Genomic DNA, 113,421 nt, shown 5'->3' with positions numbered 1-113,421 from the left:
CCGGAACGGGTCGCATACCCGCCGCTGGCCGACCATCCAGTGTTGCACGATGCGGGACGGCGGAAGAAAGTTGCTCACCGGCCGCAACCGTGACGGCACTCACGAACGTCTAGTAAAGGGACGACTGTCTGGGGAGGGCCCATGGAGCATGTCCGGATCACTTCCCGGCTGGTCGCCCTTGTGGTGGTCGTGCTGGTCGGCGCGGGTGCGTGCGCGTTCGATCCGCAGTCCGGCGGGAGTGGTGGCGGGGGAGCCGCCCCAGTCGGTGCGGCGGAACAGGCAACGGGGGCGAGCGACACGCCCGGGCCGGACCAGCACGGCCGGCCCACGCCGGCGGCGCCCACCCCCAAACCCTCCCGCAAACCCACGCCGAAGCCGACCCGCACGGCAGCACCCACGACGACCCCCAGCACCGGTACGCCGAAGGTCGCCGGCTGCCCCCAGGGTCAGCACCAGCGCGCGGTGGAGACCTACCTGGCCCGGTTGGGCGGGTTCGGGACGGTGACCGTGGACGGTCGGCAGTCCGCCGCCGACTGCGCCGCGATCAAGAAGTTCCAAAAGAGGTACGGCATTCGCCCCGTCGAGGGTCGCGCCGGACCGACCACCCTCGACGTGGCCCAGCGCCTCGCCACCACCGACACGACCCGCTGCAAGGCCGGCACGGGCACCACGTTCTGCGTGGACCTGACCCGGCAGACCGTCTGGGCGCTCCGCGGCGGCAAGGTGATCATGGCGCCGACGGTGACCCGCACCGGCATGTCCGGCTACCGCACCCCGGCCGGCACATACACCGTCAACTACCGCAACCCCAAGGAGTGGTCCGACCCGTACGAGGTGTGGCTGCCGTACTGGCAGCACTTCACCCAGGGGATGGGCTTCCACGAGACCACCACCTACCTGCACGAGAAGTCGATCGGCTCGCACGGGTGCGTCAACCTCCTGCACGCCGACGCCGTCCGGATGTGGGAGCTCGGCAAGGTCGGCACCCGGGTGGTGCTGATCGGCCGACGCCCCGGCACCTGAGTCGCAAGCAGCGAATCGGGGTGGTAACCCCCTGTCGGACCGGACTTTCGAGTGTCACCCTTGGGAGTCCAGGGCCGGACCGGGCGGGGAGGCTGGGCATGACGGTCGACCGTGACGTGATCGCAGAGCACGAGCACGCACCACCCGACGAGGTGTCCCGGGCGACCGTGATCGCGTACCTCGTCGCGGCGACGCTCCTCCTCGGGTGGTTCCTCTTCGGCTGGCTGGTGCTCCAGCAGGGCTTCGTCGACTCGGTCGGGGAGTCCGCCGGTGCCGGCTTCGCGCTGCTGCTGATCATCTCGGTGGTCGGCACCGTACGCCGCAGCCGCCGCTGACCGACAGCGCCCGCACGGTGGCGCCGTCGGTCAGTCCGCCACCACCGCCGCGGTGATCCGGTGCAGCGCGAACGTGTGCAGCATCTCGGTCCGTTCGTCCTCGGCCCGCAGGTAGCCGGCACCGATCGAGACCGGCTTGAGCAGGCGCGACGCGGTCGCCCCGTGCGCGTCGACGTAACCCACCCACACCAGCGCCTTGTCCCGGACCGCCTGTTGGAGCACCGCCAGGGCCTCGCTGTGGGTGTGTGCCGGCACCGGGCCACCGCCCAGCCCCGGCGCACCGCCGCGCACCACCGCCGGTGCCCGCCGGGCCGCCCGCGCCGCCGCGTCACCCCGCCGGATGTGCTCCACCACGCCGAGCAGCCGGGGCATGGGTAGCTTCGGGGCCGCCAGCGGATCGATCGTCCGGGTGGTCACCGACACCCGGGGCGGGGCCCGCCGGATTCGTGGCCGGGCCAGCACCGTGCTGCCCGTGCCGTCCTCCTGCACGGGGGCGTACCCCGCGTCGCGAAGCGCACCCAGCAGCCGACCGACCTGGTACTGCGTGCACAGCACCGTCGGGGCGAGCCGCCGCAGCGCCAACGACTCCAGTCGCCGGTCGGCCAGCACCTCACTGATCAGCGTCTCGTCGTCGCTGCGCAGGTACGCCCCGGCCAGGCCGACCCGCAGCCCGCCGTGCTTACGCGCCACGTCGTCGATCAAATAGGTGAGCCCCTGCGGCACCGGGGTACGCGACCGGCGCCGGAACACGTCGTGCAGGTCGTCGGCCGTGTAGCCGGAATCCAGTGCACGCCGCACGCTCGCCGTGGTGACCCGGTGCACGCTGGCCCCGCCGGCCGACTCCAGCTCGGTCATCGCCTCCAGCTCGACGGCGAGCGCCGGCTCGGGTGGGCCGGGCACCACCACGGTCAGGTCGGCCTGCACCAGGAAGTGGTCGACAGGTGCGGGCAGCAGGGCGTCCAACGCCCGCGCGGCACTGGACGGGTCGCCACTCTCAACGTCCGCGTGCACGCCCAGCGGGTCGTCACCCCGCTCGTCGGTCGACGTCAGGTCACCCAGCAGCAGCCGACCGTACGAGGTGAGCGCCCCGAGCCCCGTCACGCCCAGCTGCGCGGCCTCGGCCAGCACCTCCCGGTGGGCGGCGTCCCGGCCCCGGCTGCGGCGCGGGGCCCGCCAGTCCAGCAGGTTCTGCACCTCCTCCGGGGTGGGCGCCGTCGCCGGCTCCAGATCGGCGAGCACCCCGAGCACCGCCCGCCGGGTGGCCGGCACGCTGGCCCGCTCGGCCTCGGCGGAGAGCGCGGTAATCGGCCGGTCCCGGTCGTCACGGCGACCCACAAGCCCCACCTGCCGGGTCATGGTCAGCCACGCTCGGGCGAGCTGCTCCCAGCGTTGGGCCAGCGAGGCGGCCCGCCACACCTCGTACCCGCCGGTCGGCAGCACCTGCTGGTCCGCCCCGTACCGGCCGGTGGTCGCGCCGGGTATCTCCAGCTCACCGAGGAGCCCCGCCGCGTACGCGACCTCCAGCAGCAGCGCGGTGGTCGGTTCGTCCAGCCCGGCGGTACGTGCCAACCGGCGCAGATCCCGCACCCCGATGCCGCCCGAACGCAGCACCGGCGCGGGCTCGTCGGCGAGCTGCTCCAGCAGCCCTTCGGTGTTCCGGACCACCTCCATGGTCTGCCCGGCCCCGGCCGAGTCGACCGCCTTCGGCTCGCGCGGCGCGGCGGTCACCGGCGGTGGGCTGGTGCGCAGCGGCCCGAGTGGGCCGCTGTCGCGGCGCAGCAGCAGGCCGACCTCGCGGGGCAGCTCCACGGTTCCGCTGGCCGTGGACGAGCCGGTCGTCACCGGGACCAGCAGCCGGTTGTCGACGAGCCACCGCACCGGGGACCCGGTCGGGGCGCCTCCGTTGGTCGGGTCGGAGAGGACCGGGTCCTCCGCGCCCAGCGGCGGCGCCTGCAACGCCCCGGGCGGCACGCTGCCCACCGGCGGACCGGCCGCCAACCGGTCCAGGATCGCCCGGGCCGAGGGCGGGGCGGCGAGCACCGTCCGCCGGAGCTTCGCCGGGTCCGCGCAGAGCGCGGCCGTGCGCGGGTCCAGCTCCGCGGCCGGCCGGCCGAGCCCGGCGGGGTACGGGGCGACCTCGTCGACGGCGGGCACCACCTGGAGCGCGTGCTCCGGGCCGTACAGCAGGAAGAGCGCACGTAGTCGGCCCACGGCGGCCCGGACGGCCGTCGGAGCCGGCGGTTGCGGCCCGGAGGTCGCCATCGCGAGCACGGTTTCGGTGGTCGTGGTGGCGTCGTCCGGATTCCGGGTGAGGCGAGCGGCGTCGAGGATCTGGAGGGTGAACTGGTCCAGACCGTCCAGCGCGCGAGCCACGGACACCCGGGACTGGGCCCGGATGGCCAGGGCGGAGACGTCGGACGGCACAGGCACGACGAGGTCGGGCCGCAGCTGGAGGAGCGCGGCCAGTGACTCGTCGGGCAGCGACCGCAGGTGGTCGGCGAGTGAGGTGGTCATCGTCTTTCCACGCTAGCCCGGCACCGGGCTTCCGCGCCCCTCGGACGTCCGGCCGACTGTGAGTAGCCGGTACGTTTCTCGACATGCCCGCACTGACCGTCGGATTCGACCTCGACATGACCCTGGTGGACTCCCGCCCCGGCATCGCCGCGGCCTACCGGGCGCTGACCGCGAGGACCGGTGTGCCGGTCGACGCCGAGCTGGCGGTGTCCCGGCTCGGTCCGCCGCTGCGTACCGAGATCGCGCACTGGTTCCCGCCGGAGCAGGTCGAGTCGGCCGTACGGGTGTATCGCGAGCTGTACCCGGCGTACGCGATCACCCCTACGCTCCTGCTGCCCGGCGCGCGGGAGGCCATCGACGCGGTCCGTGCGCGGGGTGGCCGGGTGCTGGTCGTCACCTCCAAGATCGGCCGGCTGGCCCGGTTGCACCTGGACCACCTCGGTCTCACGGTCGACGAGTTGGCCGGTGACCTGTTCGCCGAGCAGAAGGCGACCGCTCTGCGGGAGCACGGCGCGACCCACTACGTCGGTGACCATGTCGCGGACATGGTGGCGGCGGCTGCGGCCGGGGTGCCCGGCATCGGCGTCGCGACCGGCCCGTGCTCCTCGGACGAGCTGCGCGCGGCCGGGGCGGATGTGGTGCTGGACGGGCTCGTCGAATTCCCAGCGGCGCTCGACGGGATGATCCAGCTAGCCTTGGAGCAGTAGCGGCTCAAGTGAAGCAGGGGTTTTCAGGTGCCTACGGGTCGAGTGAAGTGGTACGACACGGCCAAGGGATACGGCTTCGTCACGAGTGACGAGGGCGGCGACGTGTTCCTGCCCAAGGGGGCGCTGCCGGCGGGTGTCACCGACCTCAAGGGTGGCCAGCGGGTCGACTTCAGCGTGGTGGACAGCCGCCGGGGCGCGCAGGCCATGGGAGTCAAGCTGCTGGACGCGCCGCCGTCGATGGCGGAGCTGCGCCGTCGGCCGGCCGAGGAGCTGCACGGCCTGGTCGAAGACATGATCAAGGTGCTGGAGGCGAAGGTCCAGCCGGACCTGCGCCGGGGCCGGTACCCGGACAAGAAGGCCGCGCAGAAGATCGCTCAGCTGGTCCACGCGGTGGCACGCGAGCTGGAGGTCTGAGGCACCAGGCCGGCGGTGGCGGCCCGGTCGAGCAGTGCCGCCACCGCGGCGAAGCCGGCCTCGCCCAGGTCCGCGGTGAACTCGTTGACGTAGAGGCCGATGTGCCGGTCCACCACGTCGAGTTCCATCTCCTGGGCGTGCGCCAACACGTACTCCCGGCTGGCCGCCGGGTCCGCCCAGGCCTGCCGGACCGACTCGCGGACCCAGCCGGCCGCGGCCTCCGGGTCGACCGCCCCACGACGGGCCAGGATCGCACCGAGGGGGATGGGCAGGCCGGTGTCGGCCTCCCACCACTCGCCGAGGTCGACCAGGGCGCTCAGGCCGTGCCGGTGGTAGGTGAACCGGGCCTCGTGGATGACCAGCCCAGCGTCGTAGCGCCCAGCCGCCACGCCGGGCATGATCTCGTGGAACGGGACCACCTCGATCCGGGCCGGCGGTCGCCCGGCCGACCAGAGCCGGAACAGCAGGTACGCGGTGGTCCGGTCGCCCGGCACCGCCACCGTGGCACCGGTCAGGTCGGTGCGGTCCGGCCCGCCGTCACGGTCGCCCCGGGTGAGCACCAGCGGGCCGCAACCGCGACCGAGCGCGCCGCCGCAGGGCAGCAGGTGGTAGTCGTCAAGCAGCCAGGGCAGCGCCGCGAAGCTCACCTTCACCAGGTCGAAAGCGCCCCGCTCGGCCGCCGTGTTGGTGACGTCCACGTCGGCGTACGTCACCTCGACCGGCGGCGCGCCGGGCACCCGCCCGTGCACCAGCGCGTGGAAGACGAACGTGTCGTTGGGGCAGGGCGAGATCGCCAGGGAGAGCGCCACACCCTCACGGTAGCCCCGCCCTCCGCCCGGGGTCCGCACCCACCCCGCGAGCGTGATCCGCGTCGGAGCGTGGCGGCGGCACGAACTGCGGCGGACGCCCGCCGGGCGGAAACAACGCCGGGAAACGGCCGGCCCAGCCAGGTCGAGCACCCACCCCAATCTCCCTTTGGAGCTTATGTCGTAAACGAATCGCCCAGCGCAGAAAGTTAGCGACCACGAACGCGGGGCCGAGCAGCCGGCCGGTCGACGACTCCACCACGGCGACCGGGCGCCGCCCTCGCCGCGCAGGTCCACCTCGGAATCCGGAGGCGTGTTGGGGCGTGCAGGCTCGGGCGGTGACCGGAGGCGGGTTGGGGCGTGCAGGCTCGGGCGGTGATCGGTCGCGGGGCGATGCCGCAAACGATTCAGCTCCAAAGGGACCGCGGGAGTAAGTCATCCACCGGTCGGAGCGGTTGTCCACAGGGTTATCCACAGCTCGACACAGGGTGTTGATAGCTCGCTGACCAGCCGGGAACATCGGACTGTGAACGACGCGAGTGACCACACCGAGGGCGGCGGAGCCGATCTCGGCCGGGCGCTGCGCGCTCTGCGTCGCCGAGCCGATCTGAGTCAGCGGCGACCTGCCGGCCACCTCCTGGCGGTACGTCGCCGAACTTCCCGACGGAACGCTGTTGGGCGAACTGCGGGCCCACGAGCGGAGCCCGTTCCTGGAGTACGGAAAGTGGCATCCGGACGTGCCGGAGCGGGAGATGGTGCTCGACGGCGTGCTTGTCGATGCCCGGTACCGGCGGTTGGGGCTCGGGCGTCGGCTGGTGACCGCACTGGTGACCGGATGCGCGAGGCGGGCATCGACGACGCGGCCGCTATCGCCGAGGGGTTCGGCGCCGACCTGCTGCTGGCGTGCGGCTTCGAGATCGAGGCCCGCCGCCCGATCGCGCTCCGCCTGGGCCACTCCGGCAAACGCTGCTTCTCCTGACCGTCGGCCAGGCAGCGCAGCGCCGGGTCAGCGCAGCGCCGGGTCAGCGCAGCGCCGGGTCAGCGCAGCGCCGGGGCTGCCGCGGTCAGGGCGGCGAGGGCTTCACGCAGCCGCCAGGCGTCCCGGTCGCGGGGGCCGATCGGGTTGGAGATGGTGCGCAGCTCGGCGAAGGGCACCCCGGCCTGCGCCGCGGCGACCGCCACGCCGTACCCCTCCATGGCTTCGGCGACCGCTTCCGGATGTCTCCGGCGCAGCTCCTCGGTGCCGGCGGTGGTGCCGGTGACGGTGCTGACCGTGAGCACCGGGCCGACCGTGGCCGTCGGGAGGGCGGTCCGCAGTGCCGCCAGTAGGCCCGGGTCCGTCGGCACCCTGCTGCCGGCGCCGAGCAGCGCGGGCGGCATGCCCAGCTCGTCGACGGGGATGAAGCCGTCGGGCGACTCCGCGCCCAGGTCGGCGGCGATGCTGGCGGTGCCGAGCACCGTGTCGCCGACCTCGGCCCGCCCGGTGAAGCCGCCGGCCACGCCGGCGCTGACCACCGCACGGTACGGGCGGCCGGCGGCCTCGGCCAGCGCCAGCAGACGGGCGGTGGCGGCACCGGCGACGGCCGGGCCCACACCGATCGGCGTGACGGTCACGGTGTGGTCGGTCAGCCCGGCGCGGACCGCGTCCGCCTCGGCTGGCACCGCCGTCACCACCAGCAGACCGGTCACGAGAGTGAGCCGGGGGACTCGCGGCGGGTCTCGTCGTCGGCCCCGCCACCCGGGCCGCCAACCGCCGACGACGGGCGGTAGATGTGGTAGCCCGGCGGGGCGAGGCTTGGGTCGTCGTACTGCGGTGAGCTGGTCTGGGCCGGTGCCGGTGAGGTGGGCGCGGGGTCCCCGGGCTCGTCCGCCGGCTCGTCCTCGGTCAGCTCGTCGTCGCCGAGCGGCCGGCCGGCCAGCTTTTCGCCGCGCAGCCGGGCGGCGGCCAGCACACCCCGGATCGCGGCGAGTACGCCCACCCCGGCGGCGACCGCGATGCCCATCCGACCATCGAACGGCACCAGCCCGAGCCCGCCGCCGGCGACGAAGGCGAGCATCAGCACCGTCTCGGAGTGGGCGAAGGAACTGGCGCGCAACCGTTCCGGGATGCGCTCCTGGATCGAGGCGTCCACGGCCAGCTTCGCTATCCCGCTGACCAGCGCGGCGACCAGGCAGAGCAGGGCGACCATCACCAACGAGAACTGGATGACGGCGAGCACCGCCACCCCGGCCACGATGATCATGCTGCTGGACTGGATGGCGGTCGGCCGGTGGATGCGCAGTCGGGTGCCGATGGCGGTGGCCAGGAAGGTGCCGACCGCGAGCGCGCCGCCGACCACGCCCAACGCCCACTCGGCGCCCAGGTCCCGGCCGAACACCACGGTGGTCAGGTCGCCCTTCTTGATCGCGAAGGCGAGGAAGAGCAGCAGGAAGCCGTAGAGCGCGCGGAGCGTCGCGGCGCCGATCAGGGTGGCGATCACCAGTCGGCCGGACGGGCGGCCCCGGCCCAGTGGCCGATCGCCACGGCGGCGGCCCAGCGCGCGCAGTGGCCGGGGGACCCGCTCCGGTGGTTCCGAGTCGGCCTTCGGTGGCAACCGCAGGGAGATCACCATGCCGACCAGGAAGATCACCGACGCGACCCGTAGCGGCCACTGCGGCCCGAACCAGAACGCGGCCAACCCGATCGGCGCCACCAACGCACCCGCGACCGTGCCGTAGACGCTGGCCCGGGCGCCCACCTGGGACAGGCCGAGGCCCTCCGGCAACAACCGGGGCACCGCCGCGGAGCGGGCCACACCGTACGCCCGGGAGAGCGCGAGCACTCCGAACGCGGCCGGATAGAGCCCGAAGCCGTGGATGTAGTCGGAGATCAACCAGGCCAGGAAGGCGCGGCCGAGCATCGTCGCGGCCAGGGCGTACCGCCGGCCGTGCCGGAAGTGATCCAGCAGCGGGCCCACCACCGGGGCGAGCATCGCGAACGGCACCATGGTCACCAGCAGGTAGAGCGCGACCTTGCTGCGGGCCTCGCCGAGCGGCACGTTGAAGAAGATCGTGCCGGCCAGGCCGATGGCGATAAGGGTGTCGCCGGCACAGGAGAGCGCGTGCAGGTCGAACAGGCGAACCATGCCGACCTCGCCGCCGGCGCCCCGGGCGCGGGCCCGACCGGCCCGGCGGGTCACCCAGCGGCCGCTGCCCACCGAACCACGCAGCAGCAGACGGATGGCGCGAATGCCGGTGCCGACGGTCCGCCCGAGGACGGATCGCCCGGAGCGGGAGTACGACGGCATGTGCACCATCCTCGCCCATCTGATCCGGGTACGCCGCACCACCGCTGGGAAAGGTTCCCCGGGAGTCCCTGTCACCCCTGCGAGGCGCATGGGGAACAATGGTCTGGTGACCAGGCCCGCCTCCACCCGCGCAGCCCGTCTCGACCAGGTCTGCGCCGCCGCCGTCGAGGTGGCCCGCGCCGGCATCACCGAGGTGGACGCCGACGATGTCGGCGCCCACCTGCAGGTCGTGGCCGAGGGTGATCGGCTGGTCACCCACTACTTCGAATGCGGCCTCGCCGGCTATAACGGCTGGCGCTGGGCGGTCACCGTCACCCGGGTGCCGCGCAGCAAGACGGTGACCATCTGCGAGACGGTGTTGCTCCCCGGCCCCGACGCGCTGCTCGCGCCCGGCTGGCTGCCCTGGCAGGAGCGGCTCAAGCCGGGCGACCTCGGTCCGGGTGACCTGCTCCCGACCTCGCCCGACGACGATCGACTGGTCCCCGGTTACCTGCTCTCCGACGACCCGGCGGTCGAGGAGACGGCGTGGGAGTTGGGTCTCGGGCGCGCCCGCGTGCTCTCCCGGGAGGGTCGCATCGACACGGCGCAGCGCTGGTACGAGGGTGACCACGGCCCCGCCGCGGCCATCTCGACCGCCGCTCCGGCCACCGCCCGGTGCGGCACCTGCGGCTTCTACCTGCCGCTGGCCGGCGCGATGCGGCAGGCCTTCGGCGCGTGCGGCAACTTCTACGCTCCCGACGACGGCCGGGTGGTGAGCGCCGATCACGGTTGCGGCGCCCACTCCGAGACGTTGATCGAGGCGGCCGAGACCGCGGTCGAAGAGCTTCCCACGGTGTACGACGACAGCGCGGTCGAGGCCATGTCGGTCAGCCGAGCCCCGGGCTCGGTGGAGGCGGCTGAGCCGGCGGAGCCGTACGGGCACTCCTGATCGTCCGCGCCGGAGTGCTCCGGCGCGGTGGCCGGGTCACCTCGCGCGGCGGCGCCGTCGGTTGGCATCGTGCCGCATCATCACGGCGAGGCCCGGAAAACCCCACAGGAAACCGGCGAGGCAGGTCCAGAGCCAGTTCTGGTGACCGTGGTCGGTCAGCCAACCCCGGAAGAAGATCAGCAGGACCAGCCCGACCACCGCCCACGCGATCAACCCGGCGAGGGCGAACGGCACCATCGGCGGATCCAGTGGTGCGGGCCGCGGTGGCTGCTCGTTCGGCATTCGGCAAGCGTACGGGATCCACTTCCCCTGCCCGTTGACGATCTGGGACGATGCGCGCGACAACCGGAAGATCACCTGCGAGGACCTGATGGCAGTAGCGCCGCCCGAGAACGGCACACCTCCCAAACCCGCTCATCCGCGTAACGGTTTCGACCGGTTCTTCGAGATCTCCGCGCGTGGCTCGACGCTGAGCCGTGAGGTACGCGGTGGCCTGGCGACCTTCTTCACGATGGCGTACATCGTGGTGCTCAACCCGCTGATCCTGGGTGGCGCCGTCGACGGTGACGGCAAGAGTCTCCCGATTCCCGCGCTGGCTGCCGGCACCGCGCTGGTCGCCGGCCTGATGACCATCCTGATGGGGGTGGTCGGCCGGTTCCCGCTGGCGCTCGCCGCCGGTCTCGGCGTCAACGCCCTGGTGGCGTACGAGATCGCCCCCGAGATGACCTGGGCCGACGCGATGGGCCTGGTGGTGATCGAGGGTCTGATCATCGCGGTGCTGGTGCTGACCGGTCTGCGGACCGCGGTGTTCCGCTCGGTGCCGACCCAGCTGAAGACCGCTATCGGGGTCGGCATCGGCCTGTTCCTGACCATCATCGGCCTGGTGGACGCCGGCTTCGTCCGACGCATCCCGGACGCCGCCAACACCACCGTCCCGGTCGGCCTGGGCATCGGCGGCAAGCTGGTGAGCTGGCCGATGCTGGTCTTCGTGGTGGGCCTGCTGATCACGCTGGTGCTGGTGGTCCGTCGGGTGAAGGGCGCGATCCTGATCGGCATCCTCGCCTCGACGGTGCTGGCGGTGATCGTCGAGGCGATCGGCAACATCGGCCCGTCGTTCGTCAACGGTCAGCCCAACCCGAAGGGCTGGTCGCTGAACGTGCCGGAGCTGCCCAAGACGGTGGTCGACCTGCCGGACCTATCGCTGCTCGGCAAGTTCAACGTGCTCGACTCGTGGGGCCGGGCCGGCTGGCTTGTCGTGCTGATGTTCATCTTCACGCTGCTGATCACGGACTTCTTCGACACCATGGGCACGATGGTCGCCGTCGGTCAGGAGGGCGACCTGCTCGACGAGCAGGGCACGCCGCCGAAGGCCAAGGAGATCCTGCTGGTCGACTCGATCGCGGCGGCGGCCGGCGGTGCGGCCAGCACCTCCAGCAACACGTCGTACATCGAGAGCGCCGCCGGTGTCGCGGAGGGTGCGCGCACCGGCGTGGCCAACCTGGTCACCGGCGCGCTCTTCCTGCTCGCGATGTTCCTGGCGCCGCTGGTCGTGATCGTGCCGTTCGAGGCGGCGTCGACGGCGCTGGTGGTGGTCGGTTTCCTGATGATGACCGCGGTGCGGACGATCGACTGGTCCGACTACGAGATCGCCATTCCGGCGTTCCTCACCATCGTGCTGATGCCGTTCACCTACTCGATCTCCAACGGGATCGGCGCCGGTCTGATCACCTTCGTGGTGGTCAAGCTGGCGCGGGGCAAGGCCCGGGAGATCCATCCGTTGCTGTACGGGGTGGCCGCGCTGTTCGTGCTGTACTTCCTGCGTGGGCCGATCGAGTCCCTGGTGCTCTGAGGCGCGTTCGGGCGGGGAGTCGATCAGGATTCCCCGCCCGTACCATCTGAATCCCCCCTCGTGAGCCTGGTCATAACGGATGTCGTTAGCCAGGCTCATTAGTTAAGCTAACTACTGTGACGGAGCGGACGGTGACGGCGGAACGCGTGCCACCGGCGCAGCTGGCTCCCCAGCTGCGTGATGCGATCACCCGACTCAACCGGCGGGTCCGACAGGCCCGGCCGGTCGGCGACCTCACGGTCACCCAGGTCTCCGCGCTCACCAGCCTGCGGCTGGCGGGCGCGATGACGCCCCGGGAGCTGGCCGACGTGGAGCGGGTGCAGCCGCCGACGATGACCAAGATCGTCGGGAAGTTGGAGGACCGCGGCCTCGTGCGGCGGACACCCCATCCGACCGACGGGCGGCAGGTCATCCTCGCGGCGACCGAAGGAGGGCAGGCCGTGCTCGACCAGTTCGAGCGGGCCCGCGACGAGTGGCTGGCCCACCGGCTGGCCGCACTCGACGAGGACGAACGGGAGACCCTGCAGAGGGCCGCCGAGATTCTTCAGCAGCTCGCTCGCGCCTGAGCCGCACCCGCGCCACCGGGTCCGTGCCGTCACCTGTCGATGACGCGTACGTCCGGAGGAGGCGCACCAAGAGTGCAGGCGAAGCTGAGCACGATGTTCCAGTCCCTACAGGTCCGCAACTACCGCCTTTTCGCGTCCGGGCAGCTGATCAAGTTGATCGGCGTCTGGATGATGTTCATCGCCCAGGACTGGCTCGTCCTCGAGCTCTCCAACAACTCGGCCACCGCGCTCGGCGTGGTCACCGCCTGCCAGTTCACGCCGGTGCTCCTGCTCACCCTGCTCTCCGGCCGGCTCGCCGACCGGTACGACAAGCGGGTGCTGCTCTTCGCCGCCAACGCCTTCTGGAGTCTGCTGGCGCTCGGCATGTCCCTGCTGGTCCTCACCGACCTGGTGCAGCTCTGGCACGTCTTCGCCTTCGCCGCGCTGCTCGGCACGGCCAACGCGGTGGAGACCCCGGTCCGGCAGGCGTTCGTCTCCGAGCTGGTCGGCACGCCGCTGCTGCCCAACGCGCTGTCGCTGAACGCCGCCGTGTTCAACTCCGCCCGGATCGTCGGCCCGGCCGTGGCCGGCCTGGCCATCGCCGCGTTCGACGTGGGCCCGGTCTTCCTCTTCACCGCCGTCAGCTCTGTCGCGCCCCTCGTCAACGTGGTCCGGATGCGGACAACCGAGCTGCACCGCGAGGCCCTGCTGCCGCGCGACGAGCGGGCGTCCGCCCGGGTCGTCGACGGTCTGCGGTACGTGTGGCGCCGCCCCGACCTGCTGCTACCGATGGCGATCATGTCGGTGATCGGCATGTCGCTGTTCAACTTCCAGCTCACCCTGGCCGCGTTGGCGAAGACGGTCTTCCACACCGGTGCCGCCTCCTTCGGCCTGTTCAGCACGGCACTGGCCGTCGGCGCGCTCGGCGGCGCGCTCAGCGGCACCGGTCGGCGTAGCCGCCCGTCGGTGTGGCTGGTGCTCGGCGCGGCGATCGCCTGCGCCGGCTTCGGCACCATGGTCGGCCTCTCCTCGGCGTACTGGCTGGTGGTGGTGCTGCTGGTGCCGACCGGCTTCAGCATGGTCTTCTTCGCCCAGGCCGCCAACCAGCGGATCCAGATGGGCGTCGACGCGGCCTTCCGGGGGCGGGTGATGGCCCTGTGGGTGCTGGTGTTCCTGGGCACCAACCCGGTCGGCGCGCCGCTGATCGGCTGGGTCGCGGAGCACTTCGGTGCCGGTGCCAGCATCTGGATGGGCGGGCTCATCTCGCTGGCCGCCGCGCTGACCGCGCTCACCTGGCAGCTACGCCACTCCGGTGCCCGGCTGCGTTTCCGGGTGCTGCCGATGCCTCGTTTCTACGTCACCTCCACCGACTGCTGAGGTTTAGGGCGTGGCCGGGCCGCGTCCGGTTGCGCGGATCGCGCGGATGCGGCCAAACCGGTGGCGGGGCGGCACGATGGGGCTTAGCGTCGATACGTGGGAGTCGGACGCGCGCTGATGCTGGCCCTGGCGTTCCTCGCCGTGGCCACTCTGCCGGCGGCATTCGCCCTGCTCTTCTGCTACGACGAGATCGTCGACCGGGTGGTCTGCGGCTGGTCCGAGTGGCGTGACCGCCGACGGGAGAAACGCACGATCGCCCGTCTCGACCGGGCCGTCGAAGCCGACGCGCTGACCCGGGACATCGACCTCAGCGAGTTCGACCGTGTTGACCGCCGGCCGCTGGAGCAGCTCGCCGCCGACCTGCGCCGTCTCGGCGGTCAGCGGGTCGGCGGGAGCGGTCGCTCGATGGTCTGGCACAGCGCGCTGCTCCAGGCGTACGACGACCGGCTTCGCCTTGCCTGTCGCGCCCTCGGCATCGCCGAGCACCTCGCCGAGCTGGAGGGCGTCGATCAGGAGATCGAGCGGGTCCGGGTGGAGGGCGTGCTGCACGCCGCCGGGCTGGCCCTTCCGGCGGCCCGGGCCGGGCACCGGCAGCGACACCGCTGACCGGCCGTACGCCGTGCGACTCTTCGTCGCGGTCCGCCCGCCCGTCGGTGCGATCAATCACCTCGGCGCACAGGTCGCCCGTCTGCGCGTCGCGGCGGCGACCGCCGCTGGCGTCAACGTCCGGCTCGCCGACCCGGCCCACCTGCACCTCACCCTGGCGTTTCTCGGTGCTGTCGAGTCTGCCCGGCTGGTCGAGGTGGAGAGTGCGCTCGGCTTGGCCGCCGAGCGGTTCCGGGACGGCCGGGACGCCGCGCCCCGGCTGAGTCTCGGCGGCGGTGGCCGGTTCGGCCGGGACCGGTCCACAGTGCTCTGGGTGGACCTGCGGGGGGAGGTCGAGGCGTTGCACGTGCTGGCCGGGCTGATCCGGTCCGGGCTGAGCCACGGCCGGCTGCCGTGCGACCAGAAGCCGTTCCGGCCGCACCTGACCGTCGCCCGGCCCGGCGACCGGATGGACCCGGCCGACGTCGAGGCCGACCGGGCCAGCCTGGACGGATACGAAGGGCCATCGTGGCCGGCGTCGGAGCTGCTGCTAATGCGCAGCCACCTCGGTGGCCGACCGCGCTACGAGCGGATTGCCGCCTGGTCGCTGTGACCCGGCGGCACGTGGCTGGTCGCGGTGGAGGGCCCGCTGCGGAGAACCTCGCGGGCCTGTTCGGCGGCGCGGGTGATGCTCTCGCTGATGAAGTCGAGGAAGCGGGCGATGTTCTCCAGCCGGGCGGCGGCGGGGGTGTGCGCTCCGAGGAGGGCGACACCCTGGCGTGCGGTCGCGACGAGATGGTCGTTGGCCCGGGCGCTGGCGATCGTCGCCTGGTAGAAGAGCTCGTCATCGATGACGTAGCGGTCGCGGCGGCGTTCGTCGCGTTGGCGGCGGACGAGGCTCTGGCTCTCCAGGAAGGTGATCGCCTTGGAGATCGACGCCGGGCTGACCTGGAGGCGCTGGGCGAGTTCAGACGCGGTGAGACTGCCCGAGTCGGTGAGGAACAGGTTGGTCAACACTCGGGCGCCCATCTTGTTCAGACCGGAGGCCATGAGGACGGTGGTGAACGTCTCCTCGTAGTCGGCCACGGCCTGGAAGTCGCGTCCGTCCGGTCGGGGGGCCGCCTCAGTCCCACGGGAAGAAGCGGGCTTGCGCCGGTGGGCGCGGCGCTCGGTGGCGCGGTGGGCCAGATCGGCGCGGTAGCCGGTGGGGCCGCCGTTGCGCATCACCTCGCGGGTGACCGTCGAGGTGGGACGGTCGAGGCGTCGGGCGATCTCGGCGTAGGGGAGGCTGTCGGCCAGCCCCAGCGCGATCTGCTGGCGTTCCTGCTGGCTGAGCCTGCCTCCCGGCATCGCGATCTCCCTCGTGGTCCCGTAGGGCGGCGGCCCCCGACTCCGCCACCATAGCGTTAACCCGCATGCCAATGCAACGGCGACGTGGATTGCGTTGCATTAGATCCTGGGTCGTTGCAACAAAATTACGAGTCCGAACAGCCATAACAGCGATTCGCTGCAACAAGGTTGTTGCAAAAACTGGAAAGCAACGTAGCGTTTCCCATATCAGAAACAAGCGCCAAACCTGGGAGAGCACAATGCAGACCTTCGACACACCCGCCCCCATCTCCGCCGTCCTGGACATCCCCGCCGGACGCATCCAGCTCATCGCCGCGGACCGCGCCGACACCACCGTCGAGGTCCTCCCGGCCGACCCCGCCAAGAGCAGTGACACCAGAGCCGCCGAGCAGACCACCGTTACCTACGCCGACGGCGTCCTGCGAATCACGACCGCACGTCCCATCAACAAGCTCTTCGGTCCCTCCGGCTCTCTGGAGGTCACCGTCCGGGTGCCCGCCGACTCCCACGTCGAGGCCAAGGCCGCCAGCGCCGAGCTTCGGGGCGTCGGCCGCCTCGGCGACGTCGCCGTCGACGGGGCGTACCGGGACATCAAGATTGACGAGGCCGCGAGTGTTCGCCTCACCGCGATCGACGGCGACGTCGAGGTCGGACGGCTCAACGGCCCCGCCGAGATCAGCACCGCCCGGGGTGACATCAGGGTCGCCGAGGCCCTGCGCGGCAAGGTCGTCCTCCGTACCCAGTCCGGCGACATCTCGGTCGCGGCGGCGGCCGGCGTCTCGGCGGCCCTCGATGCCGGCACCGGCCACGGCCGCGTCAGCAACACCCTCAAGAACGACGGCAGCGTCGAGCTCGACATCCACGCCAGCACCCTGCAGGGCGACATCAACGCCCGCAGCCTCTGAAAGGACAGATCGATATGACGAACAACAGCATGTCCTCGACCAACTCGACCTGGACCGGCATGGTGTCGGTCGACGACACGGCCCTGGCCGTCACCGACACCGGCGGCCCCGGCATCCCCGTGGTCTACCTCAACGGCCAGTTCGCCACCCAGGGCTACTGGCGGCGGGTCATCGCCGAGCTGGGTACCGGGTTCCGGCACATCACCTACGACGAGCGGGCTCGCGGCAGGAAGTCGAAGCGCTCAGCCGACTACACGTTCGAGGCGGCGGTTCGGGACGTCGACGCCGTTCTCGCCGCCCGAGGGGTGGACCAGGCGGTGCTGGTGGGCTGGTCCTACGGAGCGGTGGTCGCGGCGCACTGGGCCAACCGGAACCCGGAGCGGGCCCTGGGCGTGGTCCTGGTCGACGGCGCGTTCCCGCACGACTGGCTCGACGATGCCATGGCGCAGCGGATCCGCAAGATGTTCCGACGGATGAACCTGTTCATGCCGCTGCTGCGCCCGACCGGCCTGACCCCGCGGATGAACGCCGACCAGATGGCGGACAGCAACATCGAACTGGGCGAACTCTCCCGCGAGCGCGAACTGGGCCCGGTGCTGGACGCCATCACCGTCCCGGTGCGGTACGTGGTCGCCTCCGGAACGTCCCTCGGCAGTCGCGGTGACGAGCAGGAGCAGATCCGGGCCAGCCTCGACGCGGTGACCGCCCGCAACCCGAACATCACGATCGGCGCGAAGGTCGCCAGCAACCACGGTGCGATCCTCAAGAAGGACTTCCGCGCCGTCGCCGAGGCCGTCCGCGGGGTCGCCGCCCCTCATCCCGAAGGGGTTGGAGACGCCCGGTGAGGTTCGGGCGCTCGCGTTGACGGGTGACCGCAGGGTCACCCGTCAACGCGAAGCGTCAGGAGGATTCGCGGGCGGCCGGGCCGCTGCCGAAGAGCACGTCGTCCCAGCTCGGCAGCCGCTTGCGCGGCTTGCCGTTGGCGTCGGTGGACTCGCCGCCGGCGGCCGCCGCAGCGCCCGTCCGGCGGGGCCGCAGCACCGCCAGCGACGGCACGGCCGGCACCTCCTTGGGCGCGTCCGAATCGTCGTCGAAGGCCGAGCCCTGACCACCGCCGAGCAGCGCGGCCGCACCTCCACCGACTGGTCGCTGCCGGGGCGCGTCCGACCCGGCAAGGGCAGCCGGGGTACGCGGCTCCAGCCCGCGACCCGACGAGGCGCCGAGCGGGCGGTCCAGAGAGGCGAGCAGCGCGTCACGACCGGCCCGGATCGGATCACGGCCAGGACGCGGGTGCTCGGACGCCGCCGGCAACCCGTGCCCGCCACGACTCGGCTCACCACGCGACGGACCAGGCAGGGCGTGCCCGCCCCGCTCCGGTGCCGGCTCCTGGCCGAGGATCGGCGTGGGCCGCTCGGCGCACAGGTACTGCGCCATGTCGTCGTGTGGGGCGACCGACTGTCGGGTCTTGTCGAGATCCCAGATGGCCTGCGCGGTGGCCTTGCCCGACGGCCAGGTGGCGATGATCCGCCAGGTGCCGTCGTCACGCCGGTACGCGTCCCAGGAGATCTTCTCGGTGTCGATGCCGTGCTGGCTCAGCCGACCGTTGACCACCTCGGCGAGCGGGGTGGGCTTCTCCGCGCCCTTGAGGCGGGTGCGGCGGGCGTGCTGGGCCAGCATCGCCCGCTCCTGCAACACCGGGCCGGCGTAGCGCAGCACCCGGTCGACCGGCACGCCGGCGATCCGGGCGACATCCTCCGCGGACTCACCGGAGCGGATGCGGGCCTGAATGTCCCGAGGAGACAGTGACGGAACCGGGTCGGCCGCGGTCGGCGCCACCGCGAGCGGCGGCGCACCGGGCTCGGCGTGCAGCGCACCGGAGATCCGTTCGTCGATCGGCAGGGCGAGCAGCCGCCCAACCTCGTCGGCGAGAACCAGGGCATGGCCGTCCTCGGAGAGGGCGACGAAGCGTACTGGGCGCATAGCGTTGCCTCCGTCCCGCTTCGCTGGCCGCACGCCACGAGTCGGCCACCCAGGCGTCTCGGACCACCGTACGCGCATCTGCCTCGGGGTGGGGGAAGCGACACCCCGCATGTCGTGACTGAGCTGCGGCGATGATCACGGTCGGTGTCCGTGGAGGCCCCAACGGACACCGACCGTGACGAACGTCAGAGTCGCTCGACCACGTAGTCGATGGACGCGGTGAGCGCCTCGACATCGGCCGGCTCGACGGCCGGGAACAGCGCCACCCGCAGTTGGTTGCGACCGAGCTTGCGGTAGGGCTCGGTGTCCACGATGCCGTTGGCGCGCAGCGCCTTGGCGATCGCCGTGGCGTCCACCCCGTCGGCGAAGTCGATGGTGGCGACCACGTTGGAGCGCAGCGCCGGGTCGGTGACGAACGGAGTGGCCACGCTGGACCTCTCGGCCCAGCCGTAGACCGCGGCGGCGCTCTCGGCGGTGCGCTTCGCCGCCCAGGACAGGCCGCCCTGCGCGTTCATCCAGTCGGTCTGCTCGGCGGCCAGGAAGATGGTGGCCAGCGCCGGCGTGTTGTAGGTCTGCTCCAGCCGCGAGTTGTCGATCGCGGTGACCAGGTCGAGGAAGGCCGGGATGTAGCGCCCGGACGCCTTGATCTCGGCGGCCCGGTCCAGTGCGGCCGGCGACATCAGGGCCAGCCAGAGACCGCCGTCGGAGCCGAAGCACTTCTGCGGGGCGAAGTAGTAGACGTCGGTCTCGCCGACGTTGACCTCCAGGCCACCCGCGCCAGAGGTCGCGTCGACGAGCAGCAGAGCGCCCTCGTCGGCACCGGCCACCCGGCCGATCGGGACTGCCACACCGGTCGAGGTCTCGTTCTGCGGCGTCGCGTACGCGTCCACGCCGGACTCGGCGACCAGGGTCGGCGCGCTGCCCGCGTCGGCCTTGCGGACGGTCGGCTCACCCAGGAACGGGGCGTCCTTGACCGACTTGGCGAACTTGGCGCCGAACTCGCCGAAGCTGGCGAACTGGGCCCGGTCGCGAATCAGGCCGAAGGTGGCGACCTCCCAGAACGCGGTGGTGCCACCGTTGCCGATCACCACCTCGTAGCCCTCGGGCAGCGAGAAGAACTCGGCGATGCCGGAGCGCAGCCGGGCCACCTGGTCACGGACCGTCTTCTGCCGGTGCGAGGTGCCGAGGTAGCTGGTCGCGACCTCGGCGAGAGCGGACACCGCCGCCGGGCGGACCTTGGACGGGCCGCAGCCGAACCGTCCGTCGGCGGGCTTGATCTCATCGGGAATCCGGATGATCGGTGCGTCAGCCACGGTCTTGAAGATCCTTCCGCAAGGGCGAGGGCGGGCCCGGCGACACTGCCGGCCCCCATCCTCGCACCCGCGCCGGACGGCGATGGGCGGGGTCCCGGCGGTCGGTCTGAGTCCTTCGCCACAGTCGGCCCCGGCAGCTATCGAAAAGGGCCCCTTCTCGACGCGCCGGCGTCGAGAAGGGGCCCTGTCATACCGCTCAGACGCCGTGCGGGATGGCCGCCCAGCCCTCGACCTCGGACGGCTTACGGGACTCCGGGCCGATGTAGCGCGCGGACGGACGGACCAGCCGCTGGAGGCGCTTCTGCTCCAGGATGTGCGCGCTCCAGCCGCCCATCCGTGCGCAGGTGAACATCGAGGTGAACATGTGCGCCGGCACCTCGGCGAAGTCCAGCACGACGGCCGACCAGAACTCGACGTTGGTGGCCAGCACCCGGTCCGGGCGGCGGGCCTGAAGCTCGGCGAGGGCCGCCTTCTCCAGCGCCTCGGCGATCTCGAAGCGCGGCGCGCCCAGCTCCTTGGCCGTGCGCCGGAGCACGCGGGCGCGCGGGTCCTCGGCACGGTAGACGCGGTGGCCGAAGCCCATCAACCGCTCGCCGCGGTCGAGGACGCCCTTGACGTAGCCCTCGGCGTCGCCGCTGCGCTCCACCGCCTCCAGCATGCTGAGCACCCGGGACGGGGCGCCGCCGTGCAGCGGCCCGGAGAGGGCGCCGATGCCCGACGAGATGCAGGCGGCCGCGTCCGCCCCGGTGGAGGCGACGATGCGAGCGGTGAAGGTGGACGCGTTCAGGCCGTGCTCGGCGGCCGAGATGAAGTACGCGTCGACGGCCTTGACGTGCCGTGGGTCGGGCTCGCCGCGCCAGCGCTTCATGAACCGCTCGACGATGGTCTGCGCCTTGTCGATCTCCTTCTGCGGCACCGCCGGCAGGCCGAGGCCGCGGGCGGACTGGGCGACGAAGGAGAGCGCGGTCACCGAGACCCGGGCGAGATCCTCACGGGCCCGCTCGTCGGAGATGTCCAGCAGTTGGTTGAGACCCCAGTACGGGGCCAGCATGGCTACCGCGGACTGCACGTCGACGCGGATGTCACCGGAGTGCACCGGCACCGGGAACGGCTCCGCCGGCGGCAGGCCCGGCCCGAACCGGCCGTCGACCAGCAGTGCCCACACGTTGCCGAACGACACCTGGCCGATCAGATCCTCGATGTCGACTCCGCGATAGCGCAGCGCGCCGCCCTCACGGTCAGGTTCGGCGATCTCGGTCTCGAAGGCGACGACGCCCTCCAGCCCGGGTTTGAAATCGGCCATGTCGCTCTCCTGGATCTGGTCGGTGCGCCCGATCGCTCATCCGGCCCGATCGGCCGAGCGCCTTAGGCGACCCTCAGGGATGTGTTCGGAACATACTGCCTGCTGAGTAAGGGATACGCGACCCGCTGCGACTGTGCTGCACGCGACATCCCCGGACGCGCATTCTCCGCCCGGCTCAGTGAGACTGGGCAGGGCGGGCTGGTCAGCGCGGGAGGGTGCTGGCGGGGCCCCCGAAAAGGAGTGGGGACGTGACGGGTGACACACCCGCCCCGGCCGCGATGCGTAACGAGTACGCCGCGGACCTGGGCCTGACCGAGGCTGACCTGGCCGGCGACTGGCACACCCAGTTCGACCGCTGGTTCGCCGACGCGGTGGCCTTCGGGCTACCCGAACCGAACGCCATGGTGGTGGGCACCGCCGACCCGGCCGGCCGGCCGAGCGGGCGCACGGTGCTGCTGAAGGGGTACGACCCGGAGGGCTTCGTCTTCTTCACCAACCACCTGTCGCGCAAGGGCGTCGAGGCGACCGCCAACCCGTACGCCAGTCTGGTCTTTCCGTGGTTTCCCATGCAGCGGCAGGTGGTGGTCGCCGGGCGGGTCGCGCACGTCGACCGCGCGACGAGCGAGGCCTACTTTGCCAGCCGGCCGCGCGGCTCCCAACTGGGCGCCTGGGCCAGCCCGCAGTCCCAGGTCGTGTCGGGCCGGGCGGCGTTGGAGCAGCGGTACGAGGAGGCGGCCGAACGGTTCGCCGACCAGGCCGAGATCCCGACCCCGTCGCACTGGGGCGGGCTGCGGGTCCAGCCCGAGTCGGTGGAGTTCTGGCAGGGTCGGGCCGGCCGGTTGCACGACCGGCTCCGCTTCCGTCGCCGGGACGAGGGTGACTGGATCGTCGAGCGGTTGGCGCCGTGACGGGTGTGCAGGAGACCCGGCCGCGCGCAGCGCGCCGCTGGGCGATCGACGTGCGACCGCTGCGGGTACCGGCGTACCGGCGGCTCTGGCTCGGCAACACCGTGGCGATGTTCGGCTTCCAGTTCACCGCCGTCGCGGTGCCGGTGGAGATGTACGCCCTGACCCGGGACTCGTTCTGGGTGGGCCTGCTGGGGGTCGCTGCCTTCGTACCGTTGCTGGTCTTCGGGCTCTGGGGCGGCGCGGTCGCCGACGCCCGCGACCGGCGTGCGGTGCTGCTCGGCGGCTCATTGTTGCTTTGGGCATCCACCCTCGGTCTGCTGGTCCAGGCGCTGCTGAACGTGGGCAGCCCGGTGCTGCTGCTGGCGTTGATGGCGTTGCAGTCGGTGGCCTTCGCGATCAGCTCGCCGGCCCGCAGCGCCATGCTGCCCCGGCTGGTGCCGGAAGGGCTGGTGGCGTCCGCCACCACCCTGAACTACACGACCTTCACCGCCGCCTCGGTCGCCGGCCCGCTCGCCGCCGGCCTGATCCTCTCCGCGTCGCCGGACACCACGGTGGTCCTGCCGATCGCGTACGGGTTGGACGCGGTGCTGTTCACGGCGATGCTCTGGGCCGCGCTGCGGCTGCCCTCGCTCCCGCCCGAGCCCACCGAAGACGGCCAGGCCCGACGTGCCGGCCTGGCCAGCGTCGTCGACGGGTTCCGCTACCTGGCCACCACCCCGGTACTGATGCTGTCCTTCGGGGTGGACCTGATCGCGATGATCCTCGCCATGCCACGGGCCCTCTTTCCGGAGATCGCGCACGAGCGGTTCGGCGGCGGCGGCGCGGTCGGTCTGCTCTACAGCGCCATCGCGATCGGCTCGATGATCGGTGGACTGACCTCCGGCTGGATCGGCCGGCTCCGCCGGCAGGGGCTCGGCCTGGTGCTCGCGGTGGTCGGCTGGGGTCTGGCGATCGCCGCGGCGGGCCTGGCCCACCAGCTCTGGCTGATGGTCGTGCTGCTCGCCGTGGCCGGTGCCGCCGACCTGATCAGCGCGGTGCTGCGTCAGTCGATGCTGCTGGTCTACGCACCGGACCGGATGCGCGGCCGGCTCCAGGGCGTCAACACGGTGGTGGTGGCGGGTGGCCCACGCCTGGGTGACCTGCGCGCCGGCACCATGGCCGCCGGGTTCGGCGGCGGGGTGGCCTGGGTGGCCGGTGGGCTCGCCTCGGCGGTGCTCGTGGTGGTGCTCGCGGTCGCGTTCCCGGCGCTGCTGCGCTACCGGGCGGCGACGGCGTCGAGCGACGACCGGGCCTGACCGGTTAGGGTCGCCGGCATGGAAAGCCCCGATCAGCGCCCGTTCTCCGGCGCCCAGTGGACCATCTCCGCCGCCGGTCACGAGGCCGTCATCGTGGAGGTCGGCGGTGGGCTCCGGACGTACCGGCACGACGGTGTCGACCTGCTCGACGGGTACCAGACCGACGAGGTCTGCCCCGGTTGCACCGGGCAGGTGCTGGCGCCGTGGCCGAACCGGATCCGCGATGGTCGCTACCCGTTCGGTGGGCGGACGCACCAGCTCGCACTGACCGAGCCGGACCGGCACGTGGCCATCCACGGGCTGGTCAACTGGGTGCCGTGGCGGCTGCTGGAGCAGTCGGCGGACGCCGTGACGGTCGGCTACGACCTGCCGCCGCAGCCCGGCTACCCGTGGCCGCTGCGGCTGCGCAGCCGGTGGAGCGTGGACGCGGACGGGCTGCGCGCCGAGCACGAGGTGACCAACATCGGCGAGGAGTTGGCACCGTTCGGCTTCTCCGTGCACCCGTACCTGCAACTGCCGGGCGTCGCGGTGGACGACCTGGTGCTGCGGCTGCCCACCCGGAGCCGGGTGCTGGTGGATGGTCGACTGCTGCCGGTGGGGGTGACCCCGGTGGCCGGCACCGAGTACGACTGGACCAGCCCCCGCCGGATCGGCGCGGCCGTGCTGGACTCCTGCTTCGGCGAGGTGATCCGGGACGCCGACGGCGGTTCGTCGGTGAGCCTCTCCGCGCCGGACGGTTCGGCCGGGGTGAGCATCTGGGCGGATGCCGAGTTCGGCTGGTGGCAGGTGTTCACCGGGGACGCCCTCACCGGCGAGCGGCACCGCCGCTCGGTGGCGGTCGAGCCGATGACCTGCCCACCGGACGCGTTCCGGTCGGGCAAGGATCTGCTCACCCTCAAGCCCGGCACGACCTGGCGGGGTGCCTGGGGCATCCGCCCCGGAGCCTGATGGAGTTCGCCGAGGTCGTCCGTCGTCGGCGGATGGTGCGCAACTACGACCCGGACCGCCCGGTCCCGCCCGACGTGGTGGACCGGCTGCTCGACCACGCGGTCCGCGCGCCGTCGGCCGGCTTCGCCCAGGGTTGGGGCTTCCTGGTGTTGGAGGAGCCGGCCGACCGGGAACGGTTCTGGGCCGCCACCACCCCCGACGGCGGTGGACGGGAGCGCTGGCTCGCGGGCATGCGCCGAGCACCCCTGATCGTGGTGCCGCACGCCAACGAGTCGGCCTACCTGCGGCGGTACGCGGAGCCGGACAAGGGCTGGACGGATCAGTCCACGGACCGGTGGCCGGTGCCGTACTGGCACGTGGATGCCGGCTTCGCGGCGTTGCTGATGTTGCTCACCGCCGTGGACGAGGGTTTGGGCGCGTGCTTCTTCGGCATTCCGCCGCAGCGGCTGGCCGCCTACCGGGACGCGTTCGGCGTGCCGGCGGAGTATCAACCCATCGGTGCCGTCACAATCGGTTACCGGGCGGCTGACCATCGGTCACCGTCGTTGCGCCGTGGGCGTCGCCCGATGGACGAGGTCGTGCGGCGCGGCCGGTGGAACTGAGGCTGACGTCCGGTTCGTCCGGTTGAAGATCGGACGAGCGGTAGCGAAACTGACATCAGGGAGCAGAACGCAGCGTGCGCTGGGCGGCTAGGCTGGCACGGTCATCGGTGCCGCGCCGCGCGGTGCCCGCCGCGGCCCGGCTCGGCGCCGTCGGTCGGCCCGGCCACGGGGAGGGGAGCGTGCCGTCGTGATCTTCAGAGCGGTCCGGGACGGGCGTCCCTATCCGGAGCACAATCTGACGCTCAAGCAGTGGGCGGAGATCCCGCCGCGGCCACTGCGCCTGGATCAGATGATCACCACCAAGCGCGAGTTGGCGCTGGACAAGCTCCTCGCCGAGGATTCCACCTTCTACGGTGACCTCTTCCCGCACGTCGTGCAGTGGAACGGCGGGCTCTACCTGGAGGACGGGCTGCACCGGGCGCTGCGCGCCGCCCTGCAACAACGCAACCAGATCCACGCGCGGGTGCTGGTGCTCTCCGAGCCCATCGAGTGACGAGCCCTTCTGTCGCCCGTTGAACCTTCGTTAGGGTGGCGTCCATGACCGCTCCGCTGGACCTGCTCGACCTGGACCCGTCGCTCAGCGAGGAGGAGCGGCAGATCCGTGACGTCGTCCGCCAACTCGTCGACGACCGGGTGCGGCCACACGTCGCCGACTGGTACGAGGACGGCCGGGCGCCCGCCCGGGAGCTGGCCCGCGAGTTCGGCAAGCTCGGCCTGCTCGGCATGCACCTCACCGGCTACGGCTGCGCCGGAGCCTCCGCGGTCGCCTACGGGCTGGCCTGCCAGGAGTTGGAGGCCGGCGACTCCGGCCTCCGCTCGCTGGTCTCCGTGCAGGGGTCGCTCGCCATGTACGCCATCTGGCGCTACGGCAGCGAGGAGCAGAAGCAACGCTGGCTGCCGCCAATGGCCACCGGTGAGGCGATCGGCTGCTTCGGCCTGACCGAGCCGGACCACGGCTCCGACCCCGCCTCGATGGCGACCCGGGCCCGCCGCGACGGCGACGACTGGGTGCTCACCGGCGGGAAAATGTGGATCACCAACGCACCGATCGCGGACGTCGCGGTGATCTGGGCGCGCACCGACGACGGCGTACGGGGTTTCGCCGTACCGATGGACACGTCCGGCGTCACGGCCCGGGAGATCCGCCGCAAGATGTCGCTGCGCGCGTCGGTGACCGGCGAGATCGTGCTCGACGACGTCCGGCTCCCGGCCGACGCCCAACTACCCGAGGCGGTCGGGCTCAAGGCGCCGCTGAGCTGCCTCACCGAGGCCCGCTACGGCATCGTCTGGGGCGCGGTCGGCGCGGCCCGCGACTGCCTGGAGACCACCCTGGCGTACGCGACCACCCGCACCCAGTTCGGTCGCCCACTGGCCGGCTTCCAGCTCACCCAGGCGAAGCTCGCCGACATGGCCGTCGAGTTGGTGAAGGGGCAGCTGCTCGCGCTGCACCTTGGCCGGCTCGCCGACGCGGGGCGGCTGCGGCCCGAGCAGGTCAGCGTGGGCAAACTGAACAACGTGCGGGAGGCCCTTGCCATCGCCCGGCAGTGCCGCACCATCCTCGGCGCCAACGGCGTCTCCGGCGAGTACCCGGTGATGCGGCACGCCAACAACCTGGAGAGCGTGCTGACCTACGAGGGCACCTCCGAAATCCACCAACTGGTCGTCGGGCAGCGGCTCACCGGGTTATCCGCGTTCGCCTGACCTGCTCGTTTGTCGCTTCCTGGCGCTCGCCGCGCGACTGTCGTAACGGGGCCGTACCGTCATTGACAGACGACGTGTCTGACGAGGACGGTGAGGGTGATGGCCCGCGACGCTGGCAGCAACGAGCCCACGAGAGAGTTCCCCGGTTACCCGACCGGTGACGATCTCAAGGCGCGGTCGAGCGCGACACCCGAGTGGAGCACGGACACGCCGGGTGACCCCGGTGGGCCTGCTGGCCCCGGTGGCCCGACGAGCGGTGGCGATGGCCCCGGCGGTGGCGGTGGCGGTGGCGGCGGGGCGGCCCGCGGGCTGCTCCTGCTGCTCGGCGCCGCCGCGCTGGCCGTGGTCGTGCTGCTCGGCATCCAGGCGACCGGCATCCTGCCGGAGTTCCGCAACCCGTTCGCCAAGGAGCAGACCGACCGCAGTCAGCCACCGCTGCTGAAGTCGATCCAGGACCTCAGCCGCTACGTGGCCGCCGAAGGCAACTTCCAGGTCGTGGTCGACACGCAGAACGACCGGCGCAACGTTCCGGACTTCCTGCTCAACGAGCGCACCCTGTTCGTCGGGGCCGGCAGCGTCGAGGCGTACGTCGACTTCACCAAGATCGGTGAGGGTGCCGTCGTCCAGTCCGCCGACGGCAAGTCCGTCGAGATCAAGCTGCCCGCGCCGCAGCTCGGCGAGACCAACCTCGACATGGAGAAGAGCTACGTCTTCGCCGAGCAGCGCGGTCTGCTCAACCGACTCGGTGACCTGGTCGGCAACGACCCTAACCGGCAGCAGCAGGTCTACCAGCTCGCCGAGGACCGGATCACCGCCGCCGCCCGGGACAGCGGGCTCTCCGCCCGAGCCGAGGAGAACACCCGCAAGATGCTGGAGGGGCTGCTCCGCTCCCTCGGCTACCAGCAGATCACGGTCACCTACATAGCCGCCTGACCTGCCCCTCTGTACACCGAAGCGCCCGCCCCGACACTTCCGTCAGGGCGGGCGCTCCCGTCTGGTGCCCGCGGGTGGGCCTGCGGCCCCCATCGGCTCGCTGGCCATCGATGTGCCGGATCTGAGATGCCGGTGTGGCCGCGATCCGAGCAATCTTGGACAGTTTCCGTTAGCAGCTAACGGAAACTGTCCAAGATCTGCGATTACGTCAGGTACGCGGGCGGGTCAGTGGCCGGTGGAGGCGAGGTAGCGGTCCTCGTTCGGCATCAGCACCCACAGGATCAGGTAGACGATCACCTGCGTGCCGGGCAGCAGCAGCGACAGCAGGAACAGCAGCCGGACCATTCCGGCCGACATACCGAACCGCCGTCCGAGGCCGGCGCAGACACCGGCGATCATGCGCCCCTCGCGGGGCCGGACCAGTTTGCGACTCATCGTCGTACTCCCACTCTGCGGCGGTGCGCCGCGTCTGCAATCCACGGTAGAAAGGGATGGCCACCTCGCCCTCGGTCCCGAGGAGGAGCGGCGACCCGTGGACCCGTAGGTGCTTTACCCGGGCCGCCCCCCGCTGACGCCTCCCCGAGCACGATCGAGAGCAGTGAGCGTGGGCGGGTGGGAGACGGTGGTCGGGTGTTCACGTCCCGGACCGGATGGGCGGTGAGCTGGGCGGGTAGGCTGGCTGATCGGCCTTCCACACCCCGGAGGGCCGGCACCCATACCCCGGACGGTCACCATCGGGGCCGCCAGATCGGTGGTCACGACCCGGCCGGGTCCCGTACGCCGGGACGACGGCGAGGAAGCGCAGCCATGATCAGTGTTTTCGACCTCTTCAGCGTCGGTATCGGGCCGTCCAGCTCGCACACGGTGGGGCCGATGCGGGCCGCGCGTACGTTCGTCGGCGGGCTCAAGGCCGACGGGCTGCTCGCCGACACGGCGCGGGTGCAGGCCGAGCTGTTCGGCTCGCTGGGTGCCACCGGGCACGGGCACGGCAGTGGTCCGGCGGTGCTGCTCGGGTTGGCCGGCGAGTCGCCGGAGACGGTCGACACGGACACCGTCGGCCCCCGGGTCGAGCGGATCCGGACCGAGCGGCGGATCAACATCCTCGACGCGCACGAGATCGACTTCGACCCGGATCGGGACCTGACGCTGCACCGCCGCCGGTCGCTGCCGTACCACCCGAACGGGATGACCTTCGTGGCGTACGACGGGGCCGGTGCCGAGCTGCGCAGCCGCACCTACTACTCCGTCGGTGGCGGGTTCGTGGTGGACGAGGCGGCGGCCGGGGCGGACCGGATCAAGACGGACAGCACGGTGGTGCGGTACCCCTTCCTGACCGGGGCGCAGCTCCTCGACGTCACCACCCGCACCGGGCTGTCGATCAGCGAGGTGATGCTGGCCAACGAGCGCTCCTGGCGCAGCGAGGCGGACATCCGGGCCGGTCTGCTGGAGATCTGGCGGGTGATGCGGGAGTGCGTGCAGCGCGGCTGCGAGCGGGACGGCGTACTCCCTGGGGGGTTGAAGGTTCGGCGGCGCGCGGCGGAGCTGCGGCGTGGCCTGGAGGTAGAGGCGGAGGCCGGGACTGTCGACCCGCTGCACGCGATGGACTGGGTGACGCTGTTCGCGCTCGCGGTCAACGAGGAGAACGCCGCGGGCGGCCGGGTGGTCACCGCGCCGACCAACGGCGCGGCCGGGATCATTCCGGCGGTGCTGCACTACTACACCCGGTTCGTGCCGGGCGCCGATGACGAGGGCGTGGTGCGGTTCCTGCTGACGGCGGGCGCGATCGGTGTGCTGTTCAAGGAGAACGCCTCGATCTCGGGCGCCGAGGTGGGCTGCCAGGGTGAGGTCGGTTCGGCGTGTTCGATGGCGGCGGCGGGGCTGGCCGAGGCGCTGGGCGGCACCCCGGAGCAGGTGGAGAACGCGGCCGAGATCGGGATGGAGCACAACCTCGGGTTGACCTGTGACCCGGTGGGTGGCCTGGTGCAGATCCCCTGCATCGAGCGGAACGCGGTGGCTAGCATCAAGGCGATCACGGCCGCCCGGCTGGCGCTGCGCGGCGACGGGGTGCACAAGGTGTCGCTGGACAAGGTCATCAAGACCATGCGGGAGACGGGCGCCGACATGAAGGTCAAGTACAAGGAGACGGCGCGTGGCGGTTTGGCCGTCAACGTGATCGAGTGCTGAGTCCGGTCGATTCGGGGCAATCGTTCACCGACTGCTAACCTGTCGTCCGTTTCAGGAGGCGGGAGGCTGCGGTGACCGCTGGCGTCGCGGCGTTGTGGTCGCACCGCAACTCGCTGCGCATCCTGGTCAGGCGGGATCTGGCGGTCAAGTACCAGCAGTCGGTGCTGGGCTACTTCTGGTCGTTGATCGAGCCGCTCGGCATGGGCGCCATCTACTGGTTCGTCTTCGGGGTGCTCTACTCCCGGGACACCGGTCGGCACCTCGGTGAGGCGGCCGGGTCGTACCCGTTGTTCCTGATCACCGGCATCTTCGCCTGGATGTGGACCAGTTCGGCGCTGAGCGAGGCGACGAACGCGCTGACCGGCCAGTCCCGGCTGATCACCACGATGAACGTGCCGCGTCAGGTCTTTCCGATCGGCCGGGTCACCGGCCGTTTCGCCGAGTACGCGGCCGGCCTGCCGATCCTGGTCGCCATCGCGGTGATCTACGCGGCGCACGGTCGGATCCACCCCGGCTGGTCGCTGCTCTCCCTGCCGCTGGCGGTGGCCGTCCAGGGCGTCCTGTTGACCGGGCTGGCCCTGCTGCTGTCGGCGTGGAACGTGCTGATGCGCGACGTGGAACGGTTGATGCGGCTGATCATCCGGGTGCTCTTCTACGCCACGCCGATCATCTACCCGCTCAGCCTGGTCCGGGAGTCCGGGCTGCCCGGCTGGTTGAAGGTGGTGTACGAGCTGAACCCGCTGGTCGGGATCTTCCAGCTGCACCACGCGATCTGGTATCCGGACGAGTTCCCGGACGCCCGGCTGCTCGCCACCACTGTCGTCGGCAGCGTGCTGGTGCTGGTCGCCGGTTGGTGGTCGTTCCGCCGGTTGGAGCCCGCCGTGCTCAAGGAGCTCTGACATGGCGGCGCCGATCATCGAGGCGGACGGCCTGGGCATCCGGTTCGTCCGCAACCGTCGCCGCCAACTGCGGCTGCGTGAGTTGTTCATCCACCGGGGTGCCCGTGGCGCGTTGCCGGGTCAGTTCTGGCCGCTGCGGGACGTGTCGTTCAGCATCGAGCCGGGCGAGACCGTCGGGGTGATCGGGCGCAACGGCACCGGCAAGAGCACCCTGCTGCGGCTGATCGCCGGGGTGCTCATTCCAGATGAGGGCGACATCCGGGTGCACGGCGCGGTGGCGCCGTTGCTGGAGTTGTCCGCCGGTTTCTCCAACGACCTGACCGGGCGGGAGAACCTGCACCTGGTCGGTGGGCTGCACGGGCTGTCGACGAGCTACCTGAAGCGGCACTTCGACGAGATCGTCGAGTTCGCCGGTGAGCAGGTGGAACGGGCCATCGACACGTCGGTGCGGCACTACTCGTCGGGGATGAAGGTGCGGCTGGGCTTCGCGATCATCTCGCACCTGCCGCACCCGATCCTGCTGATGGACGAGGTGACCGCGGTCGGGGACGCGGAGTTCCGCAAGAAGTGTTACGCGACGATTGATCGTCTGCTCGGGGAGGGGCGCACGCTCGTGCTGGTGTCACACAACGAAAAGGACCTGACCCGGTTCTGCCGTCGGGGGTTGTACCTCGACGCGGGCCGGTTGACGCTCGACGGCACCATCGGTGAGGCGCTCGACGCGTACCACGCCGCGGTCCCGCGGTGACGCTCGCGATCGTGCTCGCCGCCGGGGCGCCCGCGGCGGGCCTGACCACGGCGACCGGCGAGCCGCTGGCCGACCGCCTGGCCGCCCAGTTGCGCCTGGCCGGGGCGGATGAGGTGCGCTTCGCCGCGAACCTCGACGAGCTGACCGACCTGGTCGCCACCGCGACCGCCCCCGTGCTGGTCACCGGCACCGATCTGGTCGCGCACACCGCCGTACTGCGCCACCTGGCCACCAGCCCGGTGGGTCCCACGGTGGCGCTGGTGCTCGGCGACCCGCCGGTGCCCGGTCGGACCGCGGTCCGGGAGGAGCGCGGCCAGGTGGTCGACGCCGGCGCGTTGGACGCCCTCGACGGGGACGCCACCGGCGTGTTCGGCGGCGCGCTGCGGGTCGGCGTGGACGACCTGCCGACCCTCGCCGCCGCGGCCCGGGCCGCCGCGGCCGGGATGCTCCCCGTCGCCGCCCCGATCGGCCCGGCCGGCGACGTGGCGCCGCTGCCGGCGACCGGCGGGGCCGGGGCCGGGGGGTCGGTCACGACCGGCGGCCCCGGGTCCGCCGTGGACCGGCTCTTCGCGGGCCTCGCGGCGCTCGGCACCCTGATCTTCGCCCAGCGGGTACGCCTGCTCGTCGCCCACCGGGTCGAGGACCAGGCCGGGCTGACCGCTGCCGAGGCGGCGGTGACCGCTGTCGACGAGGACCGGGCCGAGCTGCGGCTGTCGGTGAAGGAGAGGGACGACTTCTTCTCCACCTACTTCGTCAGCACCTGGTCGCCGTACCTGGTCCGGCTCTCGGCCCGGCTCCGGCTCACCCCGACCGGGGTGACGGTGATCTCGGTGCTCTTCGCGCTGGGCGCGGCGGTGCTGTTCGGGGTCGGTGGGCGACCCGCCCTGGTCGGTGGCGCGGTGCTGCTCTACCTCGGCTTCGTGCTCGACTGCGTGGACGGCCAGCTGGCCCGCTACACCCGGCACTTCAGCGCCTGGGGTGGCTGGCTGGACACGATGGCGGACCGGGCCAAGGAGTACCTGGTCTACGCCGGGCTGGGCTTCGGGGTGAGCCACGCCGGGCTGGGCAACGGGTGGGCGCTCGCGATCGCCGCGATGACGTTGCAGACCGTCCGGCACATGACCGACACCTGGTACGGGGTCCTGCACGACGAGGCCGCCCGGCGGCCACGTACGGCGACGAACGCCAGCGGCGGGATCGGTGACCGGCTCAACGCGGCCTCGACGCGGGTGCAGGCGGACACCGGGTCGGTGTCGTACTGGCTGAAGCGGACGGTGGTCTTCCCGATCGGTGAGCGGTGGGCGCTGATCGCGCTGACCGTGGCGCTGTTCAACCCGCTGATCAGCCTGATCGCCGTGCTGGTCTGGGGTGTGCTGGCGTTCGCGTACACCGGTGCTCTGCGGACGCTGCGGGCCCGCTGGATGTGGGTGCCGGTGCTGGACACGGTCGATGCCACCCTGCACCGCGACGACGGGCCGTTGGCCCGGTGGTTGCCGGTGGTCCGCCCGATGGGGCCGCTGACCCTGGCGGTGATCGCCGCGCTCGGCCCGGCGGTGTTGCTGGTCGGGGCGCTGCTGAGTGACGCGCCCGACGGGCTGCGCTGGGCGGTGCCGGTGGCGCTGCTGGTGCTGCTGGTCGGCGGGCTGGGCGCGGGAGCGGCGCACAACGGCCCGCTGGACTGGCTGGTGCCGGCGGCGTTGCGGGCCGCCGAGTACCTGTTCGCCATCGCGGTCGGGGTGGTCGGCGAGGCGCCCGGCTGGCTGATCTTCGGGTACGTCTTCGTGCTCACCGTGCACCACTACGACCTGACCGCCCGGCTGGAGAAGCGGCAGGCGGCACCGCCCCTGCACGCGGCGACGCTGGGCTGGGAGGGGCGCTCGGTGCTGTTGGCCCTCGCGGCGATCGCCGGTATTGCGGGTATCGGACTGGCTACACTCGGTGCGTACCTTCTCGTGGTTTTCGTGGTGAGCGTCGTCCTGGCCTGGTTCGTGCGACCGGCCCGTAGCGCGCGGGCGTCCGTCGCGCCGGCGGGCGCTGGAGGTGCCGCGCCGCGCTGACGGAGGGCGGCCGGATGACCCTGATCAGCTTCGTGGTGCCGGCCTTCCGGGTGCAGGGATACCTGCGGGAATGCCTGGACTCCATCCTCGGTCAGCCGGAGACCGACATCGAGGTGATCGCCGTCGACGACTGCTCGCCGGACGCCAGCGGCGACATCATCGACGAGTACGCGGCCCGCGACCAGCGGGTCCACTCGGTCCGGCTGCCGAAGAACGTCGGCCTCGGTCCGGCCCGGAACATCGGGCTGGACCGGGCCGTCGGCGAGTACGTCTGGTTCCTCGACGGCGACGACTGGCTGGCTCCGGAGTGCCTGACCGAGGTCGCCGAGCGGTTGCGGGTCACCCGCCCGGACGTCCTGCTGGTCGACCACGTCCGCACCCACTGGAACGACACCGCCACCCGCAGCGCGATGGCCGAGGTGTTCCCGGAGTCCCCGGGGCCGGGCACGTTCCGGTTGCGGGACCGGCCGGAGGCGATGCACCTGCTGCACACCGCGTGGAACCGGCTGGTCCGTCGGGAGTTCCTCGTCGACCTGGGCCTGCGCTTCGCGCCCGGCTGGTACGAGGACGTCTCGTTCAGCTACCCGGTGCTGATGGCCGCGCGGCGGATCGGCGTACTGGACCGGGTCTGCGTCAACTACCGCCAACGCCGCGCCGGCGCGATCACCCGGACCCGGGGTGACCGGCACTTCGAGGTCTTCCCGCAGTGGCACCGGGTGTTCCACCTGATGGATTCGTGGGGGCCGGCGACGGAGGCCCTGCGGCCGGCGGTCTTCGAGCGGATGATCTGGCACTACCTGACCGTGCTCGGCAACGGTCAGCGGATCGCGCCGGAGCTGCGGGAGGCGTTCTTCGCGCAGATCACCGCCGACTACGAGCGTTGGCTGCCGCCCGGCGGCTATCCGGTGCCGGACGGGGTCGAGGGGATCAAACACAAACTGGTCGCCTCCGGCCGGTGGCGCACCTTCAGCGCGTTGCGGGCCGCCAGCCGGGCCCGCGACGCCGCCCGCCGGCAGGCGCGCACCGCTCGGCGCAGGGTCGGCCCGGTCGCCCGACGCGGGGCCCGGCTGACCCGCGACGGGCTGCTGCGCGAGTACTACCGGGCCGAGTTGCGGCGGCCGGTCGACCCGACGCTCGCGGTGTACGCCGCGTACTGGTACCGGGGTTACTCCTGCAACCCGGCAGCCATCTACGAGGTCGCCCGCCGGTTGGCGCCGGGGGTGCGCGGCGTGTGGGTGGTGCGCCGGGACCGGGTGGACAGCGTGCCGGCCGGGGTGGAGTACGTGGTGGCCGGCACCCCGGCGTACTACCGGGTGCTCGCCCGCGCCCGGTGGCTGGTCAACAACGTCAACTTCCCGGACTTCGTCCGCAAGCGACCGGAACAGGTGCACCTGCAGACCCACCACGGCACCCCGGTGAAGGTGATGGGGCTGGATCAGCAGCGCTACCCGATCGGCGCGGGCCGGATGGACTTCGCCGGCCTGCTGCGTCGGGTGGACCGCTGGGACTACAGCGTCAGCGCCAACAGCTTCTCCACCCAGATGTGGGACCGGGCGTACCCGGCCACGTACACCACCCTGGAGGTGGGGTATCCGCGCAACGACCGCCTGGTCACCGCCGGTCCGGACGAGGTGCGCCGACTCCGCGCGGAGTTCGGCCTCCACCCCGACGAGCAGGTCGTCCTGTACGCCCCGACGCACCGCGAGCACCTGCCCGGCTACCGGCCGCCGTTCGACCCGGACCGGTTCGTGCAGGCGCTGGGCGACTCGGGCCGGTTGCTGATGCGCAGCCACTACTTCCACGACCGGGACCGACGTCCCGGCCAGCCGAAGGACTGGGATCGGGTTCGCGACGTCAGCGGCCACCAGCGGGTGGAGGACCTGTACCTGGTGGCGGACGTGCTGGTCACCGACTACTCGTCGGCCATGTTCGACTACGCGGTGCTGGACCGGCCGATCGTGCTCTACACCCCGGACTGGGAGGCGTACCGGCTGGCCCGGGGGGTCTACTTCGACGTGACGGCCGAACCGCCGGGCGCGGTAGCCTCCACTTTCGCCGACCTGCTCGACCTGTTCCGTACCGACGCGGCGCGTTCGGACGCGGCGGCCAAGGCCCGTGAGCATTTCCGGGCCCGGTTCTGCACGTTGGACGACGGGCGGGCGGCGGAGCGGGTGGTGCGCCAGGTGTTCCTCGGGGAGCCGGTCGAGCGGTCCACGCGCTGCTGATCGGGCCTTCTGTCGTGTAATAGCAGTGTCATCGATCGAACATGAGACGTTTACCCGATGTCCTAGACCCATGATCCTGGTCACAGTCTTGTGGGGTCCGGTCGACGCGCTGGGGGGGAAGACGGTGAGCACCGTCACGCTCAAGGATGTGACCAAGGTTTTTCGGGATGGCACGGTGGCCGTCGACAGCATCAACCTCGATGTGAACGACGGCGAGTTCATGGTGCTGCTTGGGCCGTCCGGGTGCGGCAAGTCGACGGTGCTGCGAATGATCGCCGGGCTGGAGGAGCCGTCCACCGGCGCGGTCATGCTCGACGGGGAGTTGGCGAACGACCTCCCCCCACGGGACCGCAAGATCGCCATGGTCTTCCAGGACTTCGCCCTCTACCCACACATGACCGTTGGCGACAACATCGCGTTTCCGCTGCGGCTGGCCGGGATCGAGCCCGAGCCGAGAGGTGAGCGGGTCAGTGACGTGGCGAGCGCGCTGGGCATCGGTGACGTGCTGGCCCGCAAGCCGGGTCAGCTCTCCGGCGGGCAGCGGCAGCGGGTGGCGATGGGCCGCGCGATCGTCCGTCGACCGGGCCTGTTCCTCATGGACGAACCGCTGTCCAACCTCGACAGCGGGCTCCGAGCCGAGCTGCGCGCCGAGATCTCGGGCCTGACCCGCGAGCTGGGCGTCACCACCGTCTACGTCACGCACGACCAGGCCGAGGCGCTCACCATGGCCGACCGGGTGGCCATCATGCGCCGCGGCGTGCTCCAGGACGTGGGCACACCGACCCAGGTGTACGGCCGACCGGCGACGCTCTACGTGGCGGCGTTCCTGGGCAGCCCACGGATGAACCTGCTGGAGGCGTCGGTCTACGTCCACCTCGACCGGTACGTCACGCTCAACCTCGGTGACCAGTCGCTCTACCTGCCCTGGAACGACATCCGCAGTCGGGCGGTGGCGCACTACCACGGTGAGCGGATCGTGGTCGGCATGCGGGCCGAGGCGCTCACCCCGGTCGCACCGGACAGCCCGGGCGACGTGCTGCGCGGGCGGATCCGCTACCTGGAGCATCACGGGCACGAGTCGTTGGCGTTCCTCGACATCGGCGCGACCGCGATCGTGGTCGACGAGATGGGCGCGCCGCAGGAGACGCCGCCGGTCGGCCAGCGCGGCCTGCGCCGGTTCGGTTCGGTGATGCAGCGGCTCACCGGCAAGCCGGTCGAGGCGCAGGACACCCCCAGTGGCGTCCAGACCAGCGTGCTCCCCGACCCGGGACGGCACCACCGACGCCCGGCGGAGCTGGCGGTGCGGCTGGCGCCGTACCCGGCGGTCAGCGCCGGTCACCCGCTCGCCGTCTCGGTGCGGATGGACGCGCTGCACTTCTTCGACGAGCGTGGAGACCGGATCGACGTGGGTTGGCGCTGACGACGTGCCGGAGCGGGGTGGCGGGCCCGCCATCCGGTGCCCTACCGTCTGCCCACCAGTCCACTGTGAATGAGTGACCACCGAGAGGGGTGCACCCGTGTCGGGTGACCGTCCCAGCCCGCTCGTCATCGAGCGCATCCTGCGGGATCGCGAGAGCATCTGGCAGCAGATCGTGGCCGAGCGTGACCTCAACGTCCTGACCGGGCGGATGCTGACCAGCTCCGCCATCGCGTTGGCCTGCTACGGGGCGGTGCTGGGCTTCTTCCACAGCCCGCTGATGGCGCTGACCTCGGCGCTCAAGCTGCCACTGCTGTTCCTGGTCACCCTGGCCATCTGCCTGCCCACGCTCTACCTGTTCAACCTGGTCTTCGGCGCCCGGCTCTCGGTGCGGCAGTCGTTGGCGCTGGTGATGGTGGCGATCACGGTCACCTCGATGCTCGCGGTGGCGTTCGCGCCGATCAGCCTCTTCTTCCTGATCACCGCCAACGACTACGGGTTCTTCAAGCTGCTCAACGTGGCGATCCTGACCCTGTCGGCGCTTGTCGGGTTGCGCTTCCTGACCAGCGGGATGCAGGTGCTCAACGACCACGGCCTGCTCGCGCCGGAGGCCGCCACCGCCAAGGTCGACGAACAGGCCAGCGCCCCGGCGCCGGTCCAGGCCGTGCCGGCCGCGGTGCCCGTCGGGGCGACGCCGGCCGCCGCGCCGGTCGCCGGTCCGAGTGCCGAACCGGCCGCCGTGCCGGCCGGGGCCGCGGTGGCCGAGCCGACTCCGAACGGTGCCGTGGCCACCGCGCCGGCTCAGGTTCCGACGCAGTGGGCCGGGCAGCCGGCTGGTGCCTCGTTCCCGCCCGGCACGCTTCCGCCCGGCTACGTGGCGCAACGCCCGTGGAACAGCCCGCCGGTCCGACGCGGCGAGCCGACGCAGCGGCCGGCCAGCATGACCCTGCTCTACATCTGGATCCTGCTCTTCGGTTTCGTCGGCACCCAACTGGCCTGGACGCTGCGGCCGTTCTTCGGTGACCCGGGCCAGGACTTCGCCTTCTTCCGCAGCATCGACGGCAACTTCTACGCGGAGATCCTGCGCACCATCGCCAACCTCTGAGCCGGCCCGGTGGGCGAGAGTCGCTGGTTGCCGGCCTGGTTACCGGTGAGTAACGTCAGGCCATGACTATCGACTCCCGCCAGGTGGCGGCCGGCATGCTGGAAGCGGTGCCGTTCGCTCGTACGCTCGGTATCGAGTTCGTCGAGGTGGCGCCCGAGGCGGAGGGCGGCGTGCGAGCAGTCGTCCGGCTGCCCGACTCGCCGGCCACCCACAACCACATCGGCGGGCCGCACGCCGGCGCGATGTTCACCCTCGGCGAGACGGCCTCCGGCGCGGTCGTGCTGGCCGCCTTCGGGCAGCTGCTCGACCGTGCCGTGCCGTTGGCCGTCCGGGCCGAGATCGCCTACCGGAAACTCGCCATGGGTCCGGTGCTGGCCACCGCGCGACTCGGCCGGCCGGCGGTCGAGGTGATCGAGGAGTTGGCGGCCGGTCGGCGCCCGGAGTTCCCGGTCGCGGTGGAGATCGCCACCGAGGGCGGCAAGCAGACCGCGGAAATGACCGTGATCTGGACGCTGCGACCGAACTGAAACACCCCAGGGCGGCGGAAACGGGTTTGCGGGCCCAGCAGGGTGGATAGATTCGTACCGTGCTGGGCCTACCTGCTCACGTGACCGCCTGTCTCTTCGATCTGGACGGTGTGCTGACGCAGACCGCCCGCGTACACAACGCCGCCTGGACGCAGACGTTCGACGAGTTCCTCCGCCAGCGCGCCACGGCCTCCGGCGAGCCGTTCCAACCGTTCGATCCGGGTCCGGACTACAACCGCTACGTCGACGGCCGGCCCCGGGCCGACGGAGTCCGGACGTTCCTCGCCTCCCGGGGAATCGTGCTGCCCGAGGGCAGCCCGGACGACCCGCCGGAGGCCGAGACCGTCAACGGTCTGGGCAACCGCAAGAACGTCCTGCTGTTGCACCGGCTGCGTACCGCCGGTGTCGAGGTCTACCCGGGCTCGGTGCGGTATTTGAGGGCGGCGACCGCCGCCGGGCTCCGCCGAGCCGTGGTCACCGCCAGCGCGAACGGGGGCGAGGTGGTCGCGGCCGCCGGGTTCGAGCCGTTGCTGGAGGCCCGGGTGGACGGGCTGGTCGCCCGGGCGCAGGGGCTGCGCGGCAAACCACACCCCGACACCTTCCTCGCCGGGGCCACGCTGCTCGGTGTCGACCCGACGCAGGCCGCCGTCTTCGAGGACGCGCTCTCCGGGGTGGCCGCCGGCCGCGCCGGTGGCTTCGGCTACGTGGTCGGCGTCGATCGGGTCGGGCAGGCCGACGAGTTGCTCGCCCACGGCGCCGACATCGTGGTGACGGACCTGGCCGACCTGCTCGACGACGCCGACCCGCCGGCGCCGACCCGCACCACGCCCGACCCGCTCGCCGCCGAACGAGGCTCCGGATGATTCGGGAGCGCGCCTATCCGGTCGAGCCGTGGCACGTCCGCGAGACCCGGCTGGACATGGACGTGCTGGCCCAGTCGGAGTCGGTCTTCGCGCTCTCCAACGGGCACGTCGGCCTGCGGGGCAACCTCGACGAGGGCGAGCCGCACGGCCTGCCCGGCACCTACCTCAACTCGTTCTACGAACTGCGTCCGCTGCCGTACGCGGAAGCGGGCTACGGCTTCCCCGAGTCCGGGCAGACCATCGTCAACGTCACCAACGGCAAACTGCTCCGGCTGCTGGTCGACGACGAACCGCTCGACGTGCGGTACGGAGAACTGTTCGCGCACGAGCGGGTCCTCGACCTGCGGGCCGGCACCCTGCACCGGGAGCTGCACTGGCGCTCGCCCGCCGGCCGGGAGGTCAAGGTCCGCAGCACCCGTCTCGTCTCGTTCACCCAGCGGTCCGTGGCCGCCATCAGCTACGAGGTGGAGGCCGTCGACGGCCCGCTGCGGCTGATCGTGCAGTCCGAGTTGGTGGCCAACGAGTCGCTGCCCGCGCAGAGCAAGGATCCCCGGGTCGCGGCGGTGCTGGAGTCGCCGCTGCAGGCAGAGGAGGAGCTGACCACCCCCGACGGCGGGCAGCTGATCCACCGCACCAAGGTCTCCGGCCTGCGGGTCGCCGCCGCCATGGAGCACGAGGTGCACGGCCCGGACCACACCACCATCGAGTCCGAGGGATACCAGGACTGGGTGCGTACCACCATCGCCTGCGTGCTCAAGCCCGGCGAGAAGCTGCGGGTGATCAAGTATCTGACGTACAGCTGGTCGAGCCGCCGGTCCCTGCCGGCGCTGCGCGACCAGGTCGGCGCGGCACTGGCCGGCGCCCGGCTCGACGGGTGGGACGGGCTCCACCGGGAGCAGCGCAACTACCTCGACGCGTTCTGGGATGCCTCCGACGTGCTGGTCGAGGGCGACCCGGAGGTGCAGCAGGCGGTCCGGTTCGGTCTCTTCCACGTGTTGCAGGCCGGCGCGCGGGCCGAGCAGCGGCCGATCTCGGCGAAGGGGCTGACCGGCCCCGGATACGACGGTCACGCCTTCTGGGACACCGAGATGTTCGTCCTGCCGGTGCTCACGTACACCCAGCCGAGCGCGGTGCGCAGCGCGTTGCAGTGGCGGCACAGCACGCTTGACTCGGCGCGGGAGCGTGCCGAGACGCTCAACCTCCGGGGCGCCGCCTTCCCCTGGCGGACCATCGAGGGCCCCGAGTCGTCCGGATACTGGCCGGCCGGCACGGCGGCCTTCCACATCGCCGCCGACATCGCCGACGCCGTACGCCGCTACGTGATGGTCACCGGGGACACCCAGTTGGAGCGGGAGATCGGGCTGGAGCTGCTGGTGGAGACCGCCCGGCTGTGGCGCTCGATCGGCCACCACGACCGGCACGGGCAGTTCCACATCGATGGTGTCACCGGCCCGGACGAGTACACCGCCGTGAAGAACGACAACGTCTACACCAACCTGATGGCGCAGCGGAACCTGCTCGCCGCCGCCGACGTGGTCATGCGCTACCGGGACGAGGCGTTCCACCTCGGGGTCACCGACGAGGAGGCCGCGAGCTGGCGGGACGCCGCCACCTCCATGCACGTGCCGTACGACGAGGAGCTCGACGTCCACCAGCAGGTGGAGGGCTTCACCCGGCTCCAGGAGTGGGACTTCACCCACACGCCGGCGGAGAAGTACCCGCTGCTGCTGCACTACCCGTACTTCGAGCTGTACCGCAAGCAGGTGGTGAAGCAGGCCGACCTGGTCCTCGCCATGCACTGGCGGGGGGACGCCTTCACTCCGGAGGAGAAGGTCCGCAACTTCCTCTACTACGAGCGCCGCACCGTGCGCGACTCGTCGTTGTCGGCCTGCACCCAGTCGGTGCTCGCCGCCGAGGTGGGCCACCCGGAACTCGCGCACACCTACCTGCGTGAGGCAGCGCTCATGGACCTGCACGACCTCAACGAGAACACCCGCGACGGCGTACACATGGCGTCGTTGGCCGGCGCGTGGCTCGCCCTGGTCAGCGGGTTCGGCGGCCTGCGGGACCACGACGGCGAGCTGTCCTTCGCCCCCCGGCTCTCCAGCCGCCTCAGTCGGTTGGAGTTCTCGCTCCAGTGGCGGGGGTTGGCGCTGCGGGTGGATGTCCGGCCGCACCAGACGACCTACTCGCTGCGCCACGGCGGCCCGGACGACGTGGTGGAGCTGCGCCACCACGACCAGCTGCTGCGGGTGACCTGCGACGAGCCGGTGACGGTGCCGGTGCCGCCGGCCGAGCCGTCCGCTCCTCCGCCCGAGCAGCCACCGGGCCGGTCTCCGCTGCTGCGGTTGCCCGAACGCGAACAGTGACGGGCGGGGTGGGAGTGTTCCCGCCCCGCCCGCCCATGCCGGTGGGTCAGACCGGCTCACCGGTCCCTGTCAGTCAGACCGGCTCGCCGGTCCCTGTCAGTCAGACCGGCTCGCCGGTGTTGTCAATCAGACCGGCTCGCCGGTCGACGGACGCCCGATCGCGTCCCGGGGCGTCGCCGCCTTCGGATCGTCGGGCAGCCGGGCCGAGGCTGCCTGGTCCCCGAAATCCTGGTCCCCGACGTCCTGGTTGCGCTCGGCATCCTGTTCGCGCTGAGACTGCTCGGTGAGCTGCTGCTGCCGGGAAATCTGCTGCTTGGCCATGGCGATCCTCGCGATCCGTCGGGGCGCGGTTGCGCCGACACGGTCTGCGGTCGCTCGTCGCGTACCCGACGCAATATCGGGCAAACGCGGCCCGGCGCCGTACCCACGCCCCGGGATGACGCCGCCCCGGCGGGCGTGTCGGGCGGCGGCCGGGGTACCCGGGCCATCGGCGAGCACGCGGAGGTGGGGGATGGACGAGCAGCGCAGCGTGACTATTCCGATCGGGGACGCCCAGCTCCCCGCCGACCTGACGCTGCCCGCCCAACCGGTCGGCGTGGTGCTGTTCGCGCACGGCAGCGGCAGTTCCCGGCACAGCCCGCGCAACATGGCGGTGGCCCGCACGCTCAACGACCGTGGGCTCGGCACGGTGCTGGCGGACCTGCTCACCCCGGCCGAGGACGAGGTGGACGCGCGAACCGCCGAACTGCGCTTCGACATCGGGCTGCTGGCCAGTCGGCTGGCCGGGATCGTCGACTGGCTGGCCGCCGAGCGTCCTGCCGGTGACATGCCGATCGGCCTGTTCGGAGCCAGCACGGGCGCTGCCGCTGCCCTGGTCGCGGCGGCATCCCGCGCCGATCGGCTGGGTGCGGTGGTCAGCCGGGGTGGTCGGCCGGACCTGGCCGGGAACGCGCTGGCCCAGGTGCGTACCCCCACGTTGCTCCTGGTGGGCGGGCTGGACGAAGAGGTGATCACGCTCAACGAGCGGGCGCTGGCCGAGTTGGGGGAGGTCGGCGAGCTGCGGGTGATCCCCGGCGCCACCCATCTCTTCGAGGAGCCTGGCACCCTCGAACAGGTCGCCGACCAGGCCGGCACCTGGTTCACCACGCACCTCAGCCGGTGATCAGTCCGCGGGTAGCAGGGCCGAGGACGCGCGGCGTTGTTGGACGGTGTCGATGACGCGCCAGAGGACGGCGGTGATCGGGACGCTGACGAAGGCGCCAGCGATGCCCGCGATCAGCGTGCCCGCGGTGACCGCCACCAGGATCACCGCCGGATGCAGTCGGACCTGCCGTTTCATGACCAGCGGCTCCAGCAGGTTGCCCTCGATCTGCTGGACGGCGATCACCGCCGCGAGGGTGAGCAGCGCGGTGGTGGGACCGTTCGCGGCCAGCGCCACCAGCACCGCCACCGCGCCGGCCACCGTCGCCCCGATGATCGGCACGAACCCGCCAAGGAACGTGATCAACGCCAGCGGCAGGGCGAGTGGCACCCGCAGCACCACGAGAGCCAGCCCGATGCCCAGGGCGTCGATCGCGGCGATGAACATGGTGCCCCGGCTGTACGCGCCCAACGTCCGCCAACCGGCACGGCCGGCCTCGGCCAGCACGGGCTGGTTCGGGCCGGACACCCGCGACAGCACCCAGTGCCACATCGACCGCCCATCCTTGAGCAGGAAGAAGAGCAGCACCAGGGCCAGCAGCGCGGAGCCGAACACCTCGGTGGCGGTGCGGGCGCCGGCCACCGGGTCCGGGGAGCTACCACTGAGCCCGTCCCGGGCCTGGTCGACCAGCCGGTCCAGCTGTGCCTCGGTGACCGGCAGCGTGGACGTCACGAAGTCCCGGCTGCGTTCGACCCCCTGGGTCAGCTCCTGGCTGAGCTGGTCGAACTGGCTGGCGGTCAGGTTCCACACCAGGGCGCCGACGCCGACCAGGATGCCGAGCAGCAGCAGTACGGTGCAGAGCGCGGCCAGCGCCGCCGGCAGGCGCAACCGGCGCAGCAGAAGCAGCACCGGGTCGAGCAGCGCGGTGAGGAAGATGGTGGCGGCCAGCGCGATGGCCAGCGGCGCCAACAGGACGGCGATCCGGCCGAGCAGGTAGAGCCCCGCGGCGATCACCACCAGGCAGGCGCTCCATAACACCGCGGTTCGGACCAGCCAGGGCAGCGCCGCCCAGGTCTGGCGCGGCCCGGGGGCGCCTGTCGGTCCGGGTTCCTCTGCGGCCATGTCGGTCCTCCTCGATGTCGACGAGGTCGGTACCCGGTCGGTCGTGCCGCGACACCCGAATCGCCGGCCGTCACCCGCGCGGATCGTACGTCGGTCGGGGGGACGCGGGTGGGTGTTCGCGAATCGCATCCGGAACGACGGCGTTTGCGCGGTCGGGCCGAGGGAACGCGAAGGGGACGGACCGGACTGAGGAGGAACGCCGTGGGTGACTTCATGGACAAGGCCAAGGACTTCGCGGACAAGCATGACAAGCAGGTCGACCAGGGTGCGGAGAAGGCCGGCGACATGGCCGACAAGCGCACCGGCGGCAAGTACGGCGACCAGATCGACAAGGGCGTGGACCAGGCCCAGGCGCGCACCGGTGAGGGCGACCAGGTTCGCTGACCCGTCACGCGCCTCCCGGGCCGCCGATCCGTCGGCGACCCGGGAGTGCCCGGTCCGGATGGTGCGCCGTCAGTGTTGGTGCTTGTCGCGTAGCTCGTCCATTGAGGTGGGCCGGCCGCTCAACGCGTCGCGCAGCCGGTCGACCAGACCGATGCCGGGGGCGAGCAGCTTGTTCGCCGGCGGGTGCTCCGGGATCCCCGGATGTGGCCGGGTCGGCCCGATCTCCTTGATCGCCGTCACCCTCCCGGCAATCTCGACCAGCTCCTCCCGGGCCGTCGCCGCGCGCAGCCGGGGAAAGAGCTCCTTCTCCTCCTCCGCCACGTGGTGTCGGACGGTGCTGGTCAACTGAGCCAGCAGCTCGTCGAAGCGGGGGTCGGACGGGTCGGCGGACTCCAGCTCCTTCATGGTCCGTTCGGCGTCGGCGTGCTCCGCGATCTCGCGGTCGGCGATCTCGTCGCCGTCGGGCAGCACCTTGCGGGTGACCGGATACACGTACGCCTCCTCGGCCACCGAGTGACGGACGAGTTCGGCGATCACCACGTCGGCGAGGCGTCGGCGGTGCTCGGGGGTGCCCTGCCGGGTCGCCAACTCGACGAGGACTGTCTCGATCTCACGATGATCCGAGACCAGGATGTCGATGACATCGTGGTCGTCGGTGGTCGGTGGATTGGTCATGTCACGGCCCCTTACCGGTTGCGGATCGGTGGGAGGTGTGCGGCTCTGGTACCCCCACGGGGCTGCACAAACCTACGGTTGACGATGTGTTGGAAGCGGCCCATGGTGCCTACGGTGAAGGTGGTGCGGAGCCTGCCACGATTGCTCCGCCGTCGCCGGGGTAACCGCCGCCATGGCCGACGACCGCCCAGCCGCCGACCGCGGTCAGTCGCGGCTCGACGAGACCGCCGAGCGGACCGTTCGGCGGGTGCGGCACCGTGGTGGGCAGGCCGGCCGGATCCGGGCCCGGCAGTGGGAGGTCACCCTGGTGATCTCCATCCAGGCCGGATTGGCCGCGGCGATCGCCGCCCTGCTCGCCAAGAACCTGCTCGGCCCCGGAGCGCACGTCTTCGCCCCCGCCGCCGCCGTCGGTACGATCGCCACCGCCATCGGGCAGCGGGCTCGGCGTACCTTCGAACTGTTGGCCGGCGTGGCCCTGGGCATCATCATCGGCGACACGCTGCGCTTCCTGCTCGGCTCGGGCCCGTGGCAGACCGGCGCGGTGGTCGCGCTGGCCATCGCCGCCGCGTTGCTGGTGGCCGGAAGGGGCGGTGCGCTGGTCGGTCAGGCCGGCGGTACCGCCGTGCTGATCGCCACGCTTGCCCCGATGGAACGTGGCCTGGAGTTGCCCCGGATCTTCGACGCGCTCGTCGGCGGGGCGGTCGGCCTGGCGGTGGTCGCGCTGCTGCTGCCGATCAACCCGCTGCGAGTGCTGGACCGGGCCGCAGCCCCGATCTTCGCGATCCTCTGCGAGCAGCTCGGCGAGCTGGCGGGGGCGATGCGGGAGCGCGACGGCGACCGGACCCTGAAAGTCCTGGAGCGGCTCCGGGGCACCGAGGGCGATCTGGGTCGGTTGCACGATGCGCTGAGCGGCGCGGAGGAGGTGGTGACGATCGCTCCGGTGCGCTGGCACCGCCGACAGCAATACCACAGGTACGCCCGCAGCGCCGACCACTTGGAGCGGTTACTGCTGGACAGCCGGGGCCTGGCCCGCTGGTCGTCGACGGCCCTGCAGTACGACGAGCCGATCCCGCCGGAGCTGCCGGACGCTATGGCTCGGTTGGGCCAAGCGGTGGCGGAGATGCGGACGGAGTGCAAGGTCGGTGACGACCCCCGGCGCACCCGCCGGTTGGTTGAGGAGTGTGCGCACCTGGCCGGGAGGGCTGCGGCGAGCGGGGTCCGCTCGTTCGGTGAGTCCCTGGTGACCGACCTGCGAACCGCGGCCAGCGACCTGCTCCGGGCAACCGGCTGTGAACCCGACGAGGCCAACCGGATCGTGCGCCGGGCGGCGGGTGCCGGTGAGGCGGAGATCCACCCGCCGGTCCGACGACAACTGCATCGGGCGCGACCGACGCGAGCCGCCCGAGCCCGTCGGCGCGGCCACCTCGCCGCCCGGGCCCGTAACGAGGGACGGGCCGGCCTCCCCGCACGGGAGAGGCCGGCCCGGTGAACCGTCAGGATCAGGAGGAGTAGCCGCGCTCGGCGATCCAGTTGGCGACCTTGGGCAGGCTCATCCAGTACTCGCCCAACGACGGGTCGGCCGGGTCGGCGACCCGGATCGTGTCACCGCCGTCGCGGTAGCCGACGAGGGTCAGGTAGTGACCGCCCTCGTACGAGTGCGGGTTGCCGTCGGTGTCCACGGTCGTGCCCTTGATGTTGGCCACCACCGGGCGACCGGCGTCCACCGCGGCCAGCACGTCACGGCGCAGCTGCTCGACCTGGTCGGGGCGGGCCACCGAATCACGGATCTCGGTGGTCCGGTACTTGCCGCCGGTCAGTTGGTTCAGCACCCGGGTGGTGTCCAGGGCCGACGGGGTACCCGCCTCGGTGGTGCCGAGCAGTTGGGCCACCTCGTCCTGGGAGAGCGCCTTGCCCTGGGCGGACAGCGCGATCCGGGTCGCGGCGGGGCCGCAGTAGTAGAAGTTCGGCTGGGCCTGGTAGTCGACGCCGAGGATCCGTTCGGCGTGCCGGTCGTTCTGGCTCGACGAGGCCGTGGCGGCCTGCACCGGGGCGGCCTGCGCGGCGACCGCCGGGCCGAGGGCGCAACCGCCGGCGACCAGCAGGCCGACGACGGACGGGCCGCTCTTCTGGACGATCGGGTTCATGGTCGAGTCTCCGTTCGGGGGTTGGCGCCTCCGACCAGCGGAGGGCGGCAGCACCGGGAATGGCGCTCGGCGCAACACGGGGGCCGACCATCGGTGGTCTCGGCCCTGGGCGTACCGAGGGCGTAACCGCTCTGCTCCGCCGAGAATTCCGCTGGCCGCGGGCACCGGGGGCGCCCCTGCGTGGCCTAACCGGTCAGCGGGGACACGCGGTCGGCTCAGAGGCTTCCCAGCAGCCTGGTCACGGTGATCTCGATGACCACCCGCTCCGGATTCGGGCGTGGTGTCCGATACCGCTCGGCGTACCGCCGCTCCGCCTCGGCCACGGCGGCCGGATCCGACCGCAGCACCGCGCGACCCTCTATGGTCAACCAGCGCCGGCCATCCACGTGGCACACGGCCACCGCCGCCCCCGCCGCGCCGGCCGCCGCCACCTGACGGGCCTTGCGGGACGCGCCCGAGGTGATGACCCGGGCCAGTCCGGCCGCCGGGTCGAGAGTCACCCCCACCGGTACGACGTGCGGGGTGCCGTCCGCCCGCAGGGTGGTCAGCGTCGCGAGGTGACGTTCTGCGCAGAAAGCGACAACACGCTCATCGTGCACATCCAACCGATGATCGCCCGCCATGCCCGTCCCCTGTCCGCCGAACCGACCTCGATCATGGCACGCGGCGGCGCACCCGGTCCCGATCCGGCGGGGCGTCCGGCTGATCGGGAAGTTGGCGACCCGCCGCCCGACGTTGGTGCACCAGCCGGGTCAGGTAGATCAGCGCAGCGGCCAAGACTCCCATGTCGTCCAGGTAGATCGGGTCCGGCAGCACGTCGACCGGGAAGATCGTGTAGATCAGCGCCCCGTAGAAGGCGACCTTGCCGCCCGCGCCGAGGCCGGTCAGCAGCCGCCGCGTACGCACCACCCGCACCGCCAGCACCACGGCACCGACCAGTGTGGCCAGCGCCAGGATGCCGGCGATCACCACGAGAACCCACGCCTGTCGGGACATGCGGTCACGCTAACCCACCCGACCCCGCGCGGCTCAGAACGCGGGCACCGTCGCCCGGCCGCGAGCGGTCACCTTGTTCTCCCGGGTCTGTTCGACGTTCTCCCGGGTCTGCGCGCCCAACGGTCGGGCAACCTCGCTCAGCGGCAGCACCGACGCCGACTCGGCGACACGTCGCCCGGTCGCGGCGTGCGCCTCCTCGCGCAGACTGCGAGCCGCGGCCACCGCCAACTCCGCCGCCCGCCACGCGGCCTGCTCCCGCTCCCGGGCCGCGGTGTGCCTGGCCGCCAGATTGTCCCGGATCGCCCGCTGGAGCACGAGCTCCTGCTCGACCGGGTGCAGTCGCGGGTCCCAGCCGTCGCGGTGGGCGAAGACGTCACTGAGCTGCTCCACCGACAGCTCCCGACGCCAGTACGCATCCAGGGCCGCCCGGTGCAGGTAGCGCTCGCGGTCCGCGTACTCGGCAGGGGTCCGTGCGGTGTGCGGCAGCGGCATCGCGGCCGCCGCGTCGAGCCGCCGTACGCCAGCCTCGGCCGCCTCGTACGCCAGCCAGGCCGCCTCGACGGCCTCCTGCGCGGCCACCCACTCCGCCCGGCGGCGGCGGACGGTGGTGGTCGCCCGCTCGGCGGCCACCGCGACCTCCTGCGCGTAGCGGCTCTGCTCCCGTTCCTCCTGCGCCTGCTCGAGTTGGCTCGGCATGGCCGCGCGGCGGATCCGGGCGCCGGGGTCGAGGCGGAGTCGGCCGGGCCGCAGCAGGAGAGCGGAGACGGCGACGGCGACCACCCCGAGCAGGCTCAGCCAGATGACGGCGGCCCGGGAGAGGTCTGGCAGGACGGCGGAGAGGATGGTTTGCATGATCAGCACCTCGCGGTCGAAGGCGGGTATCGACGGGCGGCAGGAGGGCGCGGCAGTGCCGGTCGGCCCGGTGGCGGGGTCGTTCCGTCGACGGCGAACTCAGGTGCCGTGCGGAAGGATCAGCCGGGATCGGGCCCCGGGAATCGCCGGGCCTGGCTCAGCGGGCGGGCGGGCCGCGTCGCGCCGGAGTGCCACGGCCGGGATCGATGCCCGGCACGTGCGCCAGGCCCGCCGCGACCGGACCGGTCGCCGTGGCGGTGTCGAGCGTGCCAGCCGGCGAGGCGACAGCGGGCTGGTCGGCCCGCTCGATGGCCGGGCCGGCGTCGGGGCGAACACTTGCCACTCGGCTGCTCACGGCACTTGGCCGCAGCTGCGTGGGGGCGGGCGGTGGGGTCGCGGCGAGGGCGGCACCGAGGCCGACCGCGAGCACCAGCGCGGTGACCGCCAGACGGGTCAGTTCCCGCAGCGACCGCAGCACAGCCCACCGGGCTGGGCGGACAGACGCTGCGGACGACACCCGACCAACCTATCGCCCGTCCTGGCGTACCGCAGCACGGCGACGGACCGCGCTGGCGTGACCGCCACCACCATGCGCACAGTGGACGCCCCAGGTCGATAGACCGGAAACGGCGGTGCCCCGGCCGGACCATGTCCGATCGGGGGCACCGCGCATCCTCTCTGTGACACCGCCGGTGGTGCGGGCTCGTCGGCGACGGACAGTGGTCAGTCGCCGGTGCCGAGCACCGGGGGTGCGGGCCTCTCGTCGCCCTGCCACACCATCTCGTCCTCGGTCAACCAGGTCAGCCGCTCGTCGGAGTCGTCGTCCTGTGCTGCACCGCGCCCGCCGAGCACACCGGGACGGCCGCCGGACCCCGGTCGGGCGTTGCCACCGGCCACGGCCGCGCGCCCGCCGCTTCCACCGCGCTGGCCGTCGATGCTGCGCCCGACCCCGCTGGCAGCGCGGCTCTCCGCCGGTGCCGTACCGGCAGCGGTCGGTCGAGCCGAGGTGGGGGCCGCGTTGCCCGAGCCCGCGAGCGCGCCGCTGCGCAACACCCCGCCGGCCGGTGCTCCGCCCGGTGCCCCGTAGAGCAGGCCGGGGCCGGTGCTCGACCCGGCGGGCACGCCGCCCGGCCCGGACAGACCGACCAGCCCGGCGGCACCCCCGCCGAGCAGTGCGCCGCCGACCAGCGGGTCCGCTCCGGCGAGGGAGGTGCCGCTGTCGGCGGGGTCGCTGCCCGTGCCGGTCGGGCCGGTGACGACAGCCGGGTTGCCACCGGTGCCCGAGCCGACCTCGTCCGGGTTCGAGCCGCCGTCCGGCAGTTGGGCGACGCGGTCGGGCGTCGAGATGGTCGCGTCACCCGTACGCCCGGTGTCGGTGCCGGTGGTGGGGCCGCCGGACACCCTGGCGATGGCCGAGACACTCTGTGGCGTCGTCGAATCCTTGCTGGTGGTGCTCGGAGTGTCCGGATCGGGCGGCGGCGGGTCGACCACCCGGTCGTAGGCGGAGATGTCGTAACTGCTGGCCAGGTCGGCCACCAGGTTCACCATCCGCTGGTGAGCCTTCTCCTGCTCGGCCTTGTCCTGCTGGTGACCCGCGATGCCCCCGACGATCAGACCGGTCAGACCGAAGGCCGCGCCACCCTTGATCGCACCGCCGATCGCCTTGTCGTTGTCGTCGGTCTCCTCCGGGCTCTCGGCCTGCTTGTGGGCGGCGCGCAGGTGGTCGGCCATCATGGTCAACCCCTGCTTGATGCCGGCCATCCCCTCGCCCAACGCGTCGGTGTGGGCGACGATCAGGCTGAGTCGCCGGTGGAATTCCCGACCTGCCGAACCCGTCCAGGTGTTGCCGAGCTTGTCGAGGTCGCCGCTCAACTCCCGGCCGAGGCCGTCGAGGATGCCCTTGAGCTCGGCCCACTGGGTGGCCACGCCCTCGATCTGCTCCGGCTTGCCCGCCATCAGGCCGTCGTACAACTCCTGGTGGCTGCTGCCCTGGTACCGCTGGGTGTATTCAGACACGCCCGTCCTCCTTCGGCTGCAACGCCCGGTCGACCGGGGTCAGCGCGGCGGTGACATCGTCGGCGTTGGCCGCGTTGCGCGCCTCGGCGGTGCGGTAGTTGCTCAGGATCGTGCTGGTCGCCTGCTGTGCCGCCAGCACCGCCTGCCGGATCCGTTCGGCCTGCTTGACATAGGACTGGTGGACGTCGCTGTAGCGACGCGCGTTGTCGGTGGCGTCGAGGAACGAGCCCAGCGCCGGAGGACGGCACTGCATCTCGGTGTTGAGCTTGCGCAGCACCGACTCGGCCTGGCTCAACCGAGACGCCAGGTGCTCGTGGAAGTCCTCAAGGGACAACAGGTCGACTTCCGTACGCCCGGCCATGGCAACATCCCCGTCGTTCTGGTTGACAACCGTCAGCGACATCCAGGTTAGTCCACCCGTGCGACTCCGGGCGACCCGCCGAACGGGCTCAGCCGTCGGCGTCGGTCGATTCCACAGGCCTTCCGCCGCCGGCCCCGCCACTCGACGGGGCGCCACTGGCCGGAGTCGACGGTGTCGACCCCGACGGCGGCGCGGCGGACGACGACCCCGACGGTGGCGCGGCGGACGGCGAGCCCGAGGGCGGCGCCGCCGATGGCGAGCCTGACCTCGGCGCGGCCGACGGCGGTGCGGCCGGCGCCGGTCCCTCCGGAGCGAAGACGGCCAACGCGTCCTCGCGGTTCAGAGTCGGCCCGGTCGGGATCAGTGCGAGCAGCGAACCGGGCACCGCCAGCGGCGTGACCCCGCCGTAGCCGAGCACCTCCAGGGTCTCCGCCGAGCCGAGCGGATACCGGATGCCCTGCGGGCTGATCAGGTAGATCGTCGACCCGGCGGCACCGGACCCGCTGGTCCCGGCGCCGGGCGAGGCCTGCGCGATGACACCCTTGCCGCCGGGCAGCAGCACCGCCTCGGCGGTGCGTACGCCGTCGCGCCTGGTCTGGCGCACCGGCACCAGGCCCGGGTCGCTCTCGGTCAGCTCGGCCGGAACCCGGTCGAAGACCTCCAGGGTGGTGGTCGGCGGGCCGCCCGCGCTGCCCTTCCGGTACGTCGCGCACAGCGTCGTCTGACCGGGCTGGGCCGGGTAGAGGGCGGGCATCGTCGGGGGCAGCCCCTCCTCCTCGATCCGCCGCTCCTCGAACGCCTCGCTGGCCTGATTTGGGGTGATGTCGGTAATCCGACCGCCGTTGCTGATGAGCAGGAGAGCGGTGATCTCACTGATCGACACGAGGGCGTCGCGGGTCAGCACGTAGTGCCGACCGGCGGCTTTGAACACCGAACCGACGGTGTACGACTGCCCGCCCACCCTGCGGCTGCTGGGCTCGCCCTCACCGGTCAGCGACGGCCGGCGCAGCGGGGGCCCGGCCGGCACGGAGTTGAGCAGTTGCTGCCCGACCGAAAGCCGCTCGGTGCCGGCCATCCGCAGCGCCGTGATCGTGCGGGACGGGTCGAGCAGTTGGAGCCGGGTGTTGTTGGTGATCAGGTACCGCTGGTCGTCCACCGAGACCAGCACCGCCCGGTCACCCAGCGGCGTGCCGCCGGGCAGCGCACGGTCGATCACCAGCCGGGTGGTGGAGCGCTGCCGGTCGACCGGGTCCGGTACGTCGCAGACCGACCAGGGCAGCCCGGTCAGCGACTTGCGGTCCGGCAGGGCGTCCGGTGCACCGACGATGCCGAGGGTGACGCCGCGGGGCCGGTCCCGCAGCGACGCCTGGGACACCGTCCGCACCGCGGCACTCGCGTCGTTCACGATGAGGCGCGCCGAGGTGTAGTTGAGCGTCGGGTGCAGCTTGCCCTCGATGAACACGTACGTCGCGCCGGTCTCCCGTTCGATGACCAGGGTCTGGTCGTCCAGCGGTGCCGCGCCACCGGTCAACTGGCCGTAGGCGCCCACCCCACCGAGCACGATGGCCGCGGCGAGGACACTGCCGAAGACCGCCATGCCGAGCCGTCGCATCGGCAGGTTGGTGGTCTCCGGATCGCCCGACAGCAAGGCGGAGACGATGCGGCGGGTGACGAAGCGGTACGCCTGCACCTGATCGCGGCGGGTCCGCATGACTTACCTCCGGCGGGGTGGATCCGCGACGATCAGGGTCGGGGCGTCGTCGCGGACTTCCCTACGATAAGGGGCGGACGATGGTTCCTTGGGACCACCGCTCATGGCCGGCACCGGACCGACCCGGCGCAGAGCCGTACCGTGCAGGAGGGACAGTCAGCGATGACGCAGGTTCAGGCGCCACCCGCCCGAGCGGTCACGGACCCTGTCGACGTTCCGACCCGACCGGCGCCCCCGGCCGAGCGGCCCGGCCGTGGGCGGGTCGGTCCCGTGTTGGTCGGGCAGCTCGTCGTGCTGGAGTTGTGCCTGGTTGGCGTCTGGGCCGCCACCGCCGGACCCAGCTGGGTGCTCGCCGCGGCGGCCGCGGCGGCGCTGCTGGTCGTCCTGGCGGCCTTCGCCCGCCGAGGTGGCCGCTGGTGGTTCGAGGACCTGCTGCTCCGCCGACGGCTGCGGCGGCGCGGCGAGCGCGCTTCGGCCGCGCTGGCCAGCGGCACCGCGACCGACCCGCGGTTGGCCGCGCTCGCCCCCGAGCTGAGCGTCATCGAGCTGACCGACCGCGGCACCCGGCTCGGCATCGGGCGTGACGACCAGGGCTGGTTCGCCGCCGTCGCCCTGCAGTCCGCCACCGGCGCGGCGGTCGGCTCGGTCGACGCCTCCGCGGTGGACCGCGCGCTGCACGTGCTCACGGACTTCAACGCCCCGGTCTCCCGGGCCCAGGTCGTCGCGCACACGCTGGTCTGGTATCCGGCACCCGGCGCACCGCCGGCGGCACACCGGACCGTCTGGGTGGCGCTGCGGCTCACCGTGCGGGACGCCCGGGTCGAGGCGGTGAGCCGGGGCGGCGGGCTGACCGGCGTACACCGGACGGTGGCCGCCGGAATCGGCCGACTCGGCAAGGCGCTGACCTCGGCGGGGCTGGCCCATCGCCCGTTGGGCCGTGAGGAACTCCGCGCGGCGATCGTCTCGGCCGCCGGTCTGGACCTGGTGCCCGAGGCGCCGACGGAGAGCTGGCACGGTTTGCGCGGCGGCGGCTGGACGCACCGCTGCATGGCTCTGCGGGGCCGCTCCGACGCGCCGCTCGGCCCGCTCGTGGACGCGATCACCGCGACCTCGGCGCCGTCGCACACGGTGGCCGTGACCGTCTCGGCGGATGGTCGGGTGGCGGCGCCGCTGCTGCGGGTCGCGGCGATGGACAACCACGTCGAGGCCCTGGTCAAGGTGGTTCGCGAGGTCGCTGATCGGGTGGGCGGGTCGACCCGGCCGATGGACGGGCAGCATGCTCCGGGCGTCTACGCCACCGCTCCGGTCGCGTCGGCGCTGGGCGCCTCCACCGGTCTGCGGTCGCGCTGACCGGTGCGGCGGCGCGGCACGGTCAGGGCCGGAGGTTGACGATCCAGCCGTAGAGGCCGCAGACCCAGAAGGCGAGCGGCACCAGCGAGATGATGAGCATGATCTCGGCGATGTCGAGCAGGCGGCCCCAGACCGGCGAGATGCGCTTGCCGGCGACGGTCAGACCGTAGATCAGGCTGATCACCGCGGCCAGCACCAGCCCGCCCAGGATCAGGCCGAGCCGGACCGGCAGCGACCCACCGGCGAAGGTGGTCGCGGCGGCCAGGCCCAGTCCCACGGTGCCGGCCAGCAGCACCGGGGTGCGCTGGGCCCGGCCCAGGAGGGGGCGGGCCCGCAGCAGCGCCAGGAGGGCCAGCACCAGGCACAGCAACACCGCGGGCAGGCGCCCGTCCAGCGCCAGCACGAGTTCCGCGCCGAGCACCAGCAGGGATACCGTCCACAACAGACCGGTCAGGAACTGGTCGGCGCGCTCACTCTGCTGGAGCACCTGCCGGCCGTCCACCGACTCGCTGTCGGTCTTCAGGTCCTCCGGACCGGTCGGGATCGACGGCACCGGCAGCCGGGCCAGCCGGTAGGCCATCATCGGCAGCGCCGGCACCACGCCGAACGCGACCGCCGCGACCACCGCGGCGGCGGCCGCCGCGTCGAGGCCGAGGACCAGGCAGAGCACCGCTCCCAGGCCGGTCGCGGCCGCCACCCCGATGGCGGCGAAGAAGAGGGGGTACCGGTCGCCGACCGCCAGTACGGCCACCGCGCCGGTCACCACCGCGGCGGTTGCCGCGAGCAGGACGTGCGGACTGGCCAGCTCGGTCAGCGATCGGTCGCCGGCGAGCAGCAGCAGGCCACCGGTGGCCGCGTGCGCCAGGCCGACCAGGGCCAGCACCGCGCCGATGCCACTGTCACCGGCGGCCCGGGACAGCACCGCGGCGCCCACCAACAGCGCCACCGCGACCAGCAGCGCGGCCAACGCGCCGGGCAGGTGCGGCGGGCCGGCGAAGAGGGCCGCCAACGCGCCGGCGCCGAGCGCCGCCGCCGCGAAGACCACCGCGAAGGAGCGGGTCGCGCCGACCTGCCAGGCGCCGGGGCGCTGGTTGGTCGCGGTGGCGACCGCGTCCACCACGTCGTCGAAGACGATCTCCGGCGCGGCGTCCGACCGCGGGTTGAAGTAGAGCACCTCGCCGTCGCGGACACTGAGCTGCGCCGCGGTACGACCACCGTCGAGGGGCGCACCGCCCAACCGGGACAGTGCCCAGCCGCCGTGCCGCGCACCCTCGTCGGCCATGTCCTCGCCGGCGTAGCGCAGCAGGGTGGGGAGCAGGTCGGCCAGCGGCACGTCCGACGGCAGCGCCAGATCCATCCGGGTACGCGGAGCCACGATGGTGATCCGGCTCAGACCACCGGTCGCCGTCTTCGTCGCCACTGTGGCCTCCAGGTGTGCGTCTGTGATCGGCTGTCTGTGATGCTGCGGTCCGGGTCCACCGCGCACACGGCAGATTACCTACGATGACGGCACGTACGATGCCCACCCACGGGCGGTGTTCCGCGGGCCGCACGTCATCAGGGCCGCTTCTGGGGAGGAGACAGCCGTGAGCACGGTGGTGTTCCGCCGGCTCCCGCGTCAGCCGGGGCCGGCCTTACCGCGCGGCGAGGTGCTGCTGGAGTCACCTCCCGAGCTGCCCGAGCCGACGCCCCGCGGGATGGGGCAGCTGCTCATGATCCTGCCGATGTTCTGCGGGGTCGGCGCCATGGCGTTCCTCTACGCGGGCAAGGGCGGCGGCATGATGACCTACGTCGCCGGTGGGCTGTTCGGTGTCTCGATGCTCGGCATGGCGATCGGTTCGCTGGCCAACAACGGTGGCAAGGACAAGGCCGAGCTGAACGCCGACCGCCGCGACTACATGCGCTACCTGGCGCAGATGCGCAAGCGCACCCGGCGTGCCGCCGAGCAGCAGCGGGCGGCGATGGCCTGGCGACACCCGGAGCCCGACGCGCTCTGGTCGATCGCCGCGTCCCGGCGACTCTGGGAGCGTCGGATCACCGAGGACGACTTCGGCGAGACCCGGATCGCCCTCGGCCCGCAGCGGCTCGCCGTGGAGATCGTCCCTCCGGAGACGAAGCCGGTGGAGGACCTGGAGCCGATGAGCGCCATCGCGCTCCGCCGCTTCGTCCGGGCACACTCGACGGTGCCCGATCTGCCGACGGCGCTGTCGGTGCGCGCGTTCAGTCGGGTGGTGCTGCGCGGCGACCGCGAGCCCGTGCTCGACCTGACCCGGGCGGCGCTGGGGCAGTTGGCGACCTTCCACGCACCTGACGACCTGGTGATCGCGGTGGTCGCGGCACCCGACCGGCAGTCGTCCTGGGGCTGGGTGAAGTGGCTGCCGCACGCCCACCACAGCGGTCGTACGGACGCGGCCGGCGCGCGCCGGCTGGTCTTCGCCAGCCTGGCCGAGGCCGAGGCGTCGCTCACCGCCGAGCTGGCCGGTCGGCCTCGGTTCGCGCCGGAGGCGAAGCCGCTGACCACGGCCCCACACCTGGTCGTGGTGATAGACGGTGGGGAGATCTCACCTACCTGCCAGCTGGTGGGCCCGGGGCTGCTCGGCGCCACCGTCATCGACCTCTCCGGCACGGTGCCGCGCGACGCCGGCCGCTGGCTGCTCTGCCTCGACGTGGGCGACGGAACCTCACTCGACCTGGTTCGGGGCAGCTCGTCGTCGACGCTGGGTCGGCCCGACCGGCTCAGCGCCGAGGCCGCCGAGGGGCTGGCCCGTCAGATCGCCCCCTTCCGGCTCTCCCAGCAGCAGACCGGTGGCGACGAGCCGCTGGCCCGCAGCACGGAACTGCCGGACCTGCTCGGCGTGGGTGACGCCGCGGCGGTGGACGTGCAGAACACCTGGCGTCCGCGTGGCCACCGCGACCGGCTGCGCATCCCCCTCGGTGTCGGCCCGGACGGCAACGTCGTCGAACTCGACTTCAAGGAGTCGGCGCACGAGGGCATGGGCCCGCACGGTCTGGTGATCGGCGCGACCGGGTCCGGCAAGAGTGAGCTACTGCGTACGGTGGTGGCCGCGTTGGCGGTGACCCACTCCTCGGAGGAACTGAACTTCGTCCTGGTGGACTTCAAGGGCGGCGCGACCTTCGCCTCGCTGGAGGCGCTGCCGCACACCAGCGCGGTGATCACCAACCTGGCCGACGAGCTGCCGCTGGTCGACCGGATGCGCGACGCGCTCGCCGGCGAGATGGTGCGCCGGCAGGAGCTGCTGCGCGCGGCCGGCAACTACGTCTCCCGCTTCGAGTACGAGAAGGCGCGCTCGGCCGGTGAGCCGCTGGCGCCGATGCCCAGCCTGTTGATCATCTGTGACGAGTTCAGCGAACTGCTCGCCGCCAAACCGGACTTCATCGACCTGTTCGTGATGATCGGCCGGTTGGGTCGGTCCCTCGGCGTGCACCTGCTGCTGGCCAGCCAGCGCCTCGAAGAGGGCAAGCTGCGGGGCCTCGACACGCACCTGTCGTACCGGATCGGTCTGCGGACGTTCTCCGCGGTGGAGAGCCGGATCGTGCTCGGCGTACCGGACGCGTACGAGCTGCCGAACGCGCCGGGCCACGGGTACCTGAAGACGGACACCAGCACGATGCTGCGGTTCCGGGCCGCGTACGTGTCGGGGGCGTACCGGGCGCCGGGCCAGCAGGCCTCCGCCTCGCAGGCGCTGGTGCAGCGGCGGATCGTGCCGTACGGCCTCGACTTCGTGCCGGTGCAGGTCCCGCAGGTGCCGGTGGACACCGCCCCGGAGCCCGAGCAGCCGGCCGACGGCAAGGCCGTGGCGATGCTCGACGTGCTGATCGACCAGCTCAAGGGTCGGGGCCGCCCGGCCCACCAGGTGTGGCTGCCGCCGCTGGCCGACCCACCGGGGCTGGGTGAGCTGCTCGGCCCGCTGGCGGTCGACCCGACCTACGGGCTGTGCACCGCGTCCTGGCCCGGGCGCGGGCGGCTGACCGTGCCGGTCGGCGTCGTGGACCGCCCCTACGAGCAGCGCCGGGACCCGATGATGGTCGAGCTGGCCGGGGCCGGCGGCAACGTGGTCATCGTCGGTCGGTCGCTCAGTGGCAAGAGCACGATGCTGCGTACGCTGCTCGCCTCGCTGGCGCTCACGCACACGCCACGGGAGGTGCAGTTCTTCTGCCTGGACTTCGGCGGGGGCGCGCTGCGCAGCATGGAGCGGTTGCCGCACATGGCCGGGGTGGCCGGTCGGCGCGACGTCGAGGCGGTCCGCCGGACGGTGGCCGAGGTGGTCGCCGTGTTGGACGAGCGGGAGGGTCGTTTCGCCCAGCACGGCATCGACTCGGTGGCGAGCTACCGTCGTCGCCGCGCCGCGGGTGAGTTCGCGGACGACCCGTTCGGCGACGTGTTCCTGGTGGTGGACGGGTGGAACACGCTGCGCCAGGAGTACGAGGAGTTGGAGCAGACCATCACCACGTTGGCCAACCGGGGCCTCGGCTTCGGTGTGCACGTGGTGCTCACCGCCGTGCGGTGGGCGGAGATCCGGATCAACATGCGGGATCTGCTCGGCACCAAGTTGGAGCTGCGCCTCGGCGACGCGTCGGAGTCCGAGATCGACCGCCGCGCCGCGAACAACGTGCCGGAGAAGTCGCCCGGTCGGGGCCTGACCCGGGACAAGCTGCACTTCCTCACCGCCATCTCGCGGATCGACGGTCGTCGCGACATCGACGATCTGAGCGAGGCCTCGCTGGCCCTGGCCGGGCACGTGGCGGCGAACTGGCCGGGTCGCCCCGCGCCGAAGGTGCGGTTGCTGCCGCGCCGGCTGCCGGTGGCGGAGCTGGCCCGGATCATCGACCGGTCGGCACCGGGGCTCCCGATCGGTGTCAACGAGTCGGCGCTCGCGCCGGTCTACCTGGACCTGGCCAACGAGCCGCACCTGACGGTCTTCGGCGACGCGGAGTGCGGCAAGACCAACCTGCTGCGTCTGATCGCCCGGGGAATCACCGAGCGGTACACCCCGGCGCAGGCCCGGCTGGTGATCGCCGACTACCGGCGTGGCCTGCTGGGCGCGGTGGAGGGTGACCACCTGCTCGACTACGCCCCGTCGAACCAGGCGTTCGCCCAGGGGCTCGGGTCGATCCGTAGCGCGCTCTCCAACCGCCTGCCCGGCCCGGACGTGACCACCGCCCAGCTGCGGGATCGGAGCTGGTGGAAGGGTCCGGACCTGTACATCCTGGTGGACGACTACGACTTGGTGGCCTCTGGCGGCAGCAACCCGCTCAGCGCCCTGCAGGAGCTGTTGCCGCAGGCCCGCGACATCGGTCTGCACCTGATCGTCACGCGCCGGGTCGGCGGTGTGTCCAGGGCGCTCTACGAGCCGGTGCTGCAACGGCTGCGCGAGTTGGACTCGCCCGGCCTGCTGATGTCCGGCAACCGGGAGGAGGGCGCGGTCTTCGGCACGTTGCGACCGAGCCCGCAACCGCCCGGCCGGGGCACCCTGGTTCGCCGACGCGATGGCCAGCAGCTGATTCAGACCGCCTGGTCTGAGCCGGCCTGAGCGAGGTCGGCCGTTCGGTAGGGGGTGGTCGGCCGTCTCGGCCCGATTCAACACCATCCATCGAACGTCACCGGTCAGGGCTGCGAGGGCTGGACAGGTTCCGCTACGGTCTTCACAGGAGTGTCCGTCGGTGGGGTGTTGCTGCCTTGCCGCGGGGGAGGGTGCGGCGAAGCCGCCACCACAACAGACGGAAGGGTGTGAAGCATGGCGTTCGAGGTCGAAGCTGCGACTCTGCATACCGCCGCGAGTGACGTGCGGTCCACGCGCAGCGAGGTCGACGGCGAGCTGAAGAAGCTGTGGAACGTGGTCGACGACCTGGCCATCGCGTGGAAGGGTCAGGCGTCCACGGGCTTCCAGTCGCTGATGACGCGCTGGAACGAGGACACCGTCAAACTGCTGACGGCGATGGACAGCATCGCTGACCTGCTCGACAAGTCGGGTACGACGCACCAGGTCAACGACGAAGAGCAGCAGCAGATGCTGGACAAGTTCCACTCTGCTCTCAACCCGTGATCCGCAGCCGGCAGAGGAGGAAATCGTGACGATCAAAGTTGACTATGCGGTCCTCGAGAGCAGCAACCAGCAGATGCAGGCCATCTCGAAGACCCTCGAGGAAAAGCTTGACACGCTGCGGTCGATGCTGACCAAGCTGCACTGGGACGGCGAGGACCGGGTTGCCTACGAGCAGCACCAGGCGAAGTGGGACACGGCGGTCCGGGACATCAACCGGATCCTGAACGAGATCGGCGGTGCCGTGGGCATCGCCCGCGAAAACTACCTCACCACGGAGATGAGCAACTCCAAGGTGTGGAGCTGAGGCATTCGCACGAGCGGCTCCGGTCCGGTTCGTCCGGCCCGGAGCCGCACCGTGTTGGCGGCTCCGCGTTGGCGTAGGCGTCGGCGCCGCGCTGCGGTACGCCGCTCAGCCGGCGGTTGGCGCGTCGGTGCGTCGGCCGGGGCGCCAGTCGCGTCGGCGGCCCCGGGCCATGATCGGTCGCGCGACCAGCAGCAGCCCGGCGAGCAGAGCGCCGACGACCGCCGCCCAGATCGCGGCGGGGCGCTGCCAGCTCAGCGGGTCGTCCCGTACGGCGGGGGCCGGGAGCGCACCGGCGGGCGGGTTCGCCCGGGTGCCGAGCAGACTCGACACCGCCCGGTACGGGTTGACCATCCCGTGGCCGATGTCGGCGTTCTGACCCTCCGGTGGGTTGTCCGCGGTGCGTTTCAGCCGATCCGCGACCTGCTGCGGGTTGAGACCCGGGTAGGCGGCCCGGACCAGAGCGGCCACTCCCGAGACGTACGCGGCGGCGTAACTGGTGCCGCCCTCCGGCACGGTGCGGTAGCCGGTGTTTCCGGGCGCCGGCCCGACGATGTTCATCCCCGGTGCGGCGATGTCGACGTAGTCGCCGCTGATCGAGGTGCCGACGTGGCCGCCCTGCTCGTCCACCCCACCGACCGCGATCACCCCGGGGTACGCGGCCGGGTAGCCCGGCCGGTTCTGGGAGTCTTCGGTCCGGTTGCCCGCGGCGGCGACCAGCACCACCCCTTTGGCCAGCGCGCGCTCGACGGCCGCCGTCAGTTCGGGGCGGGGAATCGTCGTCAGGGACAGGTTGATCACGTCGGCGCCCTGGTCGACCGCCCAGTCGATGGCCGCCGCGATCTGCGCGGGGAGCTGCGGGTTGCTGACCTCCCCGAGCTGCGGCAGGACCCGGATCGGCAGGATGCGGGCAGCCGGGGCGATGCCGCTGAAGGGGACGACCGTGCCCTCCCGACCCGCGATGATGCCGGCGATCAGCGTGCCGTGCCCGGCCTCGTCGCACTGGCCCTGCCGGGCCGGCAGGCCATTGAAGTCGCGACCCTCGAGAACCTGGCCCTTGAGGAGCGGGTGGGCGGCGGAGACTCCGGAGTCGATCACGGCCACCGTGACCCCGGCGCCCCGGGACAGCGGCCACGCCGAGGATGGCTCCAGCCGGCGTAGCGCCCACGGGAGCTGGGTCAGGTTCTCGGTGCCGGAGGGACCGCAGATGGGCGGCGCGGCGTTCGCGGGGGAGGGTGCCACCAGGCCGGCGCCGAGCAGGGCCGCCAGCGCTCCACTGAGGACGCCGCGAAGGGCACGGCGGGACGGGGTCGTGCTCAACGGCGGGCATTCGCGCACCGGCAAAGGTTACCGCCGTGACCGTCGGGCGGCGGCCCCCGGTGACCAGGGTCAGGCCCGGGGGGACGCCTTCGACGTGGGAGTGTCGGCGAAGAGCGCGAGCAGGTCGCCGACCTGCCGGTCGGCCTCGGCGGGGTGCCGGAACCGGCCGGCCGGGTTGAGGGTGTACTCGTTGCGTCGCCCGACCCGGGTGCGGTGCAGGTAGCCGCCCGCCTCCAGGTCGGCGACGATCGCCTGCGCGGCCCGTTCGGTCACGCCGACCTCGGCCGCGACGTCGCGCAGCCGGGCGGTCGGATCGCGGGCGATGGCCAGCAGGACGTGCCCGTGGTTGGTGAGGAACGTCCAGTTCCGTCCGCCGCCGGTGTCGCCCGTCACGGTGCTCGCCATCGTGTGACCGCCTTTCCGGATGTCCGCCTGCCCTCACGAGAGTCTTGTCCGCCCTGCCCGGGGAAGGTTGCCCAGGGGGCGGCCGGAGTCAACGTATGAAATCTAAATCACGCATACCTTGACGCATCTTACGGTGCGTGTGACGGTGGAGCGCGAGCCAGCGCCCGCCGCCCGGCCGGCGGAGAGCCGGTTTGACCAGGTCAGATGCGTCGAGACGAGGTGCGGGATGAGTCATACCGGGAACTCCGGCGGTCAGCCGGGTCCGCAGCGGACCACCGACCGGGCGCTCGCCCTCAGCGAGCCGACCCGGGCGTACGCCGAGCTGATCGCCGGCAACCGGCGCTTCGTCGGGGGTGCCCCACGCCACCCCAACCAGGATGCCGAGCACCGGGCCGCCGTGGCCGACGGGCAACACCCGTTCGCGGTGATCGTCGGCTGCTCCGACTCCCGGCTGGCCGCCGAGATCATCTTCGACCGCGGGCTCGGCGACCTGTTCGTGGTCCGCACGGCCGGGCACACCGCCGGCCCCGAGGTGCTCGGCAGCGTCGAGTACGCGGTGACCGTGCTCGGCACTCCGCTGGTGGTGGTGCTCGGTCACGACTCGTGCGGTGCGGTGCAGGCGGCCCGGGAGGCCGCCGCCACCGGTACCGCGCCGAGTGGGCATCTGCGCGCCGTGGTCGACGCCGTGCTGCCCAGCCTGCGTCGGGCCGATGCCGAGGGCGTGGATGACATCGACGGCATCGTCGACATCCACATCGCACAGACCGTCGAGACGTTGCTCGGGCAGTCTTCCGTGCTGGCCGACGAGGTGGCGCGGGGGCGGTGCGCGGTGGTGGGGGTGTCCTACCGGCTGGCCGCCGGGGCGGTGCGTCAGGTGGCCGCCGTGCCGGCTGGCTTCGCGACGCTGGACACCCCGGCCGGATCGTCCGAGTCGACCGACCCGGCCGCGCCTGCCACCGTCTGACGCGACGAGGGCCGCTCCGCGTCACGCGGAACGGCCCTCAACGGTGATCGTGCGGGTCAGAGCAGCGACATGTGGACGTGGTCGGTGTGGTTCGACGGCCCGCTGTACGAACTCCAGCCGGTGGCCGGGAACCAGATCTGCCGGTTCCAGATGACGTAGTAGATGCCGAGCCGGTCGGCGTTACGGATGAGGAACGCGGCGACGTTGTTGCCGTACGTCCGAGTGTCCTCGTTGTGCCACGGGGAGAAGCCGCTCTTCTGCAGCGACCAGTCGCAGGCGCGGCCCTTCGGGTGCTCCCACGGCCCGCCGGGGCGGTAGCAGCCGACGAACCGGTTGAAGCCGGCCCGCTTGACCTCCTTGTACGCGTGCAGCGTGCGCGGCGTGATGCAGCCGGACGTGGTGGGGTCGTTCTCGCTGCACGACTGGGGCTTCCAGTCACCGTCGGCCGTGCGACCCGGGCCGATCTTCGCGACCGGTGAGGTGGCGTCCACCAGGCCGCCGGTGAAGCCCTTTCCACCGACGAGGGAGAGCGCCTTGTCGGCCTCGCTCTTCCGCTTGGCCATCAGGGCGGTCTGCTTCTGCTGCTCCCGGACCTCCGTGTCGAGGGCCAGCTTCGCCTGCTCGGCGCGGGCCTTCACCTCGTTGACCTCGGAGAGCTTCTTCTCGTTGACCATGTTCATCTCGTCGAGCATCCCGGCGCGCCGGACGAACGAGTCGGGAGCTTCGCTCTCCAGCAGCATCGCGACCGCGCCGATCCGGCCGGTCCGGTACGCCTGGGCGGCGATCTGCCCGACCTGCGGAGCCAACGCGTCCAGGTCGGCCTTGGCCCGGTCGACCTCTGCGGCCAACTCGCCCTGCCGCTTCTTTGACTTGTCCAGCTTGGACTTGGCTGCGGAGTAGTCGCGGTTGGCCTGCTCGATGACGTCGTTGAGCAACTTGGGTTCGCCGTCCTCCTCGTGCCCGGACGGTGTGGGGGTCGTCGGGGCGGCGTGGGCCGGGAGGGGCCCGGCGAGCACGGTCAGTGCGGCGATCACGGCCACCACGGGTGTCATCCAGCGGCGTAGGGGTGCCGTCACAATGTTCCCTTCCGTCGACCGCCGACCGGGTTAGCTGACGGGTTCGGGGCGGAAGTGGCCCCTACCGCTGACGCGGATTCACCCCAGGTACCTGGGTCCCCGGCTCGCCGGCTGGCGATTGGGCGGTGGCACCGCAGGCGCCGCTTCGCGCCTTCATCGGTAACCGGCAGCGAGGTTACCCGAGAGTCGACCGGGTGAGCTACGCCTGGATGCCGACCAAAAGCGTCATTTCGCCATAGCGTTGAGTGACCAGTGACGCGGTTCTCAGGGTGGATGCCCGATCTGGTCACGCTGAGGAGTGTCACCATGCCGTATCCGTGCTCCTGTTCGACTCCGGCCACCGGTCGGTGGCCTCGGATGGGGGTGCGGGCCGCGTCCGGTCCGGCTCGTCGGAGCCGGCCTTCCGCGGTGAGCTGAGTGCGGCCAGTGCCTCGGTGCGGTCCGGCTGGGGCCGGGGCGCGGGAGCGTCGGTGGACGGCGTGGCCTCGGTGCGCCCGGCGGCGGTCACCACCGCGGCCAGCCCGGTGGTCAGCGGTACGGCGGCGATCAGACCGAGGGTGGCGACCGCGCTGCGGACGATCTCCTGCGCGAGGAACTCACTGGTGAGGATCTGCCCGATCGGCCGCGAGTCGGCGGTGAGCAGGAGCAGCAGGGGCAGTGACGCGCCCGCGTACGCCAGCACGATGGTGTTGACAGTGGAGGCGATGTGCGCGCGGCCGACCCGGGTGGCCGCCCGGTACAGCTGCAACCGGGTCAGCCCGGGGTTGGCGTTGGCCAGCTCGGTGACGGTGGCCGCCTGGGTGACCGTCACGTCGTCGAGCACCCCGAGCGATCCGATGATGATCCCGGCGAGCAGTAGACCGTGCAGGTCCACGTCGCCCTGGAACATCGACAGGGTGGTGGCGTCTTCGCTGCCGAAGCCGGTGAGGTGGGTCGCGGCCGTGGCGATGGTGGCGAGCACGCCGGTCAGCACCAGGCTGCCCAGGGTGCCGAGCACCGCGACCGAGGTCTGCGCGGTGACCCCGTGCGTCAGATAGAGCACCACGAACATGATCAGGGCCGCGCCGACCACCGCCACCAGCAGTGGCGACCTGCCGGCGCCGATGCCCGGCAACACGAAGGTGAGCAGGATGGCGAAGCTGGCGGCCAGCCCGGCGAGCGCGGCCAGGCCCCGCCACCGACCGAACGCGACGATCGCGGCCGCGAAGACCACCGCCAGCCACACCATCGGGGTGCCGCGTTGGTGCTCGGCGATGTTCCAGTTGCTGGTGGTGGGATCGGTCGGATCGGCCAGCTCGACCAGGATGACCTCGTCACCGACCTCGACCCGGGGCGCGCCAGGCCCGTCGGGCACCGGTGTCCGTACCTGTTGGCCGGCGGCCGGCCCGTCGTCCACCCGGACGTCGACCGTGCCGCACCGCCCGTCGCCGACCCTCGGTGTGCCCTCGGGAACCGACGGCACCGGCGGGCACGGCTCACTCACCACCCGGGTGACCGTGCCCGGGTAGCGCGGCACGTCCGCACCACCATCGGTCTGCGGTGACCCGCCGCGCGGCCAGAGCAGCGCCGCGGCGAGCACGGTGGCGACGAAGAGGGGTACCACCGTCACGACGAGGATCCGTCGCACCCGTGGTGGGGCGGACGGCGCGGGGTGAGTGTGGTCGGCGGCCAAGGCGAGAACTCCCAACGATCCGGTGCGGGGTACGGGTCAGCGTGCCGGGCGGTTCACCGTTTCGGTGGAAACGCTGCGGACGGCGCGGCGGATCGCTGCCTGATCACCACTTGATCACGGACGGTCAGTGCTCGGCCCGGTCGGCCGGGGGCGACGCCACATCGCGGCGGCGCCGGTGCCCGACTGTGCAGCGGCATACGGAGGGCCATCGTGGGAGATGCTAGCCAGCCCAACCGAGGGTCGCAGGTCGTGGCGGAGTGTCGGGCGGCCGAACCGCCCGCGTGGGGGACCCCGGCCCGTCAGCCGCGCTTCATGAGCCGGCCGACCGCCGCCATCATCTCGGTGGCCATCTCGTCGGCCCGACCCTCGGCGGCGCCCTCGTGCATGCAGTGCCGGGCGTGCCCGTCGAGCAGCCCCAGGGCCACCTTGTCGAGGGCGGCCTGGATCGCGGAGATCTGGGTGAGCACGTCGATGCAGTAGCGGTCGTCGTCGACCATCTTCTCGATGCCCCGGACCTGCCCCTCAACGCGGCGGAGCCGCGCGAGCAGCTGGTCCTTGCTGGCGGTGTATCCGCGGATCGGGGTGGGTGCGGTCATGTCGACCAGGATAGCGTACCCCCAGGGGGTATGGTACGGTCGTGTCCGGATGAGATACCCCCACCGGGTACCCGTACCGTAAAGGAGACGCTCCGATGGTCAACACGACGTATCAGGTGCAGGGCATGACCTGTGGGCACTGCGTCAGCGCGGTCAGCGCCGAGGTCAGCGCCATCGCGGGCGTGCGTGACGTCCAGGTCGACCTCGCCGCCGGCCGGGTCACCGTCAGCAGCGACCAGCCGCTGGACACCGCGGTTGTCCGGGCCGCCGTCGACGAGGCCGGCTACGACCTCGTCGACGCGTGATCGGCGGGCCGGCGTGCGTACGGTGACGAGACTGGCCGGGTTCGCCGTCGGCCTGGCGGCGGTCTTCGGCGCGACCTACGGGGTCGGCCGGGTCGTCGACCGCACCCCGGTGGTCGAGGGCCGGCACGACGGCGCCGCCGCCCATGCGACTGGCGAGCACCACGAGACTGCCGCCCGGCTTCCCGGCGGCCTGCTCGTCTCCGACCGGGGCTACACCCTCGAACGGGTCGACTCCCCGGCCGACGAGTTCGCCTTCCGGATCGCCGGCCCGGACGGCCGCCCGGTCACCCGGTACGAGGTGGCGCACGACAAGCTGATGCACCTGATCGTCGCCCGGCGGGACCTCTCCGGCTTCCGCCACGTCCACCCCGAGCTCGCCCCGGACGGCACCTGGCGGGTCGACACCCCGCTGGCCGGCCCCGGGCAGTGGCGGGCGTTCGCCGACTTCACCCCGACCGGAGGCGAGCCGCTGACCCTCGGCGTGGACGTGACCGTTCCCGGTGAGCTGACCGAACGGCCGTTGCCCGCCCCGGCGACCAGCACCACCGTCGACGACTACACGGTCACCCTGACCGGAGCGCCGCAGCCCGGCCGCACGTCGTCGCTGACCCTGACCGTCAGCCGCAACGGGCGACCGGTCACCGACCTGGAGCCCTACCTGGGCGCGTACGGGCACCTGGTGGCGCTGCGCCGGGGTGATCTGGCGTACCTGCACGTGCACCCGGACGGCATGCCCGGCGATGGGCGCACCCGGCCCGGTCCGGCCGTCACCTTCCTCGCCGAGGTGCCCTCGGCGGGCAGCTACCGGCTCTACCTCGACTTCCAACACGGCGGGCGGGTGCACACCGCCGAGTTCACGGTGGTCGCCGGCGCCGCACCGACCGGAACAGCCCCCACCCCGAGCGGACCCGCGCCGACCGGCGGGGCCGACCACGGCACCCCCGGGCACGGACACAACTGACGGGACCAGACGATGACCACCACCAGCAGACCGCTGCCCGAGGCACCCAACCGGATCGAGTTGGCGATCGGCGGGATGACCTGCGCCGCGTGCGCCGCCCGGATCGAGAAGAAGCTCAACCGGATGGACGGGGTGAGCGCCACCGTCAACTACGCCACCGAGAAGGCGACCGTCCGGTACGCCGACGGCGTCACGCCGGACGACCTGATCGGGACCGTGCAGAAGACCGGCTACACGGCGGCGCTGCCGGCCCCGCCCAGCGCGGAAGCTCCGGTGGACCCGTTGCGGGCGCCGCGTACCCGGCTCTGGGTCTCGGTGGCCCTGAGCGTGCCGGTGGTCCTGCTGGCGATGGTCCCGGCCTGGCAGTTCGACTACTGGCAGTGGCTGTCGCTGACCCTGGCCGCCCCGGTGGTGGTCTGGGGTGGGCTGCCGTTCCACCGGGCCGCCTGGACCAACCTGCGGCACGGCGCGGCCACCATGGACACCCTGGTGTCGCTCGGCACCCTGGCCGCGTTCGGCTGGTCGCTCTGGGCGCTCTTCCTCGGTGACGCGGGGATGCCCGGGATGACGCACCCGTTCCGCTTCGACATCACCCGGACCGACGGCGCCGGCAACATCTACCTGGAGGCGGCCGCCGGGGTCACCGTGTTCATCCTGGCCGGTCGCTACTTCGAGGCCCGGTCCAAGCGCACCGCCGGCGCCGCCCTGCGCGCCCTGCTCGACCTCGGCGCCAAGGACGTGGCGGTGCTGCGCGACGGCGTGGAGACCCTGATCCCGGTGGACCGGCTCGCCGTCGGTGACCGGTTCGTGGTCCGTCCCGGGGAAAAGATCGCCACCGACGGGGTGGTCGAGGAGGGCACCTCCGCGGTCGACGCCAGCATGCTCACCGGTGAGTCGGTGCCGGTCGAGGTCGCCCCGGGTGACGGTGTGGTCGGCGCCACGATCAACGCCGGTGGACGGCTGATCGTCACCGCCACCCGGGTCGGCGCGGACACCCAGCTCGCCCGGATGGCCGACCTGGTCGAGCAGGCGCAGAGCGGCAAGGCGGCCGTGCAGCGACTGGCGGACCGGATCTCCGGTGTCTTCGTACCGATCGTCATCACCCTCGCCGTCGGCACGCTCGGCTGGTGGCTCGGCACCGGGGCCGGCCCGACCGCCGCGTTCACCGCCGCCGTGGCCGTGCTGATCATCGCCTGTCCGTGCGCGCTCGGCCTGGCCACCCCGACCGCGCTGCTGGTCGGCACCGGTCGGGGCGCCCAGCTCGGTGTGCTGATCAAGGGCCCGGAGGTGCTGGAGTCGACCCGCCGGGTGGACACCGTGGTGCTCGACAAGACCGGCACGGTGACGACCGGCCGGATGACACTGGTGGACGTGGTGCCGGCCAGCGGTGTGGACCGGGCCGAGCTGCTCCGGCTGGCCGGGGCGGTGGAGGCCGCCTCCGAGCACCCGCTCGCCCGTGCGGTTGCCGCCGCTGCCGCCGACGCGGGTGCGTTGCCCCCGGTGGCCGCCTTCGGCAACCTCGAAGGGCTGGGGGTGACCGGCACGGTCGACGGCCGGGCCGTCCTGGTCGGCCGGGTCCGGCTGCTGCGCGAGCACAAGATCGACGTACCGCCGGAAATCGAGTGGGCCGTGCGCGACGCGGAGGCCGCCGGCCGGACGGCCATCGTCGCCGGTTGGGACGGGCGGGCCCGGGGCGTGCTCACGGTCGCCGACGTGGTCCGGCCGACCAGTAATGCGGCGGTGGCCCGGCTGCGCGGGCTGGGGCTGACCCCGGTCCTGCTGACCGGGGACAACGCCACCGTGGCTCGCGCGGTCGCCGCCGAGGTCGGCGTCGACGAGGTGATCGCCGAGGTGCTGCCGGCCGGAAAGGTCGACGTGATCAAGCGGCTCCAGGCCGAGGGGCGATCGGTGGCGATGGTCGGTGACGGGGTCAACGACGCCCCCGCGCTGGCCCAGGCCGACCTGGGGCTGGCCATGGGCACCGGCACCGACGTGGCGATCGAGGCGGCCGACCTCACCCTCGTCCGGGGCGACCTGGACGCCGCGGTGGACGCCATCCGGTTGTCCCGACGCACGCTCGGCATCATCCGGGGCAACCTGTTCTGGGCGTTCGGCTACAACGTGGCGGCCCTGCCGTTGGCCGCCGCCGGGCTACTCAACCCGATGATCGCGGGCGCCACGATGGCGCTGTCCTCGGTCTTCGTGGTGGCCAACAGCCTGCGCCTGCGTCGCTTTCGTCCGGCCGCCGCCGATCTGTGACGACGGTAATGGTTGGGCCGGTGACGACGGGGGTACCTCTGTGGTTGTAGCGAAGCTTGCAATGCTTGCAATGGAGGTTGGCAATGGGTATCGACGACAAGATCAACAACGCCACCGAGGACGCGACCGGCAAGCTGAAGGAAGGCGCCGGTCGGGCCACCGACAACGAGCAGCTGGAGGCGGAGGGTCGCGCTGACCAGTCCACCGCCAAGCTCAAGCAGGCGGGCGAGAAGATCAAGGACGCCTTCAAGAGCTGACGTACGACGTAACCCGCACGCCGGGCCGGTGATCATCACCGGCCCGGCGTGCTGTGTGTCCGGCCCCTTTCGCCGACCCTGAGATCACCCTGATTCCGCTTCCGTCCCGTACCGCCGCGCGGTCGCACCTGCTAACTTTCCTTGGCATGTGCAAGGGCTGGTTATGAGCACCGCTCCACCGCCGACCGGCGACGACCTGGTCCGGGTGCTGGCCACCCTGGCCAACCCGCACCGGCTGCGGGTCGTCGCCGCGCTGGCCCGCGAGCGTGCGTACGTCAGCGGGCTGGCCCGGCAACTGGGCATCAGCCGGGCGCTGTTGCAGGTCCACCTACGGAAGCTGGCGGCGGCCGGGCTGGTCACCGCCCGCCTGGAGTTGTCGGAGGACGGGAAGGCCATGAACTACTACGAGGTGGAGCCGTTCGTGCTCACACTCACCCCCGCGGTCATCGCGGCGGCGGTCGAGACGCTTACCGTGCCCGACTCGGGCGAACAGCCGGGAGCACAGCGATGAGCGAGCACGACTGGACCGAGGTGGTCGGCGCGATCGGCATCTTCGGTTTCCTGATCAGCGTGGTCACGGTGACAGTCGTGCAGTTCGCCAAGACCCGACGGGCCCGGTACGAGGCGGCCCGCGCGGACGACTTCCGCCGGCTCGCCGAGACCGCCGCCCAGGCCCAGGCGGAGAACGCCCGACTGCTCGCGGCGATGGATGGCCGGCTGGGCGGGATGGAAACCCGGATGACCACGCTCGAACGCGTCCTGCGCGAGGTCGACTGACCCGGGGGGCGAGAGTCCCCGGGCCGTCGAGCGGCTACTCGACGACCCGGGTGGAAGCAGCATCACCTCGCCCAGTGGGCGAGTTTCACCGGCAACGCTCCTTCGAGGAGAGGACAGCACCTCATGCTGCGCGTACGCAAATCCGCAGTCGGCTGGGCGGTCGCCCTGGCCCTCACGGCCGCCGGCCTGACCCCGGCGAGCCCGGCCGCCGCCCGAGCACGGCCCGGTCCGACGATCGACTGGCGGCCGTGCGCCACGGACAGCAGCGCCGAGTGCGGCACCCTGTCGCTGCCGGTGGACTGGAACCAACCCCGAGGTGAGCGCTTCGACCTGTCGCTGGCCCGCCGGGTCGCCGACCCGGCCACCCGGGAAGGCGCTCTGGTCTTCGGCCCCGGCGGGCCGGGCGACAGCGGGGTCGACCGGGTGGTGAACGGCAGCTCCCGGTTCAGCGACGACCTGCGGGCCAGGTTCGACATCGTCAGCTTCGACCCCCGCGGCACCGGCGGCAGCCGCCCGGTGGTCTGCGCCCGGGCCCTGCTCGCCCGGCAACCACAGTTGATCGCCGACCAGGCCCAGTTCGATGCCGTCCTGGCCAACAACGCGCTGCTGCGTGCCGACTGCCGGGCCCGCACCGGGGCGCTCTACGACCACGTCGACACCACAAGCGCCGCCCGCGACCTGGACGCGGTCCGCGCCGCGCTCGGCGAGCGGCAGCTGACCTTCCACGGCAGCTCGTACGGCACCCTGCTCGGGCAGCGGTACGCCGAGTTGTACCCCGACCGGGTCCGAGCCATGGTGCTGGAGGCCGCGATGGACCACAGCCTGGGCACCCGCTCCTTCCTGGACAGCCAGGCCGCCACCGCGGAGGGCGCGTTCGACGAGTTTGTTGCCTGGTGTGACCGGTCCACGGCCTGTGCCCTGCACCGTCGGGACTTCCGGGCGATCTGGGCCGGGCTGCACGCGCGTGCCGAGCGTGGCTCACTGACCGACCCGGACCAGGCCGGGGCCGCACTCGCCCCGTTCGAGCTGAGCCGCCTCGCCCACAAGAAACTCTACGACACGTGGCGGTGGCCGGGGCTGGCCGAGTGGATCGTCCGACTGGAGGGTGACGCCACCACGCCGAGCGCCCGCGCGCTCGCGGACGAGGCCGTGGCTCCGTACCCCTTCGCGGTTTTCTGCCAGGACTGGAGCCTGCCGGTGCGCGACTACCGCGAGTACGCCGGACACCTGCGCCGGGCGGCCCGGCTCGCGCCGGACCTGCGCTACCCGCCGGCACTGTTCGCGCTGGTCACCTGCCTGGGCACCCCGACGCCGGTCGCCAACCCGCAGCATCGGCTACGGGTCCGCACCGACGTGCCGCTGCTGATCGCCGCCACCGTGCACGACCCGGCCAGCGGCTACGGCTGGGCGCGCAACGTGGCGCGACAGTTGGGCCGGCACGGTGCGCTGCTCACCTACCAGGGGTGGGGGCACGGCAGTTACAGCAGCAGCCCGTGTGTGCAACGAGCTGTCGACTCCTACCTGATCGATCGGGTGGTGCCCGCCCGGGGCGCCAGCTGCCCGGCCGTCGAACCCGAGGTGTGACCGCCGCTGCCGACCGCCGGGCCGCCCCGGCGGTCGGCAGCGGCATGCTCAGCGGCCTCTGACCGCGCGAACGACCACGTCGTGCAGCGGCACCTCCCGGCCCGGCACCGTGCGGCGGTGCTCCTCGGCGGTGATGATCTCCCAGCTGGCGCCGTCCAGGCCGGCGGTGATGTCCGCGAGAGTGACCGACGCCTCGTCGGGCGGGTGGTGCCCATGCCCGTGTCCGTCCCCGGTCGCTTCCGGGCTGTGCAGGTGCCCGACGATCAGGAGGGTGCCGCCGGGGGCCACCCACCCGGCGACGCGGTCGTAGAAGGCCAACTGCGGCATCGCGGGGTGCGCGTAGTGCGTCGTGACCAGGTCGAACCGCGTTGCCGGAGTCCAGGCCGTCAGGTCGGCCTCCACCCACCGCACGCGCTCGGAGACCCCGCTCTCCGTCGCGCGTTCGGCGGCCCGGGCGAGGGCGACGGGTGCGATGTCAACAGCGGTGACCTGCCAGCCGTGGGCGGCGAGCCAGATCGCCTCGGCGCCGGCACCACACCCGGCGTCCAGCGCGGAACCCGGCACCAGAGCGCCGGTCTCCCGGGCCAGGTACGGGTGCGCGGGAGACGTGCTCATCGCGCCGGGGCGGTCGTGGTGCGCCTGGTGCCAGTGCCGCTCCCAGTAGTCCTTGTCGAACTCGTGCTGCTCGGTCATCTGTGCCTGCTCCTTCGCGCGTCGGCCCCGACTGTGACCGGCGACCGGGGCGATGCGCAAAGTTTGTTGCCGAAATGGCAAGACGAGGGTCCCCACCCCTACCCGGTCAACCGGGCCGCCCGCACCTCCAGGTACCGCTGCTCGGGCCGGCTCGTGGTGCCCCGCGCCGCGGCGAGGTACGCCTCCCGCGCCGCGCCGACCTCCCCGGCCAGCTCCAACAGGTGACCCCGTACCGCGGCCAGCCGGTGGTGTCCGGCCGTACGTTCGTCGGTGTCCAACGGCGTGAGCAGGGCGAGTCCGGCCCGGGGCCCGTCCACCATGGCCACCGCCACCGCCTGGTTCAGGGTGACCATCGGGTTCGGCGCGATCCGGGCCAGCAGCCGGTAGAGCGCGACGATCTGCCGCCAGTCCGTCTCCGCCGCCGTCGACGCCTCGGTGTGCACGGCGGCGATCGCCGCCTGGAGTTGGTACGGGCCGGGCGGCGACCAGGTCAACGCCTCGGTGATCAGCGCGACCCCCTCCGCGATGGCGGCGGCGTCCCACCGCGAGCGGTCCTGCTCGGCCAGCGGCACCAACTCCCCGTCCGGCCCCACCCGGGCCGCCCGGTGCGCGTCGGTCAGCAGCATCAGCGCCAGCAGCCCGGCCACCTCGCCGTCGTCGGGCAACAGCCCGCGCAGGATGCGAGCCAGCCGGATCGCCTCACCGGTCAGCTCGGCCCGGTGCAGGTCCGGGCCACTGGACGCGGTGTAGCCCTCGTTGAAGATCAGGTAGAGCACCCGCAGCACCGTTCCCAGCCGCTCGTCCCGCTCGGCCGGCCCGGGCATGGTGAACCGGGCCCCGGCGGCCTCGACCCGCTGCTTGGCCCGCCGGATCCGTTGACTCATCGTCGCCTCGGGCACCAGGTGCGCCCGGGCGATCTGGGCGGTGCTGAGACCACCGACGGCCCGCAGGGTGAGCGCCACCTGCGCCGACCCGGGCAGCGCCGGGTGGCAGCAGAGGAACAGCAGCCTGAGGGTGTCGTCGTCGTCCGGAACGGCGGGCTCCGCGTCCGCCGCCGGCGCCACCCCGGCGTACGCCGGCTCGCGTCGCGCCACCGCCAGCTCGCGGTCCCGGCGCGCGCTCTCGCTGCGCCACTCGTCGGTGAGGCGGCGGGTGGCCACGGTGAGCAACCAGGCGCGGGAATTGTCCGGTACCCCCTGCCCGGGCCACTGCGTCGCGGCGGCGAGCAGGGCCTCCTGCACCGCGTCCTCGCACCTGTCGAACTGTCCGTACCGGCGGACCAGCAGGCCGAGGACCTGCGGCGCGAACGTGCGCAGCAGCTCCTCGACCGTCCGGTCCTCGGTCACATCTCCGTCCCGGCCTCGTCCATGATCGGGCGGACCTCCATCGCGCCGCCGTACCGGACGTCCGGCCAGCGGGCGGCGATCTCGGCGGCCCGCTGCGGGCTGTCGCAGTCGACGGCCAGGTAACCGGCGAACTGCTCCTTGCTCTCCATGAACGGGCCGTCGAGGAGCTCGGGACTGCCGTCCACGAGCCGGACCGTCATCGTCTGCGACGGGTTGGCCAACGCCTGGCCGCCGATCAGCTCGCCGCTCTCGGTCAGCTCCTTCATGATCTCGTCGACGTCACCGAAGAGGGCGGTGCGCTCCTGCTCACTCAGCTCATCGGTGAAGCCGGGCCGGTTCCAGATCAGCAGCATGTACTTCACGGCGATGCTCCTCAGGCTCTGGTCGCACCCCACGTGGGGCGCGGCTCACCGGAGGGTCGGAGCGGTTCCCCCGATCCCTACCGCGTACCGAAGAAAAACCCAGAAATGTCCGCCGGGGGTGGTCCCACGCCGGACCGTTCAGCGCGGATCGGGTCGGCCGGGCACCTGCCGGGGCGTCCGGCCGCCGCCGACGTCCAGGGACGCCCGGTCGGCGGCCGAGGTGCCAGACGACCAGCCTTCCGCGTCGCGCACGCTGAGCCGGTGCCGGGTGACGCCGGGGAAGAGCGTGTCCAGCCGCTCCCGGACCGCCTCACCCCGCGCCGCGAGCACCGGCAACAGCCGTTCCGCCCCGGCCGTCTCGGCCCTCGCCTGGTCCGCCGCTTCGGTCGCCGCCTCGGTGGCCGTCCGCAGCCGCTCGCCGATCCGCAGCGCGAACGCGTTGAGGAAGGACTCGTCCCAGACCTTCGTCCGCCGCCCCGACCCCGGCCGGCGCTCGGCACGCCCGCGCAGCATCGCCGCCGTGGCCTGGACCAGCAGCGACGTGTAGAGCAACTCCACCGCCACCAGATCGGCCGGCCAACCCAGCACGGTGGCGAAGCCGAGATCGTCGGACCAGACCGCCTCACACCGGTTCGCCGCCGCCACCTCCTGCACCAGCAGCGCCTTCGCGCCCGCGTACGGGGTGTCGGTGCTCAGGCGTACCCCGCCGGGCAGGTCCCCGCGCTCCGAACCGGCGGCCAGCAGCGCCTCGTCGATGCTGTGCCGGGCGATCAGCTCCTGGGCCTTTCCGGTCAGCGCCTCCGCCTCCGCCGGGAAGGTGGTCGACTCGGCCTTGGCCAGCAGCGCCCGTACCCGGTCCAGCATCGGCGACCCGCTGCGAGCCGTACCGGCCGTGCGGGGCAGCGCCGCGCCGCTCGTACCCGGCGGTGGGCGCAGCACCGCGATCGGCGGCAGGCTCTCCACCAGCGCGAGAGTGTCCACGGCCGCGCGGAGCGCGTCGGCCCGGTCCAGACCCTCCCGGGTGGCCCAGCCGGTCAGCACGCTCCGGTCGGCACCGCCCTCGGTGGCCGCCAGCTCGCGCAGCTGGTCGTCCCACCAGGCCGGGACCGGCTCGGCCTGGTCGCGCCGCTGGGCGGCCATCGCGGCACGGACCAGCCGGGCCGCGCGGGCGTCGAGCCGTCGACCGGTGATCCGGTCCACGTCGACCGGCTGCCAGCCGCGCGGCCACAGCCGGCCCAGGCCGCGGACCAGGCGACGCAGCAGCGCGGCGTCCACCGCCGTGGTGCCGTCCGCGGCGCCGGTGCCGACCATCAGTTGGTCCAGCTGCCGTTCGGCCTGTCGTACGTCAGTGCCGCGCACCGCCGCGAGCGCGTTGGCGACGAGTTCGTCCGCGTCCGGCACGGGCACCTCCTTCTCGGGATCTCGTTGTTCCGGGAATCTGGCGTTCGCTGCCCCTCCAGGCTCCATGATCATGCCGCCCGTGGCCCGGGAGTCGCGAAACGGGATGTCACCGACCCTCGGTCTCGCTGGTCTGGCCGCGAATGTTTCATGCGGTTCGGGGTATTTGCGAACTGTCCGAGCTGACTGCGAGGTGTGTGGTGGTCGATTCGAGCCCGCCGAGGGCACGTACCGCAGACGTTCGGTCCTCCATCCTCGTCGGCGTCCTGATCGGCATCGCGATCATGGCTGCGGTGGACGAGATCGTCTTCCACCAGCTCCTTGCCTGGCACCACTTCTACGACCGCTCCACCCCCTCGGTGGCGCTGCTCTCGGACGGGCTGCTGCACGCCGCCGAGGTGATCGCCCTGGTCGGTGGGTTCTTCTGGTTCGCCGACCTGCGTCGGCGCCGTGCCCTGTCGAGCCGCCTGGCCTGGGGTGGCTTCCTGCTCGGCGCCGGAGGATTCCAGCTCTTCGACGGGATCGTGGACCACAAGGTGCTCCGGCTGCACCAGATCCGCTACGGCGTCCACCTGGTGCCGTACGACGTGGTCTGGAACGTGGCCGGCACCGTGCTGCTGCTGGCCGGCGTCGCTGTCCTGTGGTGGGCGCGGTCCCGCCGGCCCGGCGTGGACGCCCGATGACGGTGGTCGTGCCGCTGGCGCACACCGGGCACGGCACGGCCGGGCCGACCTGGTTCCCTCTGTTCCCGGTCGCGTTGCTGGCGGTCGGCTACGTGCTGGCCGCCGTCCGCGACCCACGAGGTTGGGACCACCGGCGCACCGCCTCCTGGCTGGTCGGCTGCGTCCTGCTGGCGGTCGCCGTGGGGCCACTGGCCCAACTCGCCGACGACCCGCGCGGACACATGGCGCAGCACCTGCTGCTCGGCATGCTGGCCCCGCTGGGGCTGGTGCTCGCCGCCCCGGTGACGCTGTTGCTGCACGTCGCACCGCCACCGGTACGCCGGGCGGTCGCTCGGCTGCTGCGCTCCCACCCGCTGCACCTGCTCGCCCACCCGGTCACCGCCGCGCTGCTGACCACCGGCGGGCTGGCGTTGGTGCTGCTCACGCCGCTGTACGCGGCGGCCGACCGGCAACCCGTCCTGCACCATGCCGTGCACCTGCACTACCTGGCCGCCGGGTACCTCTTCGCCTGGTCGTTGGCCGGGCCGGACCCGGCACCGCGCCGCCCGGGACTGGCGGTACGGGTCGGCGCGTTACTGGCCGCGTCAGCCGGCCACGCCGTGCTGGCCAAGTACCTGTACGCCCAGGCCGACACCCTCCCGCCCGGCCTCACCGACCGGGACCCGGAAGCGTTCCGCTCGGCCGCCCAACTCATGTACTACGGCGGCGACCTGGCCGAACTGCTCCTGGCGGCAGCCCTCTTCGCCACCTGGTACCACTCCCGCCGCCCCCGCTTGTCAGGTGCGGTCCGGCCAGTTGGTGAGGATCTCGTCGACCGGTAGGACGTCCCGCACGGGATCTGGTGCCGGGGTTGGCCGGTCGGGCGGCGTGCGGTCGAAGCGGGGCGCGGGGGCCGGTTGGATCTCGCCGCCCACCTCGACGAACGTGCCCCGGGCCGCGTTGTGCGGGTGCTCGTGCGCCTCGCCGGGGGCGAGCACCGGCGCGACGCAGGCGTCCAGGTCGGCGAAGACCGCCGTCCACTCGTCCCGGGTGCGCTCGGCGAACCGCTCGGTGAACCGGCGGCGCAGCTCGTCCCAGCCGCTCGGGTCGTACTGGGCGGGCAGGTCCGGGTCGTCGGCAAGGTCGAGGCCGCTGAGCAGTACGGCGTAGAAGGCCGGTTCCATCGCGCCGACGGCCATGAATCCGCCGTCGGCGGTGACGTACGTGTCGTAGAACGGCGCGCCGCCGTCGAACATGTTGCGCCCACGCGGGGCGGCCCACAGGCCGGCGCCGATCAGCCCGTGCAGGAACGAGGTGAGCAGCGCCGAGCCGTCCACCATCGCCGCGTCGACCACCTGGCCGATGCCGGAGCGCTCCCGCTCCAGCAGCGCGGCCAGCACACCGACGGCGAGCAGCATGCCGCCGCCGCCGAAGTCGCCGAGCAGGTTCATCGGCGCGTACGGGCGTTCGCCGGCCCGTCCCAGTGGCTCCAACGCCCCGGCCACCGCGATGTAGTCGATGTCGTGCCCGGCTCGGGCTGCCAGCGGGCCGTCCTGACCCCAGCCGGTCATCCGCGCGTACACCAGTCGGGGGTTGCGGGCCTGGCACACGTCCGGCCCGAAGCCGAGCCGCTCGGCCACCCCCGGCCGGTACGCCTCGACCAGTACGTCCGCGCGGTCGGCGAGGCGCAGCAGGTCCGCCACCCCGGCCGGGGACTTCAGGTCCAGTGCGGTGACCCGCCGTCCGCGCTGCAACGGCCCGCTGGTCGGTGCGGCCAGCCGGCCCGCCCCCGGAGCGCCCGGCCGGTCCACCCGCACCACGTCCGCGCCGAGGTCGGCGAGCACCATGCAGCCGAACGGCGCCGGCGCGAGGCTGGCCAGCTCGACCACCCGCATCCCGGCCAGCGGCCCGCCGCGCGCCGCCGTCACGCGACGCCAACCGGCGCGGCGGGGCGGTCGGCCGAGGCGGCGAGCCGGTCGACCAGGTCGACCGGGGGCGTGAACCGGTCGCCGTAGCGGTCGGCCAGCTCGGTGGCCCGGGTCGCGAAGCCGGCCGGGCCGCCCGCGTACTGCCGGACGTAGCGGATCACCCCTCCCGTCCACGCCGGGAAGCCGATGCCGAAGATCGAGCCGATGTTGGCGTCGGTCTCGGTGCGCAGCACCCCCTCGTCGAGGCAGCGCAGCGCGTCCAGCGCCTCCGCGAAGAGCATCCGCTCCTGGAGGTCGGTGAACGGCACCGCCCGACCTGCCTCGGTGGTCAGGTCGGCGAGGCCGGGCCACAGCCGGCCCCGGGTGCCGTCGTCGTAGGAGTAGAAGCCACGTCCGGCGGCACGCCCCGGCCGGTCGTACGCGTCGACCAGCTCGTCCACCAGGCGGTGCGCCGGCAGGGGTCGGAACTCCTCGCTGGCCGCCTCGAACTGGCGGCGGATCCGTTGGATCAGCGTGAGACTGACCTCGTCGGCCAGCGCCAGCGGCCCGGTCGGGTAGCCGGCCTGGAGGGCGGCCTGCTCCACCGACGCTGCGGGGACACCCTCGGCGACCATGCCGACCGCCTCGTCGATGAACTTGCCGATCACCCGGCTGGTGAAGAAACCCCGGCCGTCGTTGACCACGATCGGGGTCTTGCCGATCCGCCGGCCCAGGTCGAACGCCCGGGCCAGCGCCACGTCCCCGGTCCGTTCACCCACCACGATCTCCAACAACGGCATCCGGTCCACCGGCGAGAAGAAGTGCATGCCGATGAAGTCCGTCGGCCGGTCCACGCCGGCGGCCAGCCCGGTGATCGGCAGGGTGGAGGTGTTGGAGGCGAGCAGCGCGTCGGGCGCCAGCACCGGCAGCACCTCGGCGAAGACCTGCTGTTTCAGCGCCGGGTCCTCGAAGACCGCCTCGATGACCGCGTCGCAGCCGGCCAGCGCGTCCACCCGGTCGGTGGTGGTGATCCGGTCCAGCACGGCGCGGGCGTCCGCCTCGGTCGTGCGGCCCTTGCGTACCTTGCGGGCCAGCAACCGCTCGGCGTGCTCCCGGGCCCGGCCGGCGGCCTCCGGCGTGACGTCCTTGACCACGACGTCCAGCCCGGCACTGGCGCAGGCGTACGCGATACCCGCGCCCATCATGCCGGCCCCGAGCACCGCCACCCGCCGTACCGCTGCGGCGTCCACATCGGCCGGTCGGGCCGCGCCACCGTTGACGGCCTTCAGGTCGAAGAAGAACGCGCCGATCATGTTCTTGGCCACCTGCCCGGTGAGCAGGCCGATCAGGTGCCGGGTCTCCACGGTCAGGGCGGTCTCCAGGTCGACCTGTGCCCCCTCGACGGCGGCGGCCAGGATCGCCTCGGGTGCGGGCAGCCGAGCGCCCTTGAGCTGCTTGCGCAGCGTCGCCGGGAACGCGGGGAGTTGGGCGGCCAGCGAGCGGCTCGCCGGGGTGCCACCCGGCATCCGGTAGTCCGGTCGGTCCCAAGGCTGTGCCGGGCGCGGGTTCGCCGCGATCCAGGCCCGGGCGTGCTCCAGCAGCTCCGTGGGCGTGGCGACCACCTCGTCGACCAGCCCGGCGGACAGGGCCTCGGCCGGGCGCATCCGCCGGCCGGTGAGCAGCACGGTGGTCAGCGCGCCGGCCAGGCCGAGCATGCGTACCGTCCGGGTGACACCGCCCGCCCCGGGCAGCAGGCCCAGGGTGACCTCGGGCAGCCCGAGCCGCGAGTCGGGTGCGTCCAGCGCGATCCGGTGGTGGCAGGCGAGCGCGATCTCCAGGCCACCGCCGAGCGCCGAGCCGTTGACCGCGGCGACCACCGGCAGCCCCAGCGTCTCCAGCCGGCGAAGGTCCCGTTTGATGGTGCCGAGCAGGTCGGCCAGAGCGGGCGCGTCGGCCCGGGTGGCCCGGATCATCTCGGGCAGGTCGCCGCCGGCGAAGAAGGTCGACTTCGCGCTGGTCACGATGACGCCCACGAGATCGGGCTCGGCCTCCAGCCGATCGAGTACCGCGCTCATCGAGGCGGCGTACGCCCGGTTCATGGTGTTGGCGGACTGGGTGGGGTCGTCCAGGGTGAGCGTGACGATGCCGTCGGCGCCGCGATCGTACCGGATGGTGTTGGTCATGGTCGTCCTCCGGGTCAGCAGCGCTCGAGAACGGTGGCGACGCCCATGCCGCCGCCGATGCAGAGGGTCACCACGGCGCGGCGCAGGTCGCGGCGCTCCAACTCGTCCAACGCCGTACCGAGCAGCATCGCTCCGGTCGCGCCGAGCGGGTGGCCGAGCGCGATCGCACCACCGTTGACGTTCACCCGGTCCGGGTCGAGGCCCAGGTCACGGACGTACTTGAGCACCACCGCGGCGAAGGCCTCGTTGATCTCGAACAGGTCGATGTCGTCGACTGTCAACCCGGCGACGGCGAGCGCCTTGTGGGTGGCCGGGATCGGGCCGGTCAACATCAGCGTCGGGTCTGCGCCGCTGACCGCCGCGCCGACGATCCGGGCGCGCGGGGTGAGGCCGAGGTCCCGACCGACGTCGCCCGAGCCGATCAACACCAGCGCGGCGCCGTCCACGATGCCGGACGAGTTGCCCGCGTGGTGGACGTGTTGGATCGCCTCCAACCAGTGGAACTTCTGCAACGCCACCGCGTCGAAGCCGGCCGCCTCGCCCATTGTGGCGAAGGACGGGGTGAGCTTGGCCAGCGCCTCCCGGGTCGTCTCCGGGCGCGGGTGTTCGTCGACGGTGAGGATGTCCAGCCCGTTGCCGTCCCGGACCGGCACCACCGAGCGGGTGAAGTACCCGCCGGCCCAGGCCTTGGCGGCCCGCTCCTGCGACCGCAGCGCGTAGCCGTCCACGTCGTCGCGGGTGAAGCCCTCCAGAGTGGCGATCAGGTCGGCGCTGACGCCCTGCGGCACGAACGACGTGGCCAGCGCGGTCTGCGGGTCGGTGGCCCAGGCCGCGCCGTCGGAGCCCATCGGCACCCGGGACATCGACTCGACCCCGCCGGCGAGCAGCAGATGCTCCCAGCCGGAGCGGATCCGCGCGGCGGCGGAGTTGACCGCCTCCAGCCCGGAGGCGCAGAACCGGTTGAGCTGCACCCCGCCCACCTGGTCGGGCAGCCCGGCCAACAGCGCGGCGGCCCGGGCCAGGTCGCCGCCCTGCTCGCCGACCGGGGTCACGATGCCGAGCAGCAGGTCCTCCAGCCGGCCGACGTCCAGGCCGGGGTTGCGCTCGCGCAACGCGTCGACCAGGCCGACCACCAGGGAGATCGGCTTGACCCCGTGCAGCGCCCCGGTGTCCCGGCCGCGTCCGCGCGGGGTGCGGACCGCGTCATAGACGTACGCCTCAGAGGGCACGGGCGATCAACTCCTTCATGATCTCGTTGGTGCCGCCGTAGATCTTCTGGACGCGGGCGTCGGCGTACATCCGGGCGATCGGGTACTCCGTCGTGTAGCCGTAGCCGCCGAAGAGCTGCAGGCACCTGTCGACGACCTCACACTGCCCATCGGTGAGCCATGACTTCGCCATCGCCGCGGTGGCCACGTCCAGGTCGCCACGTGTGTGCCGGACGATGCAGTCGTCCAGGAAGACCCGGCTGACCCGGGCGCGGGTGGCGCACTCCGCGAGCACCATCCGGGTGTTCTGGTGACCCATCAGGGTCTTGCCGAAGGCGGTGCGCTCCTTGGCGTACGCGACGGTCAGCGCGACCGCCCGTTCCATCGCCGCGACCGCGCCGACGCCGATGACCAGCCGTTCCTGCGGGAGCTGCTGCATGAGCTGGACGAAGCCCAGCCCCTCGGCACCGCCGAGCAGGTTGGCCGCCGGCACCCGGAACTCGTCGAAGAACAACTCCGCCGTGTCGTTGGCGTGCAGGCCGATCTTGGACAGCAGTCGGCCGCGCCGGAACCCCGCCGGCTCGCCACCCACCTCGCACACCAGCAGCGAGACGCCGGACGCCCGCTGCTCGGGGTCGGTCTTCACGGCCACGATGACCAGATCGGCCAGGCCGCCGTTGGTGATGAACGTCTTCGCGCCGGTCACCAGGTAGTCGTCGCCGTCGCGAACCGCCCGGGTACGCATCGCCTGCAGGTCGGAGCCACCGTCCGGCTCGGTCATCGCGATGGCGCCCACCAGCTCACCACTGCACAGACCGGGCAGCCAGCGCCGCTTCTGCTCCTCGCTGCCGTACGCCACCAGGTAACCGGTGACGATGCCACTGTGGACGGCCAGGCCGAGGCTGCTCTCCCCGGCGTACGCCTGCTCGTGCAACAGCACCGCCTCGTGGGTGAACCCGCCGCCCCCACCGCCGTACTCCTCCGGGACCGACAGGCCGAGCAACCCCAGCTCACCGGCGCGCCGGTAGTGCTCACGGTCCGGATGGCCCTGCGCCAGCAGGCGCTCGGCGTGCGGCAACACCTCCTTGGTGAAGAAGGTGCGGGCCAGCTCGGCCAGGTCGTCATGCTCCGGCTCGCGCCAGGGTGAGGGAGAGCCGTCGGGCGGGGGAGTCGGCATGTGCACCACCCTCGCGCGCTGTTGGCGGCCTGTCAATAAGTCGTGGGCGGCCGACGGCGCCGGGGTCACCGAACGGCGAATCAAGATCAAGTGATGGAAAGTAGGTCGGAAGCGGTTGTCGGGCCTACTTCTCATCACTTGATCAAGGTGGGACGGTGGTTGACGCTGGGCCGAACCCGGTGGCCTGTCGATAGGGTCGGGCAGATGAGTGTCGAGACGGCTCCGCGCCGCCGCCGTTTGGAGCCGGACGCCCGGCGTGGGCAGATCCTGGCCTGCGCGGTCCGGCTGTTCGGCGAGCGCCCGTACGCGGACGTGTCGACCACCGACGTCGCCCGCGAGGCAGGTGTCGCTCGCGGCCTGGTCAACCACTACTTCGGTGCGAAGAAGGACCTCTACCTGGAGGTCGTCCGGGTCATGGTGACCATCCCCGAGGTTGCCCTGGAGCGGCTGCCCAAGGGCGATCTCCGGACCCGGGTCGACGCCAGCGTCACCTGGTTCCTCGACGTGGTGTCCCGGCACAGCACCTCGTGGCTGGCGGCGGTCACCGCCCGGGGGATGGGCGGCGACGCCGACGTGGAGCGGGTGCTCGCCGAGGCCGAGGAGGTCGCCGCGGACCGGATGCTGGTCGCCGTCGGGCTGGCCGGCGAGGCGGAGCACCGCGAGGAGTTGCGCGGGATGGTCCGCGCGTACGGCGGGCTGGCCACGTCGACCGCCCGCGAGTGGCTCCAGCGCGGCGCGCTGACCCGCGCCCAGGTGCACCTACTGCTCACCACGACCCTGCTGACCATCGTCGAGCAGGTCATCCCGCAGGTCCTCGCCGGGGGCGAACCGGCGCGACCAGAGCGCTGAGCACCGGGCGCTGAGGGCGCCTCGTTGCTCAGGCGGCCCGGCGTTCGCCGGCCTGATCGGTACGCGCTGCAGGGGCGGCGTACCGGTCGGCGGCCTGGGCCGGATAGGACTCGGGGCGTACCACCCGCAGCGGCCGGTCCACCTCGTCGGCCCCGAACCGCCAGCGGGACGGTGTGGGCTGCCGCTGCGGTGCCGGCCCGCCGGGGCGCAGGCCGGGCCGGGACAGCAGCACGGTGATCAGGTAGCCGACCACCAGGAAGCCGTGGCTGATCAGTCGTTCCCCGCCCACCGATCCGGTAGCCAGGTCGTTGACCGACAGCAGCAGCAGCGTGCCGACGAACGCGCTGAGCATCGGCAGCAGCCCGGCGGGTGGGCTGCGGCGCAGCGCCACGAACAGGAAGCCCGCGCCGACGGCCACGTTCCACGCCGCCGACTCGTGCCACAGGTGCTGGCCGGTGGGGTGCAGGTGGTCGGCGGTCGCGCCCCGGCCCACCTGGGCCAGGCCGAGCACCAGTTGCACCGCGCCGAGCAACCCGAGCGCCGAGCGCAGGCCGGCGACGAGCGGGCCGCGTCCGAACGCCGCGCGCAGCCCGGCGGCGAGCTGGCCCCGTCCGAGCACCTTGCGCAGGCCGGCGACCAGCGGGCCAGGTCCGTTCGAGCGCCGCCACCGCGACCGGCGGGCCGGGGCCGCGCTGGTCGCGGCGAGGATCGCCGCCGTGCGGTCGGGCACCTCAACGACCAATCGGGTACGAACCCGACGCGTCACCGCGGCCGCCGCCGTGAACCAGGCCCGGCACTCGGCACACCCGTCGAGGTGACCCTGCACCGCCGTCAGTTCGGCGGCGGTCTCCTCCCCGTCCAGCTGCGCGGACAGGACCTCCCGCCACTGCTCACACCCCATGTATCGGTAGTCGCTCCGGCAGCCGCTCCGGTTCCCGGCAACCGTGACTGGTTGTGGAATACTCGCCGGATCATGACGCGTTACGGCCTGCTCATCCTGCCCGCCACCAACCGGGTGTACGCCCGCGCCGCCGTCGACCTCACCCGGGCCGAGCTGGAGATCTTCGGCCGCTCGGCGCTGGACGGCCGGATCGGCGAGCTGGACACCGAGGTCGTCGGAGGGGCCTCCTACGTCACCTTCAGTGGCGACGGGCTGACCGAGCGGGACCTGGCCGTCCTGGGCAACCTCTCCGCCGGGTACGCGTTGTTCGAGATCGTCGGTGAGCTGCTGCGGCCGATCGAGTGGAGCCGCCTGGACCGCTACGACGACGACCTGCTCACCATCCAGAAGTACCCGGGCAAGACCAACGAGCAGTTCACCAAGCTGCTGCTCAACGTCACCCTGCTCGCCTCGGACTGGGCCACCGAGATGACCAGCCGCCGATTCCGGGTGCTCGACCCGCTCTGTGGTCGGGGCACCACGCTGAACCAGGCGCTGATGTACGGCTTCGACGCCGCGGGGATCGAGCGCGACCAGAAGGACGTCGAGGCGTACCGGGCGTTCATCACCACCTGGCTGAAGCAGAAGCGGGTCAAGCACCGGGTGCTGGAGTCGGGGCCGGTGCGGCGGGAGCGCAAGGTCGTCGGCCGACGGGTGCGGATCGAGCTGGCGCCGACCCGTGAGGAGCACAAGGCCGGCCAGACCCAGTTGCTGGATGTGGTCAACGCCGACACCGCCCGATCGGCGGAGTTCTTCCGACCGGAGACCGTCGACCTGGTCGTCGCCGACGCGCCGTACGGCGTGCAGCACGGCAGTCGTACCGCTGGGCAGGGCTTGACCCGCGACCCGCTGGCGTTGCTCGCGGACGCCGCGCCGGTCTGGGCCCGGTTGTTGCGCCCCGGCGGTGCACTCGGGGTCTCCTGGAACACGCACGTCGCGAGCCGGGACGACGCGGCGGCGGCGTTGGCCGACGCCGGCCTGACCGTGGTCGACTCCGAGCCCTATCGCGCGCTGCGGCACCGGGTGGACCAGTCGATCATGCGGGACGTGCTGGTGGCCCGCCGCCCGGCCTGACGGCCTCGCACCTCCGCCCTCACCGCACCATGCGCCGCCCCGTCCGGGGTCGCGCGTGGTTCTTCTCGTCTTGACCTCCCGGACCAGCGAGGGTCTGTGCCGCATTTCACCTGCTCAACGGGCGGGTGTGAAAACCACGTCAAGAAAAGGTTCGCCGCCGTCATGGTCGCGTTATGACCCCTGCCGATCGGCGGGTGGCGGGGCTTTGATTGCCCGGCGCGACCGGAAGGCGGTCGCGACGAACCTTTCCGGCTGAGGAGTCAGCGTGTCTGACGTGGTGTTCGTGATCCTGACGGTGGCGCTGTTCGCGGTGCTCGCCCTGGTGGTCCGGGCGGTGGAGAAGCTGTGAACGCGGTCAACGCCGTCGGTCTGGTGCTCGCGATCGTCCTGGGCGCGTTCCTGGTGTTCGCCCTGCTGTTTCCGGAGCGCTTCTGATGACCATGACAACAGAAGGCGTCATCTTCGTGCTGACGCTGGTGGCGGCCCTCGTCGCCGTCTACAAGCCGTTCGGCGACTACATGTTCCGGGCCGTCTCCGGCAGCAAGCAGTCGCGGGTCGAGCGGGGCATCTTCCGACTGGTCGGGGTCAACCCGGCCGCCGAGCAGACCTGGGGCGTGTACGCCCGCAGCGTGCTGGCGTTCTCCGCGGTCTCGATCCTGTTCCTGTACCTGTTCCAGCGGGTGCAGAACCACCTGTGGCTGTCGCTGGGGCTCGACCCGGTGGTGCCGCACGGCGCGTGGAACACAGCCGTGTCGTTCGTGACCAACACGAACTGGCAGTCGTACTCGGGTGAGTCGACGATGGGCCACCTGGTGCAGATGGCCGGCCTGGCCGTGCAGAACTTCGTCTCGGCGGCGGTCGGCATCGCGGTGGCGGTCGCGCTGGTACGCGGCTTCGCCCGCAGCCGCGCCGGGCAGCTCGGCAACTTCTGGGTCGACCTGACCCGGATCACGCTGCGGATCCTGCTGCCGATCGCGGTGCTCGGCGCCATCGCGTTGATGATCGGCGGGGCGGTGCAGAACCTGTCCGCCGGCACCGACGTGAGCACGCTGACCGGCGGCACCCAGACCATCACCGGTGGTCCGGTCGCCAGCCAGGAAGTGATCAAGGAGTTGGGCACCAACGGTGGCGGCTTCTACAACGTCAACAGCGCGCACCCGTTCGAGAACCCGACCACCTGGACGAACTGGCTGCAGATCTTCCTGATCTTCCTGATCCCGTTCAGCCTGCCCCGGGTCTTCGGCCGGATGGTCGGGCAGAACCGGCAGGGCTACGCCATCGCCGCGGTGATGGGCATCCTCGCGTTCCTCAGCGTCGCCATCACCAACATCTTCGAGCTGGCCGGCCACGGCACGGTGCCGCAGGCGGTCGGTGCGGCGATGGAGGGCAAGGAGGTGCGTTTCGACGTGTCGAACTCGGCCACCTTCGCCGCCGCCACCACGCTCACCTCGACCGGTGCGGTGAACTCGTTCCACGACTCGTTCACCTCGCTCGGCGGCATGATGACCATGGTCAACATGATGCTCGGCGAGGTGGCGCCGGGCGGCACCGGTTCCGGTCTGTACGGCCTGCTCATCCTCGCGGTGATCACGGTCTTCGTGGCCGGGCTGATGGTGGGTCGCACTCCCGAGTACCTGGGCAAGAAGATCGGGTCGCGTGAGATCAAGTTCGCCTCGCTCTACTTCCTGATCACGCCGATCCTGGTGCTCGTCGGTACGGCGGCGGCGTTCGCCACCGGCAACAACGCCACGGCGCTCAACGTCGGCCCGCACGGCCTCTCCGAGGTGCTGTACGCGTTCACCTCGGCCAGCAACAACAACGGTTCGGCGTTCGGCGGCATCACCGTCAACACCACCTGGTGGGACACCGCGCTCGGGTTGTGCATGCTGCTGGGCCGGTTCCTGCCGCTCATCTTCGTGCTCGCGTTGGCCGGCTCGCTGGCCCGCCAGGCACCCACCCCCGCGTCCGAGGGCACCCTGCCGACCCACCGACCGCTGTTCATCGGCATGGTCGTCGGCGTCACGGTGGTCCTCGTCGCGCTGACCTTCCTGCCCGCGCTCGCGCTCGGCCCGCTGGCAGAAGGGCTCTGACCATCATGAGGAACGAGGACATGTCCGTGACATCCGGGCAACTCGCCACCGGAGCCGACCAGGGCAACCGGATCGGCGGGGGCCTGCTCGACCCCCAGCAGCTGATCCGGTCCCTGCCGGACGCGGTTCGCAAGCTCAACCCCGGCACGCTGTGGCGCAACCCGGTGATGCTGATCGTCGAGGTCGGTGCGGCCTTCACCACCGTCCTGGCGGTGATCGACCCGTCGGTGTTCGCCTGGGCGATCACCGTCTGGCTCTGGCTGACCGTGGTCTTCGCCAACCTGGCCGAGGCGGTCGCCGAGGGGCGGGGCAAGGCCCAGGCCGCGACCCTGCGGCAGGCGAAGAAGGACACCATCGCCACCCGGCTGATCGACTGGAAGCCGGGCGCACGGGCCAACAGCTACCGCGACGAGGCGGTGCCCGCGCCGGACCTGCGTCAGGGCGACGTCGTGCTCGTCGAGGCGGGCGGCATCATTCCCGGCGACGGCGACATCGTCGAGGGCATCGCCAGCGTCGACGAGTCGGCCATCACCGGCGAGTCGGCCCCGGTCATCCGGGAGTCCGGCGGCGACCGCAGCGCGGTCACCGGCGGCACCAAGGTGCTCTCCGACCAGATCATCGTGAAGATCACCCAGAAGCCGGGGGAGAGCTTCATCGACCGGATGATCGCCCTGGTCGAGGGGGCCAACCGGCAGAAGACGCCGAACGAGATCGCGCTGAACATCCTGCTCGCCGCGCTCACTGTCATCTTCCTGCTGGCCGTGGTCACCCTCCAGCCGCTGGCCATCTTCTCCAAGGCGTACCAGGCGGCCGCGCCGAACAGCGGCGCGATCACCGACTCCGGTGTCACCGGCGTGGTGCTGATCTCGCTGCTGGTCTGCCTGATCCCCACCACCATCGGCGCGCTGCTCTCCGCCATCGGCATCGCCGGCATGGACCGGCTGGTGCAGCGCAACGTCCTGGCCATGAGCGGCCGGGCCGTCGAGGCGGCCGGCGATGTCAACACCCTGCTGCTGGACAAGACCGGCACCATCACGCTGGGCAACCGGCAGGCCGCCGAGTTCGTACCGGTCGAGGGGGTGGACGCCGCGGCGCTGGCCGACGCCGCGCAGCTGTCCAGCCTGGCCGACGAGACCCCGGAGGGGCGGTCGGTGGTCGTCCTGGCGAAGAACGAGTTCGGGCTGCGCGAGCGCGAGCCCGGCGTGATGCCGCACGCCACCTTCGTACCGTTCACCGCGCAGACCCGGATGAGCGGCGTCGACCTCACCCCGGACGCCAGCGTGGACGGCGGCGCGGTGGGCACGGCCCGCCGGGTCCGCAAGGGCGCCGCCGCCGCGGTGATGAAGTGGGTACGGGAGAACGGCGGCCACCCGACCGAGCAGGTTGGCGAGATCGTGGACGCGATCAGCGGCACCGGCGGCACCCCGCTCGTCGTCGCCGAGCACGTCGACGGTGCGCCCGCCCGCGCGCTGGGCGTCATCCACCTCAAGGACGTGGTCAAGTCCGGTATGCGGGAGCGGTTCGACGAGATGCGCCGGATGGGCATCCGGACCGTGATGATCACCGGCGACAACCCGCGTACCGCGAAGGCGATCGCCGACGAGGCCGGGGTGGACGACTTCCTGGCCGAGGCGACGCCGGAGGACAAGCTCGCCCTGATCAAGCGGGAGCAGGAGGGTGGCCGGCTGGTCGCGATGACCGGTGACGGCACCAACGACGCGCCGGCGCTGGCGCAGGCCGACGTCGGGGTGGCCATGAACACCGGCACGTCGGCCGCCAAGGAGGCCGGCAACATGGTCGACCTCGACTCGGACCCGACCAAGCTGATCGAGATCGTGGAGATCGGCAAGCAGTTGCTGATCACCCGTGGCGCGCTGACCACCTTCAGCATCGCCAACGACATCGCGAAGTACTTCGCGATCATCCCGGCCATGTTCGCCGGCCTCTACCCGAGCCTGGACGCGCTGAACATCATGCGGCTGTCGAGCCCGGAGTCGGCGATCCTGTCCGCGGTCATCTTCAACGCCCTGGTGATCATCGCGCTGATCCCGCTCGCCCTGCGCGGCGTGCGGTACCGGCCGGCCGCCGCGTCGAAGCTGCTCAGCCGCAACCTGCTGGTGTACGGGCTGGGCGGCATCATCGTGCCGTTCATCGGGATCAAGCTCATCGACCTGCTCATCCAGTTCATCCCGGGGATTTCGTGATGCGTCTACCCACCTGGATCGCCCAACACCTCGCCGCGCTGCGCGCCGTACTCGTCTTCACGGTGCTGCTCGGCCTGGTCTACCCGCTGGCCCTGGTAGCGGTTGGTCAGCTACCCGGCCTCAACCACAAGACCGACGGATCGCTGATCACCTCGGGCGGTACGACGGTCGGCAGCGCGCTCATCGGCCAGTCCTTCACCGACGCGGACGGCAACCCCGTCGCCCGCTACTTCCAGTCCCGCCCGTCGGCCGCCGGCGACGGCTACGACCCGACGTCCACCTCGGCCAGCAACCTGGGCCCGGAGAGCGTCGTCGACACCATCGCCATCGACCCGGAGGAGGCCAGCGAGAGCCTGCTGACCCAGGTCTGCGAGCGCAGCAAGGCCATCGGCGAGCTCGACGGCGTCGACGGCCGGCGCCCGTACTGCACCGACGACGGGGTGGGTGCCGTGCTCGCGGTCTTCCGCGCCGACGGTCTGACCGGCCCGGTCACCCGGGTGGTCAGCGTCAACCAGGCCGCTCCCGCCACTCCGTTCCTCCCCGAGTACCAGGGGGTGACGGTGGAGCTGGCCCAGCCCGGCGAGGACTACGTGGCCGCCGGTGGGGTGGTCACCCCGATCCGGGGCGACGCGCCCGCCGACCCGGCGGTGCCCGCCGACGCGGTCACCGCCAGCGCCAGCGGCCTCGACCCGCAGATCAGCCCGGCGTACGCCGAGTTGCAGGTGAACCGGGTCGCGCGCGAGCGTGGCGCGGACCCGGCGGCGGTCCGCAAGCTGGTCAAGGAGCACACCGAGGGGCGTGGGCTGGGCTTCCTGGGTGAGCCCGGCGTCAACGTGCTGGAGCTCAACCTCGCCCTCGACAAGCAGTTCGCCGCACGCTGAGCACGCTCGCGGGCGGGGCCGTGTCGACCGGGCGCGGCCCCGCCCGCCGATCTGACCAGGGAGGATGGTCCCCGTGCCACGTGGAGAACTGCGCATCTATCTCGGGGCCGCCCCCGGCGTGGGCAAGACGTACGCCATGTTGGAGGAGGCCCAGCGGCGGGCCGCGCGCGGCACCGACGTGGTGATCGGTTTCGTGGAGACGCACGGCCGGCAACACACCGCCGCGATGCTCGGCGACCTGGAGCAGGTGCCCCGCCGGACCATGAACTACCGGGGCGCGGAGTTCACCGAGATGGACCTGGACGCGGTGTTGGCCCGCCGGCCACAGATCGCGGTGGTCGACGAGTTGGCGCACACGAACGTGCCCGGTTCCCGGCACGACAAGCGCTGGCAGGACGTCCAGGAACTGCTCGACGCGGGGATCGACGTGCTGTCCACGGTCAACGTGCAGCACCTGGAGTCGGTCAACGACGTCGTCGCGCAGATCACCGGCACCACCCAGCGGGAGACCGTGCCGGACGAGATCGTCCGCGCCGCCGAGCAGGTCGAGCTTGTCGACATGACCCCGGAGGCGCTGCGCCGACGGATGGCGCACGGCAACATCTACCGGCCCGACAAGATCGACGCCGCGTTGGGCAACTACTTCCGGGTCGGCAACCTCACCGCGCTGCGTGAGCTGGCGCTGCTCTGGCTGGCCGACAAGGTCGACGAGCAGCTCGACCGCTACCGCAGCCAGCAGGGCATCGCGGCCACCTGGGAGGCCCGGGAACGGGTGGTGGTCGCGTTGACCGGCGGCCCGGAGGGGGAGACGCTGATCCGTCGCGCCGCCCGGGTCGCGGCCCGCAGCAAGGGCGCGGACCTGCTCGCCGTGCACGTGGCCCGCAGCGACGGCCTGGCCGGGGCCGACCCGGCCCAGCTGGCCCGGCAGCGGGTGCTGGTGGAGAGCCTGGGCGGCACGTACCACCAGGTGCTCGGCACCGACGTGCCGGCCGCGCTGCTCGACTTCGCGCAGGGCGTGAACGCCACCCAGTTGGTGCTCGGGGCCAGCCGGCGGGGACGCCTCGCGCAGATCTTCGCCCGCGGTGTCGGGGTGACCACCACCGCGCTCTCCGGCTCGATCGACGTGCACCTGGTCACCCACAAGCAGGCCGGCAAGGGCCGCCGGGCGGCGTCCGTGCCGGCGGCGCTGTCCCGACGCCGCCGGCTGCTCGGCTTCGGCCTGGCGGTGCTGGGCATGCCGCTGCTCACCCTGTTGCTGAAGACCCTGCCCGACCTCACGCTGACCAACGACATCCTGCTGTTCCTCGCCGGGGTGGTCGGGGTCGCGCTGGTCGGCGGGGTGTGGCCGGCCCTGGTCGCCGCGCTCGGCGGCTCACTGCTGCTCAACTGGTTCTTCACCCCGCCCTTCCGCACGCTGACCATCGCCGAGGCGGACAACCTGCTCGCCCTGGCTGTCTTCGTCGGGGTGGCGTTGGCGGTGAGCTGGATCGTCGACGTGGCCGCCCGGCGTACCCGGGAGGCCGCCCGGGCCGCCGCCGACGCGCAGACCCTCGCCGCCGTCGCCGGTGGTGTGCTGCGCGGCGAACGTCCCCTGCCCGCCCTGCTCGATCAGCTCCGGGAGACCTTCGGGCTGCGCGCGGTGAGCGTGCTGGAACTGGCCGAGGAGGCCGGCGGGCGTCCGGAGCGGGCCCGCGAGGAGCACGCCTGGTGTGTGGTGGCCAGCGTCGGCGAGCAGCCCGCTTGCACGCCAGACGGCGGCGAGACGGCGGTACCTGTCGACGACCGGATCACCGTCGTGCTCAGCGGACGACGGTTGGAGGCCGCGGACCGGCGGATCGTCGAGGCGTTCGCCGCCCAGGCCGCCGTCGCGCTGCGCCAGGAACGGCTCGCCGAGGAGGCCGCCACCGCCCGGCCCCTCGCCGCCGCCGACCGAATGCGCACCGCGCTGCTCGCGGCGGTCAGCCACGACCTGCGTACGCCGCTGGCGTCCGCGAAGGCGGCCGTGACCAGCCTGCGCAGCCACGACATCGAGTTCGACGAGTCCGACCGGGAGGAGTTGCTGGAGACCGCCGAGGAGTCACTGGACCGCCTCGCCCGGCTGGTCGGCAACCTCCTGGACATGAGCCGGCTCCAGGCGGGCGTCCTGGGCATCTCGGCGACCGCGATCGGCCTGGAGGACGCCGTACCCCTGGCGTTGGACGAACTTGGCCCGGCGGCCGCGACCGTCGGCACGGACATCCCGGCCGACCTGCCGGCCGCCACCGCCGACCCGGGGCTGCTGGAACGGGTGCTGGTCAACATCGTCGCCAACGCGTTGCGGTACAGCCCGCCCGGTCAGCCGCCCACGATCACCGCCAGCGCCCACGCCGGCCAGGTCGAGTTGCGGGTGATCGACCGAGGGCCGGGCATCCCCGAGGACCAGTGGGAGCACGTCTTCCTGCCGTTCCAACGCCTCGGTGACCGGGACAACCAGACCGGCGTCGGTCTCGGTCTTGCCCTGTCCCGGGGTTTGGCCGAGGCGATGGGTGGCAGCATCACCCCGGAGACCACCCCCGGCGGTGGGCTCACCATGGTGCTGCGGCTGCCGGCCGCGCCGACCACCTCCGAGGGGCCGCAGGAATGACGCGCATCCTGGTCGTCGACGACGAGCCGCAGATCCTGCGTGCCCTGCGCATCAACCTGCGTGCCCGCCGGTACGACGTGGACGTCGCCGGCACCGGGGCCGCCGCGTTGAAGGCCGCCGCCAGCCACCCGCCCGACCTGGTGGTGCTGGACCTCGGCCTGCCCGACATCGACGGCGTGGAGGTGATCCGGGGCCTGCGCGGGTGGACCAGCGTGCCGATCATCGTGCTCTCCGGCCGGGCCGGCAGCGAGGACAAGGTCGCGGCGCTCGACGCGGGCGCGGACGACTACGTCACCAAGCCGTTCGGGGTGGAGGAGCTGCTGGCCCGCATCCGCGCGGTCACCCGTCGCCTCGGCGCGCCCAGCGAAGCGGTGCCGGCACTGCGGATCGGTCGGCACACCGTCGACCTGGCCGACCACCGCGTGCATAGCGACGACGGCACCGAGGTCAAGCTGACCCCCACCCAGTGGAGCGTGCTGGAAAAGCTGCTGCGTCACCCCGGCAAGCTGGTCAGCCAACGTCAGCTCCTGCAGGACGTGTGGGGGCCGGAATACCAGAACGAAACCAACTACCTGCGGCAGTATCTGGCCCAGCTGCGGCGCAAGCTGGAGGACGACCCGGCCCGCCCCCGGCACCTCATCACCGAGCCGGGAATGGGCTACCGTTACCGGCCGTGACCCGTTGACACCCGCCGGCTGAGATTGAAGAATTTCGTTCGCAGCGGCAGCGGCGTGCTTCTGTAACCGCCCCCTCCACCGGTGACCCCCCGGGAGCCCCGCCGTGTCCCTGCACCTGTCCCGCCGTCGGCTGTTGACCGTCGGCGGCGCCGGCCTCGTCCTGGCCAGTCTCAACGGCCCGTTCTGGGCCGACCCCGCCCGAGCCGCCATCACCACCGCCGACCTGGTCGTCTACGGCGCCACCTCCGGCGGGCTGGCCGCCGCGATCACCATGCGCCGGCTCGGCCGCACCGCCGTGGTGGTGGAGCCCACCAGCCACGTCGGTGGGTTGAGCACCGCCGGGCTGGGCGCCACCGACACCGGCGTCCAGGCGTCCATCGGCGGGCTGGCCGCCGAGTTCTACCGCCGGGTGTACGTGAAGTACCACGGCGGAACCCTCACGCCGACGTCGCCGCTGCGGATGACCTTCGAACCGCACGTCGCCGCCGCCGTCTTCGCCGAGATGCTGGCCGAGGCGGGCGTTCCGGTGATCGTCAACGCCCGGCTGAGCGGCCTCGGCCGGACCGGCAACCGGATCACCGAGCTGCGGACCGAGGACGGGTCGATCTACCGGGGCGGGGTGTTCGTCGACGCCACCTACGAGGGCGACCTGCTGGCCATGGCCGGGGTGGGCTTCACCGTCGGGCGGGAGTCCAACGACACCTACGGCGAGACGATCAACGGGGTGCAGTCGCGCAACACCCACCAGTTCGCCTACCCCATCGACCCGTACGTGACGGCCGGCTCGCCCACCAGCGGCCTGCTGCCGGGCATCTCCGCCACGCCGCTCGCCCCGCAGGGCAGCGGCGACGACAGGATCCAGGCGTACTGCTTCCGGATGTGCCTGACCCAGGGGTCCAACCGGATCCCGTTCGGCAAGCCGTCCGGTTACGACCCGATCCGCTACGAGCTGCTGCTGCGGCACATCCAGGCCGGTTACACCGGGCCGTACTTCTCCACCCACTCGATCGGCGGCGGGAAGACCGACTCCAACAACAACGGTGCCGTGTCGACCGACAACATCGGCCTCAACTACGCGTACCCGACGGCGAGCTGGGCGGCGCGGGAGAGCATCATCGCCGAGCACCGCACCTACCAGCAGGGGCTGATGTGGTTCCTGGCCAACGATCCCCGACTGCCGGCGTCGGTACGCGACTCGACCGCCCGGTGGGGGCTGCCGGTGGACGAGTTCACCAGCACGGGCGGGTGGCCACCGATGCTCTACATCCGCGAGGCACGCCGGATGGTCTCCGCGTACGTGATGACCGAGGCCGACTGTCGGGGCCGGGTACGCGCCACCGACTCGGTGGGCCTGGCCAGCTACACGATGGACTCGCACAACTGTCAGCGGGTGGTCGTCGACGGCCGGGTCCGCAACGAGGGAGACGTGCAGATCAGCGTGCCGGCGCCGTACCCGGTGAGCTACCGCGCGATCGTGCCGCACCAGGCGCAGTGCGCCAACCTGCTGGTGCCGGTCTGCCTCTCGGCGAGCCACATCGCGTACGGCTCGATCCGGATGGAACCCGTGTTCATGATCCTCGGGCAGGCCGCGGCCACCGCGGCGTCCCTGGCGCTCACCGGGAACCTCGCCGTGCAGGCCGTCTCCGTGCCCGCCCTCCAGGCCCGGCTGCGCCAGGACGGCGGGGTGCTGGAGTGGGCCTCCGGCAGCGAGGTGATCCTGGACAACGCGTCGGCCAGCGGGATCACCCGGGCCGGGACGTGGGTGCGCAGCAGCAGCACCGGCGGCTACTACGGCCCGGACTACGAGCACGACGGCAACGTCGGCAAGGGGGTCAACCGGCTGCGGTTCCGCCCGACGCTGCCCACCGCCGGGTCGTGGACGGTGCAGCTGCGCTGGACCGCGCACGCGAACCGGGCTACCAACGTGCCGGTGGACATCGCGTACGCCGGCGGGATGATCACCAAGACGGTCGACCAGCGGCAGGCCGGCGGCCAGTGGGTGGCCCTGGGCACCTACCCGTTCACGGCGGGCACCGACGGCAGCGTGCTGATCCGCACGGAGGAGACCAACGGGTTCGTGGTCGCCGACGCGGTCCGGTTCGTCCCCGCCTGACCAGCGCGAGGCGCCACCAGCAGCGGGTCGACCTGGATCGGGTCGGCACCGCCACTTCTTGACGCCGCGCTCACGCGGCTGCCGACCGGGCGGGCCGATCCGGCGAGTAACGTTCCGAACGGACCAAGATCGGCGTACGAGGAGGCACGGTGCTGACGACGACGGTGGACATCCCGACCAGCGACGGGATCGCGGACGCGTCCCTCACCCGGCCGGCCGGCGACGGCGCGTTCCCGGCGGTGCTGCTCTTCATGGACGCCTTCGGCCCGCGCCCCCGCCTGGTCGAGATGGCCGAGCGCATCGCCGAACGCGGCTACCTGGTGCTGACGCCCCACCTCTTCTATCGGGCCGGCCGGGCACCGCTGTTCGACCTGTCCCGCCTCGGCGAGGCCGACCAGCGCGGCGCCCTCTTCGAGAAGATCATGCCGCTGGTGGGCGCGTTGACCCCCGAGGTGATCAACCGGGACACCGCCGCGTACCTCGACTTCCTGGCCGCCCGCGACGACGTCCGGCCGGGCCCGGTCGCCATCACCGGCTACTGCATGGGCGGCACGAACGCGCTGCGGGCCATCGAGGCGCACCCGGAGCGCATCGCGGCCATCGCCAGCTTCCACGGCGGGCGGATCGTCACCGAGGCTCCGGACAGCCCACACCTGGGCGTCGAGTCGATCACCGGCGAGGTGTACTTCGGGCACGCCGACGCCGACCAGTCGATGACGCCCGAGCAGATCGCCACCCTGGAGAAGGCGCTCGACGCCGCGGGTGTGCGCTACCGCTCCGAGGTGTACGCGGGGGCGCACCACGGCTACACCATGTCCGACACCCCGGCGTACGACGAGCAGGCCACCGAGCGTCACTGGGCCGCTCTCTTCGACCTCCTGGCCCGCACCCTGCCCGCCTGATCACGGTCACCGAGCCCCTGCTCAGGGGCGCAGCAGCACCGGGCCGGCGTCGATGCGGGTGCGGAACAGCGCGTACGGCTTGCGCCGCAGGTCCTTGCCCCGCTGGTACTGCGGCTGCCGGTGCAGTTGGTTGGCGGTGACGTAGAGGTACCCGTCGGTGGCCACCGACATGGTGTCCGGCCAGAGCAGGCGCGGGTCGTGCACCAGGGTCTCGTACTCGCCGTCCGGCAGGCGACGCAGCACCGCGTTGTGCTCGTACGAGGTGAGGTAGATCCGCCCCGCGTCGTCGGACTCCAACCCGTCCGATGCGGTGCCCCTGTCGCCCTCGTCGACAACGGTCGCGGCGACCGCCTCCTGGGTGACGCCCGGATCGGCCAGCGCTTCGGTGGAGACGCTGTGCAGGCGCCGGGAGGCCAGCGGGCAGTAGTACAGCCGGGTGCCGTCGGCCGAGATGGCGATGCCGTCGGAGCCCATGCTCACCGGCTTCGGCGGGCCGTCGGCCGGCCGTTCGAGGAAGGGCCGGCCCTCGACCACCGGGCGGAACGAACTCAACGGCTCCGCCTTGGTGGAGGGGTGGTCGTGCAGCCGCCGCCAGGAGGCCCCGCTGGCCAGGTCCACGACGATGATCCCGTTCGGCCCGGAGTCCGCCGAGTCGGTGATGTACGCGACCCCCGCCTCGCCGCGCCGCAGGTCGAAGCGGACGTCGTTGAGGTACGTCGTCGGCAGCGCCACGTCCGCCGGAAAGGTGATCACCTGGGCGACCGTGTCGGTGTCCAGGTCGATCCGGACCAGCTTCGGGCCGCCCGGCTTCGTGGGCTGGAACATCGGGCTGCCGGTGTCCAGTACCCAGAGCCGGTCGGCCGGGTCCACCACGATGCTCTGCACCGAGACGAACGCGCCCGCGTCGTCGTCGCCGGACGGGTCGTTCCAGGCCTGGTCGGGGTAGGGCACCTCCCGGCCGTCGCGCAACTCGACGACGGTGGCCGGTACCTCGTCACCCCACTTGGGGAAGTTCACGAAGATCCGGCCCCGGTGCGAGACGCTCACCCCGGTCGGCATCGGGCCGGTGAAGGTGTGCACCAGCTCCAGCTCGCCCATCGGCTCGTCGCCGACCGGCCCGTTCATGACGTCCGCTCCACGGTGTTCATCGGCTCGCTCCCTACCGGTCGGCTGGTACCACGCTTCGGGGCGGTTGTTCCCGCCCTGGCGTCCGGTATGCCTCCGATCAGCTCGCTGGTGCGCTGGCCCGCGCGGCGGGCAGGCCGGGCACCGGGACGTCGACCGCGAGCAGCGCGCCGTCCTGCGGGCCCGCCGTGTCCAGCCCCACCCGGGCGGTGCCGATGAAGAGTCGCCGCAGGTCGGGCCCGCCGAGGCAGATACCGGCGGGCTGCTTGGCCGGCAGCCGGATCTCCCGGTCGAGGGTGCCGTCCGGCCGGTAGCGGCGTACCGCGGAGCCGCCCCACAGCGCGATCCAGAGGTGGCCGGCCGCGTCGAGCGTCATGCCGTCCGGGCCGCCGTCGGCGGGGGACAGCCGCAGGAACGGCTCCCGCCCGTGCAGGGCGCCGGTGGCGGGGTCGACGGTGAACCGGTCGATCTCGCCGCGCGGGGTGTCGGCCAGGTACATGGTGGTGCCGGCCGCGTCGAACGCCGGCCCGTTCGGGATGGTCAGCCCGGTCACCGCGGGGACCGGCTCGGTGCCCGGGGTGAGGCGGAACAGCGTGCCCCCGCCGGGCACCATCCCGTACGTCATACTGCCGGCCCAGAAGCGGCCGTGCGGGTCGGCGACCGCGTCGTTCATCCGGGTCGGCTCGGGCGCGTCGGCGACCAGCTCGACGACCGGTCGGGGGTCGCCGGCGGCGGGCAGCACCGTGACACCGGTCCCGGCGGCGGCCAGCCATTCACCCGGTCGGTCGGCCACCGGGGCGACCGCGCCGAGCGGCACGTCGAGGCGGCGCAGCTCCCGCAGCGGGGTCGGGGCGTCGCCGTCGGTCTCCAACAGTCGCCCAGCCAGCAGGTCGACGAGGACCAGCCGGTCGTCGACCCAGCGCAGGCCCTCACCCAACTCCAGCCGGTCGGTGCTCCAGACGGTCGGTTCGGTCAGCTCCATGGTGCTCCTCCAAAGGATCGTCAGCGGACCGTACCGCCGGGGCCGTGGTCGAGCAGCGTCAGCTCGGCCCGGTCGGGCAGGCCCTCCCAGTCGCCCCGGGTGGCGACCGCGAACGCGCCGGTGGTGACGGCCCGGTCCAGTCGGGCCGGCGCGTCGACGCCGTCCAGCCAGCCGGAGAGCAGCCCGGCGACGAAGGCGTCGCCCGCGCCGACGGTGTCCACCACCGGCACTGTCCGGGCTGGACGGTGGATCGTGCCGGTCGCGCTGTGGCTTGTCGCTCCACCGGCGCCGTGCTTGACCACGACCTCGGTGACGCCGGCCGAGAGTAACGCCGAGGCCGGGTCGGTCGCGTCGGTCAGCACGGCCAGCTCGTCGTCGGAGGCGATCACCAGGTCGATCGAGGGCAACAGCGGGCGCAGCGCGGTGGCGGCCTCGGAGACCGACCAGAGCCGGTCGCGGTGGTTGACGTCCAGGCAGACCGTGCCGCCGGCCGTGCGGGCGCGCCGTACGGCCACCACCACCGCCTGGTACGGCTCGACGCCGAGCGCGCAGGTGATGCCGGTGACGTGCAGCAGCCGGGGTGGTGGCCCGGGAGCGTCGAAGGCCTGGGTCACGTCGGCGGGGCCCAGCCGGGAGCCGGCCGACCCGGCGCGGTGGTAGGTGACCCGGTTGATGTCGGCGACCCGGTTCTCGAAGAGGATCAGCCCGGTCGGGGCGGTCTCGTCGACCCGGGACCAGGTCAGGTCGACACCCTCGGCGCGTAGCGTACGGCGGACCAGCTCGCCGGGCTCGTCGGCGCCGGTGACACCGACCCAGGCGGCCCGGTGGCCGAGTCGGGCCAGGCCGATCGCCACGTTCGACTCGGAGCCGGCGATGGAGATCCCGGCGGTGCCGCCCAGCCGCAGTGGGCCGGTGGTGCGGAACGCCGCCATCGTCTCGCCGAGGGTGAGCAGGTCGGTCATGGCTGGACCGCCGCGAGGAAGGCGGCGGCCCGCTCCCGCAACGCCGCCGGGGCGCCGCCGCGGACGGCGTCGCCGAGCAGCGGGGAACCGACGCCGACAGCTGTCGCGCCCCGGTCGAGGTAGCGCCGTGCACCGTCCGCGTCGACCCCACCGACCGGCACGAACGCGGTACCGGGGAACGGGTCGCGCAGGGCGCCGAGGTAGTCGGGCCCGCCGAGGGAGGCCGGGAAGAGCTTGATCGCGGTGGCCCCGCCGTCGACGGCCTGCACCACCTCGGTGGGGGTGAGGGCGCCGGCGAGCACCGGCAGCCCGAGCCGGCCACCCTCGGCGAGGCTCGGTGCGATCGCCGGGGTGACCAGGAAACCGGCGCCCGCGTCGGCCGCCGCGCGGGCGTCCTCGGCGCTGAGCACGGTGCCGGCGCCCAGGGCGAAGTCGGGCCCGAGAGCGGCCCGGGCACGGCGGAGGATGCCGAGCGCGTCGGCGCTGGTCATCGAGACCTCGACCAGGGCGACGCCGCTCTCGGCCAGGGTGAGCACTGCGGTCAGCGCGGCGGCCGGGTCCGGGCCGCGCACGATGGCCAGCAGTCGATGGGTACGCAGCTCGTCGAGCAGGTTCATCACGTGTCCTCAGTGGATCCGGTGGGCGGAGATGGTGAGTCGCCAGGTGACCTCGCCGCTGGGCGGGACGGCCGCCGCGTCGTCGGGGCCGGCGTCGGCCAGGTCGAAGGCCGCGCCCAGCATCGGTTCGATGCCGACGCTGCGGTAGGGGCCGTTCGCCGGCCAGCCGCCCAGGTTGCGCCAGAGCGCGGTGCTGCGGGGCTGGCCGGCGCACTCCAGCTCCAGAGTCAACCGGTCGGCTCCGTCGAGCACCTGGACCCGGGGGCAGTCGAGCAGCACCGCGCCGAGCGCGGTCCCGTCGTCCGGCCCGAACATGTCCAGGGTCAGCCCGGCCGGGGTCGGCCACGGCCCGGTCAGCCACGGGTCGCCGGTGGGCCAGCTGCCCGGCGGCAGGAGCGCGGCGGCCTCCGGGTGCAGCCGGGTCGGGGTGCCGGCGGGCGCGTCGAGGCGGGCGGCGGGGGAAAGGTCGAGCAGGGCGTGCGCGGCCCAGACGAACCGGTACCCGGGGTCGGCGGCGAGCTGGTAGTCGGCCACCACCACGCCGGACTGGTCGGTGATCCGGCGGGTGAGGGTGAACGTCGGCCGCTCGACGACCACGGTGCCGGGCCCGGCGCTGCGCCACGGCCGCGACCACACCTCGCCGTGGTCCGGCTCGCCGCGCACGGTGGGCAGGCACTCCTCCAGGCCGCCGGCGTCGACGAACGCGTCGTCGGGGCGTACCTCGTGCCGGCCGGGTTCCGGGCCACGCCAGAGCCACTCCCGGCCACCGCCGTGCAGGCTCGTCCACCGGCCACCGTGCGCGGCGTCGTACGCCACGTGCAGGGCCACCGGCCGCACGTCGGTCACCACTCGGCGAAGGACCCGTCGGCGTGCTGCCAGACCGGGTTGCGCCAGGTGTGTGGGGTCTGGGCTGCCTTGCGGACCGCCGCCTCGTCGACAGTGATGCCCAGCCCGGGCCGGTCGAGGCGGGCGATGTGCCCGTCCACGAACCGGAACGGCTCCGGGTCGACCAGATAGTCCAGCAGCTCCGAGCCGGCGTTGTAGTGGATGCCGATGCTCTGCTCCTGGATGAGGAAGTTCGGCGTAGCGAAGGCCACCTGGAGGCTGGCCGCCAGGGAGATCGGGCCGAGCGGGCAGTGCGGGGCGAGCAGCGCGCCGTACGTCTCGGCCAGCGCGGCGATCCGGCGGACCTCGGAGATCCCACCGGCGTGCGACAGGTCCGGTTGGACCACGGCGACCCCGGCCTGCAACGGGCCGAGGAACTCGGACCGACCGTAGAGCCGCTCACCGGTGGCCACCGGGATCGGCGTGCCGGCGACGATGTCACGCAGGTGGTGAGCCTGATCGGGCAGGACCGGCTCCTCCACGAAGAACGGGCGCAGGGCGGCCAGCTCGGGCAGGATCCGGCGGACGGCGGCCATTCCGGCGCGACCGTGGAAGTCCACCGCGATGTCCCGGTCGGGGCCGAGCACCTCGCGGGCGGCGGCCACCCGGCCGACGACCGCGTCCACCTCGGCCGAGGTGGGGATCGGCGAGAGCCGCCCGCAGGCGTTCATCTTGACCCCGGTGAGGCCGGCGGCGACCTGCGCGGCGGCGGCGTCGGCCACCTCGCCGGGTTCGTCCCCGCCGATCCACGAGTAGATCCGTACCCGGTCGCGCACGTGCCCGCCGAGCAGCGCGTGCACCGGCGCGCCGTACGCCTGCCCGGCGATGTCCCAGAGCGCCTGGTCGAGGCCGGCGACCGCGCTGGAGAGGATCGGGCCACCCCGGTAGAAGCCGCCCTTGGTCAGCACCTGCCAGTGCTGCTCGATGCGCAGGGGGTCCGCGCCGAGCAGATATTCGGAGAGCACCTCGACCGCGCTGCGCACCACCTCGGCGCGGCCCTCGACCACCGGCTCACCCCACCCGACCAGCCCGTCGTCGGTCTCCACCCGGCAGAACAACCACCGTGGCGCGACCAGGAAGGTCTCGATCCGCGCGATCTTCACTGACTGCCCCTTCGTCCCCGTGCCTTCTCGACGTCGCGGACGGCCTTGTCCAGCAACTGACGCATCGCGGCCTCGGCCGCCGTCTCGTCCCGGTCGCGCAGCGCGTCGACCACCGCGCGGTGGCTGGGCACCGGGTCGTCGTGCGCGGTGCCGCCGTGCACCAGCCGGTCCCGTTCGGCGAGACCGGTCTCCATCACCACCTCCATCCGCTCCAGCAGCTCGTTGTGGGTCGCGGTGAGCAGCGCGCGGTGGAAGGCGAGGTCGGCGGCGATGGCGGCGGCGGGATCGCCGTTGGCCTGGGCCATCTCGGCCAGTGCCCGGTCGAGGGCGGTCAGGTCGTCCTCGGTGGCCCGGGTGGCGGCCAGCCGTGCGGCGGCCGGCTCGATGATGGCGCGTACCTCGTGCAGCTGGTCGAGCAACCGCTGGTCGGTGCCCTCGGTGAACTGCCAGCGGATCACGTCACCGTCGAGCAGGTTCCAGTCCGCACGGGGTCGGACGAAGGTGCCGCGCTTCTGTCGGGCGTCGACGATGCCCTTGGCCGAGAGGACCTTCAGCGCCTCGCGGAGCGCGGTGAGGCTGACGCCGAACTCCTCCTGCAACGCGACGATGTTGAGGGTCGCGCCGGCGGCGATCTCGCCGGTGAGGATGCGACGGGCGATCGCTTCGACGGTCTGCCCGTGGACGCCGCGGCGTGCGTACTGTGCCAATGCTCCTGGCCTTTTCGCTGGTCGGTATCGATCTCTCAGGCCGAGGCTTTCACCGCTGTCCAGCCACCGTCCACCACGAGGCTCGCGCCGGTGACGTAGGCGGCGTCCGGCGAGGCGAGGAAGGCGACAGTGGCGGCCACCTCGTCCGGTGTGCCGAAGCGCTTCGCGACGGTCTCCGCGACGCTGCGCTGCCGGTCCTCTTCGGACACGTCGGCCCATGCGGCGGTGAGGATCGGCCCGGGCAGCACGGTGTTGACCCGGACCTGCGGGCCGTACTCCACGGCGAGTTGGCGGCCGAGCGCGACCAGGCCGCCCTTGGCCGCGGCGTACGCGGGTCGGCCGGGCAACCCGACCAGCGCGTGCACCGAGGAGATCAGCACCACCGCGCCCGATCGTGCCCGCAGGTCGTCCAGGCAGGCGCGGACGCCGAGGAACGAGCCGGTGAGGCTGACGCCGAGCTGGTGGTCCCAGGATTGCCGGCTGGTCTCGTGCGCCGGGGCGACCCGCACGGCGTACGCGGTACTGACCAGGATGTCGACCGGGCCGAGGTGGTCCCGTACGGCGCTTACGGCGACGGTCCAGTCGGCCTCGTCGCTGACATCACCCACTACGGACAGTGCGCGGTGGCCCCGCGCGGTCAGTTCCTCGGCCAGCGGGGCCGGGTCGGCCACGTCGAGCAGCGCGACGCCTGCCCCCTCGGCGGCGAGCCGCCGGGCAATGGCCGCGCCGATCCCACCCATCGCACCAGTGACCAGCGCGTTCTTGCCCTCAAGCCGGCGCATAGGCTGATCCACCTGACCTCCGCCCTGGTCTCATCTAATCATTAATTACGAAGATATCTTGACAGCCGACGAGGGGCGATGCAACCTTCTCGTCACAGCATTCACATGGACGACACATCGCGTGGTGACGCTGAGTGTCGTAAAGGAAGGGATACCTCCGTGAGCGACTTCGACCCCGGTCGCCGGCGATTCCTTGGCCACCTCGGGCTCGCCGGCCTGGGCGCGCTCGGCGCCAGCTCGTTCCTCAGCGCGTGCGCCAGCTCCGCCAGCGGGCCGACGACGAGCAACGGCTCAGGTGCGGTCACCATCCAGTCCAACCTCTCCTCGCCGCAGGCCAAGGCCGCGATGGAGAAGCTGATCGAGACCTTCAACGCGCAGGGCAAGGGCACGGCGAGCCTCAACACGATCGCCTCGGAGACCTTCCGGACCCAGCTGCCGACCTACCTGACCTCCGCCAACCCGCCGGACCTCTACACCTGGTACGCGGGCTCGGTCGCCAACGACTACGCCAGCAAGAACCTGCTGCTGGACGTCTCCGAGGTCTGGAAGTCGTTGGACGACTACCCCCAGTCGCTGCGCACCCTCTCCACCGACGCCAGCGGCAAGCAGATCTTCGTGCCGATGAACAACTACTGGTGGGGCTTCTTCTACCGCAAGTCCAACTTCGCCAAGTGGGGCGTGCAGGAGCCGAAGACCTGGACCGAGTTCCTGGCTCTCTGCGAGACGCTGAAGAGCAAGGGCATCCCGCCGATCGGCATCGGCCTCGGCGACACCCCGTGGGTGGCCTCGGCCTGGTTCGACTACCTCAACATCCGGATCAACGGCGCGCCGTTCCACCGCGAGCTGCTCGCCGGAAAGCAGCGCTTCGACGACCCGAAGGTCAAGGCGGTCTTCACCCGCTGGCGCGAGGCCCTGCCCTACTTCGACCCCAAGGGCAAGGCGTACCCGTTCCAGGAGGCGACCACCGCGCTGCTGGCCGGCAAGACCGGCATGTTCCTGATCGGCACGTTCTTCGCCGACGCCGCACCCAAGGACGCGCTCGGCGACCTGGACTTCTTCCGGTTCCCGATCATCGACCCGGCCGTGCCGCTGGCCGAGGAGGCACCGACCGACGGCTTCTTCGCCAGCGCGAAGACCGCCAACCCGACCGGCACCAAGGCCCTGCTCAGCTACCTGGCCGGGGTCGAGGCCCAGGAGGCGTACGTCAAGGCCAGCTCCGGCATCGTGCTGCCGGCCAACCCCAAGGCCAAGGCGTCCGACTCGCCGCTGGTGGTCAAGGGCAAGGCGATGCTGAACGAGGCCAAGGAGCTGACCCAGTTCTTCAACCGCGACTCCAGCGACGCGCTCCAGCCGACCGCGGACACCGCGCTGACCAAGTTCATCGACAAGCCGGACCAGATCGACGCGATCCTGCGGGAGTGGCAGGCCGGCGCCGAGAAGGTCTTCAAGGGCTGACGTGACAGCAACGATCTCCACGACTCCGGTCACCCCCACCCGGCGGCGGCGACGGTCGGCTCGACTGTCGCCGCTGCTGGTGGCGTTCGTCCTCGTGCCGTTCGCGGTCGAGAGCGTCTGGGTGTTCTGGCCGGCGATCCAGGGCTTCTGGTTCTCCCTCACCCGCTGGGACGGGATGACGCCGCCGACCTTCGTCGGCACCGACAACTACGTCGAGCTGGCCGGCGACGCCACCTTCCGGGGTGCGCTGGTCAACACGGTGATCTGGCTGGTGCTCTTCGGCGGCCTCTCCGTGCTGGGTGGGTTCGGGATGGCGCTGGTCCTGCAGAAGGAGCGGCGTGGTGTCGGCTTCTACCGGGCCGCGCTGTTCACCCCTGTGGTGTTCTCGCTGGTGGTGACAGCGCTGGTCTGGCGGGTCTTCTACCAGCCCGACGGCATCGCCGACACGCTGCTGCGGGCGGTCGGCCTGGAACAGCTGATCCGGCCCTGGCTCGCCGACCCGCAGACCGCCCTGTACGCGGTGATCCTGCCCGCGCTGTGGCGCCAGATCGGGTACGTGATGGTGCTGTTCCTGGCCGGGTTGAAGGCGATCGACCCGGCGCTGCACGAGGCGGCCCGGATGGACGGCGCCAACGCCTGGCAGCGCCTACGGCATGTCACGATTCCCCAGCTCAAGGGGGTCAACGCCGTCGTGCTGTCGGTCATCGTGATCGACTCGCTGCGCTCGTTCGACATCGTCTGGTCGCTGACCAAGGGCGGGCCGTACCACTCGTCGGAGCTGCTCAGCACCTACATGTACTCGACCGCTTTCCAGAGCCTGCGGCTGGGTTACGCCTCGGCGATCGCTGTCGTGATCTTCGTGCTCGCGCTGGCCGTCATCCTCGGCTACCTGGTCCGCGCGTTCCGGGAGGAAGCATCATGAACAAGCTCCGTACCGGGGCCTTCCACACCGGCATGATCCTGCTCTCGCTGCTCTGGCTGGGCCCGGTGCTCTGGGTGGTGGTGATGTCCACCCGGTCGTTCGACGACATCGCCGCGCACGGGGTGGGCAGCCTGCCCCGGTCGTTCACCCTGGACACCTACCGGCAGGCGTGGACCGACGGCGGCGAGCTGCGCGCGCTGATCAACAGCATGCTTGTCACCGTCCCGTCGGTGCTGGTGAGCCTGGCGTTGGCCGCGATGGCCGCTTTCGCGCTGAGTCGCTTCCGGATCCCCGGGCGGCGGACGATCCTGCTGCTGATGCTCGCCGGCAACCTGCTCCCACCGCAGATCCTGCTCATCCCGGTGGCCAAGTTCAGCGAGCTGACCGGCCTGTACGACACGCTCTGGGCGTTGATCGCGGTGCAGGTCGGCTTCGGTCTCGGCTTCTACACCTTCGTCCTGCACGGCTTCATGCGGGACCTGCCGGGCGAGATCCAGGAGGCGGCCACCATCGACGGTGCCGGCACGGCGCAGATCTTCACCAAGGTGATGCTGCCGCTGACCCGACCCGCGCTGGCCGCCCTCGGGGCGCTCTCCTTCACGTGGATCTTCAACGACCTGCTCTGGGCGATCACCGTGCTGCGTACCGATGACAACATGCCGGTCACCCCGGCGCTGCTCGCCCTCCAGGGCCAGTTCGTGTCGTCCTGGAACGTCATCGCCGCCGGTACGGTCATCGCGGCCGTCCCCACCGTCGCGGTGTTCCTGCGCTTCCAGCGGCACTTCGTCTCCGGCCTGGCGCTCGGAGCGGTCAAGTGACCGCCGAGGCCGGGCAGCGCTGGACGCTGCGGGGCACGCACACCGAGTACACCGTGACGGTGCCCGGGCACGGTCGCTGGCTGGAGCTTGTCGCGTGGGGGCCGCACGGCGTCTCCGACGGGCCCTCGCCGGTCGCCTACGACGGCCCGGTCCCGTTCCTCACCGCCGGGGACGCTGCTCCCATCGAGTACGCCACCGACGCCGACCGCCCGTTCACCGGCGCCGACCTGGTGATCGAGACGTCGAACGGGCAGCGCCGGGTGGGCTTCACGCACACCGACGCGCGGATCGACGCCGACCAGCGGGAGTTGGACGTCGAGTTCGCCGACCCGGTCACCGGGCTGCGCGCCACCGTGCACTACCGGGTGCCGGTCGGCACCGACGTGGTGCAGCGGTGGGTCGAGCTGACCAACGACGGCACCGACGCGCTGCGGGTCGTCCGGGCCGGATCGGGCGGGTTCTGCGTACCGACGCCGCACGGCGCGCTGCTCAGCCACCAGTGGGGGCAGTGGGAGCAGGAGTTCCAGCTCTCCTACGTCGAGTTGGGCCACGGCACCTTCAGCATCGGCAGCTCCCAGGGCGTACCCGGGCACCTGCACGTGCCCTGGCTGGCCGTGCGCGACACCGCCGAGCCGGCCGGGCCGGCGTGGGGGATGGCGCTGGCCTGGACCGGCTCGTGGGAGATCAGCGCCGAGCGGGACACCGGCGGCCTCACCCGGGTCCGGGTCGGCCGTCAGCTGGTCGACGGCCCGCTGGAGTTGGCCGCCGGCGGGCGGCTGACCCTGCCGGTGGCCACCGGGGCGTACAGCCCGGACGGCCTGGACGGGCTGGCCCGGGTCTGGCACACCCACCAGCGGATGCTGGCCGGGGAACGGCTCAGCCCGCGCCCGGTCCTCTACAACTCCTGGGAGGCGACCTACTTCGCCGTCGAGGCGCAGAGTCAGCTCGCGCTCGCCCGGATCGCCGCCGAACTGGGCGTGGAGACGTTCGTCGTGGACGACGGCTGGTTCGTCGGCCGCAACGACGACACCGCCGGACTGGGTGACTGGACGCCCGACCCGGCGAAGTTCCCGGCCGGGTTCGACACGTTCATCGCCGACGTCCGCGCGCTCGGGCTGAACTTCGGGCTCTGGGTCGAGCCCGAGTGCGTCAACCCGAAGTCCTCCCTGTACGCCGAGCACCCGGACTGGGTCTACTCCGTCGACGGCCGGCCGCTCACACCGGTCCGCAACCAGTACCTGCTCGACCTGGGCCGGCCGGAGGTCGCCGAGTTCGTCCACTCCACAGTCGACAGCCTGCTGCGCCGGTACGACATCGACTACCTGAAGTGGGACTTCAACCGACCGCGTACCGAGCCGGGTCGCCCCGGTGGGGTGGGCCCGCTCGACCTGGACGGCGCGCACGTCGCCAACCTGCACCGCATCTACGAGCGGTTGCGCCGGGACCATCCCGGGGTGCTGATCGAGGCGTGCGCCGGCGGGGGCGCGCGGACCGACCTGGCGATGGCCGCCCGGGCCGACGTCTTCTGGCCCAGCGACAACACCGGTCCGCTGGACCGGCTGGCCATCCAGTACGGCTTCCTGCACGCCAACGCCCCACACCTGCTCAGCTCCTGGGTCACCGACGCGCCCGGCCTGTTCGACAACCGGCCCCGAACGCTGGCGTTCCGGTTCGTCCTGGCGATGGCCGGTGTGCTCGGCATCGGCGCGGACATCCGGGCGTGGACCCCGGCCGAGCGGGTCGAGGCGGCCGGCTGGATCGCCCGCTACAAGGAGATCCGGGACATCGTCACGCACGGCGAGGTGCACCTGATCGGTGGCCCCGACCAGGCCCGCTGCGCGGTGCAGTACACCGCGCCGGACGAGAACCGGGTGGTCGTCCTGGCCTGGCACACCGGCCGGCTCGACGGTGCCGGGCTGCTTCCGTCCCGCCCGGTCCGGTTGCCCCTGCGCGGCCTCGACCCGGCGGCCGGTTACGCGCACGGCGACCGGCACTACTCCGGCAGCCACCTCACCACCGTCGGCCTGCCCGTGCAGTGGAGCGCGACCCACGACGCCGACCTCATCGTGCTGACCCGCGACTGAGATCGGAGCACCACCACCCCCACCCCCGAGGGACAGGAGTACCTCCATGCGCCTGAACCGACAGCTGACCGCTGCCCTGGCCGTGCTCGGCCTGGGCCTGGCCAGCCCGATGCCGGCGATGGCCGGCCCACCCCACGCCGACCCACCACAGGCCGGCCACGGGCCCGGTCGCCCCGGCCACGCCCCGGCGGCCACCGGCGCGGAGGACCAGGGCGCGCCGACCTTCTTCAACAGCGGCCTCGCCCCGACGCCCTACCAGGGCTGGAACACCTACTTCGGCCTCGGTGGCGATCCCACCGAGGCCGAAGTACGGTCGGTCACCGACTACATGGTCCACAGTGGCCTGCGGGACGCCGGCTACACCTACGTCTGGATCGACGGCAACTGGGCCGCGCCCACCCCGCGCAACGAGGCCGGTCAGCTCGTCGCCGACCCGGCCCGCTTCCCCGGCGGAATGGCCGCGCTGGCCGCGTACATCCACAGCAAGGGGATGAAGGCCGGCATCTACACCGACGCCGGCCCGTACCTGCCGGGGCAGTGTGGGCTCGGCAGCAACGGCCACTACCAGGCGGACATCGCGCAGTTCGCCGGCTGGGGCTTCGACGCGCTCAAGGCCGACTGGCTCTGCGGCCGGGCCGCCGGCCTCGACCCGGAGACCACCTTCCGGGAGCTGGCCGAGGCGGTACGCCAGTCGCCCCGGCCGATGTTGCTCAACATCTGCAACCCGGTCAGCTCGGACTGGGGCGGCGGCCCGTACACCCCGGAGCAGCTCTCCACCTGGAGCTACACGTACGCGCCCACCGTCGCCGACTCGTGGCGGACCTACACCGACGTGGGGCTCACCGACCCGAGCCCGCAGTGGGCGTACCCGTGGGTGCTGCGCAATATGGACGTCAACGCGTACCACCCGGCGGCCACCGGGCCGGGGCACTACAACGACCCGGACTACCTGCTGCCCATGCGGCCGCTGCCCGGCGGCGGGTACGAGTTGAGCCTGGACGAGTCCAAGACGCAGCTCGGCATGTGGGCCATCATGGCCGCGCCGCTGGTGATCGGCTCCGACCCGCGTGGCCTGCCGAAGGAGATGATCTCGGCGCTGACCAACCCGGAGATCATCGCGGTGGACCAGGACCCGCTGGTCCGGCAGGGCGTCAAGGTCGCCGACACCGGCACCGACGCGCAGGTCTGGAGCAAGGTGCTCGCCGGCTCCGGCAAGCGGGCCGTGGCGCTGCTCAACCGGCACGACACCGCCCAGCAGATCACGGTGAACTTCGCCGACGTCGCCCTCGGCGGGTCGGTCAAGGTCCGTGACCTGTGGTCCCGCTCCACCGTGGACGCCCAGCCGGGCACCCCGGGCGAGCAGCCGTTCACCGGCTCGTACACCGTCGAGGTGCCCGCGCACGGGGTGGCCATGCTCGGCCTGACCGGCACCGACCAGGTCGCCGGTACCGACCTCGGTGGCACCGCCAGCGCCAGCCCGGCGCTGGTCCGGGTCGACGACACGCACGCCACCGCCTTCGTCCGCGACGCTTCCGGTGCGCTGGCGGTCAACACCCGCACCGGTACGACGTGGGGCACGCACTGGACCTCCCTCGGCGGCCCGGTCGGCGGCCGGATCCTCGGTCAGCCGGCGGCGTACGGCTCCGCCGACGGGCGGCTCGACGTCTTCGTCCGCGGCACCGACAACGCCGCCTGGCAGCGCAGCTACGTGGCCGGCAGCTGGGGGCCGTGGCGCAGCCTCGGTGGCACGCTGACCGACGCGCCCACGGCAGCCTGGACCAGCCCGACCCAGTGGACCCTGGTCGCCCGCGGTGCCGACGGCAAGCTCTGGTCGCGTACGCCGAGCGCCGGCTGGACCGGCGTCGGTTCTCCCGAGAACCGGCCGTTCTACGGTCGGCCGAGCGCGGTCGTCGACGACGCCGGCGTGCTGCACGTGGCGGTCCGCAGTCGCACCGACGAGGTGTGGTGGAGCAGCCGGACCGGCACCACCTGGTCGGCCTGGACCAACCTGGGCGGCACCACCAGTGGCAGCCCGACCCTGCTCGCCACCTCCGGCCGGGTCTACCTGTTCGCGCTGGCCGCCGACAACCGGCTCTGGCAGCGCAACCTGGCCGACGGCGCCTGGGGCGGCTGGTTCCGACGCGGCGAGTTCGCCACCGACGCGTTCCGGGGTGCGCCCGGGGCCGCCGCCGGCGCCAACGGCAGCGCCTGGCTGGCGGTACGTGGCGTGGACGACCGGGTGCACCAGGTCACCCTCTGATCCGTGGTGGGGGGGGGGGGGCCCGGGGGCCCCCCCCCGGGGGGGCGCGGGCCCGGGGGGGGGGCGGGGGCGCGCCCCGGCCCCCGGGCGCCCGGGCCCCCGGGCGGGCCCGCCCCCCGGCCCCCCCCCCCCCT

106 protein-coding genes, 1 pseudogene and 1 riboswitch are annotated in these 113,421 nt (G+C 72.2%); of the genes and pseudogenes, 63 read left to right on the top strand and 44 right to left on the bottom strand.

The window, feature by feature from the left end; translation table 11 throughout:
* Window positions 1–141: 141 nt before the first annotated feature.
* Complete coding sequence (locus tag ACIBD9_RS02965) at window positions 142–1,023, top strand: L,D-transpeptidase family protein (protein ID WP_396714000.1); 882 nt, start codon at window positions 142–144, stop codon at window positions 1,021–1,023.
* Window positions 1,024–1,121: 98 nt separating this feature from the next.
* Complete coding sequence (locus tag ACIBD9_RS02960) at window positions 1,122–1,358, top strand: hypothetical protein (RefSeq protein ID WP_396713998.1); 237 nt, start codon at window positions 1,122–1,124, stop codon at window positions 1,356–1,358.
* Between the two features lie 30 nt (window positions 1,359–1,388).
* Here the strand turns inward: ACIBD9_RS02960 and ACIBD9_RS02955 are convergent, their stop codons facing one another.
* Complete coding sequence (locus ACIBD9_RS02955; protein WP_396713996.1) at window positions 1,389–3,872, bottom strand: helicase-associated domain-containing protein; 2,484 nt, start codon at window positions 3,870–3,872, stop codon at window positions 1,389–1,391.
* Window positions 3,873–3,955: 83 nt separating this feature from the next.
* Between ACIBD9_RS02955 and ACIBD9_RS02950 the strand changes: the two genes are divergently transcribed.
* Together ACIBD9_RS02950 and ACIBD9_RS02945 are read left to right on the top strand one after the other, a co-directional pair.
* The gene (locus tag ACIBD9_RS02950; protein ID WP_396713994.1) at window positions 3,956–4,579 is read left to right on the top strand and encodes an HAD family hydrolase; all 624 of its coding nucleotides are present in this window, start codon (window positions 3,956–3,958) and stop codon (window positions 4,577–4,579) included.
* Window positions 4,580–4,606: 27 nt separating this feature from the next.
* Window positions 4,607–4,993 carry a cold-shock protein gene (locus ACIBD9_RS02945; protein WP_074316242.1) on the top strand — a complete coding sequence of 129 codons (387 nt, stop codon included), beginning with the start codon at window positions 4,607–4,609 and terminating at the stop codon, window positions 4,991–4,993.
* On the opposite strand, the gene ACIBD9_RS02940 is transcribed toward ACIBD9_RS02945, so the two are convergent.
* A complete protein-coding gene (locus ACIBD9_RS02940) occupies window positions 4,954–5,802 on the bottom strand; it encodes a 1,4-dihydroxy-6-naphthoate synthase (RefSeq protein WP_112677681.1) in 849 nt (282 codons plus the stop codon). The two genes, ACIBD9_RS02945 and ACIBD9_RS02940, sit on opposite strands and share 40 nt — an antisense overlap.
* Before the next feature lie 671 nt (window positions 5,803–6,473).
* Between ACIBD9_RS02940 and ACIBD9_RS02935 the strand changes: the two are divergent.
* Together ACIBD9_RS02935 and ACIBD9_RS02930 are read left to right on the top strand one after the other, a co-directional pair.
* Window positions 6,474–6,584: pseudogene (locus tag ACIBD9_RS02935) on the top strand (hypothetical protein); the annotation flags it as partial.
* Between the two features lie 50 nt (window positions 6,585–6,634).
* Window positions 6,635–6,778: a hypothetical protein gene (locus ACIBD9_RS02930; RefSeq protein ID WP_396713991.1), complete on the top strand. Its 144-nt coding sequence runs from the start codon at window positions 6,635–6,637 to the stop codon at window positions 6,776–6,778.
* A 59-nt stretch (window positions 6,779–6,837) separates the two neighbouring features.
* On the opposite strand, the gene ACIBD9_RS02925 is transcribed toward ACIBD9_RS02930, so the two are convergent.
* Window positions 6,838–7,488 (bottom strand): futalosine hydrolase, encoded by a 651-nt coding sequence (locus tag ACIBD9_RS02925; RefSeq protein WP_396713989.1) that lies wholly within the window; start codon window positions 7,486–7,488, stop codon window positions 6,838–6,840.
* Window positions 7,485–9,086 (bottom strand): MFS transporter, encoded by a 1,602-nt coding sequence (locus ACIBD9_RS02920; protein ID WP_396713987.1) that lies wholly within the window; start codon window positions 9,084–9,086, stop codon window positions 7,485–7,487. The genes ACIBD9_RS02925 and ACIBD9_RS02920 overlap by 4 nt, the downstream gene beginning before the upstream one ends.
* Here ACIBD9_RS02920 and ACIBD9_RS02915 point away from each other — a divergent pair.
* Window positions 9,085–10,014 carry a DUF3027 domain-containing protein gene (locus ACIBD9_RS02915; protein ID WP_387171002.1) on the top strand — a complete coding sequence of 310 codons (930 nt, stop codon included), beginning with the start codon at window positions 9,085–9,087 and terminating at the stop codon, window positions 10,012–10,014. The two genes, ACIBD9_RS02920 and ACIBD9_RS02915, sit on opposite strands and share 2 nt — an antisense overlap.
* Before the next feature lie 36 nt (window positions 10,015–10,050).
* Here the strand turns inward: ACIBD9_RS02915 and ACIBD9_RS02910 are convergent, their stop codons facing one another.
* Entirely contained in the window at window positions 10,051–10,296 is a 246-nt protein-coding gene (locus ACIBD9_RS02910) for a DUF2530 domain-containing protein (RefSeq protein WP_396713985.1), read from the bottom strand.
* 88 nt (window positions 10,297–10,384) lie between these two features.
* On the opposite strand from ACIBD9_RS02910, the gene ACIBD9_RS02905 reads away from it, so the two are divergent.
* The 5 genes from ACIBD9_RS02905 (at window position 10,385) to thpR (ending at window position 14,983) form a co-directional block, all read left to right on the top strand.
* Complete coding sequence (locus ACIBD9_RS02905) at window positions 10,385–11,863, top strand: NCS2 family permease (protein ID WP_396713983.1); 1,479 nt, start codon at window positions 10,385–10,387, stop codon at window positions 11,861–11,863.
* A 116-nt stretch (window positions 11,864–11,979) separates the two neighbouring features.
* Entirely contained in the window at window positions 11,980–12,429 is a 450-nt protein-coding gene (locus tag ACIBD9_RS02900; RefSeq protein WP_030486369.1) for a MarR family winged helix-turn-helix transcriptional regulator, read from the top strand.
* A 72-nt stretch (window positions 12,430–12,501) separates the two neighbouring features.
* Window positions 12,502–13,785, top strand: coding sequence for an MFS transporter (locus ACIBD9_RS02895; RefSeq protein ID WP_396713981.1), 1,284 nt, complete (start codon window positions 12,502–12,504; stop codon window positions 13,783–13,785).
* A gap of 96 nt (window positions 13,786–13,881) precedes the next feature.
* Window positions 13,882–14,391 (top strand): hypothetical protein, encoded by a 510-nt coding sequence (locus tag ACIBD9_RS02890; RefSeq protein ID WP_238659641.1) that lies wholly within the window; start codon window positions 13,882–13,884, stop codon window positions 14,389–14,391.
* 13 nt (window positions 14,392–14,404) lie between these two features.
* Window positions 14,405–14,983, top strand: a complete 579-nt coding sequence (thpR, locus tag ACIBD9_RS02885; protein WP_396713980.1) for an RNA 2',3'-cyclic phosphodiesterase — start codon at window positions 14,405–14,407, stop codon at window positions 14,981–14,983.
* Here thpR and ACIBD9_RS02880 read toward each other — a convergent pair.
* Entirely contained in the window at window positions 14,953–15,720 is a 768-nt protein-coding gene (locus tag ACIBD9_RS02880; RefSeq protein ID WP_396713978.1) for a helix-turn-helix domain-containing protein, read from the bottom strand. The genes thpR and ACIBD9_RS02880 overlap by 31 nt on opposite strands.
* 239 nt (window positions 15,721–15,959) lie before the next feature.
* On the opposite strand from ACIBD9_RS02880, the gene ACIBD9_RS02875 reads away from it, so the two are divergent.
* The gene (locus ACIBD9_RS02875; protein ID WP_396713976.1) at window positions 15,960–16,625 is read left to right on the top strand and encodes a DUF4097 family beta strand repeat-containing protein; all 666 of its coding nucleotides are present in this window, start codon (window positions 15,960–15,962) and stop codon (window positions 16,623–16,625) included.
* Window positions 16,626–16,639: 14 nt separating this feature from the next.
* Window positions 16,640–17,470, top strand: a complete 831-nt coding sequence (locus ACIBD9_RS02870) for an alpha/beta fold hydrolase (protein ID WP_396713974.1) — start codon at window positions 16,640–16,642, stop codon at window positions 17,468–17,470.
* Between the two features lie 55 nt (window positions 17,471–17,525).
* Here the strand turns inward: ACIBD9_RS02870 and sepH are convergent, their stop codons facing one another.
* From sepH to ACIBD9_RS02855, 3 genes are all read right to left on the bottom strand, one after another.
* Entirely contained in the window at window positions 17,526–18,605 is a 1,080-nt protein-coding gene (sepH, locus tag ACIBD9_RS02865) for a septation protein SepH (RefSeq protein WP_196920761.1), read from the bottom strand.
* A 185-nt stretch (window positions 18,606–18,790) separates the two neighbouring features.
* The gene (serC, locus tag ACIBD9_RS02860) at window positions 18,791–19,918 is read right to left on the bottom strand and encodes a phosphoserine transaminase (protein WP_396713972.1); all 1,128 of its coding nucleotides are present in this window, start codon (window positions 19,916–19,918) and stop codon (window positions 18,791–18,793) included.
* Between the two features lie 196 nt (window positions 19,919–20,114).
* Window positions 20,115–21,221: a citrate synthase 2 gene (locus ACIBD9_RS02855; RefSeq protein WP_396713970.1), complete on the bottom strand. Its 1,107-nt coding sequence runs from the start codon at window positions 21,219–21,221 to the stop codon at window positions 20,115–20,117.
* A 278-nt stretch (window positions 21,222–21,499) separates the two neighbouring features.
* Here ACIBD9_RS02855 and pdxH point away from each other — a divergent pair, with 278 nt between their 5' ends.
* From pdxH to ACIBD9_RS02820, 7 genes are all read left to right on the top strand, one after another.
* Window positions 21,500–22,129, top strand: a complete 630-nt coding sequence (gene pdxH, locus ACIBD9_RS02850) for a pyridoxamine 5'-phosphate oxidase (protein ID WP_396714413.1) — start codon at window positions 21,500–21,502, stop codon at window positions 22,127–22,129.
* The gene (locus ACIBD9_RS02845; RefSeq protein WP_396713968.1) at window positions 22,126–23,424 is read left to right on the top strand and encodes an MFS transporter; all 1,299 of its coding nucleotides are present in this window, start codon (window positions 22,126–22,128) and stop codon (window positions 23,422–23,424) included. The genes pdxH and ACIBD9_RS02845 overlap by 4 nt, the downstream gene beginning before the upstream one ends.
* Window positions 23,425–23,442: 18 nt before the next feature.
* A complete protein-coding gene (locus ACIBD9_RS02840; RefSeq protein ID WP_396713966.1) occupies window positions 23,443–24,372 on the top strand; it encodes an aldose 1-epimerase family protein in 930 nt (309 codons plus the stop codon).
* On the top strand, window positions 24,372–24,974 hold the full coding sequence (locus tag ACIBD9_RS02835; protein ID WP_238681945.1) for a nitroreductase family protein: 603 nt from the start codon (window positions 24,372–24,374) through the stop codon (window positions 24,972–24,974). The genes ACIBD9_RS02840 and ACIBD9_RS02835 overlap by 1 nt, the downstream gene beginning before the upstream one ends.
* Before the next feature lie 187 nt (window positions 24,975–25,161).
* Window positions 25,162–25,467, top strand: a complete 306-nt coding sequence (locus ACIBD9_RS02830) for a type II toxin-antitoxin system VapB family antitoxin (RefSeq protein WP_030329612.1) — start codon at window positions 25,162–25,164, stop codon at window positions 25,465–25,467.
* Between the two features lie 44 nt (window positions 25,468–25,511).
* Window positions 25,512–26,675 (top strand): acyl-CoA dehydrogenase family protein, encoded by a 1,164-nt coding sequence (locus ACIBD9_RS02825; protein ID WP_396713964.1) that lies wholly within the window; start codon window positions 25,512–25,514, stop codon window positions 26,673–26,675.
* Window positions 26,676–26,774: 99 nt separating this feature from the next.
* Window positions 26,775–27,608, top strand: coding sequence for a DUF4230 domain-containing protein (locus ACIBD9_RS02820; RefSeq protein WP_396713962.1), 834 nt, complete (start codon window positions 26,775–26,777; stop codon window positions 27,606–27,608).
* 225 nt (window positions 27,609–27,833) lie between these two features.
* Here ACIBD9_RS02820 and ACIBD9_RS02815 read toward each other — a convergent pair whose 3' ends face one another.
* On the bottom strand, window positions 27,834–28,043 hold the full coding sequence (locus ACIBD9_RS02815) for a PspC domain-containing protein (RefSeq protein WP_030486383.1): 210 nt from the start codon (window positions 28,041–28,043) through the stop codon (window positions 27,834–27,836).
* A gap of 372 nt (window positions 28,044–28,415) precedes the next feature.
* Between ACIBD9_RS02815 and ACIBD9_RS02810 the strand changes: the two genes are divergently transcribed.
* The 10 genes from ACIBD9_RS02810 (at window position 28,416) to ACIBD9_RS02765 (ending at window position 42,002) form a co-directional block, all read left to right on the top strand.
* Window positions 28,416–29,792, top strand: coding sequence for an L-serine ammonia-lyase (locus ACIBD9_RS02810; protein ID WP_396713960.1), 1,377 nt, complete (start codon window positions 28,416–28,418; stop codon window positions 29,790–29,792).
* A gap of 71 nt (window positions 29,793–29,863) precedes the next feature.
* The gene (locus ACIBD9_RS02805) at window positions 29,864–30,691 is read left to right on the top strand and encodes an ABC transporter permease (protein ID WP_396713958.1); all 828 of its coding nucleotides are present in this window, start codon (window positions 29,864–29,866) and stop codon (window positions 30,689–30,691) included.
* Between the two features lies 1 nt (window position 30,692).
* Window positions 30,693–31,439, top strand: a complete 747-nt coding sequence (locus tag ACIBD9_RS02800; RefSeq protein WP_396713956.1) for an ABC transporter ATP-binding protein — start codon at window positions 30,693–30,695, stop codon at window positions 31,437–31,439.
* Window positions 31,436–33,496 (top strand): DUF5941 domain-containing protein, encoded by a 2,061-nt coding sequence (locus ACIBD9_RS02795; protein WP_396713954.1) that lies wholly within the window; start codon window positions 31,436–31,438, stop codon window positions 33,494–33,496. Before ACIBD9_RS02800 ends, ACIBD9_RS02795 begins: the two co-directional genes overlap by 4 nt.
* A 14-nt stretch (window positions 33,497–33,510) precedes the next feature.
* Window positions 33,511–35,721: a CDP-glycerol glycerophosphotransferase family protein gene (locus tag ACIBD9_RS02790; protein ID WP_396713952.1), complete on the top strand. Its 2,211-nt coding sequence runs from the start codon at window positions 33,511–33,513 to the stop codon at window positions 35,719–35,721.
* A 124-nt stretch (window positions 35,722–35,845) separates the two neighbouring features.
* A complete protein-coding gene (locus ACIBD9_RS02785) occupies window positions 35,846–37,141 on the top strand; it encodes an ABC transporter ATP-binding protein (protein ID WP_396713950.1) in 1,296 nt (431 codons plus the stop codon).
* 97 nt (window positions 37,142–37,238) lie between these two features.
* Window positions 37,239–38,243, top strand: coding sequence for a hypothetical protein (locus ACIBD9_RS02780; RefSeq protein ID WP_396713948.1), 1,005 nt, complete (start codon window positions 37,239–37,241; stop codon window positions 38,241–38,243).
* A 62-nt stretch (window positions 38,244–38,305) separates the two neighbouring features.
* Window positions 38,306–38,770, top strand: coding sequence for a DUF4442 domain-containing protein (locus tag ACIBD9_RS02775; protein ID WP_396713946.1), 465 nt, complete (start codon window positions 38,306–38,308; stop codon window positions 38,768–38,770).
* A gap of 59 nt (window positions 38,771–38,829) precedes the next feature.
* The gene (locus ACIBD9_RS02770; protein WP_396713944.1) at window positions 38,830–39,633 is read left to right on the top strand and encodes a beta-phosphoglucomutase family hydrolase; all 804 of its coding nucleotides are present in this window, start codon (window positions 38,830–38,832) and stop codon (window positions 39,631–39,633) included.
* On the top strand, window positions 39,630–42,002 hold the full coding sequence (locus ACIBD9_RS02765) for a glycoside hydrolase family 65 protein (RefSeq protein ID WP_396713942.1): 2,373 nt from the start codon (window positions 39,630–39,632) through the stop codon (window positions 42,000–42,002). Before ACIBD9_RS02770 ends, ACIBD9_RS02765 begins: the two co-directional genes overlap by 4 nt.
* 126 nt (window positions 42,003–42,128) lie before the next feature.
* On the opposite strand, the gene ACIBD9_RS02760 is transcribed toward ACIBD9_RS02765, so the two are convergent.
* A complete protein-coding gene (locus ACIBD9_RS02760) occupies window positions 42,129–42,323 on the bottom strand; it encodes a hypothetical protein (RefSeq protein WP_396713940.1) in 195 nt (64 codons plus the stop codon).
* 190 nt (window positions 42,324–42,513) lie between these two features.
* Between ACIBD9_RS02760 and ACIBD9_RS02755 the strand changes: the two genes are divergently transcribed.
* Window positions 42,514–43,164, top strand: a complete 651-nt coding sequence (locus ACIBD9_RS02755; protein WP_396713938.1) for a dienelactone hydrolase family protein — start codon at window positions 42,514–42,516, stop codon at window positions 43,162–43,164.
* Here the strand turns inward: ACIBD9_RS02755 and ACIBD9_RS02750 are convergent, their stop codons facing one another.
* Window positions 43,165–44,265 carry an AI-2E family transporter gene (locus ACIBD9_RS02750; protein WP_396713936.1) on the bottom strand — a complete coding sequence of 367 codons (1,101 nt, stop codon included), beginning with the start codon at window positions 44,263–44,265 and terminating at the stop codon, window positions 43,165–43,167.
* A gap of 213 nt (window positions 44,266–44,478) precedes the next feature.
* On the opposite strand from ACIBD9_RS02750, the gene ACIBD9_RS02745 reads away from it, so the two are divergent.
* Window positions 44,479–44,649 carry an antitoxin gene (locus tag ACIBD9_RS02745; protein ID WP_231393380.1) on the top strand — a complete coding sequence of 57 codons (171 nt, stop codon included), beginning with the start codon at window positions 44,479–44,481 and terminating at the stop codon, window positions 44,647–44,649.
* 69 nt (window positions 44,650–44,718) lie between these two features.
* Here the strand turns inward: ACIBD9_RS02745 and ACIBD9_RS02740 are convergent, their stop codons facing one another.
* Window positions 44,719–45,324 carry a hemerythrin domain-containing protein gene (locus ACIBD9_RS02740; RefSeq protein WP_396713934.1) on the bottom strand — a complete coding sequence of 202 codons (606 nt, stop codon included), beginning with the start codon at window positions 45,322–45,324 and terminating at the stop codon, window positions 44,719–44,721.
* A gap of 172 nt (window positions 45,325–45,496) precedes the next feature.
* Between ACIBD9_RS02740 and ACIBD9_RS02735 the strand changes: the two genes are divergently transcribed.
* Window positions 45,497–46,813, top strand: a complete 1,317-nt coding sequence (locus ACIBD9_RS02735; RefSeq protein WP_396713932.1) for an aromatic acid exporter family protein — start codon at window positions 45,497–45,499, stop codon at window positions 46,811–46,813.
* Window positions 46,814–46,823: 10 nt separating this feature from the next.
* Here the strand turns inward: ACIBD9_RS02735 and ACIBD9_RS02730 are convergent, their stop codons facing one another.
* The 8 genes from ACIBD9_RS02730 to eccB form a co-directional block, all read right to left on the bottom strand.
* A complete protein-coding gene (locus tag ACIBD9_RS02730; protein ID WP_396713930.1) occupies window positions 46,824–47,468 on the bottom strand; it encodes a C39 family peptidase in 645 nt (214 codons plus the stop codon).
* Window positions 47,469–47,683: 215 nt separating this feature from the next.
* Window positions 47,684–48,091, bottom strand: coding sequence for a TIGR03618 family F420-dependent PPOX class oxidoreductase (locus tag ACIBD9_RS02725; protein WP_357200033.1), 408 nt, complete (start codon window positions 48,089–48,091; stop codon window positions 47,684–47,686).
* Between the two features lie 31 nt (window positions 48,092–48,122).
* Window positions 48,123–48,464, bottom strand: a complete 342-nt coding sequence (locus tag ACIBD9_RS02720; RefSeq protein WP_238661331.1) for a YkvA family protein — start codon at window positions 48,462–48,464, stop codon at window positions 48,123–48,125.
* 33 nt (window positions 48,465–48,497) lie between these two features.
* Window positions 48,498–49,316, bottom strand: coding sequence for a hypothetical protein (locus ACIBD9_RS02715; protein WP_387171064.1), 819 nt, complete (start codon window positions 49,314–49,316; stop codon window positions 48,498–48,500).
* Window positions 49,317–49,473: 157 nt separating this feature from the next.
* The gene (locus ACIBD9_RS02710) at window positions 49,474–49,833 is read right to left on the bottom strand and encodes a hypothetical protein (RefSeq protein WP_396713927.1); all 360 of its coding nucleotides are present in this window, start codon (window positions 49,831–49,833) and stop codon (window positions 49,474–49,476) included.
* 206 nt (window positions 49,834–50,039) lie between these two features.
* The gene (locus ACIBD9_RS02705; RefSeq protein WP_396713925.1) at window positions 50,040–51,332 is read right to left on the bottom strand and encodes a WXG100 family type VII secretion target; all 1,293 of its coding nucleotides are present in this window, start codon (window positions 51,330–51,332) and stop codon (window positions 50,040–50,042) included.
* Complete coding sequence (locus ACIBD9_RS02700) at window positions 51,325–51,735, bottom strand: hypothetical protein (RefSeq protein WP_238661533.1); 411 nt, start codon at window positions 51,733–51,735, stop codon at window positions 51,325–51,327. Before ACIBD9_RS02700 ends, ACIBD9_RS02705 begins: the two co-directional genes overlap by 8 nt.
* A gap of 46 nt (window positions 51,736–51,781) precedes the next feature.
* Entirely contained in the window at window positions 51,782–53,404 is a 1,623-nt protein-coding gene (gene eccB, locus ACIBD9_RS02695) for a type VII secretion protein EccB (RefSeq protein WP_396713923.1), read from the bottom strand.
* Window positions 53,405–53,566: 162 nt separating this feature from the next.
* Here eccB and ACIBD9_RS02690 point away from each other — a divergent pair, with 162 nt between their 5' ends.
* Window positions 53,567–54,754, top strand: a complete 1,188-nt coding sequence (locus tag ACIBD9_RS02690; protein ID WP_396713921.1) for a type VII secretion protein EccE — start codon at window positions 53,567–53,569, stop codon at window positions 54,752–54,754.
* Window positions 54,755–54,776: 22 nt separating this feature from the next.
* Here the strand turns inward: ACIBD9_RS02690 and eccD are convergent, their stop codons facing one another.
* Window positions 54,777–56,174, bottom strand: coding sequence for a type VII secretion integral membrane protein EccD (eccD, locus tag ACIBD9_RS02685; RefSeq protein WP_396713919.1), 1,398 nt, complete (start codon window positions 56,172–56,174; stop codon window positions 54,777–54,779).
* Window positions 56,175–56,340: 166 nt separating this feature from the next.
* Here eccD and eccCa point away from each other — a divergent pair, with 166 nt between their 5' ends.
* The 3 genes from eccCa (at window position 56,341) to ACIBD9_RS02670 (ending at window position 61,123) form a co-directional block, all read left to right on the top strand.
* Window positions 56,341–60,306, top strand: coding sequence for a type VII secretion protein EccCa (gene eccCa / locus ACIBD9_RS02680; protein ID WP_396713917.1), 3,966 nt, complete (start codon window positions 56,341–56,343; stop codon window positions 60,304–60,306).
* Between the two features lie 204 nt (window positions 60,307–60,510).
* Window positions 60,511–60,819, top strand: coding sequence for a WXG100 family type VII secretion target (locus ACIBD9_RS02675; RefSeq protein ID WP_030329557.1), 309 nt, complete (start codon window positions 60,511–60,513; stop codon window positions 60,817–60,819).
* A 25-nt stretch (window positions 60,820–60,844) separates the two neighbouring features.
* Complete coding sequence (locus ACIBD9_RS02670; RefSeq protein ID WP_396713915.1) at window positions 60,845–61,123, top strand: WXG100 family type VII secretion target; 279 nt, start codon at window positions 60,845–60,847, stop codon at window positions 61,121–61,123.
* A gap of 105 nt (window positions 61,124–61,228) precedes the next feature.
* Here the strand turns inward: ACIBD9_RS02670 and mycP are convergent, their stop codons facing one another.
* Together mycP and ACIBD9_RS02660 are read right to left on the bottom strand one after the other, a co-directional pair.
* The gene (gene mycP, locus ACIBD9_RS02665) at window positions 61,229–62,458 is read right to left on the bottom strand and encodes a type VII secretion-associated serine protease mycosin (RefSeq protein ID WP_396713913.1); all 1,230 of its coding nucleotides are present in this window, start codon (window positions 62,456–62,458) and stop codon (window positions 61,229–61,231) included.
* Window positions 62,459–62,509: 51 nt separating this feature from the next.
* Window positions 62,510–62,845 carry a helix-turn-helix transcriptional regulator gene (locus ACIBD9_RS02660; RefSeq protein ID WP_387171082.1) on the bottom strand — a complete coding sequence of 112 codons (336 nt, stop codon included), beginning with the start codon at window positions 62,843–62,845 and terminating at the stop codon, window positions 62,510–62,512.
* A 226-nt stretch (window positions 62,846–63,071) separates the two neighbouring features.
* Here ACIBD9_RS02660 and ACIBD9_RS02655 point away from each other — a divergent pair, with 226 nt between their 5' ends.
* Window positions 63,072–63,809, top strand: coding sequence for a carbonic anhydrase (locus tag ACIBD9_RS02655; RefSeq protein WP_396713910.1), 738 nt, complete (start codon window positions 63,072–63,074; stop codon window positions 63,807–63,809).
* Window positions 63,810–63,865: 56 nt separating this feature from the next.
* Here the strand turns inward: ACIBD9_RS02655 and ACIBD9_RS02650 are convergent, their stop codons facing one another.
* The 3 genes from ACIBD9_RS02650 to ACIBD9_RS02640 form a co-directional block, all read right to left on the bottom strand.
* Entirely contained in the window at window positions 63,866–64,885 is a 1,020-nt protein-coding gene (locus ACIBD9_RS02650; RefSeq protein ID WP_387171086.1) for a coiled-coil domain-containing protein, read from the bottom strand.
* 4 nt (window positions 64,886–64,889) lie between these two features.
* A riboswitch (cyclic di-AMP (ydaO/yuaA leader) is annotated at window positions 64,890–65,020 on the bottom strand.
* A gap of 166 nt (window positions 65,021–65,186) precedes the next feature.
* Complete coding sequence (locus ACIBD9_RS02645) at window positions 65,187–66,557, bottom strand: YibE/F family protein (protein WP_396713908.1); 1,371 nt, start codon at window positions 66,555–66,557, stop codon at window positions 65,187–65,189.
* Window positions 66,558–66,856: 299 nt separating this feature from the next.
* Window positions 66,857–67,153 (bottom strand): metal-sensitive transcriptional regulator, encoded by a 297-nt coding sequence (locus ACIBD9_RS02640; protein WP_030329541.1) that lies wholly within the window; start codon window positions 67,151–67,153, stop codon window positions 66,857–66,859.
* 95 nt (window positions 67,154–67,248) lie between these two features.
* On the opposite strand from ACIBD9_RS02640, the gene ACIBD9_RS02635 reads away from it, so the two are divergent.
* The 7 genes from ACIBD9_RS02635 to ACIBD9_RS02605 all read left to right on the top strand — a co-directional run bounded on the left by ACIBD9_RS02635 (window position 67,249) and on the right by ACIBD9_RS02605 (window position 73,296).
* Window positions 67,249–67,458 carry a heavy-metal-associated domain-containing protein gene (locus tag ACIBD9_RS02635; protein WP_387171090.1) on the top strand — a complete coding sequence of 70 codons (210 nt, stop codon included), beginning with the start codon at window positions 67,249–67,251 and terminating at the stop codon, window positions 67,456–67,458.
* Between the two features lie 13 nt (window positions 67,459–67,471).
* The gene (locus ACIBD9_RS02630; RefSeq protein WP_396713905.1) at window positions 67,472–68,419 is read left to right on the top strand and encodes a hypothetical protein; all 948 of its coding nucleotides are present in this window, start codon (window positions 67,472–67,474) and stop codon (window positions 68,417–68,419) included.
* 12 nt (window positions 68,420–68,431) lie between these two features.
* Window positions 68,432–70,678: a heavy metal translocating P-type ATPase gene (locus ACIBD9_RS02625; RefSeq protein ID WP_396713903.1), complete on the top strand. Its 2,247-nt coding sequence runs from the start codon at window positions 68,432–68,434 to the stop codon at window positions 70,676–70,678.
* 83 nt (window positions 70,679–70,761) lie between these two features.
* Window positions 70,762–70,935 carry a CsbD family protein gene (locus ACIBD9_RS02620; RefSeq protein WP_036390803.1) on the top strand — a complete coding sequence of 58 codons (174 nt, stop codon included), beginning with the start codon at window positions 70,762–70,764 and terminating at the stop codon, window positions 70,933–70,935.
* A 163-nt stretch (window positions 70,936–71,098) separates the two neighbouring features.
* Entirely contained in the window at window positions 71,099–71,446 is a 348-nt protein-coding gene (locus ACIBD9_RS02615) for an ArsR family transcriptional regulator (RefSeq protein WP_124818380.1), read from the top strand.
* On the top strand, window positions 71,443–71,712 hold the full coding sequence (locus ACIBD9_RS02610) for a hypothetical protein (RefSeq protein ID WP_396713901.1): 270 nt from the start codon (window positions 71,443–71,445) through the stop codon (window positions 71,710–71,712). Before ACIBD9_RS02615 ends, ACIBD9_RS02610 begins: the two co-directional genes overlap by 4 nt.
* Window positions 71,713–71,835: 123 nt before the next feature.
* The gene (locus ACIBD9_RS02605; RefSeq protein ID WP_396713899.1) at window positions 71,836–73,296 is read left to right on the top strand and encodes an alpha/beta hydrolase; all 1,461 of its coding nucleotides are present in this window, start codon (window positions 71,836–71,838) and stop codon (window positions 73,294–73,296) included.
* Window positions 73,297–73,344: 48 nt separating this feature from the next.
* Here ACIBD9_RS02605 and ACIBD9_RS02600 read toward each other — a convergent pair whose 3' ends face one another.
* The 4 genes from ACIBD9_RS02600 to ACIBD9_RS02585 form a co-directional block, all read right to left on the bottom strand.
* The gene (locus ACIBD9_RS02600; RefSeq protein WP_396713897.1) at window positions 73,345–73,989 is read right to left on the bottom strand and encodes a class I SAM-dependent methyltransferase; all 645 of its coding nucleotides are present in this window, start codon (window positions 73,987–73,989) and stop codon (window positions 73,345–73,347) included.
* Window positions 73,990–74,087: 98 nt separating this feature from the next.
* Window positions 74,088–75,335, bottom strand: coding sequence for an RNA polymerase sigma factor (locus tag ACIBD9_RS02595; RefSeq protein WP_396713895.1), 1,248 nt, complete (start codon window positions 75,333–75,335; stop codon window positions 74,088–74,090).
* A complete protein-coding gene (locus ACIBD9_RS02590) occupies window positions 75,332–75,688 on the bottom strand; it encodes a YciI family protein (RefSeq protein ID WP_238660866.1) in 357 nt (118 codons plus the stop codon). The genes ACIBD9_RS02595 and ACIBD9_RS02590 overlap by 4 nt, the downstream gene beginning before the upstream one ends.
* Before the next feature lie 147 nt (window positions 75,689–75,835).
* On the bottom strand, window positions 75,836–77,098 hold the full coding sequence (locus ACIBD9_RS02585) for a DUF2786 domain-containing protein (RefSeq protein WP_396713893.1): 1,263 nt from the start codon (window positions 77,096–77,098) through the stop codon (window positions 75,836–75,838).
* Window positions 77,099–77,295: 197 nt separating this feature from the next.
* Here ACIBD9_RS02585 and ACIBD9_RS02580 point away from each other — a divergent pair, with 197 nt between their 5' ends.
* Together ACIBD9_RS02580 and ACIBD9_RS02575 are read left to right on the top strand one after the other, a co-directional pair.
* Entirely contained in the window at window positions 77,296–77,778 is a 483-nt protein-coding gene (locus tag ACIBD9_RS02580) for a DUF2243 domain-containing protein (RefSeq protein WP_396713892.1), read from the top strand.
* A complete protein-coding gene (locus ACIBD9_RS02575; protein ID WP_396713890.1) occupies window positions 77,775–78,599 on the top strand; it encodes a cytochrome c oxidase assembly protein in 825 nt (274 codons plus the stop codon). Before ACIBD9_RS02580 ends, ACIBD9_RS02575 begins: the two co-directional genes overlap by 4 nt.
* On the opposite strand, the gene ACIBD9_RS02570 is transcribed toward ACIBD9_RS02575, so the two are convergent.
* Genes ACIBD9_RS02570 through ACIBD9_RS02555 form a run of 4 tightly spaced genes read right to left on the bottom strand, consistent with a single transcriptional unit; the run spans window position 78,555 to window position 84,232 of the window.
* Window positions 78,555–79,685, bottom strand: coding sequence for a CaiB/BaiF CoA transferase family protein (locus tag ACIBD9_RS02570; RefSeq protein ID WP_396713888.1), 1,131 nt, complete (start codon window positions 79,683–79,685; stop codon window positions 78,555–78,557). The two genes, ACIBD9_RS02575 and ACIBD9_RS02570, sit on opposite strands and share 45 nt — an antisense overlap.
* Window positions 79,682–81,847, bottom strand: coding sequence for a 3-hydroxyacyl-CoA dehydrogenase NAD-binding domain-containing protein (locus ACIBD9_RS02565; protein WP_396713886.1), 2,166 nt, complete (start codon window positions 81,845–81,847; stop codon window positions 79,682–79,684). Before ACIBD9_RS02565 ends, ACIBD9_RS02570 begins: the two co-directional genes overlap by 4 nt.
* A gap of 14 nt (window positions 81,848–81,861) precedes the next feature.
* Window positions 81,862–83,076, bottom strand: coding sequence for an acetyl-CoA C-acetyltransferase (locus tag ACIBD9_RS02560; protein ID WP_396713884.1), 1,215 nt, complete (start codon window positions 83,074–83,076; stop codon window positions 81,862–81,864).
* Window positions 83,066–84,232, bottom strand: a complete 1,167-nt coding sequence (locus tag ACIBD9_RS02555) for an acyl-CoA dehydrogenase family protein (RefSeq protein ID WP_396713882.1) — start codon at window positions 84,230–84,232, stop codon at window positions 83,066–83,068. Before ACIBD9_RS02555 ends, ACIBD9_RS02560 begins: the two co-directional genes overlap by 11 nt.
* A gap of 204 nt (window positions 84,233–84,436) precedes the next feature.
* On the opposite strand from ACIBD9_RS02555, the gene ACIBD9_RS02550 reads away from it, so the two are divergent.
* The gene (locus ACIBD9_RS02550) at window positions 84,437–85,081 is read left to right on the top strand and encodes a TetR/AcrR family transcriptional regulator (RefSeq protein ID WP_396713880.1); all 645 of its coding nucleotides are present in this window, start codon (window positions 84,437–84,439) and stop codon (window positions 85,079–85,081) included.
* A gap of 28 nt (window positions 85,082–85,109) precedes the next feature.
* On the opposite strand, the gene ACIBD9_RS02545 is transcribed toward ACIBD9_RS02550, so the two are convergent.
* A complete protein-coding gene (locus ACIBD9_RS02545) occupies window positions 85,110–85,982 on the bottom strand; it encodes a zf-HC2 domain-containing protein (RefSeq protein ID WP_396713878.1) in 873 nt (290 codons plus the stop codon).
* A 72-nt stretch (window positions 85,983–86,054) separates the two neighbouring features.
* Here ACIBD9_RS02545 and ACIBD9_RS02540 point away from each other — a divergent pair, with 72 nt between their 5' ends.
* The 9 genes from ACIBD9_RS02540 to ACIBD9_RS02500 all read left to right on the top strand — a co-directional run bounded on the left by ACIBD9_RS02540 (window position 86,055) and on the right by ACIBD9_RS02500 (window position 98,585).
* On the top strand, window positions 86,055–87,095 hold the full coding sequence (locus tag ACIBD9_RS02540; protein WP_396713876.1) for a TRM11 family SAM-dependent methyltransferase: 1,041 nt from the start codon (window positions 86,055–86,057) through the stop codon (window positions 87,093–87,095).
* A gap of 345 nt (window positions 87,096–87,440) precedes the next feature.
* Window positions 87,441–87,530: a K(+)-transporting ATPase subunit F gene (gene kdpF / locus ACIBD9_RS02535; RefSeq protein WP_036390805.1), complete on the top strand. Its 90-nt coding sequence runs from the start codon at window positions 87,441–87,443 to the stop codon at window positions 87,528–87,530.
* Window positions 87,530–89,185 carry a potassium-transporting ATPase subunit KdpA gene (gene kdpA, locus ACIBD9_RS02530; RefSeq protein WP_396713874.1) on the top strand — a complete coding sequence of 552 codons (1,656 nt, stop codon included), beginning with the start codon at window positions 87,530–87,532 and terminating at the stop codon, window positions 89,183–89,185. Before kdpF ends, kdpA begins: the two co-directional genes overlap by 1 nt.
* A 20-nt stretch (window positions 89,186–89,205) precedes the next feature.
* Complete coding sequence (gene kdpB / locus ACIBD9_RS02525) at window positions 89,206–91,389, top strand: potassium-transporting ATPase subunit KdpB (RefSeq protein ID WP_396713872.1); 2,184 nt, start codon at window positions 89,206–89,208, stop codon at window positions 91,387–91,389.
* Window positions 91,389–92,270, top strand: a complete 882-nt coding sequence (locus ACIBD9_RS02520) for a potassium-transporting ATPase subunit C (protein WP_396713870.1) — start codon at window positions 91,389–91,391, stop codon at window positions 92,268–92,270. The genes kdpB and ACIBD9_RS02520 overlap by 1 nt, the downstream gene beginning before the upstream one ends.
* A 73-nt stretch (window positions 92,271–92,343) precedes the next feature.
* The gene (locus tag ACIBD9_RS02515) at window positions 92,344–94,893 is read left to right on the top strand and encodes a DUF4118 domain-containing protein (RefSeq protein WP_396713868.1); all 2,550 of its coding nucleotides are present in this window, start codon (window positions 92,344–92,346) and stop codon (window positions 94,891–94,893) included.
* Entirely contained in the window at window positions 94,890–95,570 is a 681-nt protein-coding gene (locus ACIBD9_RS02510; RefSeq protein WP_396713866.1) for a response regulator, read from the top strand. Before ACIBD9_RS02515 ends, ACIBD9_RS02510 begins: the two co-directional genes overlap by 4 nt.
* A 103-nt stretch (window positions 95,571–95,673) precedes the next feature.
* Complete coding sequence (locus ACIBD9_RS02505) at window positions 95,674–97,683, top strand: FAD-dependent oxidoreductase (RefSeq protein ID WP_396713865.1); 2,010 nt, start codon at window positions 95,674–95,676, stop codon at window positions 97,681–97,683.
* 149 nt (window positions 97,684–97,832) lie between these two features.
* A complete protein-coding gene (locus tag ACIBD9_RS02500; protein WP_396713863.1) occupies window positions 97,833–98,585 on the top strand; it encodes a dienelactone hydrolase family protein in 753 nt (250 codons plus the stop codon).
* A gap of 21 nt (window positions 98,586–98,606) precedes the next feature.
* On the opposite strand, the gene ACIBD9_RS02495 is transcribed toward ACIBD9_RS02500, so the two are convergent.
* From ACIBD9_RS02495 to ACIBD9_RS02460, 8 genes are all read right to left on the bottom strand, one after another.
* On the bottom strand, window positions 98,607–99,710 hold the full coding sequence (locus ACIBD9_RS02495) for an L-dopachrome tautomerase-related protein (RefSeq protein ID WP_396713861.1): 1,104 nt from the start codon (window positions 99,708–99,710) through the stop codon (window positions 98,607–98,609).
* 100 nt (window positions 99,711–99,810) lie between these two features.
* The gene (locus ACIBD9_RS02490) at window positions 99,811–100,692 is read right to left on the bottom strand and encodes an SMP-30/gluconolactonase/LRE family protein (protein WP_396713859.1); all 882 of its coding nucleotides are present in this window, start codon (window positions 100,690–100,692) and stop codon (window positions 99,811–99,813) included.
* A 20-nt stretch (window positions 100,693–100,712) separates the two neighbouring features.
* Complete coding sequence (locus ACIBD9_RS02485; protein WP_396713857.1) at window positions 100,713–101,654, bottom strand: sugar kinase; 942 nt, start codon at window positions 101,652–101,654, stop codon at window positions 100,713–100,715.
* A complete protein-coding gene (locus tag ACIBD9_RS02480; RefSeq protein WP_396713855.1) occupies window positions 101,651–102,271 on the bottom strand; it encodes a bifunctional 4-hydroxy-2-oxoglutarate aldolase/2-dehydro-3-deoxy-phosphogluconate aldolase in 621 nt (206 codons plus the stop codon). The genes ACIBD9_RS02485 and ACIBD9_RS02480 overlap by 4 nt, the downstream gene beginning before the upstream one ends.
* A 9-nt stretch (window positions 102,272–102,280) precedes the next feature.
* Window positions 102,281–103,120 carry a hypothetical protein gene (locus ACIBD9_RS02475; RefSeq protein WP_396713853.1) on the bottom strand — a complete coding sequence of 280 codons (840 nt, stop codon included), beginning with the start codon at window positions 103,118–103,120 and terminating at the stop codon, window positions 102,281–102,283.
* Window positions 103,114–104,259 carry a galactonate dehydratase gene (gene dgoD / locus ACIBD9_RS02470; RefSeq protein WP_396713851.1) on the bottom strand — a complete coding sequence of 382 codons (1,146 nt, stop codon included), beginning with the start codon at window positions 104,257–104,259 and terminating at the stop codon, window positions 103,114–103,116. The genes ACIBD9_RS02475 and dgoD overlap by 7 nt, the downstream gene beginning before the upstream one ends.
* Entirely contained in the window at window positions 104,256–104,966 is a 711-nt protein-coding gene (locus ACIBD9_RS02465) for a FadR/GntR family transcriptional regulator (protein ID WP_396713849.1), read from the bottom strand. The genes dgoD and ACIBD9_RS02465 overlap by 4 nt, the downstream gene beginning before the upstream one ends.
* 35 nt (window positions 104,967–105,001) lie before the next feature.
* Window positions 105,002–105,760 (bottom strand): SDR family NAD(P)-dependent oxidoreductase, encoded by a 759-nt coding sequence (locus tag ACIBD9_RS02460; protein WP_396713847.1) that lies wholly within the window; start codon window positions 105,758–105,760, stop codon window positions 105,002–105,004.
* A 147-nt stretch (window positions 105,761–105,907) separates the two neighbouring features.
* Here ACIBD9_RS02460 and ACIBD9_RS02455 point away from each other — a divergent pair, with 147 nt between their 5' ends.
* The 5 genes from ACIBD9_RS02455 to ACIBD9_RS02435 are packed head-to-tail and all read left to right on the top strand — an operon-like array spanning window position 105,908 to window position 113,287.
* Entirely contained in the window at window positions 105,908–107,203 is a 1,296-nt protein-coding gene (locus ACIBD9_RS02455; protein ID WP_396713845.1) for an ABC transporter substrate-binding protein, read from the top strand.
* Between the two features lies 1 nt (window position 107,204).
* The gene (locus ACIBD9_RS02450) at window positions 107,205–108,125 is read left to right on the top strand and encodes a carbohydrate ABC transporter permease (protein ID WP_396713843.1); all 921 of its coding nucleotides are present in this window, start codon (window positions 107,205–107,207) and stop codon (window positions 108,123–108,125) included.
* On the top strand, window positions 108,122–108,943 hold the full coding sequence (locus ACIBD9_RS02445) for a carbohydrate ABC transporter permease (RefSeq protein ID WP_396713841.1): 822 nt from the start codon (window positions 108,122–108,124) through the stop codon (window positions 108,941–108,943). The genes ACIBD9_RS02450 and ACIBD9_RS02445 overlap by 4 nt, the downstream gene beginning before the upstream one ends.
* Window positions 108,940–111,027, top strand: a complete 2,088-nt coding sequence (locus tag ACIBD9_RS02440; protein ID WP_396713839.1) for an alpha-galactosidase — start codon at window positions 108,940–108,942, stop codon at window positions 111,025–111,027. The genes ACIBD9_RS02445 and ACIBD9_RS02440 overlap by 4 nt, the downstream gene beginning before the upstream one ends.
* 46 nt (window positions 111,028–111,073) lie before the next feature.
* Window positions 111,074–113,287: a glycoside hydrolase family 27 protein gene (locus ACIBD9_RS02435; RefSeq protein ID WP_396713838.1), complete on the top strand. Its 2,214-nt coding sequence runs from the start codon at window positions 111,074–111,076 to the stop codon at window positions 113,285–113,287.
* The last annotated feature ends 134 nt before the right edge of the window (window positions 113,288–113,421 follow it).

This window comes from Micromonospora sp. NPDC050784, from assembly GCF_044456765.1.
GTDB classification, from domain to species: Bacteria; Actinomycetota; Actinomycetes; order Mycobacteriales; family Micromonosporaceae; genus Micromonospora; species Micromonospora foliorum.
This window is presented reverse-complemented; position numbering and strand designations above follow the sequence as displayed.

Bases quoted from the DNA above. Each gene is read 5' to 3' on its own strand.
- ACIBD9_RS02790 (WP_396713952.1), top strand. From the start codon at position 33,511: ATGACCCTGATCAGCTTCGTGGTGCCGGCCTTCCGGGTGCAGGGATAC.
- ACIBD9_RS02715 (WP_387171064.1), bottom strand. From the start codon at position 49,316: ATGCAAACCATCCTCTCCGCCGTCCTGCCAGACCTCTCCCGGGCCGCC.
- ACIBD9_RS02800 (WP_396713956.1), top strand. From the start codon at position 30,693: ATGGCGGCGCCGATCATCGAGGCGGACGGCCTGGGCATCCGGTTCGTC.
- ACIBD9_RS02930 (WP_396713991.1), top strand. From the start codon at position 6,635: ATGCGCGAGGCGGGCATCGACGACGCGGCCGCTATCGCCGAGGGGTTC.
- ACIBD9_RS02640 (WP_030329541.1), bottom strand. From the start codon at position 67,153: ATGACCGCACCCACCCCGATCCGCGGATACACCGCCAGCAAGGACCAG.
- ACIBD9_RS02605 (WP_396713899.1), top strand. From the start codon at position 71,836: ATGCTGCGCGTACGCAAATCCGCAGTCGGCTGGGCGGTCGCCCTGGCC.
- ACIBD9_RS02855 (WP_396713970.1), bottom strand. From the start codon at position 21,221: ATGGCCGATTTCAAACCCGGGCTGGAGGGCGTCGTCGCCTTCGAGACC.
- ACIBD9_RS02545 (WP_396713878.1), bottom strand. From the start codon at position 85,982: ATGGGGTGTGAGCAGTGGCGGGAGGTCCTGTCCGCGCAGCTGGACGGG.
- ACIBD9_RS02625 (WP_396713903.1), top strand. From the start codon at position 68,432: ATGACCACCACCAGCAGACCGCTGCCCGAGGCACCCAACCGGATCGAG.
- ACIBD9_RS02840 (WP_396713966.1), top strand. From the start codon at position 23,443: ATGGAAAGCCCCGATCAGCGCCCGTTCTCCGGCGCCCAGTGGACCATC.
- ACIBD9_RS02615 (WP_124818380.1), top strand. From the start codon at position 71,099: ATGAGCACCGCTCCACCGCCGACCGGCGACGACCTGGTCCGGGTGCTG.
- ACIBD9_RS02745 (WP_231393380.1), top strand. From the start codon at position 44,479: ATGGACAAGGCCAAGGACTTCGCGGACAAGCATGACAAGCAGGTCGAC.
- ACIBD9_RS02520 (WP_396713870.1), top strand. From the start codon at position 91,389: ATGCGTCTACCCACCTGGATCGCCCAACACCTCGCCGCGCTGCGCGCC.
- ACIBD9_RS02735 (WP_396713932.1), top strand. From the start codon at position 45,497: ATGGCCGACGACCGCCCAGCCGCCGACCGCGGTCAGTCGCGGCTCGAC.
- ACIBD9_RS02815 (WP_030486383.1), bottom strand. From the start codon at position 28,043: ATGAGTCGCAAACTGGTCCGGCCCCGCGAGGGGCGCATGATCGCCGGT.
- pdxH (WP_396714413.1), top strand. From the start codon at position 21,500: ATGCGTAACGAGTACGCCGCGGACCTGGGCCTGACCGAGGCTGACCTG.
- ACIBD9_RS02910 (WP_396713985.1), bottom strand. From the start codon at position 10,296: ATGCCGAACGAGCAGCCACCGCGGCCCGCACCACTGGATCCGCCGATG.
- ACIBD9_RS02490 (WP_396713859.1), bottom strand. From the start codon at position 100,692: ATGGAGCTGACCGAACCGACCGTCTGGAGCACCGACCGGCTGGAGTTG.
- ACIBD9_RS02905 (WP_396713983.1), top strand. From the start codon at position 10,385: ATGGCAGTAGCGCCGCCCGAGAACGGCACACCTCCCAAACCCGCTCAT.
- ACIBD9_RS02565 (WP_396713886.1), bottom strand. From the start codon at position 81,847: ATGACCAACACCATCCGGTACGATCGCGGCGCCGACGGCATCGTCACG.
- ACIBD9_RS02600 (WP_396713897.1), bottom strand. From the start codon at position 73,989: ATGACCGAGCAGCACGAGTTCGACAAGGACTACTGGGAGCGGCACTGG.
- sepH (WP_196920761.1), bottom strand. From the start codon at position 18,605: ATGCGCCCAGTACGCTTCGTCGCCCTCTCCGAGGACGGCCATGCCCTG.
- ACIBD9_RS02730 (WP_396713930.1), bottom strand. From the start codon at position 47,468: ATGAACCCGATCGTCCAGAAGAGCGGCCCGTCCGTCGTCGGCCTGCTG.
- ACIBD9_RS02880 (WP_396713978.1), bottom strand. From the start codon at position 15,720: ATGCCGGGAGGCAGGCTCAGCCAGCAGGAACGCCAGCAGATCGCGCTG.
- ACIBD9_RS02875 (WP_396713976.1), top strand. From the start codon at position 15,960: ATGCAGACCTTCGACACACCCGCCCCCATCTCCGCCGTCCTGGACATC.
- ACIBD9_RS02950 (WP_396713994.1), top strand. From the start codon at position 3,956: ATGCCCGCACTGACCGTCGGATTCGACCTCGACATGACCCTGGTGGAC.
- ACIBD9_RS02690 (WP_396713921.1), top strand. From the start codon at position 53,567: ATGACGCAGGTTCAGGCGCCACCCGCCCGAGCGGTCACGGACCCTGTC.
- ACIBD9_RS02550 (WP_396713880.1), top strand. From the start codon at position 84,437: ATGAGTGTCGAGACGGCTCCGCGCCGCCGCCGTTTGGAGCCGGACGCC.
- ACIBD9_RS02740 (WP_396713934.1), bottom strand. From the start codon at position 45,324: ATGACCAATCCACCGACCACCGACGACCACGATGTCATCGACATCCTG.
- ACIBD9_RS02590 (WP_238660866.1), bottom strand. From the start codon at position 75,688: ATGCTGCTGATCTGGAACCGGCCCGGCTTCACCGATGAGCTGAGTGAG.
- ACIBD9_RS02810 (WP_396713960.1), top strand. From the start codon at position 28,416: ATGATCAGTGTTTTCGACCTCTTCAGCGTCGGTATCGGGCCGTCCAGC.
- ACIBD9_RS02820 (WP_396713962.1), top strand. From the start codon at position 26,775: ATGGCCCGCGACGCTGGCAGCAACGAGCCCACGAGAGAGTTCCCCGGT.
- ACIBD9_RS02445 (WP_396713841.1), top strand. From the start codon at position 108,122: ATGAACAAGCTCCGTACCGGGGCCTTCCACACCGGCATGATCCTGCTC.
- kdpA (WP_396713874.1), top strand. From the start codon at position 87,530: ATGACCATGACAACAGAAGGCGTCATCTTCGTGCTGACGCTGGTGGCG.
- ACIBD9_RS02435 (WP_396713838.1), top strand. From the start codon at position 111,074: ATGCGCCTGAACCGACAGCTGACCGCTGCCCTGGCCGTGCTCGGCCTG.
- ACIBD9_RS02655 (WP_396713910.1), top strand. From the start codon at position 63,072: ATGAGTCATACCGGGAACTCCGGCGGTCAGCCGGGTCCGCAGCGGACC.
- ACIBD9_RS02835 (WP_238681945.1), top strand. From the start codon at position 24,372: ATGGAGTTCGCCGAGGTCGTCCGTCGTCGGCGGATGGTGCGCAACTAC.
- ACIBD9_RS02555 (WP_396713882.1), bottom strand. From the start codon at position 84,232: ATGCCGACTCCCCCGCCCGACGGCTCTCCCTCACCCTGGCGCGAGCCG.
- ACIBD9_RS02720 (WP_238661331.1), bottom strand. From the start codon at position 48,464: ATGTCCCGACAGGCGTGGGTTCTCGTGGTGATCGCCGGCATCCTGGCG.
- ACIBD9_RS02965 (WP_396714000.1), top strand. From the start codon at position 142: ATGGAGCATGTCCGGATCACTTCCCGGCTGGTCGCCCTTGTGGTGGTC.
- ACIBD9_RS02760 (WP_396713940.1), bottom strand. From the start codon at position 42,323: ATGGCCAAGCAGCAGATTTCCCGGCAGCAGCAGCTCACCGAGCAGTCT.
- ACIBD9_RS02955 (WP_396713996.1), bottom strand. From the start codon at position 3,872: ATGACCACCTCACTCGCCGACCACCTGCGGTCGCTGCCCGACGAGTCA.
- ACIBD9_RS02775 (WP_396713946.1), top strand. From the start codon at position 38,306: ATGACTATCGACTCCCGCCAGGTGGCGGCCGGCATGCTGGAAGCGGTG.
- ACIBD9_RS02920 (WP_396713987.1), bottom strand. From the start codon at position 9,086: ATGCCGTCGTACTCCCGCTCCGGGCGATCCGTCCTCGGGCGGACCGTC.
- eccB (WP_396713923.1), bottom strand. From the start codon at position 53,404: ATGCGGACCCGCCGCGATCAGGTGCAGGCGTACCGCTTCGTCACCCGC.
- ACIBD9_RS02725 (WP_357200033.1), bottom strand. From the start codon at position 48,091: ATGGCGGGCGATCATCGGTTGGATGTGCACGATGAGCGTGTTGTCGCT.
- ACIBD9_RS02960 (WP_396713998.1), top strand. From the start codon at position 1,122: ATGACGGTCGACCGTGACGTGATCGCAGAGCACGAGCACGCACCACCC.
- kdpB (WP_396713872.1), top strand. From the start codon at position 89,206: ATGTCCGTGACATCCGGGCAACTCGCCACCGGAGCCGACCAGGGCAAC.
- ACIBD9_RS02610 (WP_396713901.1), top strand. From the start codon at position 71,443: ATGAGCGAGCACGACTGGACCGAGGTGGTCGGCGCGATCGGCATCTTC.
- ACIBD9_RS02480 (WP_396713855.1), bottom strand. From the start codon at position 102,271: ATGAACCTGCTCGACGAGCTGCGTACCCATCGACTGCTGGCCATCGTG.
- ACIBD9_RS02870 (WP_396713974.1), top strand. From the start codon at position 16,640: ATGACGAACAACAGCATGTCCTCGACCAACTCGACCTGGACCGGCATG.
- ACIBD9_RS02675 (WP_030329557.1), top strand. From the start codon at position 60,511: ATGGCGTTCGAGGTCGAAGCTGCGACTCTGCATACCGCCGCGAGTGAC.
- ACIBD9_RS02495 (WP_396713861.1), bottom strand. From the start codon at position 99,710: ATGAACGGGCCGGTCGGCGACGAGCCGATGGGCGAGCTGGAGCTGGTG.
- ACIBD9_RS02825 (WP_396713964.1), top strand. From the start codon at position 25,512: ATGACCGCTCCGCTGGACCTGCTCGACCTGGACCCGTCGCTCAGCGAG.
- ACIBD9_RS02540 (WP_396713876.1), top strand. From the start codon at position 86,055: ATGACGCGTTACGGCCTGCTCATCCTGCCCGCCACCAACCGGGTGTAC.
- ACIBD9_RS02750 (WP_396713936.1), bottom strand. From the start codon at position 44,265: ATGGCCGCAGAGGAACCCGGACCGACAGGCGCCCCCGGGCCGCGCCAG.
- ACIBD9_RS02575 (WP_396713890.1), top strand. From the start codon at position 77,775: ATGACGGTGGTCGTGCCGCTGGCGCACACCGGGCACGGCACGGCCGGG.
- ACIBD9_RS02485 (WP_396713857.1), bottom strand. From the start codon at position 101,654: ATGACCGACCTGCTCACCCTCGGCGAGACGATGGCGGCGTTCCGCACC.
- ACIBD9_RS02660 (WP_387171082.1), bottom strand. From the start codon at position 62,845: ATGGCGAGCACCGTGACGGGCGACACCGGCGGCGGACGGAACTGGACG.
- ACIBD9_RS02510 (WP_396713866.1), top strand. From the start codon at position 94,890: ATGACGCGCATCCTGGTCGTCGACGACGAGCCGCAGATCCTGCGTGCC.
- ACIBD9_RS02700 (WP_238661533.1), bottom strand. From the start codon at position 51,735: ATGTCGCTGACGGTTGTCAACCAGAACGACGGGGATGTTGCCATGGCC.
- ACIBD9_RS02915 (WP_387171002.1), top strand. From the start codon at position 9,085: ATGTGCACCATCCTCGCCCATCTGATCCGGGTACGCCGCACCACCGCT.
- ACIBD9_RS02620 (WP_036390803.1), top strand. From the start codon at position 70,762: ATGGGTATCGACGACAAGATCAACAACGCCACCGAGGACGCGACCGGC.
- ACIBD9_RS02755 (WP_396713938.1), top strand. From the start codon at position 42,514: ATGGACGAGCAGCGCAGCGTGACTATTCCGATCGGGGACGCCCAGCTC.
- ACIBD9_RS02635 (WP_387171090.1), top strand. From the start codon at position 67,249: ATGGTCAACACGACGTATCAGGTGCAGGGCATGACCTGTGGGCACTGC.
- ACIBD9_RS02765 (WP_396713942.1), top strand. From the start codon at position 39,630: ATGATTCGGGAGCGCGCCTATCCGGTCGAGCCGTGGCACGTCCGCGAG.